A 112,332-nucleotide genomic window follows, 5' to 3' on the forward strand; every position below is an offset into this window, starting at 1 on the left:
CTGGCAGACGGCTCCGAGGTGGCACCACGGTTGTCCGCCGAACAATTCAGCGGACCCGGCATAGCGCGGCAAGGGTATAGCGAGTTCAATCAGCGAGAACTGTTGCGACGTTGGGCAGATGACCTTGCCCGACCGTCCGCCGACCCGGCGGTCGCTGCGGCGTCAAACGGTGCTGCGGCCAACGGCGAATCCCGGGCGGTGTCGCGGAAATGAGTGCTGCCGCGGACACAGATTCTAGTCGCTCCCGGCTGGGCACCAACGCATCGCGGGTCGAAAGAACGGGAACGTCGCTCGAGTTCGGCGACGAACGGCATCTCCTCGCCCACAAGTGGCTGGTGGATGAGACCTACCTGTTCGATGCGCAGGCCTACTCAGACTGGCTCGAGTTGCTCGCCGAGGACATTCACTACCTGATGCCCGTCAGGGTGACGACGGCACTGGCCGCCGGCTACGACACCGCCCCCGGCATGGCACATTTCGACGAGGACAAGTACTCGCTGTCTCGCCGAGTCGCCCGCTTTCTCACCGAGCACGCCTGGACCGAGGATCCGCCGTCGCGGCTGCGTCATCACCTGTCCAACGTGCGCACCTTCGCCACCGTCGATCCCGAGCATCTGGTGGTCGAGTCCGCGACCCTGTTGTTTCGTAGTAGGGGTGACGTGCGTGAGGGAGCGTTCCTCTCCGCGGGACGCGAAGACCTGTTGCGGTGCGAGGACGGCCAATGGCGTCTCGCCCGTCGCACGATTCATGTCGACGACTCCGTCATCCGCATGCAGAACCTCGCGGTGTTCTTGTGACCCCGTCACCCGACGAACAGGCGGCACGGTCGAGCGCGGAGCGCAGTGCGCTGCTCGAACACGCTGTGGGCGAATCGATCACGGTCGGCAATGAATTCGCCGAGGTACGGGTCACACGGGTGGACACCCGCAACGGCTCGCGGTTGCTGATTGAATCTCAACGATCGGGTCAGTGGGTGGCGTTGTGCCCACTGGAAGCCGAGGCGCTGACGTGGCAGGGCACAGCCACCTTCTCGGCGATGATCGGGCATCCGTTCGGATCCCTGGTCGGTGATCAGCCCGCTGAGTCGGCGCCGGAGTCATGGTGACCGGCTGGCTCACCGATCGGCGGGCGCTGATCGTCGGCGCCGGATCCGGAATCGGCCGCGCGGTCGTTACGGCCTTCCTGGGGGAGGGCGCCCGCGTGGCCGTCCTCGAGCGTGATGAACAGAAGTGTTCGGCAGTGCGCGCCGCCCACCCCGAGGTGCCGGTCACGTGCGGGGATGCCAGCACGCGGGCGGCCAACGACGATGCCGTCGCCGCTGCGGTGGAGTCGTTCGGTGGCCTGGACGTCCTCGTCAACTGCGTGGGCGTCTTCGACTTCTACCGCAGTATCACCGATCTGGACGCAGACGTCCTCGACGACGCCTTCGACGAGATCTTTCGCATCAACGTCAAAAGTCATCTGCACGCGGTGAAGGCCGCACTCCCCGCACTTCAGCAATCCGCGCATCCCGTCGTCCTGCTCACCGAGTCGACGTCCGGGTACTACCCGGGTCGCGGCGGGGTGATGTACGTCGCCTCCAAGTTCGCCGTCCGCGGACTGGTGACCGCGCTGTCCCACGACCTCGCTCCACACATCAGGGTCAATGGCGTCGCCCCGGGAGGCACCCTCGGCACCGACCTACGGGGGCTCGCCAGTTTAGGTGCGGCCGACCGCAGCATCGCGGCGGCTCCCGATCGAGCCGAGGAACTCGCCGCCCGCGTTCCGCTGCAGGTGGCATTGTCCGCAGAAGACCACGCCTGGAGCTATGTATTCCTGGCCTCGCATCGCGCCCGTGGCATCACCGGCGACGTCATTCACCCCGACGGGGGCATGGGAGTCGCCGGAGCGCCGCGCAAGCGCCGTTGACCCTTCACCCCAAGACCACCATCGAGAGAGGACACCGTGCCCAGACTCCACGCTGACTATCCGTCGTGCCAGGGATACGGCAATTGCGTTACCGGCGCAGCGGACACGTTCGACGTCGACGACGACGGCGTCGTCGTCCTGTTGCGCGATACCGTTCCCGAGCAAGACCGGCGACGGATCGAAGACGCCGTGAACAGCTGCCCGGTGAACGCCCTGAGCATCGAGGCGCAGTGATGGACACCCGGACAGTCGTCATCGTCGGGTCCTCTGTCGGTGGCGTCCGCACCGCCAAGGCGCTGCGTTCACAGGGATTCACGGGACGGGTCATCCTGATTGGCGACGAGGCGCACCTCCCGTACGACAAGCCACCGCTGTCCAAGCAGCTCCTCGCAGGTACGTGGGATCAGAGCAGGGTCACGATGCTGACGGCCGAGGACGCGAAGGAGGCTGACATCGAGCTGCAGCTCGGCAGCGCCGCCGAGCGTCTGGACCTGGCCGAGCGGGTGGTCATACTCAGCGGCGGCACGCGAGTGGCCTATGACGTGCTGGTGATCGCCACCGGTGCGGCCGCTCGGCCGTCTCCGTGGTCGGTCAATTCGGGTATCCACGTGGTGCGGACGCTCGATGACACGCGCGATTTGGCCAGGGCCCTCGCTGCTGTCGGACCCGTCGTCGTCGTTGGCGGCGGATTCATCGGTGCCGAGGTGGCCGCTACCGCACGCGCAGCCGGGCGGGACGTCACGATCGTCGACCCGCTCGCGGCGCCGATCGGCAGGCTCGTAGGGCATGAGCTCGGGACGATCCTCGCTAGCGTGCATGCCCGGCATGGAGTGCGGACGCGGTTCGGCGTCGGTGTGGAATCGATCGAGGGGTGCGAGGGCGAGCTGACGGTCACGCTGACGAACGGAGAGACGCTGCCGGCGGCCACTGTCGTGGTCGGTATCGGCGCGATTCCCAACGACGGATGGCTGGCCTCGTCGGGACTCCTCATCGATGACGGGGTGGTGTGCGACGAATTCTGTCGGACTGTCGAACACCCGAACGTCTACGCGGTGGGGGACGTGGCCCGCTGGCGCCATCCCGTACATCAGGAAGACGTTCGCGCCGAGCACTGGACGAATGCCGCCGAGCAGTCCGCGTGCGTGGCCCACAACATCTGCCACCCCGGGGAGCTCCGTGCCTACGCGCCGACGGAGTACGTATGGAGCGACCAATACGACTGGAAGATTCAGATTGCCGGGCGGCCCAATCGGGCGGTGCTGCAACGGATCATCGGCGACGTCGACCACGATCCCGCACAGGCAGCGGCAGTGTACGGCGACCGTGACGGGGTGCTGCGCGGGGCCGTGACCGTCAATTGGCCGAAGGCCCTGATGATATGTCGGCGGATGATCGGCGCTGGCGCCACCGTGACCGATTGCCTTGCCGAACTCGAGGGCCTGCCGCGGCTCGCCGCCGTGAACACGGCAGGAAGGTAGCCACTTCGTGACGACGGCAGCAGCACCAATCACCGCCAGGGCCTATGGGCCAACACCTCAGTATCGGTTGGAGTCAGTCGACAACGCCCTGCAGATTCTGATGCTTCTGGTGACCCGTACGGAAATCCGGCTCACCGACGTCAGTGTCCACCTCGGCGTGGCCAGCTCGACGGCACACCGTCTGCTGGCAATGTTGCAGTACCGCGGGCTGATTCGGCAGGATCCGAGAACCAAGGCCTACCAGGCGGGTCCAAGCCTGGACCTACTGGCGTTCACCGTGCTGAAGCAGCTCGACATCCGTGACCGTGCCCGCCCGGTGTTGGAGAAGCTGAATGCCGATTTGCAGGAGACCGTGCACCTGGGCCGGCTCGAAGGCGTCGAGGTCGACTTCGTGGCCTCCATCGAGAGCCCACAGGCGCTTCGGGTCTCGAACCGCCTCGGCGTCGCCATGCCCGCGCACTGCACGTCGACTGGGAAGGTGTTGCTCGCAGCCCTCAGTCCCGACGAGCTCAATCGACTCTATCCCGGCCCCGATCTCGTTCAGATGACCCGACATTCGATAGCGACGACCGCCGCGCTGAGAACCGAACTGGATGCGGTGCGCAGACGGGGACATGCCATCAGCAATGAAGAGGGCGAAGAGGGCGTGGTGTCGATCGCCGTGCCGGTGCGCAATGGAGCCTTGGCCCTGAACGCTTCGATGCCGGTAAGCCGCATGACCAAGGAACTGCGCAGAACAGCGCTCAGCCAGCTGTCCGACGCCGCCGCCGAGATTGAGGCGCTCCTTCCATGAGCGGACTCGATCGTCTCGAATTGACTTATGGTGGCGAGCTTTACGACAGAACGCGGCGGCTGTACACCGGCGAGGTGGCTCCGGAGGGAGTCCGACTGCGCTATCTGCACACGGCGATCGAAGACTTGTTCTGGCGGCAAGGCAGGTACGGCGAGTTCGATCTGGCCGAATACTCGATGGGCGCCTACCTGTCTACGCTCGACGATCCGGATCGGCCGTTCGTTGCGCTGCCGGTGTTCCCATCGCGACTATTCCGGCACTCGAGCGTCTACGTTAACGCGGACACCGATGTCTCCGACGTGGCCGACCTGAACGGGACCGTGATCGGAACCCCCGAGTGGAGCATGACCGCATCTTTATGGATGCGCGGCATTCTGGGCGAACACCACGGCGTCGACCTGGCCTCGATCCACTGGCGCACAGGTGGTCTCGAGGAGCCCGGCCGTCTGGAGAAGGCGCCTGTGACACCGCCGGCTCATTTCGACGTCGCTCACATCGGCGACACGGACACGCTGAGTGCGCAGCTCATCCGGGGCGATCTGACCGCTCTGATCACCGCTCGTGCCCCACGGGCCTTTCTGGAGGGCGACCGACGGATTCGCCGGTTGTGGCCCGATTTCCGCGCGGCCGAGCAGGCGTATTACGTCAAGACACAGATCATTCCGATCATGCACGTAGTGGTCATCCGGCGCGCTCTGCTCGCCGCCCACCCCTGGGTCGCCAACAACCTCGTCGACGCGTTCGAACGAGCACGCACACCCGTCCAGCGGGAGCTTCTGGACACCGCCGTCTGTACCAGCAGCCTGGTCTGGGAGTCCTCATATGCCGAGGCGGAACAGGCAGTGCTGGGTGACCCATTTCGCTGCGGTGTCGCCGCTAATGCCGCCAGCCTGGAGGCGTTGCTGGCATATGCCCACCAGCAAGGGTTCAGCAGACGACGGCTGGCGCCAGAGGACGTGTTCGTACCATCGACCGTCAGTGCCGCAAAGATTTAACGGAAGGGTCCGGACCGGCTCGGGTGAGACCGAGCAGCCGCTCGGCAGTGTGTGTGCTGACCGCCGCGGTGATGGCCTCCGGCAGGCCGGCGCCGCGCAGAGCCGCCCCGGCGGGGCGTTCGGCGATCGCGAAGGGGTAGTCGGTTCCGACGGCGACGCGATCGGCCCCAACCCGTCCGATCAGCGCCGCGACCGCGTCCGGGTCGAAGACGAGTGAGTCGTAGAAGAATCGGCGCGCATAGCTCGATGGTCGGTCGACGCAACCCGCTGCGCCAGAAAGGTTCGCCCAGAACCGTTCGATCCGGGGGAGCAGTGCCAGGAAGGCGCCACCACCGTGGGCCAGCAGCACATCGAGGTTGGGATGACGGTCGAGGACGCCGCCCATCACCAACGTCGCTGCGGCCGTGGCTGTTTCGGCACCCATTCCGATCGACTCGGCGAGTCCGTAATGGGTGAGGCGGCCAGCGCCCAGCACCTGCCACGGGTGGACGAACACGAGCGCACCTTGCTCGGCACAGGCCGCGAAGAAGGGGTCGAGAGCCCGATCGTCGAGGTTGACGTCGCGCACGTTGGACCCGATCTCGACGCCGGCCAGGCCGAGGTCGCGTCGAATTTCGACGACCATCTCCGCCGCGCGGTCCGGATCCTGCAGCGGGACCGTGCCCAGTCCGCTGAAGCGCGCAGGAGATGCCCGGACCGCTTCGGCGATCCAGTCGTTCTGAACGCGCGACAGTTCGGCGACGCCGTCGGAATCCAGACCGTAGGCGAAGGTGATGGGAATGGGTGAAATCACCTGACGGGCAACGCCATCAGCATCCATGTCCGCGACGCGGCGTTCGAGGTTCCAGCACTGGTCGGTGATGGATCGGAAATGGCGCGCGCCGAGCATGATGTCGGCGGTACAGGGTCCCGTCGCCACCAATTCGGGCCAGGATCCCGCAAAGCGCCTGCCGAACGCGGGTAGCCGTTGCGGCATTCCGTGAGTATGGAGGTCGATGACGCCGGCCTCCGGTCCGGTCACGTCGACACCGCGCCGCCGCGACGAGCCGGACGCCGCACGCGGTCGGGATGGAAGCCGTCCGCGGTGTCCTTGCCGTTCTGCTCGATGGATTCGAGGAACTTGCCGAGCAATGACTGCAACTGACGTCGCTGCGCGGGCGTCAGATCGCTCATCAGGTTCTGCAGATGTGCCCAGTGGCCCGGGAGGAACTTGCGCAGGAAGCTGCGGCCGCCCTTGCCGATGCGGATCAGGAACGACCGGCGATCGCTGGGATTGGGAATTCGCTCGACATAGCCTCGACCTGCCAAGCCATCGACGACGCCAGTGAGGTTCGCCGGTAGCACCGACACAGCCTGTCCGAGAGCGCCCATCGTCAAGGGCTCCGCGGCCCGGTCCAGGACCGTCAAGATGTTGAGCTGGCCGATGTTCAGGCCGTGGGGCAGCAATTCCGTGACGTGAGCGCGTTCAAATGCGGTCGCCGTGCGGAAGAGCGCAAGAGTGAGCCCGAGAACGGCCGTGTCGAAGTCAGGCCCCTCCCGGTCAGCAGCAAGAGCGATCTGGTCGGCGATCGAGGGTGGGTTGCGGGGCCGTCTCGGCATCAGGTGACCTCCCGTCATGGCGCGACGTCGAATGGTTTTGGAGCTGTACTTTATCGCAACCAAACTATCGGATCCGGTTCCCGCCTCCATTGCCGGTGACTCAGCGAAGCGGGATGTTGACCGTCTTGGTCTGTAGGAAGCTCTCCAATTCCTCGATTCCCTCCTCGGAACCGGTGCCGCTGTTCTTGTGGCCGCCGAACGGCGCGCCCAGAAAATGGCTACCGCTTCCGTTGATCCACACGTAACCCGTATCGAGTCGATCGGCCACGGAAACCGCGGTGGCGATGTCGTTGCTCCAGATTGCACCGGTCAGGCCGAACGGCAACGCGTTGGCCTGCGCTACGGCAGCGTCGAGATCGGTGAACCGCAATACCGACAGGACGGGGCCGAAGATCTCCTCCCGGGCAATGGTCATCGACATGTCGACGTCGGCGAAGACAGTCGGCTCGACATAGAATCCCGCCTCGAACTCCTCGCCGGGGGGGCGTCCGCCGCCGGTGACCAGCCGGGCACCTTCGCGTCTCGCCGAGTCGACGTAGTGATGCACCTTTTCGTACTGGGCGGAGGACACCAAGCAGCCCATCTCCGTCGCGGGATCCAACGGATGCCCGATCTTGATGGTCTTCAGACGCTCCACCAGCCCGGTGAGCACCTGGTCGTGGAGCGACTCGTGCAAGAAGAGGCGCGTCGTCGAGCCGCACGACTGTCCCTGGCTCCAATGACAATTCATGCCGAACGCCGCTCCCTTGACGACGGCCGAAGGGTTGGCGTCCGGACAGACGATCATCGCGTTCTTGCCGCCCAGTTCCAAGGTCACGTGCTTGATGCCGACCTCGGCCGCCGCGGCCATCACCTTCTGGCCGGTCGGAACACTGCCGATGAGCGCGATCCGCTTGACGTCCGGGTGCCGGACGAGGGCGTCGCCTGCAACCGCGCCGCTGCCAGAGAGGATGTTGACGACCCCCGGGGGGAATGATTCCGCCACTACCTCGGCCATCAGCAATGAGGACAGCGGGGCCTGATCGGGCACCTTGAGCACGAGCGTGTTGCCGGTGATCAGGGGAGCGCCAACCTTGGCGGCTGCGAACAGAATTGGGTGGTTGTAGGGAATGATCCGACCGACCACGCCGTACGGTTCCTTCCGCGTCATCAGCCAGCTGCGGGTCATCGACGGCAAGGTGTCACCAGTAATGCCGAAGGCAACCGAGGCGTGATAGTCGAGCCACCGCGCCGCCATCATCACGTCGCCGATCATGGCGGTGACTGGGTTTCCGGTGTCGACGGCGTCGAGAAGACCGAAATCGGTTGCACGATCGCGCATTCTCGATGCGAAACCCCGGATCATCTCGGCGCGCTCAAGCAGGTTGGTATCGCGCCACGCCGGGAACGCCGTCGCGGCGGCGGCTACGGCTGCGTCGACGTCGGCAGCCCCGGCGGCCGGCACCTTGGCGAGCAGGGAGCCGTCGTGCGGTGCAGTGATCTGCATGGTGGCGCCATCGCTCGCGCCAACGCGATCGCCGCCAATGAGCATGAGCCAATCCCGGTCCAGCAGGGTTGCGACAGCCGACTTGTTGCTTTCTAGAGAGCCTTGCACGTGCCGATGCTCACTTCCTCGAGTAATACACACCTGATGTCAGTCAACACTAGCGCCTCCGCCCTGCCAGAAGTCAGATTCGAAAATATTCACTGACACAACTAAGTGCACGAAAGGCGCTATCGCGCAACGCTGGGTGGACTTCCTCTGTGCGCGGGGGCGGCTAGCGCTGGAGCAAGGGCGACGAGGGCGATCGGAACGAGAAGCGGTGTTGGTACCGATTCATCGAGAATTGGCAAGCCGAAACCTTTGACCCCGGCAGTTCCGTCAGAATATAGTTCAGTACCATAAGTAAGTGGTTGGCGCCGTACCGTCCCATGCCGCAGATCCGGTCGGCGCATGCCGGATTCACCAGAGAGGTCGTAAATGATCGAACTACAGGACATCGCTTACGTCCGTTCCGGGGTGACCGATCTGGAACGCGCGACCCGGTTCGCGACGGACATCGTCGGATTGGATCCGGTGGTGCGGGAAGCTGGCGCCACGTACCTGCGCGCTGACCATCGCCACCATTGCTTGGCCCTAGTGGAGAGCGACGCGCCTGGAGTGCACGCCTCAGCCTTCTCGCTACTCGACGACGCTGCGCTCGAGGCTGCCGAGTCGGAACTGCTGAAGGTCGGTTGCACGGTCACCCGTGGATCCGAGACCGAAGCGCGACAACGGCACGTTCGCAACTTCATCGCCTTCGACGACCCGTTCGGCAACCACATCGAACTGGTCACCGGGCAGTCCACCCTGTCCCGGCCGATCAACTTCGGCAGGCCCGCTGCTGGCATTGCCGAATTCGGTCATCTGTGTCTGGATGCTCCTGATGTGCGCGCAGCACACGAGTTCTGGTCGACGGTATTCAGCGGGCGGGTGTCCGATTGGATCGGTGACGGTGCATGTCTCATGCGTATCGATCCCGTTCATCACAAGCTGGCGTTCTTCCAGAATGATGCCGGGCCCGGGCTCTGCCACGTCAACTTCCAGGTGAAGACGCTGGACGACGTGATGCGCAACTGGCGTTTCCTGCAGCAGAACGACGTGCACATCCTGCACGGCCCCGGTCGCCATCCGACGTCGACGGCCATCTTCGTCTACTTCCTCGGACCGGACGATCTGACCTACGAGTACTCGTTCGGCGTCCAACTGATCGAGGACGACGCAGCGTGGCAGCCCCGTATGTTCGAACTCCAAGAACCAGGCTCCATCGACATGTGGCTCGGTCCCACCCAGCGGACGGTGTCTCAGTCGCAACTGGAGGGCCTCTCGTCGGTGTCGATGGGTGCGCGCACGTCCGATCCCGGCGTCGGCGTCTGATGAAGACCCCCGAGTGTGTTCAGATGGCCGAGGGTCTCCTAAAGGCCTATCGGACGGGCCAACCAATAGCACCGCTGACGGATCGGTATCCGGAGTTGACCATCGCCGATGGCTACGCGATTCAGCAGGCTCAGGTCGCTACGTGGCGGGCCGAGGGCAGATTGATCAAGGGACGAAAGGTCGGCCTGACGTCCGCCGCCATGCAGCGCCAAATGGGTGTTGCGCGGCCGGATTTCGGGGTGTTGCACGACCGGATGTTCTATGCGGAATCGGAAGTCGTGCCCATCTCCGCATTCATTCAGCCAAGGGTCGAGCCGGAGGTTGCCCTGGTACTGGGGCGGGGGCTCACAGGTCCCGGCGTCACCATCGCCGACGCATTGGCTGCAGTGGACTTCGTGCTGCCGGCGTTGGAGATCATCGACAGCCGCATCGAGGACTGGCGCATCGGCATCGTCGACACGATTGCGGACAACGCGTCCTCGGGCGGGGTAGTGCTCGGCGCGCATCCGATCGGCCCGGCCGCCGTAGACCTGCGGTTACTCGGTTGCAACCTGTTCGGTAACGGGGAATTGGTGGCAACGGGTGCGAGCGGAGCCGCCCTGGGGTCTCCGGTGGTATCGCTGGCCTGGCTGGCCAACACGATCGGTGAGCACGGCGACTGCCTCGAGGCCGGAGACATCGTGCTCCCGGGTTCGGTCACCGCCGCGCAACCGGTGCAGAGTGGGGACGTTTGGACTGCGCACCTTGCCGAACTCGGCACTGTCACCGCGCGTTTTTCTACAGGAGCCGCATGAGCACCTGGTCCGTCGACCGAGCAGCGACCGAATTACTCGACGCGCAGGACACCCCTGCAGCTCGCGGTCCGCTCAGTGACGACTGGCAGAATCTCGATCTCCGCACGGCCTACGCCATACAGGACGAGACGCTATGTCGTCGAGTCGAACGCGGCGAGCACGTAGTGGGAATCAAGCTGGGTCTGACGTCGCGTGCCAAGCAGCAAAGGATGGGTATCTCGTCACCTCTGGTCGCGTGGCTGACCGACGCGATGACGTTGCCCGCCGGAGCGCCGGTGCCCGGCGACGAGCTGATCCATCCTCGCGCGGAACCGGAACTGGTCTTCGTCATGAAGGAACGACTGGCCGGTCCCGGTGTCACTGCGTCACGAGCGATGTCCGCGGTGGGGCGGGTGCACGCCGGCATCGAGATCATCGACTCGCGGTATCGCGACTTTCGTTTCACGTTGCCCGACGTCGTGGCAGACAACGCGTCGTCGGCGCGCTATTCGACCGGCTCGATCGGGCTGGCACCCGAGCAACTGGATTTGGCATTGGAGGCATGCCTGGTCGAGGTCGACGGCGTCATCGTCGACAGCGCGACCGGCTCCGCGGTACAGGGCCATCCTGCAGAGGCACTTGCGCTGGCCGCCAACACTCTTGCCGAGCGGGGGCTGGCGATTGAGCCCGGTTGGATCGTATTCACCGGTGGCATGACCGACGCGGTCCCGGTCGGCCCGGGTACCGCGGTCCGGGTGCACTTCTCGCATCTGGGCTCACTCGTCGTACACAGAGGAAAGTAGGACAATGCCGTTAATCGAAGTCACGCTGGTTCAGGGCCGGACACCGCAGCAGCTCCGGTCGTTGATCACCGGCCTCACTGACGCGGCCGAGACGGCGCTGGCCGTGTCGCGGACGACGATCCGGGTGGTGTTGCGGGAGGTACCCGACACCCACTGGGCCGCAGGCGATGTGACCATAGCGGAACGGAACCAGCGTTCATGAGCGAGCTGATACCGCACGTCATCGACGGCGAAGAGATCGAATCATCCAGTGGAGCCGTCTTCGAGACCGTCGATCCGTGGACCCGCGAGCCGTGGGCACGGGTGGCCATGGGCGGCGCCGACGAAGCCAGCCGCGCGGTCGCGGCGGCGCGGCGGGCCTTCGACGAAGGCCCCTGGCCGCGCATGGGTCTAGCCGAGCGCGGCAGCATTCTGCACAGGTTGGCCGACCTCATCATGGAGCACCGCGACGAACTCGCACTGGCCGACACCACCGACATGGGCAAGCCACTCGCCGATAGCCGCGGCAACGACGTGCCCCGGTCGGCACAGAACTTTCGATTCTTCGCCGACCACGCGCGACTGTCCGCAGGCGAGGCGCTGCCGATGGATACCGGTCACCACGCCTACACTCGTTTCGAACCAGCGGGTGTGGTCGCTGCCATCGCGCCGTGGAACTTTCCGTTGATGCTGGAGACCTGGAAGGTCGCACCAGCTTTGGCCTGGGGTAACACGGTTGTGCTGAAGCCGGCCGAGGGCACCCCGGCATCCGCAACCATTCTGGCGCGCCTCGGTCTGCAGGCCGGGATCCCCGACGGTGTGTTGAACGTCGTACATGGATACGGTCCCGGCTCGGTCGGGTCCGCGCTCACCGGCGATGGCAGGGTGGACCGGATCACCTTCACCGGCGCCTCCGGGACCGGCAGGACGATCGCGGCGGCGGCGGCGGCACACCTCACCCCGGTGAGTCTCGAACTGGGTGGCAAGGGCGCCAACCTGGTCTTTGCCGATGCGGACCTCGACTGCGCCGTAAGTTGGTCGATCCGGGCGATCTTCTCCAACGCCGGACAGGTCTGTCTGGCGGGCAGCCGGTTGTATGTCCAGCGGGAAGTTTACGACGAATTCCTCACCCGGTTCATTGCCGCGGCTGAGGATCTCACCGCAGGTGATCCGAAATCGCCTGCCACCCAACTCGGGCCGCTCGCGTCGGAGGAACATTGGAAGAGGGTCCGGTCGTACATCGACGGGATCTCCGCCGACGGCGGCATCATGCGGACCGGTGGGCTGGGGGAGGGGTGGCTGGTCAAGCCCACCATCGTGACCGACCTGCCAGCTGGAGCGCGCCTCTGTCGCGACGAGATCTTCGGTCCCGTGGTCGTCGTGGCGCCCTTCGACACCGAGTCGGACGCCGTCAACGCTGCCAATGACTCTCCGTACGGGCTGAACGCAATGCTGTTCACCGAGAATCTCTCTCGCGCACACCGTGTTTCAGCTGCCTTGAGGGCTGGCACGGTCTGGGCGAACTGCTTCTTCATCCGGGACTTGCGGGCACCGTTCGGTGGTACCGGTGATTCGGGGGTCGGACGTGAAGGCGGCACGTTCAGCCGGGAGTTCTTCACCGAACCAAAAGCAGTCGTGATGGCGATCAGCGAAGGCACCGGCGCCTGAGTCGGACGGCGACGGTGCTGGCACCTGAATCGGGGCAGAGCCTGCCCGGATTCAGGTGCCAGCACGTCAGTCGTCGACCCCGCGGTACTTCTGTTCCAATTGAGCCCACCGCCGGCCGGTCTCTTCGCCACCTGCGACCATGTCTGGTGGCGCGGCGGTGTACGGCGGTCGGCTGGGTCCGCAGTCGATGAGGCCTGCACCACGGAACCGGCCGCGACCGACGGGGATGCTGTAATCCATGAAGCGCGACATGTCACCACCGAACTGGGGGGCCAACGCCCAGTTGACTTGCTCAGAAATGTGATCCGCGCTCGCCCAATCCTGAGACAGCACCGCGCGCGACAAGGCGGCCAGCGGGGTTGGTGCGCACGCCACGTTTCCGGACCAGCAGGCGGTGACTCGCTCGGGGAAGCGCTTGGCAGCTCGGACCCAGTCACTATCTAGCGGGAGCACGGCCACTTTGTCGCCAAACGCCTCGATGTCCGTCTCCAGCGATGGTCCTCCGGCATGCTTCGTCGCGACGATCTCGGGAAGGTCGGCTAGCTGTTGGTAGGCCGCTACGCTGATCTTGCCCTTGAAGGCGGCGGGGTTGTCGTAGATCACCACCGGTATCCCAGGCAAGGCCTCGGCGACGTCGCGATAGAAGCGGACGATGCCGTCTTCATCGAGTGGGAGCCACATCGGACGACCCACGAACAATCCGTCGGCGCCCGCGGCGATTGCCTCTCGCCCCCGGGTGATGGTGTCGCGCGTGTTGAGTGTCGTCACGCCGGCGAAGAAGGGCACCCGACCGCGTACCGTCTCCGCGACGCATCGCGAAAACACAAGCCACTCCTCATGTGTCAGCGATGCACACTCGCCAAACGTACCCGTTGACATCACCAGTTCGATCCCGGCACCGACGACCGTGTCGATCATCTTCTCGGTCTCGCCGAGATCGACGCTGTTGACACAACGCCAATCGCCGGCGTCGCTGGTCGCGGGTGTCGGTACGATCCCGACGACACCTCTGACGTCGGTACGAGTGATCGTCATGTCATGGCCTCTCTGCTGAACGGCGGCGGGCCAGATCGGCCGGCACGGTGGGACCAGATGCAATGCCGAACGACGGGTGCGGCTCCTCGCGGTACATCCCGAGGGCTTCCAGCACCGGGGCATCGGTGGCGCTGAACAGCACGGCGGGGGTATCGCCGGACCGGTTGACGTGGGAATGCCACATCCAATTCGGCACCACGAAGGAATCGCCTGCCGACCACTCCAGTTCCTCGTCGCCGACGACGGTTGCCCCCTCGCCTTCCACGACGTAGTACACGGCGCTCGACGTATGGCGATGACGCTCGGTGTGCAGGCCCGGCCGAAGCAACTGGGCGAAGCAGTCGATGGTGGGCAAGGTTGGTCCGCCCGTCACCGGATGGGCGTAGCGCAGGATGACACCGTCGAATCTGCTTCCGGGACTGTGCTGGTGGGTCGCAAGCGCGGCGCGGACATCGCTCCACGCGTACCGGAACGGGATGCGATCACACTGCTGCGCTTCCCAGGCGGGTCGAATGTGGGAGGCGCGGCTGCTGATGTGATTGGCCGCGTCCTGGTGCAGTGGCTGGGTGCTGCCGCCGAACGGTTCGAAGAACAGCTGGCGCAGGTAGCCCATCAGTGGAACGTCGAGGATGTCGAGCCAGACACCGCGCTTGGCGCTCTCGTTGTGGTGATCGTGCCAGGTGTAGGCCGGGGTGATGATCAGGTCCCCGTCCTCCATCGGAAGTCGCTCACCGTCCACAGCCGTGTAGAGCGCGGGGCTTCCGTCCACGACGAAGCGAAGCGCGTTGATGGAATGCCGGTGCGCCCAGGCAATCTCACCGGGCAGGGTGATCTGCATGCCCATGGCGATGGTCTGCGTCGTGCCGTTCACATCGGGCGCAGGATTGATGAAGGTGAAGTTTCTCCGGGCCGTATCTCCGGACACGGCAGTACACATTTCGGCCAAGGCGCGTTGCGCGAGTTCCCGTGACCACAGAAAGGGTATGCCGGCAGGGATGGGACCGTCGGTCAGTTGGATTAGCTGCGCGTCGTACTGCCACTGGCCGCGAAGGTGGAGCAGGTCGAGCTTCTTGTCGAACTCCGCCAAGTTCGAAGCGGGCTCCTCTGTCGTCGTCATAATCCCTTGTCTTCGTACAGGATCCGTCGAATATGTCTCGATAGCGTGGTGCTCGCGCCGTCGCTTCTCGACGAAGGTGCGATCGAGCGTCAATCCGTGAATCAGAGGGACGGCTGCGTACGTGACGGCGTAGCCCGACGCTAGCATCGGAAGTTGCGGACAACAAGACACTTAATACGATTTATGTGCTTTCCATACCCTGAAACCAGCCGACGTCTCACGCGCCCGAGTGGGTTCCCGTCGAGGTGAAACAGTCGCGGTCGGGGTGAGGGGCCGATCCCCGCCCTGCGCCAAGGGCTGAGGCGCCCCATCTCGCGGCGTCATCCGTGAACAGATCGCAGATTTGTTGTCGTTTTCGTTCCGTTCCTCTGCACAGTGGGAATAGACTCTGCACAGCGGGAACAACGAGGAGGGCCAGTGGTGGCAAACAGCGATACGCTCGCACGGATCTTCGACGCGACGTATACGACGTTGGCGCGTCGCGAGGCTCGAGGCTTGTCGATGACTGACGTCAGCGCACAGGCGGGGATCTCCCGTGGCGCGCTGTACCACTACTTCAGCACAAAGCAGGATCTGCTCCACGCGATCGGCGTGAAGGTCGAGACACTCTTCGAAGAGGCTGTCATTGCGGCTGTCGAGGCGCGTCCAAGACTCGACATTCGGGTGCGGGTGGTCGTGGAGGCGATGACCGATGTAGGGCAGGCCCATCCCGAAGTGTTCCAGGTGCTCGCCCTGGAACCTGGCTTCGGTGTGGACTTCCTGCAGAAGATCTTTCCCGGCTTCGTGGCCGTCCTCGACGAACTTCTTGCTCCGGCGCTGGCGACGAGTATGGCGGTCCGTACCATGGGACTCACCAGCGGTCAGCTCTGTGAGCTGATTCTTCGGATCATGATGTCGGCCTATGTGTTGCCGACCCACGACCTGGCCGATGTACCTCGTGCAATCCTGGCTCTACCATGCCTGGCCGAGTCGGCCCCCGATCTGCATCTGGTCTGAGGCGCGGCGTGTTGATCGGTTAGCGGCGGCCCGTCACTCGGTGGGACCGATGCGCTGGATGGAGATGGCACCGTCCGGGCAAGCCTCCGCCCCGCGGCAGGCCTGCCCCTCGAGCTCAGCCGGCACGTTGTCCATAGCCACTGCGTATCCCGCGTCGTCGATCGAGTAGACGTCGGGCCCTTCGGTGGCGCAGAGCGTGTATCCGCAGCACTTCGTCCGGTCGACGGTGACGAGAAGTGTTGGCTGGGTGACTGCCATGATGATCGGCTCCTCTGGGTGGCCCTAGCAGGGATGGCTACGAGGTGGACTTGTTGGACACAATGGTCACATTGTGTTCTACAAGCCTATACCATTCCCATCGTGAACGACGACAGCGATGATCTTATCGAGCCGCGCCGTGCGTGACTCGAAAGACCTTACCGACCAGCTCAATCCGATAGCCGATCCATTGGTGCTGCGCTCGGCCTTCGGGTGCTTCCCCAGCGGGGTCATCGCTGTTTGTGCACTCGACGCGGATGGCAGGCCAGTTGGGATGGCCGCGAGTGCCTTCGTCTCGCTATCGCTGGATCCTCCATTGGTCGCCATCTCCATCCAGCGGACGTCCACGTCCTGGCCTCGGCTACGTCGGATCGACCGTCTCGGGGTCAGCGTCCTTGCGCAGGAGCACGAGGACATCTGCTTGAGGCTTTCTGGTCAGGGTGACCGCTTTGCCGCAGTCGATTGGTCATCGACCAGCACTGGCGCTGTGCTGATCGAAGGTGCCTCGGTGTGGTTGGAGTGCGCACTGTTCGACGAGGTGCCCGCCGGCGACCACACCCTCGCCATCTTGCAGATCGATCGATTGCGCACTGATGCGGCCATAGCTCCACTCGTGTTTCACGCAAGCCGGTTCCGGCGCCTCGAGACGAGGGATCAAGCGTGACCTCTCGGGTGACCACGACCGGCCGTTGGGCTGTTCAGGGTTCGTGGAAAGAGATTCGTCGAAACCCTTGACCCCGCTCTGCAGATGAACACATAATACGTCTTGTGTTCAATTCAACTCACAACCTACGACATTGCTCGGCTTCCGCTCTGGACGCGCCGTCAACGGGAGGAAATGCATGACAGCCATCGAGGCCGACACCGCCACCGGCACCGTGCTGTCCGCGGTCCGAGCGCTGACTCCTGAGATCGCCGACCGTGCGAACGAGATCGAATTGGCCAAGCTCGTTCCCGCCGATCTGATCGATCGCCTTTCTGCCGCAGGGGCTTTCCGGATGTTCGTCCCACGTCAGTACGGCGGCGAGGAGATGAGCCTGTCGGAGGCGATGGCAGTGATCGAGGAAGTCGCCCGGGCCGACGCGTCCACCGGCTGGACCGTGATGATCGGTGCGGACTTCGCTCCCGTATTTGGCCGGTTCCCGCAGCACGTTCTCGATGGTCAGATCTACCCCGATGGTCCGGACACGATGGCCCGAGGCGCATTCGCGCCCAAGGGGGTTGCGATCCGCACGGATGGTGGTTACCTCGTCAACGGGCAGTGGCCCCTCGCCAGCGGAAGCTACGAACATCAGTGGATGGTTGGCAGCTGCATCGTGTTGCAGAACGGCGCGCCCATCATGACCGAGGCGGGCGTCCCGGAGATGGTGCTGGCGATGGTGCCGGCGCACGAGGCGCAGTTCGTGCAGACGTGGGACTCAGTGGGGTTGCGCGGGACCAATAGCAACGACTTCGTCCTCAAAGACGTCTACGTGTCGAACGACCACACCGCCCAGTTCTTCGGCCCTGCCACCGTCGACACCACGCTGTTCCGTCTGCCTGTCCGGCTCGCGTTGGGGCCGACCCACGTCGCGGTGGTGATGGGAATCGCCGAGGGTGCACTTGCCGACCTACGGGAATTGGCGAAGACGAAGCGTCCCGCCTTCAACCCCACCCTTCGATTGGCCGCCGACCCGGTGTTCCAGTACCGGCTGGGTCAGCTCGATACCCGACTGGCCTCGGTTCGAGCACTGGCTGAAAAGGAGGTCAATCTCATGTGGGACAGCGCACTTGCGAATGAGCCGATCTCGGCAATGGCAGCAACACGCCAGCGTGCCATGGTGGCGCGGGCCCACACAGAGTGCGTCGAGATCGTCAACGAGGCTTTCGGACTGGCGGGAAGCAACGCCATGTACAACACCTCCACCTTGCAGCGACGTCTGCGCGACGTCCGCACGGCGGCACAGCATGCGGCCGCCAGCGCCGAGATCTACACGATCGTCGGAGCTCTTCTCGTCGACGAAGACGTCCCGCCGGCCGCGCTGGGCTGATGGCAGCCATGACGACCACGCAGGCGATGGTGGTCCACTGGGAACTGACCCGGCTCAACAACGCCTTCGCCTTCTACCTCGACAACGGCGACTTCGAGTCGTTGATCGAACTGTTCACCCCCGACGCCCTATTCGACCGCGCCGGCCTCGTCCACCGCGGCCATGACGAGTTGCGACAGGGCATGGCGGAACGGCCGAAGGTGACCACCAGGCACCTGCTGAGTAATTTTCACCTCACCCGCGCCAACGAGGACACGGCCGAGGCGGTGTCTTGCGCAATGGTCTACCACGGTCCGGCGGCGGAGAACGGGGAGCCGGTGGTTTATGCCACGGACAACGGTCGAGTCATCGAATTCGACGACAGATACGTGAAAACTGCTGACGAATGGCGCATTTCATCACGTATAGCACGCCCGATCTTCACTCCGAAGGTGTGGCCGTGATCGCGAAGGACAACGAGAGGCATTCGCATGGATGACAACCAGCACGATGTCGTGGTGACCGTCGACAAGTTCGTCGAGGCCTTGTCAACCGGCGACGGAGCCAGCCTCGACTCGCTCTTCACCGATGACGCCGAGATCTGGCACAACTACGACCAGATCGACCAGCCGGCAGCGGAAGCGTTGGCGGCGCTCGCCGGTCTTGCGCAGCTGAAACCGCGTTACGAGATCGTCGGTCGTGACGTGGTTGACGGCGTGTGCATCCAACGTCACCTCGTCCACATCACGCTCCCGGGCGGAGAGTCCGCCGCCATTCCTGTCATCCAGCGAATCTCTGTGACGGACAATCGGATTCGACGGATCGATGAGTACATGGACTCCGCTCAGATAGCAGCCGCGATGCACGCCATGCATGCCGGCTGACCTACCCATGACCTTCCACTGATCCCTTGACGAGATAAGGATCCACAATGCCCGCAATCACCGACAAGTTCACCGGCGAACCTGTCCTCAAGCTCCAGCGCCTCGGTCACGGCACGCTCGAGACCGTCGACATCGCGAGGGCCCGCCGGTTCTACGAGGAGGTGCTGGGCCTCGAGGTCATCCAGCCCAGTAGCAGATCGATGATGATCCGCCTCGGTACCAACCACGCGTACGCAGTGGTTGAAACCGGCAAGGAAAGCACGATGTCGATGCTGGCGCACAACGGACTCGATGTGGGCAGCGTCGAGGAAGTCCACGCCGCCTACGAGAAACTCGTCGCCATCAAGGACGAGTGGGGTATCAAACAGATCACCGAACCGCGGCACATGCATGGCGACACGTCCTTCTACTTCACCGATCCCGACGGCAACTGGTGGGAGATCGTGGCGGTCCGCGAGAACGGCTACGCGGAAGACTTCGCCGATCCCGAGCGCGATCTCACCGGCCTGCACGAGTTCGACGGTGAAGGTGGGAACGTGAACTTCAGTCACACCCACGACCCCGACTTCCGGGCCCGGGTACGCGAGGTCGTCAACGCGAAGAGCGCCGGCCAATGAGCCGTCTGGACGGAAAGGTCGCGGTCGTCACCGGGGCCGGTATGGGCATCGGCCGCGGGATCGCCCGTCGCTTCGCTCGTGAGGGCGCGAAGATCGTCGTTGCCGAATTCGACACCGACGCAGGCAAGCGGGTCGCCGACGACTTGAGCGAACTCGGTGGTGAAGGTTTGTTCGTGCAGACCGACGTGTCTCAGAAGGCCGACGTCGAGCGAGCCATCTCCACCGCGCAGGAGTCCTTCGGCGGCGTGCACATCTTGGTGAACAACGCCATATCGTTGACTCCCGACGTGCCACTGGAATACAAGACCGACGAGATGCTCGAACGGACCTTGAAAGTCGGTCTTTGGAGCGTCTGGTGGGGGATGCAGACCGCGTTCCCCATCATGAAGGCCCAGGGCGGCGGTCGGATCATCAACTTCTACTCGATCGACGCCGACAACGGGAACTGGGTGCACGGGGACTACAACACCGCGAAGGGTGGCGTGGCGGCCCTGACCCGGACCGCCGGCTTTCAATGGGCCCGGCACAACATCTGTGTCAACGCCATCGCTCCGATCGCCGCATCGGCTGCCTTCGAACAGATGGTCGCCGACAATCCCGCACTGGGCGAGGCGATTCCGATGATGATCCCGATGGGACGGATGGGCGACCCAGAAGGCGACATCGCCCCGGTCGCAGCGTTTCTCGCCAGCGAAGACGCGCGCTACATCACCGGAGCCACCATCCCGGTCGATGGCGGTCTGCACGTGCCGCGACTCAACACCCGGCCGCCGGATCCATCGGTGTTCGACTCGATGTCCGGCGGCCCCGGGCAATGACAACGCAGTATCGGTTCGAGACAAAGGAGATTTTGGCATGACCATAGATGAGGTGAAACACGCGCCGACGGGACCCGTTCTTTCGGATGGGACGCCGCTTTCGGAGTTGATCGACAAGGACTTTCGCGAAGTCTCACTTCGGGTTCTGACCGACCCCGAGCTCTACCAGCTGGAGCTAAAACATCTATTCGCCAAGGCGTGGACCGTCGTGGCACACGAGGATGAGGTGCCGAACGTCGACGACTACGTCCTGCGGTACGTCGGCGAGGACCAGGTGATCGTCAGCCGGGCAGCCGACAACACCTTCACGGTGGCTCTCAACGTATGCGCCCATCGAGCGGCCAAGGTGTGCCGGTTCGAGGCCGGCAATGCAAAGACGTTCCAATGCGCTTACCACGGTTGGGTTTACAAGTCCGACGGTAGCTTCGTCGGCGCACCCATCGCTCGGGAGGACATGCACGGACTGCTGCGGCCGAAGTCCGAGCTCGGCCTGACGCAGGGCCGGGTAGAGACGTACTGCGGCATGATCTTCGCGACCTTCGACGAGAACGCCCCGACTCTGCGCGAGTACCTCGGCCCGATGACCTGGTACTGGGACCTGATGTTCGACCGTACGCCCGGCGGCATGACGGTGCTCGGTCATCCTCAACGCTTCATCATCAAGGCCAATTGGAAGAGCGCTGCCGAGCAGTTCGCCGGGGACATCTTTCACACGCTATCCCTGCACCGTTCCATGCAGGAACTGCAGCTGCTCTCCACCGAGGGCGAGTCGCAGGAACCGGCGATGGCCGGCGTCAGTGCAAGTCACAACGGCCATTTCGTTCGATGCTTCGATCTGACCAACGAGCACTACGTCAACGCGCTCAAGGGCAAGAACCTCGCGGACATGTCGCCGATGGAGCGGCTGCACCTGGTTCCGCCGCCGGGCATGTCACCCGAGATGGTCGACGGGCTGGCGGATCGATTCGATGACGGGCAACTGAGAATCCTTGCCGGATTTACTCCGCAGGTTGGTCAGCTGTGGCCGAACACGGCTGCCCTGTGCATGCCGTTCCAATTCCCCGACGGCACACCGTCGGCCTTCCTGAGCTGGCGGGTCTGGGTGCCGAGAGGGCCGGAACACTTCGAGCTGTTCCATTGGAGTCTGGTCGAACGCGACGCGCCTGCCGAGCTCCGCGACACCGTGAACCTGATGACGTCGGCCACCTTCGGCATCAGCGGTTTCGTCGAGGCCGACGACACCGACACGTGGCCGATGCAGACCTACGCCTCGAAGGGTGCGCTTGGCGCGCAGCAGAAGCTGCGCTACCAGGCGATCACCGGTGAGAACAAGCCCAGCGACTGGCCAGGTCCAGCGCAGGTCTACGCCGGCTTCCCGAAGGATGACACGCAGTGGAATTTCTGGCTTCGCTACAGCGAGTTCATGGAAGGGAGAGCATGGTGACCACGGAAGCCACTCAAGAAGAGGTCGTACCCGTTGTCCGGGCAACCATGGGCACCGTCGACTATCCGACCCCGACGGGTACGCGGATCAAGGTGACCGACCCGCGGCACTTCGAAATCGTTTCCTGGCTGGAAGACGAGTCGACCCTTCTGGACGAGGACGACCTGACCGGTTGGCTGGCGCTGTTGGCGCCCGACGTCATTTACCGGGCACCGGTGCGGACCACCCGCGATCACCGGTCCAAGGGTGTGTTCGAGGCCGAGATGTATCACTTCAACGAGAACATCATGACCCTGATGCTCAAGCTGATGCGACTGACGCAGACGGACAGCGCCTGGTCGGAGAATCCGTTGTCCCGGACACAGCGGATCGTGCACAGGGTCCGCTCGTACGAGACCGAGAAGCCAGACGAATACGAGGTCTTCAGCTCGATCGTGCTCATTCGGTCCCGCTACGACGAGCCGGCGCTCGAGTTCCTGCCCGCTCGCCGTGTCGACACCATTCGAACGGGCGACGAATGGAAGCTCGCGGCGCGGACGATCTACTTCGATCAAGCCACACTGGGCGTGCAGAACCTGGCCGTCTATCTATAGAAGGGTGTGAATTGTCTTCAGCAACAGACGAGTTGGCGGATTACCTCCCCGGCGTCTGGTCGATCGATCCGGTGCGGTCCAGCCTGGCATTCTCGGTGGGTCACTTGGGACTGCACACCGTCCACGGAACGCTGCGTGTTTCGGGCCAAATCACCGTGGCCGAGGATCCGCTCGATTCGGCGGTGGACGCGTCGATTGATCTCGGCTCGGTCAACACCGGAAGCAAGGGGCGAGACGAGGCAATCCGGTCGCCGCATCTGCTCGACGTGGCCGCCCAGCCGACTGCGAGCTACCGGTCGCGCGGAATCATCCGGGGACACGGACCCGGCGAATTCCTCCTGCTCGGGGACCTCGAATTGTTGGGTGTTATCTGCGAGGTGCCCCTGCGGATCCGCTGGGAGCGCGAGGTCGGCGGGGGCCGCGGCGGGCCGGTCGTCACCGGCACGGGCGAGTTCGCCCGTCGCGACTTCGGTTTCGTCTACCAGGTGCGCCCACGTTTCCTCGATCGCGCGATCTCGTCGACCGTGGGCATCGAAGTACGACTCGAGGCACGGCCCGCCGCCACTACCGATGGGCCCGCCGCCGCAACCGAAGGGACAGGACGCTGAAGATCGCACGAATTCGTTACGAGGACGCCGAAGTCTGGAGTCTGGTGGACGTCGACGCCGGAACCCTGCAGCCGATTCGCGGTGGCATCGAGCAGTGGGGTCCGGCGGCCGCCAACGGCACCACGGACTTCGAGAAGGTCGGCTCGCCGTTGGCCATGGACGACGTTCGTTGGCTACCGCCGATCACGCCGACCTCCACGATCGTCGGGGTCGGGATGAACTACTGGTCGCATCTGGAAAAACTGGGCGTGACCGAGCGCCCGAAGACCACCCTGGGCTTCCTCAAGCCGCAAGTGGCGATCATCGGACACGGCGACGTCCTCGCCAGTCCGGCGATAACGGAGCAATTGGACTTCGAGGTCGAACTCGTGGTGGTGATGGCGGAGTCAGTGGGTCGTGTCGGCGGCCGGCCCACCGACGCGGTCCTCGGTTACACGGTTGGCAACGACGTCAGCGCCCGGGACGCCACCACACCGATGAGCGGTGGACTGGATCTGTTCTCCATCAAGGCGCTCGGCGGTACGACGCCCGTCGGGCCGTGGATCACCACTAGGGACGAGTTCGGCGGAGCGGGCCAGATCGATGTCGGCATCTCGTTGCGGGTCAACGGTGAAGAACGCCAGCGCGACCGCACCGGCAAGATGATCTTCAGCATCGATGAGTGTCTCGAGTACGTCGTCGCCAGGATGCCACTCACCGCAGGTGACATCGTATTCACGGGTACGACCGATGGGGTCGGGTTCGAGGACGGCCGATATCTTCGGGAAGGGGACGTCGTCGAAGCGGAAGTCGAAGGAGTCGGCGTGCTGCGCAACGTGGTCGGCGCCAGACCGGCGTGAGATGTCAGCCGACGGCTTTGCGCTCCGAACGGACGCGGGACTTCCTGGGTTCGAGCCCGGCTGACGCACCGAGCACGACGAGAACGTCGCGGAACTCCCGATAGTCGCGCGAAGGCATGAAGTAGTGCGAAAACGCCATTCGCACGATCAGGTCCGCGATCTCGTCCAGGGTGGCCAAACCGCCGAGCACTGCGGCGCTCTCGCTCAGCACCGGCTCCAACGCATCGCGTAGCACCGCAGACAGCCGAGGCGCCACCTGCTTGATGTAACCCACCACGAAGCCGGGTTCGAGCTGACCGATCTGCACGGTCGCAGGGTTCTCAACCCAGAACCGCAGCATGACGTCGATGACGATCTGCAAGCGGTGAGCGGGCTCGGGATTGTCCTCGATCGCCATTTCGAGGCCTGTTTGCAGCTTTGTGACGAAGTGGTCGCCCAACGACTGAAGGAGCTCGTCCTTGTTCTTGAAGTAGCGGTACAGCGTCCCGACCGACACCTCGGCCTCGTGCGCGATGTCGCTCATGGCAAGTTTCTTCGGACCCTGGCGCGCGATAGCACGCAGCGCACCGTCGAAGATACGGGACTCAGTACTTGCCCTGGTCGCCAACGGAGGAACCTTTCGTCGTGGAGCAGCCGGACTTTGCGCAAGTTCGACTCGCCGGATTTTATCGCAACACGATGGAGCGAACACAGTTGGACACTGCTGCCTGATTGCACTGAGCAGTCGCACATCGTGGACGAATAGTGGCCACCGCTGCCTCGTAGTCACGGCGTTTTCAGCGATCTCAACGTGCTGGTGTTCCGGCGTAGAACAAGCAATGCCGCTGCGATTTTCGTCTAGATCGACGCCGTCGTTGCAACGGTCTGAATCGTGCTGCGAGAGGTTAGCCGTCGATCGGGTGATAGCTCGGCGGGCAGCCCCAAACGGTTCCGCCGGGGCCCCTAGTGCTCGATCAGTCAGTTCTTCCTGATTGAACTCGATAGGGCACGACTTCGTACCACGATTCGTGCGCCTGGTGTTGTCACTACGATCGGCACCTGCGACAAATGCGCATCGTCGTTGCCTCACTGCACGACCCGTGCGGCTTCGTGATCTGACACCACCTTGAATTGATGCAAAGCGTTGACGGCGCCGTCACGGCGTCGCTCCGAGCTTCTAGCACTGCAGTGGTGATCGACCGAAGGAGATTGGTGTGCGCCATATTCGAGACAAAGGTGGTCTGACTACCGAACGATCCCTCGACCTCGGGCAAACCGTCAACGGCGCAGAATCTTCCCCTCTTGACCCGTTATTGTTATGAAACTAAAGTACTGAGATGATGGCAATCCGCGAAGACTCGATCAGCCCCGCCCCCCATGGTGGGCGTGAGAATGCTAGTCAGCGATCGTTTGCCAGCACCGGGCGGGGGTTGTTGCGTCGAAGGTCACGCGCGCTCTCGTCGGAGGTTGCCGCCAAACCGTTGCGAGCCTTGGGTGGCTTCTTCGCGATGACACTGGACACCGTCGTGCAGATTCCCCGTCGACCCTTCGCGACGCGCGAGTTGGTACTACAGTCCTGGTTCGTGGCAAGGGTGTCGCTACTCCCGACACTCATGCTGTCGATCCCTTTCACCGTCCTCACGGTGTTCACGTTGAACGTGCTGCTCTTGGAGTTTGGGGCTGGCGATTTCTCGGGCAGCGGCGCTGCCCTTGCCGCTGTCACACAGATCGGGCCGTTGGTGAGTGTGTTGGTGGTCGCCGGCGCCGGCGCGACTGCGATGTGTGCCGATCTGGGCTCTCGCACCATCCGCGAAGAACTCGACGCGCTGCGGGTACTCGGTATCAACCCCATTCAGGCGCTGGTGGTTCCGCGGGTCCTGGCAGCAACCATGGTTTCGATGCTGCTGTCCGGATTGGTGATTGTTACGGGCCTCGTTGGGGGCTTCGCCTTCTCGGTCTTCGTCCAGAACGTGACACCCGGCGCCTTCACCGCGGGAATCACGTTGCTCACGGGGGCGCCTGAGTTGGGCATCGCGGTCGTCAAGGCGGGCCTGTTCGGTCTCACTGCCAGTCTGATCGCTTGCTACAAGGGCATTTCGGTCGGCGGTGGCCCAGCGGCGGTTGGCAACGCGGTGAACGAAACCGTCGTCTTCTCGTTCCTGTCGCTGTTCGTCATCGACGTCATCGCGACTGCTGTGGGCATCAAGGCGACGGCATGATCTGCAGCCTTCCGAGTCCGCGCTTCCCCCGGCTGAGGCACGAACTCGACGTCGTGGTCGCGGGCTGGAGAGGCGTTGGCGCGCAGGCGCGCTTCTTCGCGCAGACCCTCGCCGCGGTCGGCGACGCGTTCACTGCCTACCGAGGTGAGACGCTGCGAATGATCGCGCAGATGGGTTTGGGCGCGGGAGCTCTCGCTCTCATTGGCGGCACCGTGGGCATCGTCGGCTTCCTTACCCTGACAGCTGGGTCGCTGGTCACGATCCAGGGTTACAGCTCGCTCAGCGACATCGGCGTGGAGGCGTTGACCGGTTTCGTCTCCGCCTACGTCAATGGCCGCATCGTCACGCCGCTCACCGCGGTGATCGCCTTGTCGGCGACCATCGGCGCGGGCACCACCGCGCAACTAGGGGCGATGCGGATCAACGAGGAGATCGACGCCCTCGAGGTCATGGGTATCCGCTCGGTGGCGTACCTCGCCTCCACTCGTGTGGTGGCCGGCGTGATCGTCGTGATCCCGCTGTACTGCATCGCGGTCTGGATGTCGTTCATGTCCGCTCGCTTCGCCACGACGGTCTATTACGGCCAGCCGACGGGTATCTACGACCACTATTTCTCAACCTTCCTTCAACCGACCGACATTCTTTGGTCGCTGTTCCAAGCGGTCCTGATTGGCCTCGTCGTCATGCTGGTCCACACCTATTACGGATTCACCGCTTCTGGTGGCCCGGCTGGAGTCGGCGAGGCGGTCGGACGAGCGGTACGTACGTCTCTGGTGGTTGCCGTGATCGTGATCTTGTTCGCTTCACTGGCCATCTACGGGCGCACCGGCAACTTCCACTTCTCCGGCGGCTGAGCATGGCACATTCACACATCACTCCGACTTCGTGGCGCTGCTCTCCGGTCGGACACTCGATCCGGGTCTGCCGGTAACGCAATGGGATTCATGGGCACTGGTGATAAGCACCTCGGTTGGTGGACGACGATCCTGTTGACCGTCGTGATCGGGCTCGTGACGCTGTCATGGGCCTTGTTCAATGGGTCATTCCGATCGTCCGCGCCGGTGACACTGACCTCGGACCGCTCCGGTCTGGTGATGGAACCGGGCAGCAAGGTCAGGTTCCGCGGCGTGCAAGTGGGTCAGGTCCGCTCCTTGAGTGCGGGAACTCAATCGGTGAAGCTGCAGCTCGAGATCGACTCCGAGGAGATGGACAAGCTTCCCGCCAACGTCAGCGCTCAGATCAGGGCCACCACGGTCTTCGGCGCCAAGTACGTCGACCTCATCTATCCCGAACATCCGCAGGCCCGGCGCCTGGCGGCCGGGGCAGTCCTGCAGTCGAGAAATGTCAGCACCGAGGTCAACACCGTCTTTCAGAACTTGCTCCAAGTACTCACGCAGCTCGATCCTGCCAAGCTCAACGCCACGCTCACCGCCCTGGCCGAGGGAGTCCGCGGGCAGGGTGAGGACATCGGCGCCGCCACCACCGACGCGAACGAAGTCTTGCTGGCGGTCAACCCTCGGATGGACACGGTGCGGGAAGACCTACGCTCGCTGAGTGGATTCAGCCGCGCGTATGGCGGGGCAGCGCAGGACATTCTGAAGACACTGTCGTCGGTCTCGACGACGAGCACCACCATCACGAACCGGGCGGCTGATCTCGACGCGTTGCTCCTCAACGTGGTCGGATTCGCCCAGGCGGGGACGAATCTGATCCAGCCAAGTCAGAGTGACCTCGTCAAAGCCGTCAACGTGCTCGAACCCACTACGAACCTGCTGATGAAGTACAGCCCGTCCTACACCTGCATGCTCCTCGGCGCGACGTGGTTCCTCGACAACGGGGGTCGGGATGCGCTGGGCGCAGGGGACGGCAGGTCGGGCATTCTGGATGCGACCTTCCTCCTCGGCGACGACGAGTACAAGTATCCGGTGAACCTGCCCGTGGTCGCGGCCAAGGGCGGGCCGGGAGGCAAACCAGGCTGCGGATCGCTTCCAGATCCCAGCAAGAATTACCCTGTCCGCCAGTTGGTCTCGGATACCGGGTGGGGGACAGGCCTCGACATCCGCCCGAATCCGGGAATCGGCCACCCCTTCTACGCCAATTACCTGCCTGCCACACGCGCAGTTCCGCAGGCCCCGAGCATTCGTGGCGAAGGTCCCCCGGCGATCGGGCCGATTCCCTACCCGGGCGCACCGCCGTACGGTGCGCCGCAATACGGGCCCGACGGGACGCCGCTCCATCCGCCGCCGCCCGGCACGTCGCCCACCCTCCCGTTGCCCGCTCTGCCGCCCGTGGCCATTCCGCCGGACGTGCCGGGAACGCAGCCGTGAGGGACAACCTGGCTGGCGCGCTCTGGCGGTTGGCCATCTTCGTCGCGGTTTGCCTGCTGACACTGTTCGGGCTGTATGCGGTGTTCGGGCAGCTGAGGTTTCAGGAGGAGAAGTCTTACAACGCGGAGTTCTCGAACGTGGGGGGACTGGAGGAGGGCAACTTCGTCCGCATCGCGGGTGTCGAGGTCGGTAAAGTCAAAAAGGTTGTCATCAAGGACAATTCGTTTGCTCTGGTGGAATTCACTGCGGACGATTCAGTGGTTCTGACTTCAGGTACGAAGGCGGTGGTCCGCTACGACAACTTGATCGGCGGGCGCTTCCTGGCCTTGGAGGAGGGCGCTGGCCCGACTCGCCGACTCCAGTCCGGCCAGACCATCCCGTTGAACCGAACCGCGCCGGCCCTCGACCTGGATGCGCTCATCGGCGGTTTTCGGCCGTTGTTCCGCGCCTTGGATCCCGAACAGGTCAACGCACTTACGGGTCAACTGATCGCCGCATTCGAAGGGCAGGGCGTAACCGTGGGATCGTTCCTCGCTCAGACGTCGGCGCTGACGAACACGCTGGCCGATCGCGACGACCTCATCGGCCAGGTGATCGTCAACCTGAACAACGTGCTTGCCTCGCTGGGCGATCAGAGCGACCAGTTCGGCACAGCGGTGGATTCGCTGTCGGAGTTGGTCGAGGGGCTGGCCGACCGCAGGACCGACGTCAGCCGCGGAGTGGCCAATCTCGACGCCGGCGCAGCCTCGGTCGCTGACCTGTTGACCCAGGCGCGTCCACCACTGCGGACCGCCGTTGCCGAATCCGACCGCGCCACATCGATCGTCGTGGCGGACCACGCGTACTTCGATGACCTGCTCAACACACTGCCGGACGCGTATCAGCAGCTCGGCCGGCAGGGACTCTATGGCGACTTCTTCAGTTTCTACCTGTGTGACCTGGTGCTCAAGGTCAACGGGAAGGGCGGCCAGCCGGTGTTCGTCAAGTTGGCCGGCCAAACGACCGGAAGGTGCGCGCCGCTATGAAGTCCTTCGCCGAACGCAATCGCGTGGTCGTCGGCGCGATCGGCTGTGCTATGACCGTCGGGATCGTGGTGGGTGCAACCCAATACGACAGATTGCCGTTCTTCTCGGGTGGACACGTCTACTCGGCGTACTTTGCGGAGGCGGGTGGGCTGCGCTCGGGCGCTGCCGTTCAGGTCTTCGGCGCCCGGGCCGGCCAGGTGTCGAGCATCACGCTGGACGGGCCGCGGGTCCTGATCACCTTCGACGTGTCGAAGGACGTCGAGCTCGGTGACCGAACCGAAGCGGCGGTGAAGACCAAGAGCCTGCTCGGCACCAAGATCTTGGAGGTCACGCCACGGGGAAATGGCGAACTGTCGGGCGCGATTCCGCTCGATAGGACGACCTCCGCCTACCAGCTGCCGGATGCGCTGGGCGACCTCACGACCACGATCAGCGGCTTGAACACCGACCAGGTGTCGGAGTCGTTGTCGACTCTGGCCGAGACCTTCGCCGAGACCCCGCCCGAACTCAGAGCAGCCGTTTCAGGTGTCGCCCGTTTCTCGGAGATGATCGACGCGCGGGACGCACAACTACGCACCCTGCTAGCCAACGTCAACAAGGTGACCGCCGTGCTGTCGGAACGGAGCGAGCAGATCGTGAATTTGATCTCGAACACGAACGCCTTGATGGCGGAACTACAGAACGAGAGTGCCGCGCTTCGCACGGTGTCGGCGAACATCTCCGCACTTTCCCAACAGCTCTCGGGTCTGGTCGCCGACAATCGTACGCAACTCCGGGCGGCGCTGGACAAGCTCAACGGCGTACTGACCATCGTGGACAACCGCAAGGAGCGGGTGCAGACCTCGATCAAGATGCTCAATTCCTATGTCACCTCGCTGGGCGAGGCAGTTGCTGCCGGCCCGTTCTTCAAGGCCTACGTCGCGAATCTGTTGCCCGGGCAGTTCATCCAGCCGTTCGTCGACGCTGCGTTCTCCGACCTCGGTCTGGACCCGAGTGTGCTGCTACCGTCCGAGCGCACCGACCCCGAGGTCGGCCAGCCCGGCACTCCCGCACTGCCGGTGCCGTTTCCGCGTACCGGGCAGGGCGGCGAACCCAAATTGACTCTCCCTGACGCCATCACCGGCAATCCCGGCGATCCGCGCTACCCCTATCAGCCACCCCTCCCGCAGCCCGCGCCCGGTGGGCCACCGCCGGGACCCCCTGCCGGCTACGTGCCTGGTCCGGTCATGCCGGAGGCAACGCCATGACCAAGCTGCGCAGGTTTCGGGCGGCGCTGACGGTCACCTTGGTCCTGCTGCTGGTGGCAGGCGGGCTGACCGTCATCCCTGATGCCGGTCACACCGACACGATCACCCTCACGGCCTATTTCGACAACAGCAACGGCATCTTCGCCGGCGACGAAGTGCAGATCCTTGGGGTGCCGGTGGGCAAGATAGAGATGATCGAGCCACAGCCGGGACGCGCGAAGATCACCTTCTGGTACGACGGCGAATTCCAGGTGCCTGCCGACGTTCAGGCGGCAATCCTGTCGCCTGCGCTCGTCACGTCTCGGGCAATTCAGCTGACGCCGGCGTACACCAGCGGACCCACCATGACCGATGGCGCCGTCATTCCCGAAGAGCGCACTGCCGTGCCGGTGGAATGGGACGACTTTCGCGCGCAGCTCGACAAGCTGAGCCAGACCTTGCAGCCCACCGAGCCGGGCGGGGTGGCCCCGCTGGGATCGCTGATCAACACCGCGGCCGACAATCTGCGTGGTGAAGGCGCCAACATTCGGGACACCATCATCAAGTTGTCCCAGGCGATCTCGGTACTGGGCGACCACGGCACCGACATCTTCAGCACGGTGAAGAACCTTTCGGTCCTCGTCTCGGCGCTGCAGGGCAGCACCGACCTGATGCGTCACGTGAACCGCAACGTCGCCTCCGTCACCGCTCTACTCTCCGCCGATCCGGACGCCGTAGGCAATGCCATCAAGGACCTGAACGTGGCGGTCGGGGATGTCCAGGGTTTCGTGGCGGAGAACCGCGATCCCTTCGGGACCACATCAGACAAGCTGGCCTCCGTTTCGCGGGCCGTGGTCGACAGCCTCGACGACATCAAGCAGACACTGCACGTCGCTCCGACGGCACTGAACAACTACAACAACATCTGGCAGCCGGCCCAGGGCGCACTGTCCGGAGCGTTGATGCTCAACAATTTCGCCAGCCCGATCACCTTTTTGTGTGGCGCGATACAGGCGGCGGCACGACTCAATGCGGAGGCATCCGCGAAGCTTTGCGTGCAGTACTTGGCACCGATCATCAAGAACCGGCAGTTGAACTTTCCGCCGCTCGGCGAGAACCTCTTCGTCGGCACTCAGGCCCGCCCCAACGAGGTCACCTACAGCGAGGACCGGCTGCGGCCGGACTACATCCCCCCCATGCCCACGGGGCCACCCGTGGCCGACGGCAACGCCGCACCCTTGCCTGCCGAGGCGGTTCCAACGGATCCGGACGAGGGCCTGCCCGGGCTGATGGTTCCGCATGCGGGTGGCTCGTGAGGCGCCCGATCCGGGTCGGCGTCGCCGGCTGGCTGGTGGTGCTGCTCGCTGCCCCGGTGCTGTCGGGTTGCGGGTGGCGCGGCCTCAACTCGATGCCGCTGCCTGGTACCGCAGGCGGTGGCCCCGGTTCATTCGAGGTCAAGGCACAGTTGCCGGACGTCACCAACATTCAGCAGAACTCACGCGTCCGCGTGGGTGACGTGACGGTCGGCAACGTCGTGAAGATCGAGCGCGAAGATTGGCACTCGTTGCTGACCATGCGGATCGATGGCGGCGTGGACCTGCCCGCCAACGCGGTCGCCACGATCGGCCAGACCAGTCTGTTGGGTTCGCTACACGTGGAGCTGGCACCACCGAAGGGTGTGCCGCCGGAAGGCAAGCTGCGCAATGGGTCGGTGATCCCGTTGACGGCGGCGGGTAGCTATCCAACCACCGAGCAGACGCTGGCGGCCCTGTCGCTGGTGCTCAATGGCGGAGGTATCGGCCAGGTTCAGGACATCACCAGGGCGTTCAGCACCGCGTTCGCCGGCCGGGAGGGCGATCTGCGCAGCTTGATCGAGCAGTTGGACCAGTTCATAGGGCGACTCAGTGCGCAGAGCGGCGACATCATCGAGGCAACCGAGAGCGTCAACGATCTGGTCGCTCAGTTCTCCGATCAGCGACCCGTGCTCGATCGTGCTCTTCAGACCTTTCCCGAAGCCCTGTCGGTGCTCAAGGAGCAGCGCCAGAACCTGGTCGAGGTGCTGGACAAGCTCGGGAAGTTCAGTGCCCTGACCGCGGACACCGTCGATCAAACCAACGACGCCCTCGTTCAGGAGCTGAAGGACCTGGGACCGGTCCTGAAGTCGTTGGCAGACGCGGGTCCGTCGCTCACCCGTTCACTGAGCTTTCTGACGACGTTTCCATGGAACAAGGAGACGATCCCGAATTGGTTCCGGGGTGACTTCGCCAACCTCACGCTCGTCCTCGATCTGACGCTGAGTCGGCTCGATTCGGCGTTTCTCACCGGGACCCGCTTCGAGGGAGAGTTGACCGAGCTGGAGATGCAGTGGGGGCGCACGATCGGACAGCAACCCAGCCCCTATACCTCGGTAAATCCGCTGACGTTTCCCTATCAGTCGAATCAGGGGCCCTAGCATGCATTTGGAGAGGCGCGTACTGATCAGGCTGGCTGCCTTCGCGGCGGTCTCCCTCATTGCCATGGGCGTGACCGTCTTCGGGTACGTCAAGGTGTCGAACCTCATTCCCGGGTTCGGGCTCTACACGGTAACCGTTGCGCTGCCTCACTCGGGAGGCTTGTACGCCGGCGGAAACGTCACATATCGCGGTACGGAAGTGGGCCGGGTAACGGACGTCCGAATAACCGAGGCGGGCGTAGAGGCGGTGCTCTCACTCAAAGCGGGCATCGACATCCCGTCGGACCTCGATGCGGAAGTCCATAGTCAGTCAGCAGTGGGCGAACAGTACGTCGCTCTGCTACCGCGCGACGGCGAGTCCCGGCCGCTTCGAAACGGGGACGTCGTACCGATTGCGCGCACCATGGTGCCGCCCGACATCAACTCGCTGCTCGACGCCACCAACATAGCTCTTGAGGCGATCCCGCAGGACAACCTCAAGACTGTCATCGACGAGAGCTATACGGCCGTGGGAGGTCTCGGGCCCGAACTGTCCCGAATCGTGAAGGGTTCGACGAAGTTGGCCAGCGATGCGAGGAAGAACCTCGACTCGTTGACCACGCTGATTGATCAGTCCCCGCCTGTGTTGAACTCCCAGGTCGATACGTCGGACTCGATCCAGAACTGGGCCGCAAACCTGGCGAACCTCACCGGCCAGCTCGAGGAACAAGACACCGCGGTCAACGGACTGTTGCAACAGGGGCCAAAGTCGGCGGACGAGGTCCGACAGCTCTTCGAACGCTTGCAGCCGACGCTGCCGATCCTGCTGGCCAATCTCGTCAGTGTCGGCGAAGTCGCCGTCACCTACCAGAACGGCATCGAGCAGTTGCTGGTGCTGCTGCCACACGGCACCGCGATCATGGGCGGCGGCGTCGTGCCCAATCTGGCCACCAAGCAGGACTACAAGGGTTTCTATCTGGACTTCAATCTGAACCTGAATCTGCCTGCGCCCTGTTCGACCGGGTTCCTACCGGCTCAGCAGCGGCGGTCAGCCAGTGAGGTGGACTATCCGCCCCGTCCCGAGGGCGACCTGTATTGCCGGGTGCCGCAGGACTCGGCGATCAACGTCCGTGGCGCACGGAACATACCGTGCGAGACGGTCCCCGGGAAGCGCGCACCTTCGGTCAAGATGTGTGAAAGCACGGAGAACTACGTTCCTCTCAACGACGGCTACAACTGGAAGGGCGACCCGAACGCAACCCTGTCGGGGCAGGGCGTGCCGCAACTGCCGCCGGGCACGCCGTCGGTAGCGGTTCCACCCGTGCCCGCGCCGGCGCTACCGCCGATCGCGGCCGCAACCTACGACCCGGTCACCGGCAGTTACGTCGGGCCCGACGGGCGTCTGTACGCACAAGCCAATCTCGCTCAAAACGCTGCAGGAAATCGCACATGGCAGTCGATGCTCTTGCCTTCAGAGGGCTAACGCGTCGCGCGTCGGTTTCAGCCGGCTTTGGAACTCGGTTTCCGACGGGCCTTCGGCTTGCCGGTTGGGGCGATGGCGAACAGCGAGGCCGCAAGCGCGGGGACCTCATCTGACTGGCTTCCCGGCAGGAACAACGTCGACATCACGCTGCGCAGAAAGAGATCGCCAAGCTGATGTTTGGTCAAGGTTCCAGATATCACCAGGGGCGACTCGTCGGCGGCGGGCCCGAGCGCCTCGACGACCACGTCGATCAGGTTGGGGAACGTGTCGCGGAGGAACGCCAGCGTGAATTCCGGTGCCACGTCGAGCATGCGGTTCAAATCCCCGCCGCCGCGCTGGGCGGTCAAGGTCTCCAAGACGACCTGGACCCGCGACCCAGGGTCGGGATTGGCCGCGATTGCCGCCGCGAACGCCTCGGCGACGCCCTCCTCGAAGTGGCGCCCGAGATGGGCTAGGACTTCTTCTTTGCTATCGAAATACCGGTAGAAGGTGCCGCGCGCCACCTGCGACGCTTCGCATATGTCGCTTACTGACAGCTTGTGCGTACCCTGCCTGCTCAGGGCCTTCATGGTGCCCACCAGAATCTTCTGTACGGCATTCTCGGATCGCTGGCCGTCAGCAACCATACTCATTCACCTCATCGCCGATCCGGCCAATTCAAAATGCGCGGCCTGCGAAACATGCACGAGATGTCCACTAAGCGTCGCACCTGTCATTATGGTCATATAGACGGCGTCTGTCGGGACCGACCTGAACATTGTGAGCGAATGCACGCTGGGAGTGGTGCTGCTTCAGCGCCAACAAGCCACGTAGGCCTTGATGGGTTCGTGGTGCTGCATCCGCACGATGACGGTGCGGCAGAGGGCAGCGTTGGCTTGTCGGTGGTCGCCGCGGTTGAGCCGGTGGCGGGTGGTTATCCCGGAGGACGCGGGGATGGGTGCCACGCCCGCAGAGCTGGGCCCGAGCCGGTTCAGAGGGGACCCTCTCGGGGTTGTCGCCGGCGACGATGAGCATCTTGGAGGCGACGTCGGCGCCAGGCCGAAGGCTGCTGACAGCTGCGGCGCCGATGCGGTGGTGAGTTCGGCGAGGACCTCCTCGTGGGCGGTGATTTTGTCGTTGAGTCGCACCCAGCCCCGTGCGATCGAACGCAGCGTGTGGTAGCGGCCCCGACGGTGGTGGTGGAGCCCGGATGTAGGCCGGACAGCGGTGAATCAGCGCCATCTTCGACAAGGTTGAGTTGCTCGCGCAGCGCGGTGGGAGCATTGACCAGGATTGACTTCAGCAAGATCATCGCCGTCGTACCGAGATCGAGAGTGGCTGACGGCGCTCGCTGAAATTCCCCAGTAACGCTCATCGAAATTCCCCACCTGTGTGGCACCGCCAAAGAGGGCGGGTCTCCCTTGATGCTGATGGTCTCTGACCACGCATCGGCTATCAAAGGAGACCCGCTTTCTCATGCTGACATGGGAGGACGATGTGGAAGTACATGCCCTACGCGAACGAGGCTGGACGATCTCGGCGATCGCCAGGCACACCGGCCGTGACCGCAAGACCATCCGCGGCTATTTGAACGGCACCAGCACCCCTGGGGTGCGCAAACGCCCTGTGGTGGATGCCTTCGAGGTGTTCGTCGCATACGTGACTGCACGCCTGCTCGATGATCCGCATCTGTGGATCCGGACGCTGTGCGACGAACTCGAGGACCTCGGGTACGCGATGTCGTATCAGACGCTGACCCGCCAGGTCCGCGACCGCAAGCTGCGCCCGGTGTGTCAGGCATGCCTGACCGCGACCGAGAGACCGAACGCCGTCATCGACCACCCGCCAGGGGAAGAGACGCAATGGGATTGGCTGGATCTGCCGAACCCGCCGGCGTCGTGGGGATGGGGTTCGATGGCGCACCTGTTCGTCGGCACCCTGGCGTGTTCGGCCAAGTGGCGCGGCGTCCTGGCCTCAGACATGACCCAGCCCCGGGTGATCGATGGGCTCGACCGGATCTGCCGAGGACTCGGTGGAGTGAGTCGGGTATGGCGGTTCGATCGGATGGCCACGGTGTGTCACCCGGAGTCCGGGAAGCTGACGGCCAGCTTCGCCGGGGTGGCCAAACACTACGGGGTGTCGGTGGCGATCTGCCCGCCGCGACGCGGCAATCGCAAAGGCGGGGTGGAGAAGTCCAATCACACTGCTGCGCAACGCTGGTGGCGAACGTTGTCGGACGACGTGACTGTCGAGCAGGCGCAGGACAGTCTCGACAGGTTCTGTCTGCGCCGCGGTGACACCCGGTTGCGCCCCACCGTCGACGGGAGGGTCTCGGTGGCTTCTCTTGCCAGCGGTGAGGGGTTGCATCCGATGCCGGCCACGGCCTATCCGGCGATCCTGACCACAGAGCGGGTGGTCTCGCGCCAGGCGCTGATCTCTTATCGCGGCAACCGGTATTCGGTGCCACCGGAACTCGCGTCGGCGAGTGTGAACGTCAACCAGGTACTCGGTACCGATGTCATCGACGTCCTCACCGCGTCGGGGATCACCATCGCGCGGCACCGACTCGCACCTGATGGGACTGGGGCGATGGTGCGCGATCATGGCCACGTCTACGCACTGGAGCAGGCCGCGATGGCGGGCGCGAACACTGGGCGGCCACACCGCCGCAAGGAACGCATCCCACCCGGCACCCAGGCCCTCGCTGCGGCCGCGGCACTACGCCACGATCTGCCCACCCTGACCACTACCGGAACTCATACCTCTGAGTCTGGTTTCACCACAACACAATCCGATGTCATTACTGCGGTCCTCTACGACCTGTCGGTCTACGAGCGCGCCGCCCGTGGAAGGAACACCCTGTCGTGACCCACCCCACCACCAGCCAATCTGCGGACCGTCTGCCAACGCCGAACACCGCCGAAGCGGCCAGCCTCTATCAACGCCTGCGAGGGCATCTGGCAGTGCTGAAACTGCACGACGCGGCCGAGGCGCTGCCCTCGGTCCTGGACCAGGCATCGGCGGAGGACCTATCGATGACCGCCGCCCTGGACCGATTGCTCTCGATTGAAGTCGAGGCCACCGAAGCACGCCGACTTGCTGGTCGGTTGCGATTCGCCTGCCTGCCCACACCCGCCTCGCTGGAGGACTTCGACTACGACGCCGCCGCTGGGGTCGACCGCAAGATGATCGACGAACTGGCCACCGGCCGCTACCTCGAGACCGCAACCAACGTCCTGCTGATCGGCCCGCCGGGGGTCGGCAAGACTCACTTGTCGGTCGGATTGGCAAGGGCTGCAGCGCATGCGGGGTACCGCACCTACTTCACCACTGCCGCCGACCTCGCGGCCCGCTGCCATCGTGCCGCCATCGAGGGCAGGTGGGCCACCACGATGCGGTTCTACGCCGGCCCGACACTGCTGGTGATCGATGAACTGGACTATTTGCCGCTGCCCGGCGAAGCAGCCGCGGCGTTGTTTCAGGTTGTCTCACAACGGTATAGGAAGACTTCGATCGTCATGACCACCAATCGCGGTGTCGGATCCTGGGGAGAAGTTCTGGGCGACAACACCGTTGCCGCGGCCATGCTCGATCGTCTCCTGCACCGCTCGGTCGTGCTCAACCTCGACGGCGACTCCTACCGCCTACGAGACCACAACGCCCGATCAGAGAAACTCCGCAGAACAACCACCGGGACCCGACACCCACTACAGTGAAGACCGCTCACAGGTGAGGAATTTCGCCGAGCACAACTGGGGAATTACGATGAGCCTCGTCATGGCGGCGGAGGGTTCAGCGGATTTCTGCGGTGCCGACCTCGCTGAGTCCGGCGAAGCAATGCGCACGGCGGCTGAGGCGGGGTAAGCCGCCGCTCCGACACCTGCTCGACCCTGAACAGTTCGGGCTCCCTCGATAGAACACGCCGCTTATTTCATGGATAATGACGAATATCCATGACAGCCCAAGAAAAAGCGGTCGTGAGAGAACACGGCTCACGGCTGTCATTCCGCGAAAGCCAAGACAGAGCAATGCCCACTGTTCTCTCAGTCCCGATGGCCAGCACGTTGGGGCAGCGGACCGACACTTCTGTCTCCGTATCGGGTGTGCCATCGTGCGAGCACCGCTGCATCACGTGACGAAATAACGAGCGCTCCGTGGCCCCGAGACAGGTGCGAGTCTGTGGTTCACCGCCTACCGGAGATGCGCTCACAGGATATGACACGAAAATGAGACAGGTTCCGTGTGACATGACGTGAGGCAAATCGAAGTCGTCGCAGGTCAACCGCTCGGCCATATGACAGTGGATCTGAGAATCTACATTGGGGGTGTGGCTTCTGAAGTTTGATGTCCAGTTCTCAAATGAAATGTTCATCTGATGTCCAATTGGATATTCGAGTGAGTTTCCGCCCATCGAGCCAGCGGTAGCACTGGTGGCCGGCCGCTGGCCAACGCCGGGGATGGACCACACCCGCGGATGCTGCGTGCCGGGCGTTTCGGACCCACGCCGATCTGAGTGGCCGACGGCACTGTCCGAGTGATCCACCCCAGCCGGGTGCGCCTATGCGTCACCCAAACTCGGCCGGTAGTCCGCCACTTCGGTCTCGGCAGCGAGCAACGCACCCAATTCGCCCTCCTGCTGGGCGACGAACACACCGATCACCTGCCGACACACCTCCGGCACGCTGACCCCGCGCATATCAGCAATACGTCTCAACCCGAACAGCATCGACGTCGACACGTGAAACTGCACGGCGAATTGACCGCAAGAACCATCCTCGGGCGGTGACCCCGGACCAACGACCACCGGATGATCTGACCCAAATACGTCGACATCAGCACCGCGAGCCCTCTCAACGGCCCCGCCACTAGCGCCGCCAGCAACGCCCTCGTCCGGGTCGCGGAACTCCTCATGGCTGAACAAACCCATTGCGCCCACGCTAGACCTTGCAGAATGCCGAAGCCGCCAAGTGAGCGGGTGCGGCCCGCAGGAGACCAAGGCGGACATGAAACTCGAGAAGCCACAGGGGCGGTTGTGGCTTCTCAAACTTGCGGGCCACTTCGGAAATCAAGTGTCCACACGATGTTCAATCGGACATGAGAGTGAGTTTCTCGCCCTGAAGGTCATCCCCAGCGCGCATCCACACCAACTCCGGGCAGCGAGTTCTGGGACACGCAGTGCGGACAGGAAACGAGACAGCGCCACTCGGCAGAACGGGGTGTGGGAGTGGTCCCCGTCCCACCCCGTCTCCTTTCGCTAGCAAGGAGACGACTAGGAGTGGTTAGAGCGGTTCAGGATCTGTAATCGTCTTGGCGAGTTGGTCGCTGACGAGGTCGAGTAGCCGAGCCCACGCGCCCGTCGGTAGGTCGTGGCCCATGCCGACGATCGTCTCGAGGCGGGCGCCGGGGATGGCTCGCGCGGTCGCCGCGCCACCGGTCGGGTGCACCATGCGATCGCGGTCGCCGTGGATGACGAGCGTGGGCACGTCGATGGCGGCGAGTTCCGCGGTCCGGTCGCCGGAGGCGAAGATGGCCGCGAGCTGGCGGCTGACGCCGTCGGTGGTGGGATCGCGGTCCCATGCCTCACCGGCCTTCTCGGCCACCCACTGCGCGTCGAACGGATAACCGTGTGAACCGATGTGACGGAACGTCGCCACTGCGCCGTCGACCGCCTGCTGACGTGTGCGTGCCGGCTTCGACGTGGCCAGTCTCCACCACGTAGACGCCGCGGGCCTGCCGATCCGCGGGGCGCCCGTGGTCGACATGATCGACGTCAACGTCCGCACCCGGCCGGGATGGTGCGCGGCGACGGTCTGGGCGATCATGCCGCCCATCGAGACGCCGACCAGGTGCGCGTCGCGGTGACCGAGCGCGTCCAGCAGACCAACCGTGTCGCGCGCCATGTCGCCCAGGTGGTACTGGCGCGGATGGTTCCCCCCGCGCAGCATCGCCACGGGTTTCGGGGCGGGAAAGTCCATGTGCGTCGACCGCCCGACGTCGCGGTTGTCGAACCTGATGACGCGGTGCCCGCGCTCCACCAGCGCCGCGGCGAAACCTGCGGGCCAGGTGTGCTTCTGCTGACCAAGGCCGGCGATCAGGACCACCGGCGGGTCACCGGGATCGCCGAATCCGTCGTGGCACAGCGTGATTCCGCGGCCGACGTCGACCAGTTCCTCGGTGACCGTCTCGTCGGTGCTCATGCCGACACCCGGGCTTGACCGGCATTCGTGACGTCCTGCGGCGTCCGGCGGCGGTAGACGACCGCACGTCCACCTCGCCCCGGGGCACTCGCGACGCCACGGGAGTGAACGGGTTCGGCGTCGGCGTAGGTGGTGCGGAACTCGAACTCGCGCAGCAGGGTCTGCAACGTCACCATCATCTCCATGTTCGCGAACGCGGCGCCGATGCAGCGCCGGACGCCGCCGCCGAACGGAATCCACGCGTGGTTGTCCGGCGGATTGCCGACGAAGCGGTCGGGGTCGAACGCATTGGCATCGGTGAAGCTGCGTTCGGCGGCGTGGGCCAGCGAGATGCTCACCAGCATCACCTGCCGCTCGGGAAGCACGTACTCACCCAGCCTGATCCGTTGCTTGGTGACACGCGCGAACCCGTCGATGACCGGGCGGACCCGTTGCACCTCGAAGATGGTGGCCTGCAACAGGTCCGACCCGCCACGCGCGGTCTCCTCAGTGAGGCGTGTGAGCAGGCGGGGATGGCGGGTGATCCGCTCGACGGCCCAGGCCAGTGTGGTGGCGGTGGTTTCGTGGCCGGCGGCGAGCAGGGTGAGCAGTTCGTCGGCCACGTGGTCGTCGGTGATCGGCGACCCGTCCTCGTAACGGGCTGAGAGCAGCATCGCGAGAACGTCACTGCGGTCGGCGGCGTTCGTGTCCCGGCGGGCGTCGGCGATCAGGCGGGCGATGGCAGCGTCGTACCGGCGACGCGATTCCGTCAGGCGAGCGCCAGGGCTCCACCTGCCGTAGTTGCGCCTGAACGACGGCGGCAGGACGGCCAGCCGTGACGCCTGGAGCACCATCGGCGGCAGCAGTTCGCGCAGCTCCTCAAGCGCCGCGCCGTCGGCGCCGAACACTGCGCGCAGGATCGCGTTGAGGGTGATCCGCATCATCGAGGGCAGCGTCTCGAACTCCTCGCCCTCGACCCATGTCGCACTCTCGCGCTGAACCTCCTCGGCAATGATGTGCTCGTAACCCTGCATCCGCTTGCCGTGAAACGGCGGGACGAGCAGCTTGCGGCGGGCGCGGTGCGCCTGACCGTCGAGGCTGAACGTCGAGCCGGGGCCGAGCACCTCGCCCAGGGTTCCCGCGCGACCGATCATGTCGGTATTCGTCGTGAACACCTCCTTGACCAGCGCTGGATCGCTGATCACCACAGCGGACCCGAAGATGGGCAGGTTCAGCACGAACTCCGAGCCGTACCTACGGCTCAACAGCGCCACCGCGCGGTCGCGGGCGGTCAGGAAGCCGATTCCCTGCAGGAGCCTCGGGATGCGCGGCGACGGAGGCAGCCGTACCGGATCAGTCGTTGCCCGAGCCACGTCGTTTGACCTCCACAAATCGGTACACGGCAGTACCGATTACGGTACGTATCGGTACCGAACGGCGCAAGGCCACGTCGGTCGCCCCCTGCGTGGCGGATGCCATCTTGCCTGGCGGATAGGAAAACCTGCCCTTGAGCCAGAGGATTGTGGCTTCCCGGCGATTACCCGGGCCCTTGCTGAACGCGACTATTGCAACAGGGGTGAACCAACTAGGGAACCCAATTACTGCAAGGGACAACGACTATGACTACTCATCAGGGCGGTGCGGGTCACCGCGGCCGAACCATCGCCGCGACCCTACTGGCCGTGGCGGCGACGGCCGCCGGAATGTTGGGTGCAGCGGCGCCAGCGCAGGCAGCCGACCAATACATCGCACTGGCGCTCGGATACGTCAGCGAGAATCCCCCCGTCACGATGGCCGGAGGCTCCGCGATCAGCGGTACCCGAGACCAGGCGGGCCAAGGGGCGCTCACGAACTGTGTGAACAACGGCGGCACCCACTGCGTGACCGTGGTGATCGCTACGAACGAATGCGGGGCGGCCGCTTCCAATGACTACGGCGAAGAGGTTGGGGCGTCCGACCCGTCGCTCGCCGTCGCCCAGAGCAAGGCCAAGAGCATGCTTCAGAATCAGCAGGGCGCCAAGATCATCGTGTCGGGTTGCGCGAATGGGTCCACTCCACCGCCCCCGAATGATCCGCCGCCACCGCCGCCTGCGCCCAAGCTAGGGCCGACGGTCTCGTTCGACACCGTCTTGGGTGGCATGGTCGCTCACATCACCGACCGAAGTGGAGTGTCTTCGCAGTGCACGTATGCGACTGATGGCTTCAACCGCAGCTTCGCCTTGCCGGCCAACTCCAAGTACGACCTGCGGATCGTCCCGGCTGTTCCGCGATTCCGGAACTGGACTGTCACGATCACTTGTGACAACGGCACGAGCACGACGGCGACGACGTACTTCTGAGTCGCGGGGACTCGCCAACCCGATCCGCCCGGGCCGTGCTGTCACGGCCCGGGCGGACTGCTGCGGTAGGTCTGTCGGCGCCCGGATGGCTCAAGCGCGGAACCTGGTTGGGGCGTCCTGGTACGTGCGATGGGCTGAGGGGCCCGAGGCTGCGCAGACGGATGGTTCGTGTCGATGTCCGCATGCCGCGTCGGTGTGACGCCGACTCTGCGATCGCCGACTGGGCCGAGGCGAGAGTGATTGTCCAGCAGCGAGTCTCGTCGACGCGATCGGATCGAGCTAGCCGCCTCACTCTGCTCAGCCCGACAGCCGGCGCCGTCCAGTCGTTTCACGAATGGCGCCGGCTCTAATGCGCGCGGACCTTACCTGGGGGATAGAAAATGCTCCCCCCGCGACAGGACGAAGTCTGGCTTCTGGGCGATTACCAGGGCACGTCGAAAACGGCAGCATTGCTCTCAACACAGAAACCACCTTCGAGAGGAAACACCGAAATGACCGAGATCCGCACCCTGACCCGCTTCCAGTACGCAGCGACTCTGCTCGGCGCCCTCGCCCTCGCCTTCGTCGCCCTGGCCCCGGCTGTTGCCAACGCCCAGCCCATCCAGAACAACGACAGCGGCGGTTGCCACTACACCGACAAAGACGGCTACGACATCCCGATCGACGAGGGCCAGAGCGTCCTCGTCGACGGCAAGACCGTGACCTGCCGCGGCGGATCGATCGTCGTCGCCAGCACGGGCGGCGTCAAGCCGAACGGCCCGTCGAGAATAGGTGTCCTCACCGACCTGCCTCGTATCGCGGCCATCCGCTGACCTGACCGCTCTCGGCCCGCCACCACGTAGCTGGTGGCGGGCCGAGTCGCGCGTCGAGTAGAGCTTCTTCGGGGAGCGCGAATCCGGACGCCATCGGGCTGAAAGTCGTCGATTTAGCAAATCGCGAATCAGCCGCACCACATCGGAGGAAAATACGGCGCTATGGCCGGAGAACGTGCAGAGGGCACCAAACCCTCCGGTGGGGGCGGCATCGCTGCTGAGTTGGAAGCCGCAGGCTTCCTGCACGCTCTCGAAGTGGGGCGAGGTGGCGCGGGCGTGGTCTACCGCTGCCACCAGACGTCACTCGCGCGCACCGTCGCGATAAAGGTCTTGATGTCCGATCTCGACCAAGACAATCGTGAACGATTCTTGCGCGAGGGTTTGGCGATGGGAAAGCTCTCCGGTCACCCGAACATCGAAGACATCCTGCAGGTCGGCGTCACCGAGACCAACCGGCCATACATCGTGATGCCCTATCACGAAGCAGGGTCGCTGGCGCAGCGGTTGCAGCGGGTCGGCCGGATCGCATGGCCAGACGCGTTGCGTATCGCGGTGAAGTTGTGCGGCGCGCTGGAAACTGCGCACCGGATCGGTACGTTGCACCGCGATATCAAGCCCGGCAACGTGCTCGTCAACGATTACGGCGAACCGCAGTTGAGTGATTTCGGGATTGCGCGGATCGTCGGTGGATACGAAACCGCGACCGGATTCTTCACCGGCACCATCGCATACACCGCTCCCGAAGTGCTCGGCGGGAGTTCGCCGACCGCGGTGTCCGACGTGTACTCGCTCGGTGCCACGATTTATGCGCTCATCGCGGGGGTGGCCGCACACGAACGCAGGGACGGCGAGGATCTCGTCGCACACTATCTGCGGATCAGTTCGACTCCGGTGCCGGACATGCGGCCGCAGGGGATTCCGGCCAATGTGTGCGCCGTGATCGAGAAGGCGATGTCACAGGATCCAACCGAACGCCATGCTTCGGCGGCGGAATTCGGTCGCGAGCTCCAGGCGGCGCAGCGTCACAACGGGTTGATCGCCGATTCGATGGTGCTCAGCGACACCGCCGGCCAGTCGAAACCGCCGCAGGGGACCGCCGCGATCCACCTCCCGGCGGCCGAACGAACCGACCTATCAGAAGCGGCGTCCCTCGCCATGACCGGACCTCCGCCGTCTCCGCCAATGTCGAACGTGAGTGGCCCGGCGGGGCCGATCTCCCCAAGCCCGCCAAGCCCGCCGGGTCCGCCCGGGCCCGAGGGGTCGACCAGCATCATTGAGAAGCCCCGGAATCGAAGATCGTGGCTGGTGGTCGCCGCGGCCGCCATCGCAGTGGTGCTGCTGGTGGCTGGGGGTATCTACTTGGTGTCGTCGCCTGACGAAGGCACCGGTGGCGGCAGCAACCCGACCGTCGCAAGCGACCCAACGGCCGAGGCCCAGGCTGGCTGGAAACCGATCACGAATGCCCGGGTGGCCCGGGAGGCTGCTGCGACGACCCAGTCTGACGGCACCATCTGGAGTTTCGGGGGGCTGGAAAGCGATGGCAGCGTCAGCGGTCGCCATGAAGGCTATGACCCCGCCATCGACAGCTGGAAGGGCGGCGACGAACTTCCCGTTCCGGTTCAGCACGCGATGGCGGTGACGTGGCAGGGAACCCCGTGCGTGTTGGGCGGTTGGCGCGCCGAGGGTGCCAACACGCAGGTTGCGACTGACAAGGTCTGGCGGGTCGTCAACAGTCGCTGGGTCGAATTGCCACCGCTGCTGCAACCGCGTGCGGCGGGCGCAGCCGCAATGGTCGGGGACCGCCTCGTGGTCACGGGTGGCGTCGGCGTCGGCGGCAAGCCACTCAACACCACGGAGATCTTCGACGGCACCGCGTGGAAGCTCGGAGCCCAAATGCCCACTCCCCGAATGTTGTTGGGTGCGGCCTCGGACGACAGGGTGATGTACGCGGTCGGCGGATCCGACGGCACCGTTGAGCTGCCGACGGTCGAGGCCTACGACCCGGCCGCTGATTCATGGACGGCGATGCCTGCGATGCCGCAGCCGCGCAGCGACCTGGGCGTCGCCATCGCTGACGCGCGCCTCATCGCCGTCGGCGGCTTGTCGGACGGCCAGGTGCTCAAGGCCGTTTCGGTGATGGACTTCGCCACGAAGACATGGGCGGGGCTGCCCGACATGAGCACACCACGCCACGGGATGGCGGCCGCTGCAGTGGAGAAATCCGTCTTCGTGATCGGTGGCGCGACCGGCACCGGCAACAGTGAGGTGACGTCGACCGCCGAATCGCTCGAACTCGCGCCTCGCAAGCTGCAACCCGCATCTGCCTGGCAATCCCTGCCGAACGCGCCGACGCCCAGGTTGATGATGGCGTGGACCGTGCTGGACGACAAGATCTTCGTGGCTGGCGGCATGAGTCAGGGCGACACGCTTCAGGTGGTGCAGAGCTTCGACCCGCGGATCGGGGCATGGCAGGCCCAACCGCCGTTGCCGGTGCCGTTGCACCACGCAACCGCGACGACGTACCGCGGCGAGATGGTGGTCATCGGCGGTGCCACCGACGAACTCGCCAGCGCGTCGAACAAGGTGTACGCCTTGCGCGGTGATACCTGGGTGGAGTTGCCGAATCTTACCCACGCCCGGGCGGCCGCCGCAGCCGCGGTCGTCGGGGACTTGCTCGTCGTTGCCGGTGGACAGAACGCAAAACAGCTCGTTGCACAGACCGAGACGTTCGACGGGCAGTCCTGGAAGGACGCCGCCGACTTACCCACTCCGCGCGAACACTTGGCAGCAGTCTCGGACGGGACCTTCGTGTACACGCTCGGCGGACGCTTCCTCTCCGCCGACAAGAACTCCGCGGCGTTCGAGCGCTTCGATCCGAAATCGGGGCAGTGGACGAGGCTGGTCGACATGCCGACTCCGCGCGGCAGCTACGGCGCCGCCTACATCGACGGCCGGATCGTCGCCCTCGGCGGCGAGGAACCGACGCAGGTACTGGCGGACGCAGAGATGTACGACATCGCCGACTCGAAATGGCTCTCACTGCCACCGATGCCGACGGCGCGCCATGGGGAAGCCGTCGCCGCGGTCGGCAATACCGTGTATGTATTTGGCGGTGCCAACCGGCCGACGCACGAGGGAGCCGTCGGAACGGTCGAGGCTCTCGACTTCACCTAAGAACCGTTGTCGCGCAGCATCTTCAACGTCACAGCGCCACGCCTGATGGCCTCGTTGGCCAGGCGCACCCGGCGCTCACCTTCGGCCGGTACGGCGAACTTGTCGTACAAGTTCTGCAGATGCTGTTTGATCGCCGCCTCGGTGACGAACAGCTCCTGAGCCATCTGCCGAACGGATACCGCCTCCGGGAACGGGTCGCCGGAAACCAGTGGCCGACACAAGACCACCAGCACCTCGAGTTCGCGACGGGTCAGGCGCGGAGGCGGCTGGGTGGGTGCGACGGATACCGTGGCGTCACCAAGGGTCGTGGCGTCCCGCACCTCCCAGAAGACCAATTTGGTCTTGCCGACCCGCACCTCGTCTCCGGACCGCAGCACTCGTTCGGCCGAGATCTTCTCCCCGTTGATGTAGGTGCCGTTGCGGCTGCCGACGTCGCGGACCGACCACGCGTGGCCGAGGTTCTCCAACACCGCATGGACGCGCGAGACGGTCGAATCGTGGTCGAGCGAAACGACGTTGGTGGATGACTTGCCGACGGTCACTCGCTCACTCCCGAGGGGGATGAGCTGCCGTCCGGTCGGCTTCCAGACTTCCAGGTGGGAAGGCATGTCGACAGCTTAGGCGGTCGGCGAATGCCCGGGTCGAAGTCGCCGACGGCCGTTCCCCAACGGACGCTCGAACATCCTTCTCGTCCTGACGCTGTGGGACTCAGCGGAGCAATCTGGCCATGCCGTTGACGGGGCCGTGGCCTCGGCCGATCGGATAGGCGGCGCGAATGCACTCGGTGATCCAAAGCTTGGCGAAACCGACCGCCTCGGGAACCGGGTAGCCGTGAGCCAGCGCGGCGGTGATCGCCGCGGCAAGGGTGTCGCCGGCGCCGTGATCGTGGGGGGTGTCCACCCGGTCCGCGGCGAATTGGTGGAACTCGGAGCCGTCGAAGAGGAGGTCGGAGCTGGTCTGCGAGGTGCGCAGGTGGCCACCTTTCACGAGCGCCCATTGCGGCCCCAGCGCGTGCAGAGCCCGGGCAGCCTCGCGTTGGGTCGTGTCGTCGACGACGTCGATGCCGACCAACAGTCGCACCTCGTCGAGGTTCGGCGTGACCAACGTGGCGAGTGGGATCAGATCGTCGCGCATGGCGTCCAGCGCATCGGGGTGGAGTAGTGGCTCGCCGACGTTGGACGCACACACCGGATCGACCACCAGCGGGACAGTGCCGTCGAGCCCTTCGGACCTCCACGTCGCCACGATGGTCCTGATGATCGCGGTGGACGCCAGCATGCCGGTCTTGGCGGCCTCGATGCCGATGTCGGACGCCACCGCGCTGATCTGGCCTGCGACGATGTCAACCGGAATTTCGTGAAACGCTCTGACGCCCAACGAGTTCTGCACCGTGACGGCCGTCAGTGTGGCGCACCCATGTACACCCAACATCGCGAATGTGCGCATGTCAGCCTGCAGGCCCGCGCTGCCGCCAGAATCGGAGCCGGCGATGGTCATGACTCGGCGCGGGGTCTGTCCCGGTGCAGCCAGTGGGAGGTCCTGAGCGTCGGCCATGACTAGCAGTCTTTCAAAGCGGCTGATGGGGTTGTGGCCGGCGTCCGACTGTCGCGACTAGACCCCGGGAATACCTGAAGGGCGAATGAGGTTTGCGGTGCCGTGAAGGCTTTCGGATTCTTGAGCTTCGGGCACTATGCGTCCGCCCGCGGGTCCGGCGGGCCCGACGCCGCCGACATGCTGCGCGATGCAGTCGACATCGCGACGGGCGCCGACGAGATGGGCGTCAACGGCGCATACTTCCGCGTTCACCACTTCGCTCGGCAGTCCGCCGCACCCATGCCGCTGCTCGCTGCGATCGCCGCCCGAACCCAGCGGATCGAGGTCGGTACCGGTGTCATCGACATGCGGTATGAGAATCCGCTGCACCTCGCTGAGGAGGCGGCTGCGCTCGACCTGCTCTCCGAGGGGCGGGTGGCACTAGGAGTCAGTCGCGGATCGCCTGAGCCGGCGCTACGCGGGTGGGAGGCCTTCGGTTACACCGGTTCCACGGATCCGCGTGGCGCCGACATCGCCCGGGACAAGTTCGACCTGTTCCTGCGTGCCGTCCGCGGCGAGGGTATCGCCGACGCCGATCCCCGACAGTTCGGACGAGTCGGAAAGCTGCGCATCGAGCCGCACTCGCCGGGACTGGCCGAGCGCATCTGGTGGGGCGCCGCCTCGCGGGAAACCGCGAGATGGGCGGGCACGGCAGGCGTCAATCTGATGAGTTCGACGCTGCTGACCGAGGCCACCGGTGATGCCTTCGCAGACCTGCAGGCTGATCAGATCGACCAGTTCCGCGCGGCATGGGCGGCCGCAGGTCACTCGCGAACTCCGCGAGTCTCGGTGAGCCGCAGTATCTTCCCGCTGGTCACGGATCTGGACCGGCGCTACTTCGGCCCGCGGGGAGACGTCTCGGCAGACCAGGTCGGCATCATCGACGGCTTCCGTTCGACCTTCGGCAAGACCTATGCCGCTGAACCCGACGTCCTCATCGAGCAATTGAAGGCCGATGCCGCTGTCCAGTCGGCTGACACGCTGATGCTCACGATCCCCAGCCAGCTCGGGGTGGACCTGAACCTCCACATCCTCGAGACGTTCGCCCTTCACGTGGCCCCGGCGCTGGGCTGGGAGCCGAATTTCAAGGGACTGCCCACGGGTTGAGCGCGTGGGAGGTCGTCCAGGATGAGCCCGTCCCGCCGGTCTCAAGGTGGCCCCTGACTTTTTGAGGGGACTGCGTCAGAGGATGGTGAACGTGTCGGCCGAGAGGAAGAAGCCCCGTGGTCCGGTCCCGCCGGCCTGGGTGCACGTCAGTCCGTCCCTGGCCGACGTGCACGTGACGGTGAGCCCGGACCGCAGCGATGCGGTCACGCTCTGGCCGTAGGCCAACGTGTGAGGCGACTGGAATCCGTCGCCCTGAATGATGGTCGCGCACGGCTGCTTGGGCGCACCGTCGAAGTAGCCGAATCGCACGGCATTACCCTGCTCGACGCCGGGGTAGAAGTCGCAGAGTGCGCTCTCGGCGACGGTGTGCGGATGCTCTCCAGTTTGGCAAGCCAGGCCGCCGTCCACGAAGCGGCACTGAATCCGACCGCTCGGCGTGGCGAACGAGTGGAACGAGTACTGCGGGGCTTCCGGGACACCTTCGACGAAATCCGAGAGCGGACGCGATGCGGCCGGAGTGACTGGGACGGTCGAGGATGCGGCGGACGATTCCAGGGACGCCGAAGAGCAGCCCGACACCGCAGCGGTAAGAACGACGGCAGAGACCGCAGTCGCTCGGAGACGTGTGGTGGTGGTCATCGATTGTCCGGTTCTGTTCGTGGGTGGGGCGTTCCTCGATGGCGGAGTCGCCGACATTCACTTCAACGGCTCAGGCGTGAAGGTGACGTCTACTCCGCCAATGGTCATCGTCACCAGACCTTCCATCACCATGACCTGCGCCGCGACCCGTCGATCGACAGTCTGAGCCAGCTGCTGCACCGGCTCGTGCGGTATCTGCACCACCGACAGGTTCGGCAGACCCGCCACCTTGGGGCCGACGGTGCGCCACCAGGTGGCCACGCTGGCTGCGAACGGGAACAGCAGCACCTGGTCGGCTTTGCAGGCCGCCTTGCCCAGAACGCGCTCATCGGGCTGGCCGACGTTGATCCACTCCAGGATCCGGCCCGTGTAGTCGGCGAGCCGCAAGTCCGGTACGCCCGGAGTGGACAGGCCAGCCCCGAAAGCCAACTCGCCGTCGACGTCGCTGAGCCGGTGTGCTCGCAGCCCAAAGGCCAACAGACGCACCACCATCCGCTCGTCGGTCTCACTGGGATGACGGGCCACCGTCAGCGTGTGATCGGCGTAGTAACCGTGATCGACGTCGGAGACGCCGAGTTCGACTTTGAACACCGTTGCGGAAAGGGCCACGTCATAGTGTCCACCCTGGTGGTGCTCGCCGTGCAATCCGGCCGTATCGAGTGGCACTCAGATCCCAGCGGGATCGAACAGCACGGGCCCGAAGGCCATCTCGGCCGCGCCGATGGCCAACGTGTCGGCGCCAAGCGTGGCAGGCACCACCCGGACCAGGTCACCGGGGGCACCCATGCTGCGCCGCGCCAGTTCCTCGCGCAGCACGGAGGGAGCGTAGGCGCAGAAGACCCGTAGGAACCCACCAAACACGATCAGACCCGGATTGAGCATGTTGACCGTTTTGCCGGATAGTCGCCGTGGCGGCGGTCGTCCTGGGCGTCACGTTCATCCTGAGCGTCAACCGCAGCGTCAACCCCCGGGTCGAGATCAGCGGGATCCCCTACGTGCTGCCATTGATCCTCCTGCTACTCATCGTGATGACCGTGGTGCTCAAGCGCACGTCATACGGCAGGCACATCTACGCGGTCGGCGGCAACGCGGAGGCTGCGCGCCGGGCGGGGATCTCCGTCGACCGCATCCGGGTGACCGTGTTCATCGCGTGCTCGTCGCTGGCGGCGCTGAGTGGGATCATCGCGGCCTCCTACGCCGGCAAGGTGTCGGCGTCCTCCGGGGCGGGCAACACGCTGCTGTACGCCGTGGGCGCGGCCGTCATCGGTGGCACCAGTCTGTTCGGTGGAAAGGGCCGCGAGCTGGACGCCGTCATCGGTGGCGTGGTGGTCGCGACGATCGCCAACGGCCTTGGGCTGCTGAACCAGTCGTCCTACATCAACTTCCTCGTCACCGGTGGCGTGCTGCTGCTCGCGGCGAGCGTCGACGCCATATCTCGTCGCAGACGGTCGTCGACGGGGCTGTCCTAGATCGGCGAGCTACCCTTTGCCATGCCACGAAGAATGAGTGACGAAGAGATTGAGGCGTATCTGGACAGCCGCCCATCGTGGGCAGTCCTGAGCACCATCGAGGCGGATGGCTTCCCGCACTCGGTGCCCCTGGGCTACTTTCGCCTTGGCCGCGACATCGTCATGGGTGTGCGAGACGGGACGCGAAAGGTGGCCAACGTGGAGAACAACCCGAACGTGAGTGTCTTGCTCGAAGACGGCTCGAGCATGGCGGACATCCGGGGAGTGATGTTCCAGGGTCACGCCCGGATCGTCCGCGAAGAGGGCGAGGCACTTCAGCTCGCGAGAGAGGGTGCCCGGGCACGGGGTGTGCCAGAGGCCGAGTGGCCCACCGCACCCAGGCCGGGCGCCGCCTACATCCGCACGACACCCGTGAAGACGCTGTCATGGGATTACTCGACTTCGACGGCAGACCAGGGTTAGTTACGCCCCGCGTCTTCCCGGCGATGGCGCACCCAACGAGGCAGCTGCCACCGAAGTCTGGTGGCGGGGCCTCAAGCGGTGGCGTCGATTGCGCTGACTGACAGTTCGAACGGGCCCTGCTGTTCGTCGAGGATGTAGACCGCAACCTGGTCGATGGTCGATGGGTCGAGAGTCTGAGGGGCGCTGGGCTCTGGATCGAGGCGCATGCCAACCGGCTTGAAGCCCCCGATGGGCAGATCGTAGATCCGCTGCACGGCCGCCTGGGTGGGGAAGCGCTGGACGTAGGACCACGGCCTCCCTTGAGTGCCCACCTTCAACAAGTAGGTCTTGCCGTCGCCCAGGGCGTGGACGCGGAGCGACTTCGCGCCGGTCGCTCGCCGTCCGATCTCGGGATCCAGCGGACTTCGGGCCGAGGCGAACCCGCCGTTGTTCTCCAGCGAGACGTTGCCCGAGAACACGAGGCCACCGTCGCCGAACGTGACCCTCGAGGTGGACATACCGCCCATCACGGGGTCGTTGACCGTCGTCCAAGCGGCCACGTCGCCGGCATCGTCGAGGTCGACGAGAGCGATGGTGGGCGCCGCCGGCGGGTCTGCGTCGGCGGTTCGCCCGGTGCTTCCGCACGACACCGTCAGCAAGGCCACGCAGGCGAGCAGGATGCTGCGTCCACGCCGCAACGGCGGACTCGTCGACACGACGTCAGCAGCGGCTTGAATCGGCACGGATCTCGGCGCTTCGCATGGGCATGCCGTCGATGACGTCGTAGATCGTCGAGAGGTCCGGCACCTCGTCGACGCGCAGCTTCTCACCGCCATCCTTTCCGATCAACAGCGCGGTGAAGGCGTTCTCGCCAATCGCGTACCGTTCCGACAACCGTTGTGCCTCAGATTCGTTGACCGGCAGGCCCGCAAGCGTGCTCTGTCCCTCCGTGAGGACTATGCCAATCACCATGTCACGCTCGAGCACGGCACATCGGCTGGCGTCGATTCGGCTCAGCGTCTCGACGAGTCGCGGATCGCGGTCCGTCGGCGCGAACAGCAACAGTGGACGATGTGTCCATCGGTAGTCATTGAGTTCGGCAGCCGCGGCGCTAGGTGATCCGAGCGCGGTGATCGTCGCCAGAACGATGAGCGTGAGAGCGCTCGAGATGATTCGCCGGTTCATGCGATTCCTCACCGTGGTGGTCGCCGTCAACTCTACCGACGCCTCAGGTCACGGAGCTGATGAGAGCGCTGCACCTCGGCATCCCGACATCGAGACGACGCTGCTGGACGGTGTTCGGGGCGATGACGACCACCTGACCCCACGTCCCGCACGGGGTCTCGGTCTCGCGGTTCACACCGCTGGCCTGCAGATCAGCGGTGGCGAAGTCGCCGGGTGCCAGGGTCAGCAGTGGTGCGGCGATCTGCTGTCGGCGGTCGACGTGCACGGCAGGCAGGTCCACGTCGACGATGTCCGCGCCCGGGTAGCCCTGCAGCGTGCACGCCTGCGACGTCACGTTCTCGAACAGCAGCACGAGGCGGTACTCCGAGCCCTGTGATTCCAGCGGCGCGTTCGACACCACCAGGTCGGTGTCGGCGCACGGACCGGTCATGGTGAGTAGCGGGGTCGTTACCGCCGTGGTGGTCCTGGTCGGTGCACTCGACGCGGCCGGCGTGACGGGCTCCGACGCGCAACCAGCGAGCAGCACGGCGGCGATGACGGGCAGCGAGACCTTCCACGTGTTCATGCCGAGGATGGAACGGCATCGTCGCGGCTACCGATCCCAAGTGCCCGACTCGGCCACCTTCGCGCACGTAAAGGACACCGGGCGACGAACCCGTCGGCGATAATGCCGCCGTGGAATCTGAACCAGGTCAGCCGCGTGGCGCCCAACGCGTCCTGACTCCGATCTGGCAAGAAGCCCGCCGTCGGCCCACCCACCTGAGGCCGCGCGCACTGCCGATGCCGCTGCGCGTGCTTGCCGTCATCACCTGGCTGGGCGCAGCGGTCATGCTCGCCTTCGGCTTCATCCCCGGCTTCTTTGCACCGGAGCAACATTCACTGTTCGGCGGCGAACTGGTCTTCAAGTACTCACCGATCTGGCCACTGCTGTGCGGTCTTGCGGTGGGTTCCGGTGTCGCCGCGGTCGGCTACGCCTACACCGCGACCAGCCCGGACGCGCCCCGGCATCACGCGCTGCTGGTCTGGTGCGCCGGTATCGCAACGCCACTCATCCCGATCCTCATCCTGACCATGGATCGTGCTTGGCAGGTGATCCCCGCTGCGGCCGCGTGGATGGGCGCCGCCGCGCTGGTGATCACCCAGCTTTACGTGCGCCGGCGACCGACCCGTCCGTGGTTGGGCGTCCTGCTGACCTGTCTCGTCGCGGCGCCCTGGGTCCCCAGCGTCTGGGCGAACATCCGGTTCGGCCGGGCGCTGCATGCCGACCCTCCCGCCGACCCGAACGATCTGCTTCTCCTGCTGCTCGACGACATCGGGACGCAGACGTACGTCCCGGGGATCGCCCTGGCATTCGTGGCCGCGATGGCCACCGGCGGTGTCGCGATGGCCGCACATTCCCGGTCAGCCATCGCACACAGCGTCTCGCGCCACCGACAGGGCTGGAAGTACACCGCTGTGCTGTGCGCCGTTGGCGCGATCGTCGTCGTCCTCGAGATCACCGAAATAGGCGGTATCGCGTCGGGTTTCAAGGAGAACTACTGGACTCCCGGCGGCCCGGGGACGTGGCCGCACGCGATTCTGGTCGCGCTTGCGATTGCCTATGGCACACGGCGATCGTTCCAGTCTGCGCTGCAGCCTCGCGGGGATGTGCGGACCACTCTGGCCGTCGGGATCAGCGCTCTGTCCGGTCAGATCGTCATTGCGATGGTGATGATCGCGAACCTGATCGCCAATGCGATCACCGGTCCCACCGACGCCAGCATCGCGCCGCCGGCCGGCCTGGAACTCGTCATCATGTGGATGGCGCTGTTCACGTTGGTGCCCGTCGCCGCACGCCGAGGCAGGAACGGAACCGTCGGCCAGCTGGTCGCCCGGATCGGTCTGCTGTATCTACTGCCCGTGTACGTCAACATCACACTGAGCCAGCTGGGCGTGACCGTGCCCGTGTCCTTCTGGGCCAAGCCCACCCAGGTCGTCACCTGCCTCGTCGTGATTGGTTGCGTTACAGCGATTCTCGGCCTCGCCGGTCGGCCCACGCTCCTGCCGTCCGAACTCGTCAACCGGCTGGTTCTGATCCCGCTGCTGATCGTTGTCGGCACAGCGTGGATTCCCAGCGTCATCGCCGTTCCGCTGACGCCCGTCATCGCGGTAACGGCAGCACTATTCGCACTCCTGTGGGCGATGCCGCCGGACTCCGGAGCCGCACACACCGGAGTCGTGCTGACGGTGTCGGCGCAGTTGCTCCTGGTGGCCGCAGCGGCCGGCATCGTCACCGTCTATCAGGACTTCACCGCCGACGACACGACGCTGGCCCTGTTGTTGTTCGCGGTGCCGTTGAGCACGCTGCTGTGCGCTCACGTGCAGCCCGCGACCGAGGACGTCGACGCTGCGCCAACGCTTAGCCGCCAACGCTCGCCACGGGAGGCTGGGCGCCGAGGTTAGGCCGTGTGGGTCGAGACTGCGGCGGCGATGCGGTCGAGGGCGTCGGCGTTGACACGGTAGTACGCCCATTTGCCGCGTTGCTCACGGCTGACGAGGCCGCTGTCGACGAGCAGCTTCATGTGATGCGACACCGTGGGCTGAGTGAGTCCGAGCGGTTCGGTGAGGTCGCAGATGCAGGCTTCCCCACCATCGGAAGCGGCGATGAGGGACACCAGCTTCACCCGTGCCGGATCGGCGAGCGCCTTGAACACCGAGGCGAGTCGTTCGGCGGCTGGCGTATCGAGCACGCCGCCGGTCAGCGGTGAGCAGCAGGCAGCCACGTCACTCGAAGTCAGCGGCGAGGTCGCGATGGCCATGTGCCCATGATGCCACACGCATTGACAAACTTCGATGGGTCACGGACGATCGATTCATCGAAGAACGTCGATGAGAGGAGTCGGAGATGTCGGAGCTGCCCGTCGTAGTGATCGGGGCCGGACCGCTGGGTCTGGCGGCGGCCGCGCACCTGCTGGAACGCGGACTCACCCCGCTGGTGCTCGAGTCCGGCAGTGGACCGGGGTCAGCGGTCGGGCAGTGGGAGCACGTGCGCACGTTCTCCCCGTGGCCGGAGTTGGTGGATCCCGCCGCCGCGCGCTTGCTGGAGCCGACGGGCTGGACCGCTCCCGACGTCGGTTTCCCGACCGGCCGAGAGTGGATCGACGGGTACTTGGCGCCGTTGGCCGAGGCATTGGGCGAGCGGGTGCAGTACGGCGCGCGCGTGCAGGCCGTGTCGCGGCTGGGTCGCGACCGGTTGGTCAGCCCGGGGCGGGCGCAGACGCCGTTCGTCGTGCACGTCGGCAACGTCGCAGGCACCGAGTTCCGGGTTCGGGCCCGTGCGGTCATCGACGCCTCGGGCACCTGGGGTCTGCCGAATCCCGCTGGCGCTGACGGTGTTCCCGCGATCGGCGAACGCGCCGCGGCGGCCTCGGGCGTGGTGTCCTACGTGCCGCCGACGCCCTCACGGGCCTCGGCGTGGGCGGGCAAGCGCGTGGTGGTGGTTGGCAGCGGGCATTCGGCGATGACCGCGGTGATCCAGCTCGGCGAGGTGGTACGCAGGGATCCCTCGACCATGGTGACCTGGATCCTGCGCCGCGGGGTCTCCGAGGACACCTTCGGCGGGGGAGCTGCTGACGAACTCCCCGAGCGCGGCGCGTTGGGCGTGCGGTCCAAGGAAGCAGTCGAGGCGGGCAGGGTGTCACTGTCGACCGGATTCCGCACTGAGCGCATCGATTTGGTGGACGGACGTGCGGTGGTGACCGCGGAGGACGGACGTGCGTTGCCGCCGGCCGACCACGTGGTGGTCCTGACCGGGTTCCGCCCGGACCTGTCGTTCTTGTCGGAGATGCGGATCGAGTTGGACCCGGTCCTGCAGGCCCCGGTCAATCTGGCGCCGTCGATCGATCCGAACATGCACTCCTGCGGCAGCGTGCTACCCCACGGCGCCGCTGAATTGGCCCATCCCGAGCCGGATTTGTACATCGTGGGCATGAAGTCCTACGGGCGCGCCCCGACGTTCCTGGCGATGACCGGCTACGAGCAGGTCCGCAGCATCGCCGCCGAACTGGCCGGCGACCACGAGGCCGCCCGCCGGGTCGAGCTGACGCTGCCCGATACCGGGGTGTGCAACGGGGCAGGGTTGTTCGACAGCCCCGAAGGCGAGAACGCCGCCGGCGGCGGGTGTTGCGGGCCCGCCCCGTCGACACCGCATCCGTTGTCGCTCAACACCGTTGGCGGATGACACAGGCGAATCCTCCTGCAGCGCCCAGCGCAGCCCAGTACGGGCTGCGCTGGGTGCTGGTGACGTTGTGCGTTACCGAGATCACCAGTTGGGGCGTGCTGTACTACGCCTTCACCGTCCTCTCGGAGCAGATCAGCACCGACACCGGCTGGTCGGCGCCCGCCGTGACCGCCGCGTTCTCCGCCGGGCTGGTGACCTCGGCTCTGGTGGGCATCCCGGTCGGGCGATGGCTGGACCGGGTGGGCCCGCGCTGGATCATGACCACCGGCTCCATCCTCGGTGTGCTCGCGGTGGTCGCGGTCGTCGCGGCGCCGAACTATGGCTGGTTCGTCGCAGCCTGGGTCCTGGCCGGCGTGGCGATGAGCGCGGTGTTCTATGCACCCGCCTTCGCGGCGCTGACCCGGTTCTTCGGCACCGACGCGGTGCGCGCACTGACGGTGCTCACCTTGGTAGCGGGTTTCGCCAGCACGGTGTTCGCGCCCATGACTGCGGCGTTGTCAGCTCAGATGAGCTGGCGCCAGACCTATCTGGTGCTCGCCGTGGTCATGGCGGTGATCACGATCCCCGCGCACTTCTTCGGCTTGCGGCGCCCGTGGCCGCCGGTGGCCACCGCGCACCACCACGTCGAGGCGCCGGGGCGCACCGCGCGCAGCGCGCCGTTCCTCGCCCTGACAGCGGCGTTCGCGCTGGCCGGACTCGCGTCCTACGCGGTGATCGCCAACCTGGTACCGCTGATGAGTCAACGCGGCATCGGCACCGGTGCCGCCGCCGTGGCGCTCGGCTTGGGCGGCGCAGGGCAAGTGCTCGGCAGACTGGGCTACCAAACGCTGGTGCGCCGCGTCGGCGTCGTTCCCCGCACGGTCGTCATCATGGCCGGCGTCGCTGCCACTACGGCGCTGCTCGGGGTGTTCACCACCTACGCCGCATTGGTGGCGGCGGCGATCGGGGCGGGGGTGATGCGGGGCATCATGACGCTGTTGCAAGCCACCGCCGTCACCGAACGCTGGGGCTCCACCCATTACGGTCACCTCAGCGGCCTACTGTCGGCGCCAGTCATGATCGCGACCGCCATCGGCCCATTCGTTGGCGCGGCGCTGGCGAGCCTGCTCGGCGGGTATGCCGCGATGTTCCTCGCGCTCGGCACGATTGCGGCGGCGGGGGCACTGCTGGCGGTGGCCAGCAAGCCGCGAATCTACGGTGTGGCGTCGGCGTCCAGGGCGTGCAGTAGTTGACGGACGCGTTGATCGATGTCGTTGCGAATCATCCGCATTCGCTCGATGCCGTCGATCCCGCGCTCGGAGGGTTCGTCGGTGTCCCAGTTCTCCACCCGCGTTCCGGGTAGCGCATCGAGCTGCGCTTCCCGGCCCAGGGTGACCACCAGATCGACGTCGCGAGCCAGTTCCAGATCGACCAGCTTGGGTTGCTCACCGGTGATGTCGACGCCCACCTCCAACAGCGCCTCGGCGGACAGAGAGTTGACCGAGCCACCGGGTTTGGTGCCGGCGGAATGCACGTTCACGGCGTCACCGGCGACTTGGCGCATGAGCCCGGCGGCCATCTGTGACTTGCCGCCGTTCTTGACGCATACGAACAGCACCGAGGGTTTCGAGGAGTCGTTCATGGTCAGGACTCCTTCGTCGTGGAAGGCCGGTCGGCGGCCGACGCTGGCGCAGAGGGGTGGTCGGCGAAGCGGCGGCGCAGCGCCAGTGAGACGTAGACGAGGGCCACCAGCACGGGCACCTCGATCAGTGGGCCGACCACCCCGGCCAGAGCTTGCCCGGACGTGGCGCCGTAGGTCGCGATCGCGACGGCGATGGCGAGTTCGAAGTTGTTGCCCGCAGCGGTGAACGCGAGCGTGGTGGTCCGCGGGTAGCCCAGGCCGATCGCGGCGCCCAAGAGGTAGCCGCCGCCCCACATGATTGCGAAGTAGACCAGGAGCGGCAGTGCGATTCTGGCGACGTCGAAGGGGTGGCCGGTGATCTGTTCGCCTTGCAGCGCGAAGAGGATCACGATGGTGAACAGCAGCCCGTAGAGCGCCCACGGACCGATCCGGGGCAGGAACTTCGATTCGTACCAGTCGCGGCCCTTGGCCTTCTCGCCGAGTCGGCGCGACAGATATCCCGCCAGCAGGGGGATGCCCAGGAAGATGAGCACCGATTTGGCGATCTGCCATGGCGAGGTGTCGATGGTGGTCTGCTCCAGGCCGAGCCAGCCGGGCAGGATCGACAGGTAGAACCAGCCCAGGACGGCGAACATGATGACCTGGAAGATCGAGTTCAGCGCGACCAGCACGGCGGCGGCCTCGCGGTCTCCGCAGGCCAGGTCGTTCCAGATGATGACCATGGCGATACAGCGGGCCAGGCCCACGATGATCAGCCCGGTCCGGTACTCGGGCAGGTCGGGCAGCATCAGCCACGCCAGGGCGAACATCAACGCCGGCCCGAACACCCAGTTCAGCAACAGGGAACTCAGCAGGAGCTTGCGGTCGCCGGTCACGGTGTCGAGGCGGTCGTAGCGAACCTTGGCCAACACCGGATACATCATGATCAGCAGACCGAGGGCGATCGGCACCGAGATGCCATCGATCTGCACGCCGTCCAGCGCCGCGTTCATGCCCGGCACCCATCGTCCGAGCAGCAGCCCGGCGGCCATCGCGACACCGATCCACACCGGCAGGAACCGGTCGAGGGTGGACAGCTTGCCAACCACCGGCGCTGAGGTGGTCGCCACGGTGCCGGTCATGCCGTCACCCCTGTCAGCACGGCGGTGTCGAGATACAGCAGCGCCGCGATTTCGCGCAACGCCTCTGGGACGACGGCGTAGTAGACCCACGACGCCCGGCGCTCAGAGGTCAACAGACCAGCGGCGCGCAGCACCTTGAGGTGATGCGACACCGTGGGCTGCGAGACGTCGATACCGCCGGAGATGTCGCAGACGCACGCCTCGCCGCCGGAATGGCTGGCGATCGCGCTGAAGAGCCGCAACCGCACCGGGTCGGCCAGTGCCTTCAGCTTCGTGGCCATCTCGGTGGCGGCCAGTTCGGTCAATGGCTCGCGCAGCAGTGGCGGCGTGGCACAGCAGGCGTCCGCCTCCGCACCCCCGGAATTCGACATGCGTCGATATTGACAGTGATCGAATCAGGGCGCAAACGAACGGCAGATGAACCAGTGCTGCTCGGTCTCGGCCTTCTGTTGACTGAACACTTGACCCTCACGCAACGTGAGGCAGCAGCCTGGTGGACGTGACGCAGGAGACGAAGGTGGACGAACTCACGGTGGGCGAGGTCGCGGACCGATTTGGCATCACGGTCCGGACGCTGCACCACTATGACCAGATTGGCTTGCTGACCCCGAGTCGGCGTGCAGCCTCGGGTTATCGGCTCTATACGTCGGCAGACCTGACGCGCCTGTCCCAGATCATCGTCTACCGCCGGCTGAAGATGTCGCTCGGCGAGATCGCCAGCCTGCTGGACGACGGCGACGAGGTCAGCCACCTGGTCCGCCAGCGCGAACGCGTCATGTCCCGGCTCGACGATATGAAGGGCCTCGTCGAGGCAATCGACAAGGCATTGGAGAAGGCAATGACGAACACACCCATTACCGACGACGACATGCGCGAACTCTTCGGCGACGGCTTCGACGACTACCAGGCCGAAGCTGAGCAGAAGTGGGGCGACACCGCTGAGTGGAAGGAATCGCAGCGCCGGAAGAAGGCCTACGGAAAGGAGGAATGGATCCAGATCAAGGCCGAGGGGGAGGCCGTCGAGAAGGCCCTGTCCGACGCCTTCCGCGCTGGGCTCCCGGCGGACTCCGAAGAAGCGATGAACGCAGCCGAGCGACACCGACTCCACGTGAATCGCTGGTTCTACGACTGCCCGTCGGCCTTCCATCGCAATCTAGGAGACATGTACGTGAGCGACCCCAGGTACGTCGCCACATACGACGAGACATTCGGACTCCCCGGCCTGGCCGCCTACTGCCGCGAGGCGATCCACGCGAACGCCGATCGGACTGGCGACTGACGGCATCGCCGCCTACGGGCTGCGCCCGGTCAAGGCCGCAGCCCCCTCAGCAGAACGTCGATCAAGCCTTCGAGGTGTTCGACCGTCTCCTCGAAAGTCCTGACCTGACTGACGATGCGATACAGCGTGGCGCCGATGAGTGCCTCCGCCGCGGCGTTGAGATCGGCGTCGTGCCGAACCTCGCGGGCGGCTGCCGCGTTGCGAAGCCGCGCCAGCAGGGCGTCGTGGTGTGGGCGCGAGAGTTGGTCGTACAGCGCCTCGCCATCGCTTGGGTCGTCGGCGGTGGCGACGACGAGGGCGCGGCTCAGTGCAACGTTGTGCTCCGAGGCGAGGTAGGCGGCTTGCCTGCGGAGCCACGTATGCAGGTCGGCCTCCAGGTCGCCGGTATCGGGCAAGTCGAACGACCAGCCCTGCCCATAGGCATCCATCACGGCCTCCGCGACCAACGGCGCCTTCGACGGCCAGCGGCGATACAGGCTTTGCTTGCCCACGCCGGCTCGTGCAGCGACGCGGTCCATCGAGACTTCGGCGTAGCCGCCAGTGACCAAGACTTCTCGGACGGCGTCGAGGATGGCGGCGTGCGTGGCCTGGCTGCGGGGACGCCCGCGCCGCGGCACTTCTTCCATACGGGCAGCTTAGGTTGTACATTCCGCATAACGAGACAAACCGTCTAGTAAAGGTGAGGCGAGGGCGGCATGGACAAGTTGCGTGTCATTCAGTGGACCACTGGGAAAGTCGGCAAGCTCAGTTTGCGCGGCATCATCGACGATCCGCGGCTCGAACTGGTCGGTGTCTACGCCTACTCGGAGGAGAAGGCAGGAACGGACGCAGGACCGCTGTGCGGCCGACCCGACACCGGCGTGCTCGCGACGACCGACATCGACGCGCTCATCGCCTTGGACGCCGATACCGTCTTGTACACCCCGTTCATGGCCGACCTCGACCACGTCGTTCGGCTCCTCGAGAGCGGACTGGACGTGATCAGCACCAATCTCTTCCTCAATGTCGGTGGCATTGCGGGTGAGTCGAAGGACAAGCTGGCGGCGGCGTGCGAACAGGGCGGCAGTTCGCTCTACATCACCGGCATCAACCCTGGATGGATCAACACCATGGTCACGGCGATGACCGCCGTCTGCCGCGACGTGCAGAAGGTGACGATCGTCGAGTCGGCAGACGTCTCCGTCTACGAGTCAGCCGAGACGTGGCAGGCGTTGGGTGTCGGTCTGCCCGAGGTGACACCGGAAGTGGCGGACCTGGCGAAGTTCGGCTTCACCACGTTCGCCGATTCCGTGCAACGCATGGCAGTGGCCCTGGGATTCGAGATCGATGACATGGAGTTCGTCGTCGACCATCAGACCGCCTCGGAGACTGTCGATCTGGGTTGGCTCACCATCGAGAAGGACACCATTGCCGCCATCCGCGGCGGCTGGAATGCCATGGTGAAGGGCAAGACCGTCATCGAATCACGGGTGGCGTGGTATCTCACGCCGAAGCTGAATGGTGACTGGGTCTTCGACGACGATCACTACAAGATCGCCATACAGGGTGAACCCGAGGTGCACACGCGCATTCGCTTCGTCCCGCCCAAGCACTGGGGCAATCACGAGTGGGACACCATGACCGCCATGCCGGCGGTCAACGCAGCCCTCAACGTCGCCGCAGCCCCCGCCGGCATCCTGGGCCTCGGCGACGTAGGACTGCCGTGCGCGCCCGTGGGGGTCTGGTTCGACAAAGGCTAGACGACAGCCGGAACGCTTCGCCTACAACGCGAATGCGCGGGGCGGCCCTGCCAGGCTCGCCTTCGCCTCGACGCCCATCGGGTCCAAGATTTCGATCTCGCCGGCTTCGAGACCATCGAGCGCCAGCCGGACGAGATCTGCCGGGTCCATCACCGCGCCGTCCGGGAACTCGATGCCATGACGGTCGGCGAAGTCGAACAGGGTCTGCGTGCCGATCAGGCCGGGTACGAGCGCAGCCACCTGAGTTCCCTGGTGCGCCAGTTCGACTCGTACTCCGTTGGTCAGGCCCCACTGCGCCGACTTCGCGGCCGCATAGGCCGTGTTCCCGTCGACGGTGTTCCACGCCGCCGCTGACAGCACGTTGAGGATGGCACCGCCGCCGTTGCGCGCAAGGATGGGCGCGAACGCCCGGATCATCGCGAGGGTGCCGTAGAAGTTCGAATCCATCGTCGACCGGATCCCGTTCATGTCTCCCGACACGAGGTTGCCACCCGCGGTGTCGGCGGCGTTGTTGATCAGCACGTCGACGTCGCCGGCCAGCTCGGCGATTGCGTCGACCGACGACTGGTCGGTGATGTCGAGACGAGCCGCCTCCGCGCCGGGAACGTTCACCTGTTGGGGTCGACGTGCAGTGGCGTAGACCTTGGCTCCGCGTTCGAGCAATTGCGTGGCGAAGTGGTGGCCGATTCCCCGGTTCGATCCAGTCACCAGGGCGGTGGCGCCGTGCAGCTTCATCTGTCCTCCAGGAGGTTTCGAAAATCTCACCAAAATGACCAGTCGGTCATGTTGCTGCCACTAGGTTGGCATAACGTGACCAAGCGGTCAACTTGGTACCCTCGACCCGTGACCGCGACCGACCGACCCATCCGCGCGGACGCGGCACGCAACCGCGCGTCGCTGTTGGCCGCAGCCGAGGCTGAGTTCGCCGACCGTGGCCCGTCCGCGTCGGTGGCAGACATCGCTCGCCGCGCCGGGGTGGCGAAGGGCACGGTGTTCCGACACTTCCCGACAAAGGAGGATCTGATCGCCTCCATCGTCACCGGACACATCGCCGTGCTCGCGGAGGCCGCCCGGCGGTTGGTCGACTCGGCGGACCCGGGTGCCGCGCTCCTGGAGTTCCTGACCATCGCCGCCGACCAACGCCAGCGGCACGATCTGACGTTCCTGCAGTCGGCCAGCGATGATGACCCCAGGGTGCTCGAGGTTCGCGATGCGCTGCACGCGAACCTCGAGACATTGGTCGATCGAGCGCGCACGTCGGGCGCCATCCGAGACGACATCACCGAGGCCGACGTGTTCTTGATGATGTGCGCACCGATTCACATCGTCGAAAACCTCTCCGCGCCAGCGCCATTGCTGTGGCAGCGGTACCTGGCCATCATCTTCGACGGGTTGCGCCCCGATGGCGCGCACCCTCTGCCGCAACCGGCGCCCGTCGCACCTTGACGTGACGCTACGGGCCGTCTGTAGCGGAGCCGTTCACCGACGAGACCGCCGCCCAGGTCGACATCCCATCCACCATCTTGGAATGGTTCGCCGCTGAGGACGTGTGGGATGACCGAGGTCGTCGGGCGATGTTCGAGGCGCCCTTATCGCGACGGCTCGCGGAAGCCCAGGTGGCACGCCACGCCGCTGCGGGCTCGACCAACGCCGAGATCGCCCCGTCGACTGTTCGTCACGACGTCGACCGTGCAGCACCACCTCGGCAAGGTCTTCCGGAAACTGGGGCGTGACGTCACGCCCCCGACTCGCGGCTGCCCTCGCACCGGGACCCGCGCGGCCCGGCGCTCACGCCTCCCGGAGTAGACATCGCCGGTGTCAGTTCGTAGCCTTGCCCGGGACGTCGACAGCAGGGCCGGCATCGGTCCTCGAGCGAAGGATCGTGACAAGCCGAATGACCCGGGTGCGCCATTCACTCCGGCGAGCGGCGTACGGTTCGGCAGCTCTGGCACTGGTCCTGACTGTCTCGATCGGCGGCGTCAGCGCCGATCCCGCGGCCGACGCCCTGGCCAAGCTCAACGAGTTGTCCCAGCAGGCCGTGAAGAGCCGCGAGGCCGTCACGGCCGCCCAGCGCGACGCCGACACCAAAGCGGCCGAGCAGGCAGCGGCCGAAGACCGCCGTCGCGGCGACCTGGCGGCGCTGGAAGCCGCGAACTCCCAGCTGGCGCCTTTTCAGGCCGCCGTCGACAGGATCGCGGCGATGAACTACACGAGTGGCCGCAATGGCCAGTCCGCCGCGGTACTCACGGCCAATTCGCCTCAACAGTTGATCGATCAGCTGTCGATGCAACGGACGGTTGGTGCCGGTATCGCCGACCAATTGGCAGCGTTCCGCTCGGCACGGGAGCGCGCCGCTACCGCCGCCCAGGCGTCTGAGCGATCGGCCGCCGAGGCCGGCGCTGCGGCCGAGTCGGCCGCCGCAGTGCGTTCGGAACTGCAGGCCAAGCTCAAGGAGTTGCTCCGCAAGATTGCCGCCGCGGAGGCTCAATATTCGGCTCTGACGCCGCAGCAGCAGGCCGTGATCGACGCGGCCCCGCCGATAGCGGCCCTGCCCGGCGTACCTCCCGGCGACCTCGCACCGCCTCCGGCCGCCGCTATCCCCGAGATCTCCGAGTCGTTGCCCGTCGGCGTCGCATCGGAGGCGGGCATGCAACCCAACACGATCCTCGCGGCCCGTGCGGTCAGCGCACAGTTCCCCCAGATCGCCGAGATCGACGGGGTCCGTCCGGACTCCAAGCCGTGGCACCCCAGTGGGCTGGCGATCGACATCATGATCCCGAACCCCGAAAGTCCCGAGGGCATCGCGCTGGGCGACCAGATCATGGCGTTCGCGATGAGCAATGCGGGCCGGTTCGGGCTGCAGGACGTCATCTGGCGCGGCACCTACTACACGCCGGCCGGCCCGCAAGCCTCCGGCTACGGCCACTACGACCACGTGCACATCACCACGACGCCACGTCGTTAGCGGTTGGCCCTTACGGGTGCAGGCTCCACTGGCCGACGTCGGGGGCCAGTACGTCGTTGACGTCGACGCGGATGCCGCCGACCACCGGTCCCGGGTTCGACGCGGTGTCGATGATGCGCTGGTAGAGCACGGCGCCGGGGTATATCTGACCGCCGGACCATGACCGGGTCTGCCAGGCCCACACGCGGCCGGGTGTACTCGACCTTCCGATGACACCGTCGGCAACGGCCCACTGGCAGGCCCTGATGCCTCCGTAGATTCCGGTGCGTAGCTCGCCGATCACCGAATTGATTCCGCGGAACCATGGCAGCACGACGTTGTTCCACGTTTCGCGGTCGACGTCGTCGTCGACGCTGAAGTAGATGGGGGCGCTCTGGCCGCCGCCGGCCGCGGTGTGCAACTGCCAGGCCGTGCGTGCATCGGCGACGCCGCCGGGGAAACCGCGGGTGAAGTCCGACGGCGCCGTCCCGCCCGGCTTGCCGTACTGGAAGTTGCTGACGATCGCCAAACCGGCCGCGGCCAGCGTTCGTGCATAGGGCAGGGTGATCGGTTTCGCGCCGAACGACGAACCGGGGCGCGAGGTCGAGACGTAGTTGATGACGCCGGCGTGCCCCGCCGCGCGAATGTCCTCAGCCGGGATCTGGCGCATGGCGAAGTCGATCAGCGTAGAGCCCGCGGCCGCGGCCGGGGGCGCGAAGACACTCGCCGCAGCGCCGAGCCCAGCCATCGCCGACGCTGCGGTGGCGTAGCGCAGGGCGTCACGCCGGGATATCGGCACGGGGCGATGTTAACAATGGGACCGATGTGACTAGTGTATTGAGCGGTGCGCATGTCGCAGTCGAGGCCGCACCGTGACCCGGCGAGGCAACGTCACCGACGTTTGAGATCCTTCGAGTTCGTCGCCAGTACTTCGTCGGACAGTTCGGGATCGGCCTCGGCGCAGTCCGTGACCACACCCGTCGTAGCTCCCACAGTGCTCTTCACCCCCAGGGGTTCGATCGTCAACGTGTGCTCGGCGGTGACACTGAGCCCGCGCCGATGCTGCACTATGCAGCGCGAAGGCCGCCTTGGCCACCTACGCCACGGGCCTGGCGGCGGAAGCCGGCCCGCGTGGTGTGCGAGTCAACACCGTCACTCCCGGCAACGTCGCTTCGCCGGGTGCCGATGCCATTCGACGAGCGATCGTCGACGCCGTGGGTGCGGATTCCGCGGAGGCCGGAGGCATCGCGATCCCGCTCGGCCGGTTGGGTGAAGCGTCGGACATCGCCGAAGCCATCGCACACCTCGCCTCCGACCGCGCGGCCTGGATCACCGCCAGCAATCTCGTCGTCGATGGCGGCCAGGTGCAGACCAGGTGACTGCTCTCCCCGCTAAGACCGCGCCACCGAGCCCGCGCCGCGTCCGAAGTTCGTCGCCAGTGGCAGGAAGACGTCGTCGACGATCTCTTCTATTCGCTTCCGTGGCACCGCGGCCATGGTCATGAACAGCTCGTGGCGCAGCAGATCGGCTGGCAGCGAGACGATTCGAGTCGGCGGCACGGCCGCTAGTTCACCCCGGTGGACCGCACGCTCGACGATCGTCTCCATGGCGCTCGGTCCGTCGCTCGTGAACAGCGCGCGTAGCTGCTGCGGCGATCCGCCTGCCTCGTCGAAGTAGGCGCCGAACAGCGCCGCGAATCCACCGATGATCCGCGACCGCCGATCGTTGAAGTCGGTCAGGACTGCCAGTACGTCGCCGCGCAGTGACCCGGTGTCGGGTGTGGCGATCGCGTCGACGGTGCCCCGGTGGCGTATCACCGCCTCCAGCAGCTCAGTGCGAGTTGGCCAGCGCCGATACAGCACCGATCGAGCAGTTGCCGACCTCGCGGCGACCGCGTCGATGGTGAAGCGTCCGTAGCCGGCCTCGATGAGTTGATCCCATCCCGCGTCCAGGATCGCCGTTTCCAGTGCGGCACCGCGACGCCGCTGCCCGGCCGGCGATTTAGAAGACACTTGCGTAGCTTATCGCACGCGGCTAGCCTGCCTGAATAAGCAACACCCATGTATCTAACGTGGTTGGGTAGACCAGCCGTCCGCCCTCACGCCCTGGATGTGCGCGTGCGAAAGCTGATCTCTGCGAATGTCTTTGGAGGGCCACCATGACGACCCGCACCGCACTCATCTCCGGAGCGAGCGTCGCCGGACCCGTGCTTGCCTACTGGCTGTCCGAGGCTGGCTGGGAGGTCACGGTCGTCGAACGTGCTGACCGACTCCGCACGAGTGGCTACCCCGTCGACGTTCGCGGCACCGCAGTCGACGTCATCCGCCGCATGGGTGTCTACGGCGAGATCACCGAGCAGCGGTACCGCCACGTCCCGGTCCAACTGCTGGCTCCGTCGGGGAGACGCCTGTGCACGCTGGACTACGGCAACCTGATCGGCTCATCGAGCAGCGACGACGTCGAACTCACCCGAGGCGTCCTCAGCGAAATCCTGTACGGCGCAACGAACGATCGGGTGGACTACGTCTTCGCCGACGCGATCGCCACGCTGTCCGACGCCGACGTCGGGATCGACGTCACCTTCGGTCACCGGCGGTCCGAGACGTTCGACGTGGTGGTGGGCGCCGACGGCATCCACTCCAACGTGCGCTCTCTCGCCATGGGCGACGGAAGTCGCTACCTCCACCATCTCGGCCCCTATGCCGCGGTCTGGGATCTGCCGACCGACCTCTTCGAGCCGGGAACCGGCTTCTTCTACTCACACCCAGGGCGGACCGTCCTGGTCGAGCGTCCATCCGACGGTGCCCCTGCTCGAGCCTTCCTGACCTTCGTCCACTCCGCACCCGGCACTGTCGACACGCACGACCGCGACGACGTGCTCGCCACGCTTCACGGCGCGTTCGTCGGCGACCGTTGGCGCACAGGCGAAGTCATCGACGCCCTCGTCGACGCCGATGACGTTTACTTCGACACGGTCAGCCAGGTCCGCATGGACAGCTGGTACTCCGGCCGCGTCGCGCTCGTCGGCGACGCCGCGTACGCCCCGGCGTTCCTGTCCGGTCAAGGCACGAGCATCGCGATCGCTGGCGCGTACGTCCTGGCCAGTGAACTCGTCGCCCACGATCGGCCCGAGCAGGCCTTCGCTGCCTATCAGCTGCGACTACGCAGCTACGTGAAGAAGAACCAAGACCTGGCTTTGCGCACGGACGGCACAGTACTCGCGCGCACCAGCGGCCAACTGCTACGCCGAAACCTCAAGCTCTGTGCGGTCCCGCTATTGCAGCGCCTCGGTCTCGTCGGCCTATTGCAGGCGAAACTCCGCACCGCAGCCGATGATTTGACGCTATCGGATCGCGACCTCCGCGGTGCGGCCCATCACCTCGGCAGCGGCACTGCTCGATGACCCGGGCGCTGAACGGTTCTCTCCGCGACGTCCGAACGCGTCGCTTGAGCAAGCGACTCGTCGTCTGGGCGGCTGTCCTCACGTCCGCCAACGTCGTCGCCGACGTGGTCATCGGCTCGCCGATGATGGTCATGCCTCAATTGCAGAACCACTTCGACACCGATCAGGCCGCCTGGTTCAACGCGAGCGCCATGTTGGCCGGCGCCATCTGGTCACCTCTGCTCGCCAAGAGCGCCGACGTCTACGGCAAGCGCCGCGTACTCGTCGGCACGCTGCTGCTGGCGTGCGCGGGGGCCTTGCTCTGCCTCGCTGCTCCCAACCTCTGGATCTTCCTGGGAGGCCGCTTCCTCCAGGGCGCCGCATTCGCCGCCGTCTTCCTGACCGTCGCCCTCGTCATGCAGATCTGCACGGCACGGCTCGCGATGGCCTTGGTCGGGCTCGTGACATCCAGCTCATCCATCGTCGGCGTCATCGAGCCCTTCCTGATGAAGCCGATCATCGACGCGTTCGGATTTCGAGGCGTATTCGCGGTCGCGGCGCTGCTCGCCGCCATCGCCGCCGTCGGGGTTCGCATCGTCATCCCCGAGTCGCCCGTCCGGAGTACGGGGAGGATCGACGTGGCGGGAGCGCTGCTGCTCGGTGTCGGCCTGGGTGCGGTCCTCGCCTACATCAGTCTCGGCGGTGATCGGGGATGGCTGTCCTCGGGCATGGCAGTGCTACTCGTCGTCGGCGTCCTCGTGTTGAGCGGCTGGACGATTCACGTGCTGCGCGTCGAGGATCCCGTCATCGACGTCCGGGCACTCGCACGTCCGATCCTGCTCGCGCTGATGACGCTGATCCTCGCCGCTGGTTCGTTTCGGAGCATGCTGCAACTCGTCGGCATCGTCGCCTACGTACCGTCAGAACTCGGCCTCGGCTACGGGCTGGGCGACGGCGAGGCGGTTGCCGCTCTGTTCGGCGCGGCGAACCTCGGCATCGCCGTCGGCGGTATCGGAGCCGGATGGCTCGCCGGCAGGATCGGCCCGGCGTGGCCACTGCTCGGCGGCATCGTCCTCGGGGCGGCCGCAACCTTCGCGATGATCGCTGGCATATCGGCGCCCCCGCTGGCCGTCGCGTGTAGCGGCGTGCTCGGTATGGCCGCCGGCGCGATCGCGGCCTCCGGCTACAACCTCGCGACCAGCCTCGCAGAACCTGACCGGCAAGGCACGACAGCAGGTTTGGTGTCGGTCGTCGTCGCGCTCGGCTCAGTCGTCTTCACGTTCCTAGGCGCCGAAGTGCTCAAGGCGTCTCGCGTTCCCGACGTCATCGCCGACGGGGCCCCGGTCAGCACGGCGACCGGCGTGCACGTCTACATCGCGTTGGCGGGGCTGCTCTTCGTCCTAGCCGCTATTCCCGCGTTCGCCCTGGCTCGCAGTGCTCGTCGCTGACGAATCGTGCGGCTCGAATGAAGCGGTCATCCGGTCTCGACCTGGCAGAGTGACGCCGTGTCTGAAGACGACGACGCCGTCCGCGCCCTCCTGGCCTATCTGGGCGCCGCAATGGTGGCAACGGGGCAGCCGGTCAGCGACGTGGAGGATGATCTGACCCGGGTGGGCGCCAGGCTGGGCTACCCCGGGATCCAGATCGCCGCATCGCCGACCGGGGTCATCTTGAACCTCGCCAGCGGCAGCGCGGCGACGTTCGAGTCGGTCCAGGGCGGCCTGCGTCTCGATCAGGCCGCCGAGGTTCGCAGGATCCGTCATCGCTTGTCGCAGTTGGACCTCTCGGTGCCTCAAGCCACCGAGGAACTGCTCGCTCTACGCCTCCGACCACCTCGATATCCGCAGTGGCTGGCCAACCTTGGCTGGATCGCGATCGCCACGGGAATCGCTCTCATCCTGCAGCCCGGCGGGGCCAATGTCGCGTTCGCAGCCGCGGGGGCCGTCGTGGTCGTCGCCCTCTTTCGACTGGGGCAGCGGTTCGCCCTCATCGCGACGCTGCTACCGACGCTTGCGGCCTTCCTTCTGGCGTGCGGGGTCTTCGCCGCCGCCAACGCCGACTGGTTGGATGGACCCCTGCGCACCCTGTTGCCGCCGCTGGCCGTGTTGTTGCCCGGCGCGTTGATCGTCACGGCGATGTCGGAGCTGGCAGCGGGTGACATGGTGGCCGGAGCGTCGCGGCTGACGTTCGGGCTGGTCCAGTTGCTCCTGTTCACCCTCGGCATCGTCGCGGCCAGCCACGTGATCGCGCTTCCGACATCGGAATTGGCCAATCTCCGCGTCGACACACTTGGGTGGTGGGCCGCGCCGCTGGGGTTGATTCTCATCAGCATCGGAATCGGCGTCTTGGAGAGCCCGCCGGTGCGACTGTTGCCCTGGATCACCGTCGTATTGAGCTGCGCATTTGCCGCCCAGAGTCTCGGACAACACGTCAGTGGTGCGGTGCTCGGCAGTTTCCTGGGCGCTGTCAGTGCCAGCCTGGGTTCGTCACTCGTCGAGGCAGTGCGTCCGAACCTCCCGCGGCTGGTGGTCTTTCTGCCGGCATTCTGGCTGCTCGTCCCAGGCAGCCTCGGTCTGCTCTCCACAACCGCCCTGGTCACCAATCCCGTAGGTGGCGGGGAGAATGCGTTGGAGGTGGCGACGGTGGTGTGTGCGATCGCGGCTGAACTCCTGGTCGGAGAAGCCGTCGCCCGGTCGTTCGGCGGTGCCCTGCGCAGCCTGCGGCGTGGCTACCCGTTGCGCAGCCGCGGTCGGCAGGGCCGAAGCCTCCTACGCTGAGACACCAGCTTCGCCGAACGCCGTATCAGTAGTCGATGGCCGCAGCGTGGAGCGCGCCGCTGGCCCTGCGAGCGGCCGACTCGCCGAGTTGGTCTGGTACGTGCATGGTCAGCGCGAGGCGGGTTCCCTTCACGGCGCAGGCGAACTGCCTCCCGATGGCCACCGAGCGCGATTCGTAGACGCGTCGCGGACGGGCTGGCCGCAGAGCGAGGGTGGCCCGCACGTCGTCGTCGCCGAGCCCGAGGTGGCCGGCTGCCGACCGGATCATCTGGGTTGCCTCTGCCAATGGCATCGACGCCAGAATGGCGGCAGCTCCGGCGCAGTCGGCTGCGCTCGCGCGCTGACCTGGTCGCGGCGTCAACGGCAGCGGCTGCCTGCCCGGGTGGACGTCGACGAAGATCGCCCGGTCACCGAAGAGGTGAATCAGCGAGACCGTGTGCCCATCGAGTTCTGTCGTAGCGCAAGCCCGAAACACGCGATGCACGACACCGGCGGGATCAGAGAGGCTGAGCCACCGACCTCCCGCTCGCAGAACACCGTTCGCACCCCGCACGACGAATCCGACGTCCTGCAAGGTGTCAAGCAGGTCGGCGATCGAACTCTTGGGCAGTCCGACCCGCGCGCTCAATTCGGCCGGGGTGTTGGCGGTGCCCGACGAGACGGCGTCGAGGATCTTCGCGCCGCGATGAACCGCTGGACTGCGAGGCGCGTCTATCCCCATGGCTGATAGTCCGTTGCGTTGTCCGCATCGATCAGTCGTGGCGCGAGGTAGACGGACGTCCGAGGTATCCGTGCACCTCGGTGGAGGGCCGTGCCGATTTCCATTGCCGCTTGCACCAGGGCTTTCGGATCCTGTGTTGCCGTGGCGACGATCGGCCCACCACTCCGGATCTCTTCGACTGCGCCTCTTGCGCCGTCGACACCGACGATGGGCAGGAAGAGTCCTCTGCTCCGCAGTACTCGCGAAATGCCGATGGCGATCTGGTCGTTGCTCGCAAAGAAGCCGTCGACCTCGGGATGGCTCTCGAGGACTTCCTCGGCGGCGCGCTGTCCCGAAGGCGCGTTCAGTTCGCCATAGCTGGTAGCGACGACCTCGACATCGGGGTGCCGGGACATGGCGGCGAGGCAGCCGGCGATGCGGTCCGAATTGGCGGTGATCGGTATCCCGCCCACTACGGCAACGCGTCCGCGTCCGCCGAGCGCACGTGCCAGTGCACCCCCCGCCAGCGAGCCGGCCTTCGTGTTGTCCGTCGCCACCACGGCATCGGCTCCGCTGACGGCAGAGCCGATGGCCACCACCGGAATCCGCGCCGCGCGCGCACGGTCGCATGCCTCTTCCAGGCCTTCGGTCGCAACGGGTTCGATGAGGATCAAATCCATTGCCCGATCCACGAACTCGCATACCCGACGAGACTGCTCGAGAGTGTCTTCGCCAGCGGTGTGGACGTGTAGCCGCGCCTCGAGGCGCGTTGCTTCGTCACGCAGCGCACCTATCTCGGCGAGGAAGAAGCTCTCGTCGAGTGGGTAACTGAAGCCGATGTCGTGAATCGGCCACGACTGCGCCCTTGCGGTCGAGCCGAACTCGTAGACGCGCGGCCCCAGCGTGTACGTGCCGTCCACACCTCGGGCGAGCAGGTTCTCACTGGTGAGCGCGTGGCAGATCCGCATCACGCTGCTCTTCGGAAAGCCGGTCGCCTCTGCGAGTTCGGCGAGGGCCATCGGGCGTTCGGCGTCGCAGATGCCCTGCAAGATGCTCGCCGCACGCGTCAACGCCGGGACGCGTCCGCGGGTGACGGGAGGAAGGGCGTGTTCCGCCCCGACCGCAGGGTCGGTCATCGAGTCACCTTAACCGACGTGCCGAGGCCGACGCCTGCGAACTCGTCGCCGAATCCGCCTTCGTCGCTGCGCATTCGAATACGGACGTGGTGTGGTGCGGGGGGCCCCAACGACCTCTGAGGGCAAGACCGGGACTTGTTGACAAGGTCACAGCGCGCTGCTTAATGTGTGTTTCATCACTCGGCGGTTGGTTCGACATATGAAACGGACCAGCCAGATGCCACTTGCCTGGGGCTCCCATGCAGGTGTGCGTGGTCGGCGTCGACATGGTGCTGATCCGCGGTTCGAAGCCCATGTCGTCGAAGGAGATACCGTGGTGACTTCCCAGCGTGTCGTCGGTGCGATCAGCGTGGTTCTCGCCCTCACCATGGTCACGGGCGGGTGTACCAAGAAGGACTCGGCCGCACCCGCTTCCTCCGGCGACAGCAGCGCAGCACAGGACTCGGGCGGTGCCGTGAAGGTCGCCTTCGTGCCGAAGCTGCAGGGATCGCCCTACTTCGAGGCCATGGACACCGGCGCCAAGCAAGCGGCGACCGAACTCGGCGACGTCGAGTGGCTCTACCAGGGGCCGACGTCGGCAGATGCTGCCGCTCAGGCGCAGGTCGTCCGTTCCTTCATCCAGCAGAAGGTGGACGTACTGGTCGTCGCGCCGAACGACCCCGACTCGATGGCGCCGTTGATGAAGCAGGCGCAGGACGCCGGCATCAAGGTGATGACCGCCGACACCGACGCGCCCAACTCGGTCCGTGAGGCGTTCATCAACCAGGCCACCGCCGAGGGGATCGGCAACACCACTGCGGAGACGCTCATGAAGGCGATGGGCGGAAAGGGCAAGTGGGCCATCGTGTCCTGCGGAGAGACGGCCGAGAACCTGAACTCCTGGATCGCGGCGGAGAAGGCCTACGTGTCGGCCAAGTACCCGGAGGCCGAACTCGTCGACGTCGTGTACTCGGGTGAAGATCAGGCCAAGGGCACGCAGATGGCCACCGACCTGATGAGCGCCCACCCGGATCTGACGGGTCTGCTCGGTCAGTGCACGACCTCGGCGGTCGGCGTCGCCCAAGCCGTGAAGGACGCGGGCAAGATCGGGCAGGTGTTCTCCGTCGGGATCGGCACGCCGAAGTCGATGAAGCCCTACCTCGAAGACGGCTCCTCATCGGGGTCGATCCTCTGGAACGTGCAGAATCTGGGATACCTCACGGCGTGGGCCGGACAGCAGATCGCGCAGGGCAAGCCGTTCGAGGCCACCAACGAGGTCAGCGATGCGATGCCCGACGTCAAGTGGGACGAGGCGAGCAAGACGCTGGTCCTCGGTGACCCGCTGTTGATCACCACCGAGAACGTCGACCAGTTCGATTACTGACCACCGGGGATCCCTCGTTCAGTGAGGTCGTCATGTCACAACCGAGGCTGACGCTGCGCGGACTGGTCAAGAGCTACGGTGCGGTCAAGGCCATCCGGCACGCCGACTTCGAAGTCCGGTCCGGCGAGGTGCACGCGCTGGTGGGAGAGAACGGCGCGGGCAAGTCGACGCTGATCAGGATCATCTCGGGCGCCACGACGCCGGACTCGGGCACGATCACTCATGACGATGTGCCAGTGACGATTTCGTCGACCGTCGATGCGATCGCGCTGGGCATCGCCACGGTGTACCAGGAACCGCAACTCTTCGCGGAACTGACCGTGGCCGAGAACGTCTTCATGGGCCGCGAGATCGTCAAGGGCGGCCGCGTCGACTGGGCTGCCCAGAACGAACGGGTCGCCGGCCTGTTGAAGGCTCTCGATCTGCCTGCGAAGCTGACGACTGCGACTGTCGGTGACCTCCCCGTCGCCACTCAGCAGCAGGTGTCGATCGCCAAGGCGCTGGCGGGCGAGGCCCGTGTGCTCATCCTCGACGAGCCGTCGGCCATTCTGACCGACGCCGAGATCGACGTCTTGTTCGGGATCATCCGGCGCCTCGCCGACGACGGTGTGTCGATCGTGTACATCTCCCATCGGCTGGACGAGGTCGTCAAGATCGCCGATCGGGTCACGGTCATGCGCGACGGGAGCACCATCGGCACCTACGCGATGACGGACATGACGGTGCGACGAATGGCCGAACTGATGGTGGGCGAGGCACTTTCGGAACACTCCGGGCCCCGCTCGACCGCACCGGGAGACGTGGTGCTCGAGCTGAAGTCACTGGCCCGCGCCGGATCGTTCCACGACGTGAGTCTCCAGCTGCGAGCCGGCGAAATCCTCGGGCTGTACGGTCTCGTGGGCTCCGGTGTGGCGGAGATCGCCGAGTGCATCCATGGACTGGCGAAGACCAGCGGTGGCGAGATCGTCGTCGAGGGCCGCGCGGTCGCTCCGCGATCACCGCGCGAGGCCGCCGACGCGGGTATCGCGCTACTGCCCGCCAACCGCAAGACCGAAGGGATGTTCTCCTTCCAGTCCATCGCCTTCAACGTGTCGATCGGCCACCTCCGCCGGTTGTCGCTCGGCAGGGCCTTCGTCGACCGACGCAAGGAACGCACGGTGGTCAAGGACCTCATGAAGCGATTGGCGGTGCGCGCGACCGACGAGAACCAGTCGGTCGGAAACCTATCCGGAGGAAATGCGCAAAAGGTGATGCTTGCAAGGCAACTCGTCGAACGGCCGACGCTCCTGCTGCTCGCCGAACCCACCCAAGGCGTAGACATCGGGGCCAAGGAGGAGATCCACCGGATCATCGCCGACCTCGCCGACAACGGCACGGCGGTGCTGGTCGCCACCTCCGACCTGCAGGAGGCGCAACGCATCACCGATCGGCTGCTCGTCGTCCGGGCGGGCACCATCGCCGCCGAGTTCGGACCCGACGCCCGACAGGCCGACATCCTGGCCGCGGCGGCCGGTGACCGCGAGGGATCGGCGACCGCATGAGCGTCACCACCGACGCCAAGCCGGCGCGCGCTCGCGAACGGGTACTGCCCCCTCCGGTCACACCGGCCGAGATCGTCCTCGTCGCCGTGCTGGTCGTGCTCTGGATCGGACTGGCGGCGGCGACGCCCGCGTTCCTCAGCGCGGGCTCGATCATCCCGCTACTCGTCGAGGTAGCGCCGGTCGCATTGATCGGCATCGGCATGACGTTCGTCATCATCACCGGGGGCATCGACGTCTCGGTGGGCGGCGCGATCATGGTGTGCTCGGTCGTCACCGCCAAGTTGATGCGAGATCAAGCGCTACCCGCGTGGGCTTGCCTCGCCGTGGCGCTCGCGACCGGTGCGGTGCTCGGACTCGTCAACGGTGCGTTGATCGCCTACGGACGCGTGCACGCCATCATCATCACCTTCGGCACGTGGAACGTCTTTCTCTTCGTGGGTCTGCAGATCTTCAATTCGCAACCGGTGAGCGGAATGCCGAACACCCTGGCCTGGTTCGGTCGCGGCGTCGAAGGTCGCACGCTGTCGGTGCCGCACAGCTTCGTCATCATGGTGGTCCTCGCCGCCGTCGCATGGTGGTACTTGCGCCACACGGCAGGCGGGCGCCACTTCTTCGCCGTGGGCGGAGATCCGGTCGCCGCCAGGCTCGCCGGAATCAGGGTGCAGCGCCGCATCCTGATCGCCTACGTGGTCACCGGACTGCTCGTGGGGCTGGCGTCGATCTTCACCCTCGCGAAGGGCACGTCCAGCCTGGATCAGTCCGTCGGGTCCGGTCAGGAACTCGCCGTGATCGCTGCCGTGGTCATCGGCGGAACCTCGATCATGGGTGGGCGCGGGTCGGTGCTGGGCACGGTACTCGGGGCGCTCCTCGTGCAGACCGTGAAGTCAGGGGTCACGCAGCTGGGGTGGCCATCGCAGCTGTCGGATCTGTTCGTCGGGATCTTCATCGTCGTAGCCGTGGGTACGGATCTCCTCCGGCGTCGTGCCAGGAGGAACCCGTGAGCGTCGAGAGTCCTGCGCCCGCGGCGCAGAGGTCGGCCGCACGCCGCCGAATCGACCGCATCGCCGAGGCAGTGCTGACCCAGCGGATCGTGCTGCTCGGAGTCCTGATCGTCATCGTCGTCGGTTGGCTGATGTTCCTGAGCGCCAACGGGTACCTGAACGGCGACTACGACTTCGACTACATGTCCGCCACCCTGATCGACGCGGTTCCGTTGGCACTGTTGGCATTCGCCCAACTCGTCGTCATCGTGTCGGGTCGCGGCGGCATCGACCTGTCAGTCGGTGCCATGGTCTCGTTGGTGGGGATGATCTTCGGATTCGCCTACGGCAAGTGGGGCTGGCCACTGCTCGCCGCCGTGGTGCTCGCCGTCGTCGTGGGTGCGGTGCTCGGTGCCATCAACGGATTCCTCGTCGCCCGCATCGGCTTTCCCGCCCTCATCGCCACCTTGGCGACCTACTACGCCTATCGGTCGATCGCGCTCGTCATCAACGACCAGAAGCCCATCAACAGCACCGAGATTCAGGATCTCTATCCGCTCACCGGCTCGATACGCGTACCCATCATCGGTGACTACATCCCCGACGTCCCACTGGGCGTGTTCACCTTCTTCCTGCCCGTGGTCGTCGTCCTGTGGCTCGCGCTCGAGCGTGGCACCTTCGGCCGCAGGCTGTACGCCGTCGGCACCAATGACGTCGCAGCGCGGTGGGCCGGTGTCGACGTCCCGGGCACGCGGATGCGGGCATACGTGCTCTCCGGCATCCTGTCGGGACTGGTAGCGGTGTACATCACGGCGGAGTTCGCCTCGGCCCGCCCCGACGCCGGCACCGCAGGCAACGGCCTTGCGCTGCCGGCGATCACGATCGCCGTACTGGGTGGAGTCGCGATCACCGGCGGTGTCGGACGACTGGCGGGGGTGCTGCTGGCCACGTTGCTGATCGTGTGGCTCAACGCCGGCATCATCCTGTACTTCGAGGGCAACACCGGTACGCAGTTCCAACTGCTGGCCCTGGGTGTGGTGCTCGTCCTGTCCGCACTCCTCAACGGCTTCACCACGCGAAGATTCAGCGGCAGCGACTGATTCGGCGCCTCCCGCCCACGAAACGAAGGAAACATCATGACAGTGCTCGACGCCTTCTCGCTGACCGGTAAGCGGGCTCTGGTGACCGGCGGCAATCGCGGTCTCGGGCTGGCATTCGTGCGTGGACTGGCCGAAGCAGGTGCAGAGGTCGTCTTCGTTTCACGTGACGCCGCGCGCAACGCGGCTGCCGTCGATGCCCTGGCCCAGGACGGACTCCGCGTGCAGGCGTTCGAGGTCGACGTCACCTCGCAGGACGGCCCGGATGCGGCGATCACGGGCGCCGTGGAGCGGCTGGGCGGTTTGGACCTCCTGCTCAACAATGCCGGGTTGGCCATTCACAAGCCCGCACTGGAGATCACCGACGAGGAATGGGATCTGGTGTTCGACGTCAACACCCGGTCACTGTGGCGGCTCAGCCAGCGCGCAGGCGCACACATGCGGGAGCACGGTGGCGGCAACATCCTCAACGTCGGTTCGATCAGTTCACTGATCGTCAACCGTCCGCAGTGGCAGCCGTCGTACAACGCGTCGAAGGCCGCCGTGCATCAGCTGACGAAGTCACTGGCTGCCGAGTGGGCGCCGTATGGCATCCGGGTCAATGCGATTGCCCCCGGCTACGTCAAGACGGAGATGGCGCCCGTCGACAGGCCAGAATTTCGGCAGCATTGGATCGAGGACGCACCGATGAAGCGCTACGCGCTACCGGAGGAGATCGCGCCCACCGTCGTCTACATGGCATCGGACGCATCGGCGTTCATGACCGGGGCGGTGGTCGTCATCGATGGCGGCTACACCGTCTACTGACGGCGGGCCCGCGGCGTCCTCTCAGTTCGCGACGACGTAAACCAGTGCAGCGAGACCGAACGACATGAACCCGATGGCGGTCGCGATGACCGTCCAGGTCTTCAACGTGGTCACCGTGTCGAAGCCGCAGAAGCGTCCGATCAGCCAGAAGCCAGAGTCGTTGACGTGTGAGAACGTGATCGAGCCGGCACAGATGGCGACGACGACTGCCGCCAGGGCGACGGCGCCGAGGTTCATCGACGTCACCGCCGGGGCCATGATCGAGCCGGCAGTCGTTGCCGCGACGGTGGCAGAGCCCTGCGCGACCCGGAAGACGATTGCGATCATGAAGCCGGCCAGTATGACGGGCAGGCCAAACGCGTCCAGGCCATCGGCCAGGGTCTTGCCGATGCCCGTCTCGGTGAGAATCCTGCCGAAGGCACCACCGGCACCGGTGATCAGGATGATCGAGCAGACTGGCGCCAACGCATCGTCGACCAGATCCTCCAGCAGACCGCCGATCGGTTCGGCACCGCGCCGACGCCGTGGCACGACGTAGAACAGCACCATCGCCAGCAGGACCGTGATCAGCAGGGCCATCGAGGTCGTGCCGATCAAGCGGGACAGCTGGTAGAAGACGTTGTCTTCGGTCACGGCGCCGTCTGCCTCGAGCGTCGAGAACACCGTATTGAAGAAGATCAGTCCGAGCGGCAGCAACAGGACGAACATGATCGTCCAAAAGCCCGGTCGCTCGTTCTCGGGATAGTCCTTCGGCTCGCCGAGCAGCGTCGGTACCGGCATGTCCGGATAGCGTTTGGCTATCAATAGTCCGAGCCGGTATCCGGCGAGGTACCACGTCGGCAGGCCGACGAGCAGCGCGACGATGACCACCATCCCGATGTCGGCGCCCATCACGGTCGCGGCGGCGGTGGGGCCGGGGTGTGGAGGTGTCAGCGCGTGCATCATCAGGAATGCGCCGATGGAGGGCAGCACGTAGAGCATGAAGGAGCCGCCCAGGCGCCGAGCCACGGCGTAGATGATGGGCAGCATGACGATGAAGCCGGCGTCGAGGAAGATCGGGAACGCGTAGAACAGCGAGGCCACCGCGAGCGCCAGCGGCGCTCTCTTCTCCCCGAACCGCTGCAGCATCCTGTCGGAGAGAGTCTGCGCTCCGCCGGTCATCTCGACGAGCCGGCCGAGTACCGCGCCGAAGCCGACGAGTAGTGCCACAGTGCCGACGGTGTTGCTGAACCCGGCGATGACGACGCTCACGACGTCGCCCATGCTGATGCCTGCGGCGAGGCCGGTCAGGACGCTCACCACGATTAGAGAGAAGAACGCGTGCAGCCTGACCTTGACGATCAGGACTAGCAGTACCGCGATGGCGACGAGGGCGATGATGATGAGCAGGGCGGTGGGCCGCTCCGCGAGGACCACTTCGTCCATGGGATTCCCTTCCAGGTTGACGGGCGCGGGAGGCAGGCGTCACCGACGCCGCTCGATGTGGGGGCTGGTCAGGATCCCTTCGGCGCCGGCCCGAGTTCGCGCAGCAGATCGCCCATGCGTGAATAGGCCTTGTTTCGGTAGGCGATGACGGCTGCCTTCGTCTCGTCGTCGAAGTCGCCCGTCCACCCCTTGCCGTTCTTGGTGCCGTGGCGGCCGGCGTCGACGTTGTCAGTGAGGAGCTTGGGGGTGGCCATGCGTTCACCGAACTCGTTCTCGAGGGTGCGGAATCCCTTGACGTACACGTCGAGTCCGGCTTGATCGGCGATGGCGAACGGGCCGAAGAACCCCAGTCGGAAGCCGAAGGTGGTGCGCACGATGGTGTCGACATCCTCCTTCGTGGCAACGCCCTGCTCGACGATGAGAGTCGCCTCCTTGAGCAGCGCGTACTGCAGGCGGTTCAGCGCCATGCCGGGGGTATCGGCGACTTGAGCGCCCTCGCATCCGGCGCGCACGAGGAGATCCTTGATGGAGTCGATGACCTCCTGGGTAGTCGCCTCGCCGGCGACCAGCTCGACCCCGGGGATGAACGGTGCGGGGTTCGAGAAGTGCACGGTCAGGAACCGCTCGGGGTTGGTGACCGCCTCGACGAGCACCTTGACCGGAATGGTGGAGGTATTGGTGCCGATGATGGTGTCGGCGCGAGCGCTCGCGCAGATGCGCGCCAGGACGTCCTTCTTGACGTCGGGGTCTTCGAAGACGGCCTCCATCACGAAGTCGACGTCGGAGACCGCGTCGTCGAGGCTCTCGACGGCCGTCAGGTTGCCCATGATGGTCTCGGCACTACCCGTATCGAACAGGCCCTGTTCTTCGAATTCCCTTGCCTCTCTGTCCAGCCGCTTGAGGGCCTCCTGGGTGGCATCGACGCTGACGTCGGCGATTCGAACCTGGAAGCCGTTCAGTGCGAGTACCTGGGCGATGCCACCACCCATGTATCCGGCGCCGACGACGGTGACGGTGTTGATCTTGCGCATGCGATGCCCTTCGGATTGGAGGTCAGGCGAGTGCGGACGAGAGAACCTGCTGGATGTACTCCCGGTTTTCGGCGCACACGCCCAAGGAGTCGGAGCCGTAGTGTTCGCAGCAGAATGGCCCGGTGTAGCCGAGTTCGAGTGCAAGACGGATGATCTGGCGATAGTTGATGTATCCGTACTTCAGCGGCAGCGGGGCTGAGCTGTATGCGCCGGTCGCCGGATCGTAGTCACGGGAGTAGTTCTTGATGTGCCAGAAGTTCGAGTAGGGAAGGACTTTGGCGAACATCTCACTGAAGTGGGGCACCGGCCGGTGCAGTCGGATGAGGTTGCCCAGGTCGGGATTGAGACCCACTGCGTCATGGTCGACGTCGCGGACGAAGCGGACGGCCTCGTCCGGTGTTCCGACGTAGGTGTCCTCGTACATCTCGAGGCTCAGTTCGATCCCGTTGGCGCGGGCGTGGTCACCCAGCTCGCGGATGCGTTCCACCGCCAGGTCGCGAAGAGCCGGGTCGTCGACGTGGCCGTCCACCAGCCAGAACCAGATCTGCTCGCTCTGTTCGGGTGTGATCGCCTGCATGAAGCCGGTGTTCACGATCGTGGCACCGAAGGACGGCGCCAGGTCGATGAGGCGGTGTGCGTCGGCGAGATTCTGCGCGCCATTCTCGACGTCGACGACCGAGTTGCGGGTCATGGAGATGGAGGAGATTGCCAGGCCTTCGTCGCGAAGAACGGTGCGGAACTCCTCGACGCGATCATCGGACAGAGCGGCGAGCGGGACCCAGGCATCGGTTGGATCGATGTAGTCGAAGCCCAGCTCGCGGACTTGCCGCAGCTGCGTGGCCCACACGTTGGATGGCGCGTCTTTGATGTGGCCGCCATCGGGTGCTCGATTGCCGAAGCCGAGCATGTTGGCCGCGATCGGCCAACTGTGAGCCGTGTGCACCCTGAGCCTCCATCGTGGTCTATGTCACATGCAGATCACATAGGATATAGGCATTCCGGGCCAATCTGTCAACGCCGGGTAGACTCTCTTTCCTGAGAAGCGCCGTGTCCAGCGACGGCGTGGCGATGTGTTCGTGGGGCGGTGACGCCGCTGGGGTTTCGGAAAGGTCTGCAGTGGGAGCCCATGAGAACGCGTTGCCGTCGCGCAACACGCTCGTCGACCAGGTCTACGAGCGGCTGATGGAACTGCTTCTCGACGGCACCCTCCGCTCCGGCGATCCGATCAGCATCGACGGGACGGCGCGTCACCTCGGCGTATCCCCCACGCCGGTCCGCGAGGCACTGGCTCGCCTGGAATCCACCGGCAACGTCATTCGGGTGGCCATGCGTGGGTACCGCGTGCCGGAGGTGCCGGGCGCCAAGGAGATGTCAGACATCATGGACGCCCGCCTGCTCATCGAGCCCCGGTTGGCAGAACTGGCCTGTGCCAGGGCCGATGCCGAGTTGCTGGGTGCGCTCGAGGAGGCGATCGAGGAGCAGGAGCGGGCACCGCACACTGCCGATGCCGCGGCGATCACGAAGTATCACCGTCCAGACGAACGCTTCCACCGCTTGATCGCAGAGCACGCGGACAACGGCGCGTTGCTGCGGGCGTACGACGCGCTGGGCGGCCACGGGCAACGCTTCCGGCTCTTCGTCGGCGTGGGCGTTCAGGACTCCGATCATGCGATCGCCGAGCACCGCGAGCTGCTTGCGGCGTTCAAGCGAGGCTACGGCCCAGAGGTCTACCGCATCATGCACGCACACATCACCGGCGTGAAGGAGCGCGCGCTGGCCGAGCGCGCCCGCGCCGAGGCCTCGAGTGGATTCTCCGACACTCGTGGCAGCGATGACGGCGACGCCAACCCTCCCGAATGAGTGCCCGAATCCTATACGATTTATTCGACAACCGGACCGCGAGACCGGGCCTCGTAGGCTGACTGGCGCATCCCCAAGGACGGAACAATGACGTACCTCCTCAACTCCCCCGACGACTTCGCGGCCGAGGCCGTTCACGGTCTCGTCGCCTCCCACCGCGACCTCCTGGTCGAGGTGCCCGGTGGTGTGGCGCGAGCGACGCAGACGCCACAGGGCCAGCCCGCACTCGTCATCGGCGGCGGTTCAGGCCACTATCCGGCCTTTGCCGGATGGGTTGGTCCCGGCATGGGGCACGGTGCCCCATGCGGCAAGGTCTTCTCGTCGCCGGCTGCGTCCGAGGTGTATTCGGTAGTGCGCAACGCCGAGAACGGTGGCGGCGTCATCCTGGGTTTCGGCAACTACGCGGGGGACGTACTGCACTTCGGCCTGGCTGCCGAGAAGTTGCGTCACGAGGGAATCGACGTGCGGATCGTCACCGTGAGTGACGACATCGCGTCCAACACTCCGGAGAACCACCGCGACCGTAGGGGCGTCGCAGGCGACTTGCCGGTGTTCAAGATTGCGGGCGCGGCCATAGAAGCCGGCGCAGACCTCGACGAGGCCGAGCGCGTGGCGTGGAAGGCCAACGACGCGACCCGCTCGTTCGGCTTGGCCTTCAACGGATGCACATTGCCCGGGGCCCACGAGCCGCTGTTCCACGTCGAGAAGGGGCAGATGGGAGTAGGGCTTGGCATTCACGGCGAACCCGGCGTCCGCGACGACCGCATCGGCAGCGCTGCCGAGACCGCCGATCTGCTGCTCGATCAACTGCTGACTGAGGAGCCGCCGCGCGGAGAGAACGGGTATGACGGCCGGGTGGCCGTCATCCTGAACGGACTCGGCACGGTGAAGTACGAAGAACTCTTCGTCGTCTACGGGCGTATCGCCGAACGCCTCGAGCAGAAGGGGCTTACCGCCGTGCGTCCGGAGGTAGGTGAGTACGTCACGAGCCTCGACATGGCGGGACTGTCGCTCACCCTGGTATTCCTCGATGACGAACTCGAGAAGCTTTGGCTTGCACCGGTGGAGACGCCTGCGTACCGCCGCGGGGCGATGCCGGACGTGAACCGAACTCCCCGCACCGGCATCTGGGACGCAGCCGAGGTGGAAATACCGCAGTCCAGCGAGGAGTCGAAAGCCTGCGCGCAGACCATCGCCGCAGTTCTGGAGACGTTCCAGCGCGTGTGCGCCGACAACGAGGCCGAACTCGGCCGCCTCGACGCGGTCGCCGGCGACGGCGATCATGGTCAGGGCATGTCGTTCGGTTCCCGTGGTGCGGCCCGAGCAGCCCGGGCCGCGGTGGATCAGGGTGCCGGCGCCCGCACCACGCTCCTTCTCGCCGGTCAAGCCTGGGCCGACGCGGCCGGGGGCACCTCGGGAGCGTTGTGGGGCGCGGCGCTGACAAGCGCAGGTGGTGCCTACTCCGACACCGAGAACGCCGATGACCGAAACGTCGTCGATGCAATCGGCGCCGGGATCGAAGCCGTCATCCGTCTCGGCGGCGCGAAACCTGGTGACAAGACGATGGTCGACGCCGCCCTGCCCTTCCGGAGCGCATTGGCGGAGGCCTTCGAGACGGAAGCAGGGCCAGCCATCACCGCCGCGGCACGCGTGGCCCGCGAAGCCGCCCTCGGAACGGCGGACATCACGGCGCGGTTGGGCCGCGCTCGGGTACTCGGTGAGAAGAGCGTCGGCACGCCGGACCCTGGCGCACTCTCGTTCTCGATGCTGATGGCGGCTCTCGGCGAGCACCTGACCCGATGAACGAAGACCATTGAAAAGGAGTGCAGCATGGCATTGCGGATCGTAATCGGCGGCGACAAAGCGGGATTCAACTACAAGCAGGCGCTGCGCAAGGACCTCGAGTCCGACGATCGGGTGGAGATCGTGGAGGACGTCGGTGTCGGGGACCCCCAGGACGACACGTCCTACCCGAACGTCGCAATCGCGGCCGCGGAGAGAATCGCCAAGGGCGAGGCAGACCGTGCGCTGCTGATCTGCGGCACCGGGCTGGGCGTCGCCATCGCGGCGAACAAGGTCAAGGGAATTCGAGCCGTCACGGCCCACGATTCGTACTCCGTGCAGCGCTCAGTGCTGTCGAACAACGCGCAGGTGCTGTGCATGGGGGAGCGAGTCGTGGGGCTGGAGTTGGCGCGAGTCCTGGTCAAGGAATGGCTCGGCGTGCAGTTCGACCCGCAGTCCTCCTCGGCGGCCAAGGTCGACGACATCTGCGCGTACGAGAGTGACTGATACCGGAACGAACGATTCGGGCCTGCTGTGGGTGGGCACGAGTTGGAAGATGAACAAGGGCATCGGCGAGGCCCGGTCCTACGCCCGCGCTTTGGCCGACTACGTCGGTCAGGCCGACCTCTCCGGAGTGCAGCCCTTCATCATCCCGTCGTTCACCGCGCTGGCCGCTACTCGCGATGAACTCGGCGACGATTCGCCTGTACTACTCGGGGCGCAGAACGCGCACTGGGAGGACGAGGGACCCTGGACCGGCGAGGTGTCCGTTGCGCAGGTGAAGGACGCCGGCGCGCAGCTGGTCGAGATTGGTCATTCCGAGCGTCGCGAGCACTTCGCAGAGACCGTGGCGACGACCCGGCTGAAGGTGGCGGCCGTCCTTGCCCACGGGCTCGTGCCACTGCTGTGCATCGGCGAGAGCGCCGACGTCAAGGATGCCGGTGAGTCCTCGCGGTTCATCATGGAACAGGCGGCCGGCGCGCTCGACGGCCTCACCGCTGAGCAGATGGGGCGCGTCCTCATCGCCTATGAGCCCATCTGGGCTATCGGCGAGAGTGGGCGTCCCGCCACAGTCGAGGAGCTACGGGAGCCGTTCGACGCCCTGGGGCGTGAGTACGGCGGCAGGACGAGGGGTTTGCTCTACGGTGGCTCGGTCGGTCTCGACAACGCCGAGGACCTGCTTGGCATCGACGAGGTAACCGGTTTGTTCATCGGCCGGGCGGCGTGGCGGCTGGCCGGATACTTACGACTCTTGGAGATAGCCGCAGCTCACCAAGAGGCGATCGGCTGAAGTACGCCGCCGAACCGTGCCGGGGGTGGCGATCCTCAACGCGTCGATCCTCGCCGTAACGAAATATCGCGAAAGCGCATGCGCAAGCGCTTGCGCTGCCCTTAGGGTCCCAGGGAGCACGCGGCGCGGCCGGCGTCGCATCCGGGACAAGGGAGTCCAGATGTTCGGAAAGCGCAACAGAAGCACGCTCGCCGTCGGGGCGGTTCTCACCGCGGGTTCGCTGATTCTCGGCCTGACCGGCTGCGGCGGCTCTGATTCGGACGGCGTCAAGGTCGGCCTGATCACCAAGACCGATTCCAACCCGTTCTTCGTAAAGTTGCGTGAGGCCGCCCAGGCGCAGGCCGACAAGGACGGCGCCGAATTGATTTCACTCGCGGGTGCGTTCGACGGCGACAACGAGGGGCAGGTCGCGGCCATCGAGAACATGGTCGGCCAGGGAGTCAAGGGCATCCTGATCACGCCGAACTCCTCCACCGGCGTGCTCGACGCCATCAAGAAGGCACGCGACGCGGGCGTCGTCGTCATCGCCCTCGACACCGCGACCGATCCCGAAGACGCCGTCGATGCCACGTACGCCACCGACAACAAGGCCGCGGGCGTCGCCCAAGGCAAGTGGGTCAAGGCTGCGCTGGGCAACAAGGCGCCCCAGGTCGTCATGCTGGACGGTACGCCCGGTGGCACCGTCGACACGTTCCGTCACGACGGATTCCTGGAGGGCTTCGGCATCACGAACGACTCGCCGGAGATCGTCGCCCAGGAGAACACCAACGGCGACCAGACCAAGGCGCAGACCGCGATGGAGAACATCCTCCAGCGTGCCCCGGGCATCAACGCGCTCTACACCATCAACGAGCCGGCGGCTGCCGGTGCGTACCAGGCGATTCAGTCCGCCAACCGCGTCGCCGAGATCACCATCGGGTCGATCGACGGCAGCTGCACGGGTATCGCCGACGTGAAGTCCGGCAAGATCGGCGCCACGGTGCTGCAGTTCCCGGCGAAGATGGCCGAGCAGGGAGTGCAGGCCGTGGTCGAGTTCGCCAAGAACGGCACCAAGCCCAGTGGCTTCAACGACACCGGCTCGCAGCTCGTCACCGACAAGCCAATGCCCGGAGTCGAGTCGCAGGACACCGCCTGGGGCGAACAGAACTGCTGGGGCTGAGCCGGCACATGACCACCGGCGCTCCTGCGACGGCACCATCGACGGCAAAGCCATCGGTATCGAGCCGGATGAACGTAGGGAACCTCCTGCGTGAACCGCTGCTCGGTCCGCTGGTGGCGCTGGTCATCGCCATCGTCATCTTCAGCTCGGTCTCGAATTCGTTCCTGAACCCGCAGAACGTGTCGCTGATCCTCCAGCAGTCGGTGGTCGTCGGCATTCTCGCCGTGGGTCAGACGTTGATCATCCTGACCTCCGGCATCGACCTCTCGATTGGCGCAGTCGCCGTCTTCGGCACGATCGTGATGGCGCAGAGTGCCGGGGCGAACGGTCCGTTCATGGCCCTCGGGTCGACGCTGCTGGTGTGCGTGGTCTTCGGTGCCATCAACGGCGGCCTCGTCACGGCGCTGCGACTGCCGCCGTTCATCGTCACGCTGGGCACGTTCACCGCGATTCAGGCGGCCACCCGCCTGCTCGCAGGGTCCGAGACCTACCGGGTGGAGCCCGGACTTCTCACGTTCCTCGGCACGTCGTTCCGCATCGGGTCGTTCTCGACCACGTACGGCGTGGTCGCGATGCTGCTGGTCTACCTGGTGATGTGGTACGCGCTGTCCCAAACTGCCTGGGGTAAACACGTTTACGCAGTAGGTGGCAACCCGCAGGCATCGGACCTGTCGGGCATCAAGTCTCAGCGCGTGTTGTTCTCCGTCTACATCACCACGGGTGTGATTGCGGCCATCGCCGCGTGGGCCGCTCTCGGTCGTATCCCCAACGCCGATCCGAACGCGTACCAGAACGCCAACCTCGAGTCGATCACCGCCGTGGTCATCGGCGGGACGAGTCTGTTCGGTGGCCGCGGCGGTGTTGGCGGAACACTGGTCGGCACCTTGATCGTCGGCGTCCTGAGGAACGGTCTCACCCAGGCCGGCGTCGACAACCTCTATCAGAACATCGCGACGGGGGTCCTCGTGATCGTCGCCGTGGCCGTGGATCAGTTCGCACGCAGGAGATCACAGTGACGACCCCGACGAGCGGCACACCCGTGCTCGAGGCGCGCGGGCTCGTCAAGAAGTACGGCAACGTGACGGCTATCAACGGCGCCGACTTCGAACTTCGCGAAGGCGAGGTCCTCGCGGTCATCGGAGACAACGGCGCAGGCAAGACCAGTCTCATCAAGGCCTTGGCGGGCGCGCTGGTTCCGGACTCGGGGGAGATCCTGATGAACGGAACGCCCATGTCGTTCAGGAACACCCGAGACGCCAGGGCCGCCGGTATCGAGACGGTCTATCAGGACCTTGCCGTCGTGGCGGCTCTCGACATCGCGTCGAATCTGTATCTCGGACGCGAGGTGCGGCGAAAGGGCGTCGCGGGCAGTCTGTTCCGCCGTCTCGACATGCCGCGAATGCGCGACGAGGCGTCACAGCACCTCGCGGACCTGAAGATCGGCATCAAGTCGGTGACTCAAGCCGTCGAGACCCTGTCCGGCGGCCAGCGTCAGGGTGTCGCGGTGGCGCGGGCCGCCGCGTTCGGCCGCGGTGTCATCATCATGGACGAGCCGACGGCCGCGCTCGGCGTGCGGGAATCGGGACAGGTCATCGACCTCATCAAGTCCATCCGTGACCGCGGCATTCCCGTGGTGCTCATCAGCCACGACATGCCGCACGTCTTCGAGGTAGCCGACCGGATCCACATTCACCGGCTCGGCCAACGCGCCGGCGTCGTCGATCCGAAGACGCGTTCGATGTCGGAAGTGGTTGCGCTCATGACCGGTGCAGAGGAGCCCACCGATGAGGAACGCGCCGGTCTCTGAGGAGGCCCCGGTGGGGGTCTTCGTCGGGTTGGCGACTCTCGACGTGATCCATCGCATCGCGAAACCGCCTGCGGCCAACGAGAAGATCACGGCGGCCGCTCAGTTCGTCGCGGCCGGCGGACCGGCGGCGAACGCAGCCGTCACCTTCGCGGCGCTGGGCGGCGACGCGACCCTCGTCACCGCGCTCGGCGACGAACCGGTGGCCGACCTCATCCGAGCCGATCTCGCCGCCTACGGCGTGACCGTCGTCGATGCGTCTGCGGGCAGCCGCCGAGCGGTACCCGTCTCCACGGTGTCGGTGCTCGAATCCACGGGTGAACGATCAGTGGTCTCGCTGGATGCCGTCAACTCCGATGCCCCGGCGCCGGAAGGCCTCGACGACCTCGTGGCGCGCGCCGACGTGGTGCTCGTCGACGGTCACCACCCGCTGATCGCCCGGGCCGCCGCGGCGAGTGCCTCGGCGCGGCGCACCACACTCGTCGTCGACGCCGGCCGGTGGAAGTCGGTGATGACCGACCTCGTGGTCCATGCCACGGATGTCGTGTGCTCCAGCGACTTCCGGGTACCAGGCACGAGTGACTCGGAATCCACCGCAGCGGCGCTGGTCGGCAGCGGTGTGCGCACCGTCGTCACCACCCATGGCGGTGATCCCGTGCACTGGTGGTCGGAGGGCGAGTCCGGATCGGTGCCCGTGGAGCCGGTGACGGTGGTCGACACCCTGGGCGCGGGAGATGCCTATCACGGCGCGTACGCGTACTTCTCGACCGGGATCGGTACCGGTGTCGCAGACCGCGTCGACCGCTCTTCGCGTGTGGCGGCACTGCGATGTTCGGTGGTCGGACCGCGGGCATGGCTGCGCGAACTGTCCACCGAATTACACACTGAACTGACCCGGAAGCGAGAACGGTGAGCACCGAGCGTGACGTGCAGGACGCCACACTGGACCAACTGGTCGAGTCGGCCAGGGCGCTCGTCGTCCGCGGGGAGCGTCGCATCCTCGGTCTCACCGGTGCTCCGGGTGCCGGAAAGTCCACCGTCGCGGAGCAACTCGTCGCCGCGCTCGGTTCGGACGTGGCCGTGCTCGTTCCCATGGACGGCTTCCACCTCGCCAACGAAGTGTTGATCGACCTCGGGCGCCGAGAACGCAAGGGTGCGCACGACACGTTCGACGACGGCGGATACGCACGGCTGATCGAGACCCTGCGGGCGCAGCGTCTCGGCGACCCGGTCGTGTATGCGCCCAGGTTCCGGCGCGAGATCGAGGAGTCGATCGGCTCGTCGATACCCGTCCCGGCCACGGTGCCGCTCGTCGTCACCGAAGGCAACTACCTGCTGCTGGATTCCGATGCGTGGCCCGCGGCGCGGTCCTACATCGACGAGGTGTGGTTCCTGGCTCCCGACACCGACGTTCGCCATTCACGGCTGCTCCGCCGACACGAGGCCTACGGAAAGTCCCCGGAGGACGCGGCTTCCTGGGCGCTCGGGCCCGACGAACGCAATGCCCAGATGATCGAGTCGACCGCCGGTCGAGCGGACCGCATCGTGCGACTCCGGTGACCACGATGGGCGACGTCGCCCGCATCGCCGGCGTCTCGGCGTCCACGGTGTCGCACGTGCTCAACGGCACGCGCAAGGTCGACTCCCACACGCGCCTGCGCGTCGAGGCGGCGATCGAGGAGACCGGATACCGCCGCAACGTGGTGGCACGATCACTGGCCGCCGGGCGCACGAACACCATCGGGCTCTCGATCGCCGCCCTGACCAATCCCTACTTCGGGAGCCTGGTGCACGCCGTGGAGCGGGCGTTGTCGGACGCGGGTTACGTGCTGATCGTCGGCGATTCGCACGACGACGTCGTGTCGGAGAAACGCGTCACCGATTCGCTCTTGGACCGGCAGGTCGACGGAATGATCGTGGCGCCCGCGGCAGGGTCGGAGCGAGTCACCCTGCCCGGCATCATCCGCAGCGGAACGCCTCTGGTTCTGATCGACCGTGGTGTCGACCTCGGCTGCGATCAGGTCGGTCCGGAAAACGTCTCGTCGGCTCGGTCGTTGACCGAGCACCTGCTCGACCTCGGACATCGCCGGATCGCCGTCGTACGGGGCCTGGCCGGCATCTCCTCGACCACCGAGCGATTCGAGGGCTACGCCACGGCGCTCGCCGATCGATGCATCGCCGTCGACGCCGGCCTGGTCCTCGAGGGCAACTCCAACACCGACGTCGCTGAGCGCGAAGTACACGCCTTGATGTCGAAGAGCGACCGGCCCACTGCGCTCGTGTCGCTGAACAATGCCATGACGATCGGAACGCTCAAGGCACTCCGCACGCTCGGCCTGTCGATTCCGGCCGACGTTGCGTTCGTCTGTTACGACGACTTCGAATGGTCGGACCTCTTCGAGCCCAAGCTCACGGCAGCAGCGCAGGACGTGGAGACGATCGGCGCCACGGCGGCCGACCTGCTCCTGCGCCGCATCCGCGGACACGAGGCAGAACCGCAACGCATCAGCGTGCCCACCACGTTCCACCATCGCAATTCGTGCGGATGCACGTGACCCTCACCGATAGGACTTCCGACGATGCCGATTGCCGATCCCGACCAGTACGTTGCGATGCTCGATCGCGCCAAGGAGGGCGGGTTCGCATATCCGGCCATCAACGTGACGAGTTCGCAGACGCTCAACGCGGCGCTGCAGGGATTCGCCGAGGCCGACAGTGATGGCATCGTCCAGGTGTCGCTTGGAACGGCTCTCTATCTGTCCGGCAACGCGATTCAGAACCGGTTCGTGGGTTCGAAGGCACTCGCGCTGTACGCCCACGAGGTCGCATCGCAGTACCCGGTCACCGTGGCCCTGCATACCGACCACTGTCCCGTCGAGAACCTCGACGACTGGGTCCGGCCGTTGATCGCCGATTCCATAGAACGTCGCAGCCGCGGACTGGGCCCGCTCTATCAGTCGCACATGTGGGATGGATCCGCGGTTCCGCTCGCCGACAACCTCCGCGTAGCAGCGGAATTGCTGGATGCGTCGGTGCGGGCCAACACGCTCCTGGAGATCGAGGTCGGCGTGATCGGCGGCGAGGAGGACGGCGTGTCGCACGAGATCAACGAACAGCTGTACTCCACGGTCGACGATGCACGCGCCACGATCCAGGCGCTGGGAACGGGGGAGCGGGGCCGGTACTTGACCGCACTGACCTTCGGCAACGTCCACGGCGTCTACCGTCCGGACTCGGTCCATCTACGCCCAGAGATCCTGGCGGACATCCAAACCGTCGTCGGGCGCGAGACTGGCAAGGACAAGCCGTTCGACCTCGTCTTCCACGGTGGATCGGGATCAAGCGCAGAGGACATCGCGTCTGCCGTGGCGAGCGGCGTCGTGAAGATGAACGTCGACACCGACACCCAGTACGCATTCACCCGGTCCATCGCAGGCCACATGCTCGCGAAGTACGAACAGGTGCTCAAGGTCGATGGCGGGTACGGCAACAAGAAGGCCTACGACCCGCGGTCGTGGGGCAAGCCGGCCGAGCACGCCATGGCGGCGCGAGTCGTCGAAGCCGCGCAGATGTTGGGATCGGCCGGACGGGCGATGAGCTAGGGCTTCACGACGAATTCGAGCACGCTCAGCGCCAGAACGGTGGGCGGCCCGTTCCGCTGATCATGAGGTCACCGGCGGCAGTTCGTTCGACGAGACGTGCGGCGTCGTCCCGATCCCCGACGCACAGCACGGCGGGTCGGCCTGCAGTGACCTGCGCGGGAGCGTCGCGAACGGTCCCCTGCCAGTGGTAGTGGCCGTCGAACGGATTCATGTACCCGGTGAGACGGATTCGGACGGGATGGCGCTCGTCGCCGACCACCAAACTGGCCGGCCCCGCGTAGACGCGATCGTCGTGGGCGGCGGTCACAGGAAGTGGTTCTTCGCCCACATGCGGCGCGCGACCGGCCCCATGAGGCCGACCTCGCGAAGGAACGCCTCCAGCGGCTCGAACCCCGCACGCAGCGTGGCGTGGAAGTGTGGGTTCGCGCGCGCCTGACGCTGCGCCTCGGCACCGTCGAGACCGATGCGGTCGTACAGGGCGCGGCGGGTGAAGTGGCCGAAGTACAGCGACGCCCCGAGGCCGTGCAGGTTGGACAAGGCCAGTCGAGTGCGCCGCGACAACGTGCCGACGTCGCGGCGAATGCCGTCGCGGGCGAACTGGATGTGGCGGGCCTCCTCGGTGACGTGGATGCGCATCACCCGTCGTACGAGCGGCTGGATGTCGTCGCCGTCGTCGAGGATCTGGCGCTGCACCGCGTCGAAGAGCTCTTCGCCGACCAGCGCGCCGATCCAGAGCATGGGCCCCCGGAAGATCATCGCCATCGCATTGACCCTGCGGGCGCCACGCTTGGTGGGCCAGAACGGCTCGACTCCCACCCGCTCGATGGCCTTGCCGAACATCAACATGTGGCGCGCCTCGTCGCCCAGCTCGGTGAGTTCGTAGAACGTGCTGTGGGACGTCGGCGACGAATGCATCATCGCGCGCAACAGGGACTGGTTGAGCATGTTCTCGAACCAGATCCCCATGGAGATGTAGTTGGCGAACTCCTGCCTGGAGAGATCCAGGCGTTGCTGGTCGGTCATCCGTTCCCACAGCGGCGTGCCGTAGAGGCTCAGCATGTGCGGAGGGAGAAAGTACAGGCCCTCGGGTAGCGGTGCGTCCCAGTCGATGTCGACGACGGGCTCGTAGGACTTCTTGGCCGAACCCTTGAGCAGGCGTAGGGCGAAGTCTTCCCGCTCGGGTGCGGTGGGCGTGGCGGAACTCATGATGACCATCATTGCGTCGTTTCCGGACAGTTTCTCGCCTCCTACGGCCAGAGCATCGGGCCTGTGTTGCCCTCATCGGACAGCCAGGCGTCAGGGCGCCGCCTACCATCCGAGGTATGGCCAACGTCCCGCCTGCGCCGACGAGGACACCCGAACTGCCTGCGGAGACCCTCGAGGCCATGCGGGCGGGACTGCCGGGTCTGGCCGACCGCATGGTGGAGGCGGTAATCGCCGAGGTGCCGACCTTCGCTGTCGCCGCGCAGGAGTCATGGCGGCCGGTCTTCTACGCGTCGGCCGACCAACTGCTGACCGCGCTGGTCGAACAACTGCGGGGTGCGGCCGACCCCGAGAGGTCGACGACGTCGATGCAGGAGGTGCTGGACACGGCCTATCGTTTCGGCCGGCGCGAAGCCCGGCAGGGCCGGCCGACGGAGGTGCAGCTCGCCGCCTACCGGATCGGCGCTCGCGAGATCTGGCGTGAGTGGTCTGCGCTGGCTGTCCTGCACGGAGTGGGTGGCGGCGAGGTGAGCGTCTTCGCCGAGATGTCCTTCGCCTACCTCGACCGGTTCTCGGCGGCGGGCGTGGCCGGCCATGCCGACGAGATGGCGCGATTGGGATTGGCACGGGAACGCCATCGCGAGCGTCTCGTACGCGCGCTCCTGCGCGAGGTATCGCCCGAGGAGTTGAATCTCGCTGCCGAGGCGGCGTCGTGGACTCCACCGCAGACGCTGACCGCAGTGGCGCTGCCACTTCGGCACCACGAGCGCGGCGGGATGATCAATACCGATCCGCGCACTCTCGAGGTGCCCGATGACGCAGTCGAGCTGCCCCCAACGGCCATCCGACTTTTCCTGATCCCGGACGTCGGCGGGAAGGCCAGAGCGCCCTTCCTCGCGTCGATCGGCAAGACGGGTGCGGTGGTGGGGCCGGCACGGCCGTGGTCGTCCGCGCGGTCCTCGGTGACTCGCGTCATGCGGGCGGTCGAGCTTCGCGCACCACAGTTCACCGCGCTGCTCGACACCGACGAGATGCTCGCGGAGCTGGTCGTGACGGCCGACGCCGAGGCACTCGTCGACCTTCGGGCCCGCGCCTTGGCGCCATTGGCGGCGATACCGACCACCACCCGCGAACGGCTCACCGACACGCTGCGGTCATGGCTGCTCCATCACGGCCGGCGCGATGACATCGCCGCGGACCTCTACGTCTCGCCGTCGACGGTGCGCTATCGGCTGCGCCAGTTGCGCGAACTCTTCGGGGATCGGTTGCACGACCCGAGTTCGATTGCGGAACTCACCGTTGCGCTGGCGTGCGGAATAGGGCCCGCGCGGCGGACGTTGCGGCCCGGTGACGACCCACCACACGGAGGCGATGCATGAAGATCGGAATCATCGGGGCGGGCCAGATCGGCGGCACGCTGACGCGTCGGCTCCGCGAACTGGGCCACGACGTCAACGTGTCGAACTCCCGCGCTCCGGAAACGCTGGCAGATCTCGCCCAGGAAACGGGTGCGACCGCAGTGTGGGCGAAGGACGCCGCGTCGGATGCCGATCTCGTGATCGTCAGCATCCCGCAGAAGAACGTCCCGGATCTCGCGGACGGAATCGTCGAGTCCCGCAAGCCGGGCGCGCCCGTCATCGAGACCAACAACTACTACCCGCAGCAGCGCGACGGTGAGATCTCGGCGATCGAAGACGGTCAGGTCGAGAGTGCGTGGGTGTCGGACCAGATCGGTGCACCGGTGTACAAGGTGTTCAACGGGATCTGGTGGAAGCACCTGCTCGAAAGCGGCAAGCCCAGCGGCACTGCGAAGCGCATCGCACTCCCGATCGCCGGCGAGGATGGACCTGGCCGAAACTTGGTGCACGACATCGTGGATCAGCTCGGTTTCGATCCCGTTGACGCCGGCCTCATCTCCGAGTCATGGCGTCAGCAGCCCGGTACACCGGTGTACGGCAAGGACTTCGACGCGGCCGACACTAAGCGTGCGCTTGCCGAGGCGACGCCCGAGCGCACCTCGGAGTGGAGCGCACGTACGGCGTGATCTCGTGGGCCTAGTGGTCACTTCCTCTTGACCTCAGGGGCTGTTCCCGGATCGGCTCCGCCGTTGGACGCCACGGACTCGACGTCGATGCCCTTGCACTCCTCGGCGTGCGCCTTGTTGAAGGCGGGGTTGAAGGCGCAGTTCACCTGCAGGCCCGGGTTGTGCCCGATGCCAGAGTCAGTGGAATCGGCCCAGCCGTGTGGCACGCCGAAGAACAGCACGCCGACTGCGGCTGCCGGTGCGATCACGATGGTGGCGAGGATGGCGCGGCTGCAATTCGTTTGGACTACAGGGTGATTGAGTTTTCGCGATTGATTGGTCATGTTCTCTTCGTACCGCCGTGAGCGGACGGCGCGACCTCACTCATAGGCAATGCATAGGTGTGAGTGGCGGGGGACGTCTGGGACTTCCCTACCAGTCATGAGTTCACCATGAAGACGAAGTGGACCCATTCCATGCCAAGCTTCGGGGATGACAATCTTCGTCATCGACGCACCGGCGGCCATCGACCTCGCCGCGAGCGACGCGTCCATCCCACCGGAGCACGGCCTCGCGGCGCCGACACTGCTGCGCTCACAAGCGCTCACCCTCGTCTACGGTTCCGTCCGCCGTGGCGAGATCGACGACCGAACCGGCCGCAAGCTTCTCGACGGCATCCGTGGGCTGCGGATCCGACTCCTTGGCGACCGGGTACTGCAGGACCGCGCATGGCGGATCGCCGCCGAACTCGACTGGCCGGACACCTACCGGGCCGAGTACATCGCGCTGACCCAGTTGCAGGCCGACGCGCTGGCCACCGCAGACGCCGAACTCGCCACGGCCGCCCGCGCGTTCGTCGAAACCGTCTCCCCGGCCGACATCCTGCGGGCGTAGTGCGGCGTAGCCCTACTGCGCCGAACTGGAGCGTCACGTCGTGATTTCGCGTCGTGAACGACGTGACTCTCCAGTTCGGCGGGGAACCTCACGATTGGGCGAACGTTCGACGAGCCGCTACAGATCGCCGGAGTAGTCCGCGCTGATCCAGCGGTCGGGTCGGATGGTGAACAGCACGTTGGTCACGTCGCGGGTGGCTTCGAGGAAGGCGTGACCGCCCTCCTCGCCGAGATACCGGACGGCGATGGCCTCGCGTGCGTCGTGAGGCGAGGGGGCTGTGGCGTCCACGACGGTGCCCTCCACGATGACGTACTGATACGGCGGTTCTTCGCGCTGAACCACCAGCGTCACGGCCCCGGCCTTCTCGATCAGTCGCGCCTTGCGCGACGCCGCGCCCGTGTTGATCCGGATGTGCCCGTCGGGGGTGTAGTCGTACCAAATCGGGACGCTCGCGGGCGGTCGTCCATCGTCGGTGGCCACCGACAGCACGCCGACGTGCTTGGCTTCGAGGAACTGCTGCCGCTCTTCGTCCGTGAACGCTCTCATGATCGGAGCCAACGCGGGGCGTTACGGAGGCTATTCCGAGACTCGAGGCGCGCTGATGGCACCGAGCGCGTATTCCCCGCGATGGGGGTATAGCTCAGGCCTGCCTGTGCGGTCGGGGCTGCACTGAGATGGGTGCATGACGAAAGACGACAGCCCCATCGCCCTCATCACCGGAGCCAATGCGGGTATCGGCCTGCACATGGCTCGACAACTCGCTCGCGCCGGCGTCCACGTACTGCTGGGTTCCCGAGACCAGGCGCGCGGATCCGCGGCCGTGGCGGAGCTGGCCGGAGAGGGACTCGACGCAGAGTTGCTCATCCTCGACGTCACCGATGATCGCACCATCGCTGCCGCTGCCGGTTACGTCGGCGAAACCCATGGGCGGGTGGACATCCTCGTCAACAACGCCGCGATCGTCGGCGACGGGATGCCGGCGTCACAGGTGAGTCGGGAAGCCATGCTGCGGACGTTCGACACCAACGCGGCCGGCGTCATCGCGGTCACCAATGCATTCCTGCCGCTGCTGCGTGCCTCGGAGCGCCCGCGGATCCTCAACGTGTCGAGCGAGCTGGGATCGACCCGCCTGGTCAATGACCCGGAGTGGCAGTACACGTCGGTGGCGTCGGCCGCATACCAGGCATCCAAGAGCGCGCTGGACATGCTGACGGTGCTCTACGCCAAGGAGCTGGCTTCCGAGCGGATTCCCGTGCTTTCCGTGAGCCCCGGCTACCGAGCCACCGGGCTCAGTGGCCAACCGACACCCGGCGCCGGTGACCCCGCCGAAGGCGCAGCCGCCATCGTCGCCGTCGCACTCGCCCCTGAATCGCCCACCGGCCAGTTCATCGACGATGCGGGCGAGGTGGTCGCCTGGTGATGGGCTCCTACCTCTCCACGGGCTGGGGTGTCGGCTCCCGGCCGTAGCCGAGCCTGCCGCGCGTGCCCAGGAGCACGACGGCAGAGGTGATCACGGTCAGCGTCGTCATCGCCAACATCGCCCGCTCGGCATCCAGTGACGGGAACACGTCGGCCCAGAGGATCGACGCGAAGTTGTTCACGCTGACGTGCATCAGCATGGCGATCGGCAAGCTCTCGCCCGTGCGGTTGAACACCCAGGACAGCACGACGCTGAAGGCGACGCAGAACGCGAGGAACACCAGCGGCCGCGACCAGTGGGCGTTCGGCCAGCCGCCCCAGTCCGTGAGGAACAAGGGCAGATGCCAGACACCCCAGAGCGGGCCGAGGACGAAAACAGCTCGCAGCGGACCCATCTGGCTCTGTAGCCGCGGAAGCGCGAAGTCGCGCCAACCGGGTTCCTCGCCGATCCCGGTCGTGAGCATCTGAAGGACCAGGCCCGGCAGGTAAGCGGCCAAGGCAAGCAACGACGGCGCCCGCACGTCGCCGCCGGAGAACGCGGCACCGGCGACCAACATGGCCGCGGGAACTCCGAGTAATGCCAACGCGTACCAACGTCGGGCGACACGCCACCGTCCGAGTCGGTCGAACCAGCGTCGTAACCCTGGACGTCCGTCTGCGAGCGCCGTGACCACGAATGCCGACGTGATCGGGCCGAGGTAGAGCCCAGGAAGCAATCCGGCTATCTGTGCGGTGCCCAGGATCTCCGGGAATCGGTAGTCCCACACGCCGAGTCCGTTCGACGACAGGATGTAAGGCGTCCAGGCTAGCCAGCTCAACGTGCTCGCCATGACGAAGAAGGTGACCAGTGGATGGCTCCGGACGAAGCCCAGGGACGTAGGTGTCGCCGGATCGGTGTCGAGCCCGGTCATGGTGTCCTCTCGCCGACGATGCGCCCGGCCGCGGGCGCCAGTACGACGCCTGTCAGCCTCTCCGGCATCGTACGGAAGAGCGAGGGCAGTCCTCGACGACGCAGTAGTGCCGCAACCGGCTAGGACGGCGGCAACTGCTTGGCGTACAACGACTTCCCGGACGCATCGCACAGGTCGACCGTCATCACTGCCGAATCCGCGTTGATGGAGACTTGCCCGAAGTGTTGGAATCCTTGGGCGGGGGAGGTGTCCTTCTCCTCCGGCGCGTGAACGAACTCGTAGCGTGCGCCGAAGGTGCCGTCGAGCGGACTCTGCGGGAACGCCCCCGCGTTCAAGGGGCCGGAGACGAATTCCCAAAACGGCGAGAAGTCGGTGAAGCCGGCCTGGTCGGGGTGGTATGAGATCGCCGCGGTGTAGTGCACGTCGGCCGTGAGGTACACGACGTTGCGCACCTCCTTGGTCTCGGACAGGATGCGCGAGAACGCGATCTCCCGGCCCAGTGGCCGCCCGTTCTCGCCTTGCGCGACGGCCTCCATGGACTTCGGACCGTTGGATGGATCGGTGGACGCGTCCGGTACGACGATGCTGATCGGTAGGTCGTTGGCCACCACCTTCCAGACCGCCGTCGACTTCTTCAAGCCGTCGATGAGCCACTGCGTTTGGGCTCGCCCCAGCACCCCGGCGTCGTCGGACTGAGCCCACGCTCGAGGGTTTGGGTTCTTGTAAGAGCGCATGTCGAGGACGAAGACGTCGAGCAGCGGACCGTAGGAGATCTTGCGATGCAGCCGGCCGTCGACGGCTTCGGACGGCTCGATGGGTTGCCATTCCCGCCACGCCTGATACGCGTAGCCGGCGAGTTCGTCGACGTCGGTCTTCGTGTACCCCTTGCGGTTCTGTCCTGCGAGCGACTCGCCGGGGAACCAGTTGTTCACGACTTCGTGGTCATCCCACTGAATCAGTTGTGGGACCGTGGCGTTGAAGCGACGATAGTGCTCGTCGGTGAGGTTGTAGGCGTAGTTGCCGCGGAAGTCGTCGAGGGTTTCGGCTACGTGGGCCTTGGCCGGCGCCGTGACGTTGGCGTAGGTGGCGCCGTCGTTCTGCTTCTGGGTCTCGGGCACCGGGCCATCGGCGTAGATGGCGTCCCCTGAGTGGATGAAGAAGTCCGGTCGACGGTCCGCCATGGCGCCGAAGATCGACATCCCTCCCTGGCGATTGATGCCCCAGCCCTGACCGACCACGTCGCCGGACCAGACGAACGTGACGTCCCGAGGTTGCGTCGGGACGGTGTTGAAGACGCCGACCGCGGGCTCGGACGTGGCACCGTCCTCAGCCTCCAGGGTGACCCGGTAGTGCACCGTCTGCCCCGGCTCCAGGCCGGTGATCCGCATCCGCCCGGTTCCGTCGGTCGCCGGGGTCAGAGCAGGCCCGCTGATCCTGTTCGGATTCGAGAACGATTCGGTGGCAGACGTTTCGACGATCATGCGGGCGGGGGAGTCGGAGCGTGCCCACACCAGCGCGCCGTCGGCCCGGGGATCACCGGTGGCGACACCGTGCGTCAGGCGAGGGCGGCTGGCGATCAAGCCGGTGCTGGTCGGCGACGCGCCGGTGCCCGAGGTGCCGCAGGCTTGCAGGGCCGCGGCCGCGGGGACGAGCAATGCGCCGGCCAGGGACGCTCGCAGAATGGTGCGGCGCGGCATCGTCGGTCGGTGATCGGGAGGAGCCATCGCGCCAGCATGCGGCGTCCGGACGACGCGACGGTGAACGCCGAGGAGGGAACGTGCCACCGGCGGGTGTCGCGCGCGCCAACGGTTCGCGCCGCCGACGGTGGTCGCTACATCAGCGCTCTGAGGAGCAGGACGCCAGCGGCGGCGACCACGCCGGTCAGGATGCTGGCGACAGCCCACGTCGCACCGTCGCGCTGCCACGGGCGGCCGTGATCCAATGCGAGTACTCCCGCTCCGGTGCAAGCGATTACGGCTGCTGCCGTCGCGTAGAGCAACGCCGTCTGATATCCGGTTGGACCGAACAGCCCGCCCGGCCAGGTCACGTACATGGCGTTGATCATGACCCCGACGACGATGGAACACGCCAGGGGCGTGAACAACCCCAGTAGCAGCAGGAGCCCGCCCACCGTTTCGAGCGTGCCGGCCACTGCCGCGAAGAAAACGCCTGGGCTGTAGCCGATCTGCTCGAACATCGAACCGGTCTCCGCCAGGCCTTGTCCGCCGAACCAGCCGAACAGCTTCTGTAGACCGACTGCCGCCAGTAGTCCGCCGAAGACGACGCGCAGGAGTAGGAGTCCGACGTCGGCCGCCGAGAGGCGACCGGGAGTTCCCGTGGTGATTCTCGAATCGGTGATGTTCATGAATCGACACGGTAGAACCTGAAGAGGACTTCAGGTCAAGAGGTCACTTCGCGCTACGGCTTCGGCGTCGAGCGGCCCCACCCAGCGTCGCGCGTGGCTTCCTCCAGTAGCGGGATGACCCGGTAGGGCAACGGGGTGGTCAGCGCCAGCGTGGTGCTCGAGTGCACCACACCGGGGATCGCGAGGATGTGCACCACCAATTCCTGGAGTTCGGCCTGTGTGGCAGTGGCGACTCGCACCAGGAGGTCCTCGCGGCCCGTGGTCGCGTGCACCTCGAGCACCTGCGGAATACGGGCCAATCCGCTCACCACCGAGGCCATCCCGACCTGGTTGATCTCCAGCGCGACGAATGCCTGCACGGCAAGCCCCGCCTCGGCCAGATCGACGCGCGGCTGGTAGCCGGTCAGCACTCCGGACTCCTCCAACCGGCGCACGCGTGACTGCACGGTGTTCCGCGATATCCCCAGTGCCGAGGACAGTTCCACGACTCCGGTACGTGCGTCGTCGGACAACTTGCGGAGGATCTCCAGGTCGAGACGGTCCAAGCTGGTCATTCTTCTCACCTTAGGGCGTGACGGGCGTCACTAGCTGATCATTCCGTTCTGTTGTTTAGACATCAGTTGACCGCCGCGTAGCCAAGACGCACGCTTGAGGCAACCAAACGATCACCCTCGGAGGTGTGTCATGACCGATCTGGCCGACAAACCCCGCTCCGTCGACTTCGACCTCTCGTCCCGCTACTCGGCGTCCTCCGGACCCGTACTGCTCACCGGCGTGCAAGCCATCGCTCGCCAGATGGTCGAGCAGCACGAGCGCGATCATCGGGCAGGTAAACGCGTCGGCACCTTCGTCTCCGGCTATCAGGGCAGCCCGTTGGCCGGACTCGACAGGCTCCTCGCCAGCCTCGGCGCGGTGACGTCCGCACACGACATCCGCCTGGTGCCCGGCATGAACGAGGAGCTGGCCGCCACGTCGGTATGGGGCAGCCAGCAGGAACTGCCCAAGGGCCGCCGGACCCACGACGGTGTCGTCGGAATCTGGTACGGCAAGGGCCCGGGACTGGACAGGGCGAGCGATGCGCTGCGGCACGCCGCCATGTACGGCGCGCATCCGACGGGCGGCACGTTGGCCTACGTCGGTGACGATCCCGCCGCGAAGTCGTCGACCGTCCCCGCCGCGAGCGAGCGCTCGTTGGCTGCCCTGTCGATGCCAATTCTGTTCCCCCGCAACGCCGAAGAGATCGTCGCCTTTGGCATGTACGGCGTTGCGCTGTCCCGGGCATCCGGGTGCTGGCCCGCGATGAAGATCGTCGCGGACGTCGCCGACGGGCTCTGGACACTCGACCGGGACTTCGCCGACTTCGACATCGTCGTTCCCACCATCGAGTGGGACGGCCGGCCGTGGACGTACCGGCAGCGCGTCATGGCCGCCCCGGCCGACAGCCTGCTCGCCGAAGCCGACCTCTACGGTCCCCGCTGGGCGATGGTGGAGGCCTTCAACGCCGCCAACCCCATCGACGCCATCGAGGTCGATCCGACGGACGCCTGGCTCGGCATCGTCGCCATCGGCACTGCCTACGACTCCGTGCGACAGGCCCTGACCGACCTCGGCCTCACCGAAACCGATCTGCTGAGTGCCGGCATCCGCATCCTGCGCGTCGGCATGCCGTACCCCCTCGGTGCGGCCAAGGTGCGCCGGCTCGCGGAAGGGGTCGACCGGGTGCTCGTCGTCGAGGACAAAACCGCGTTCGTCGAACTCCAGGTCAAGGACGTTCTCTATGGACGCGACCGCGCTCCGGCCGTACTCGGCAAGCGGGACCTCGACGGGCGCCCCCTCATCCCGGCTGACGGCGAACTGACCGCGGCCCGCCTGACGTCACCGCTGCGCAGGATCTTGTCCGAACGCATGACGGTGACCGCACCGCCACCACCGCCGTTGTCGCTCACGGTCCTGCCCACCAAGCGCACCGCCTACTTCTGTTCGGGCTGCCCGCACAACCGATCCACCGCGGTCCCCGCCGGCTCCCTGGCCGCAGGCGGGATCGGCTGCCACACCATGGTCACGATGTCGTCGCGGACCGACTCCCACGTCACGGGCTTGACCCAAATGGGCGGCGAGGGGGCGCAGTGGATCGGCCAGGCCGCGTACACGGACGTCGAGCACGTCTTCCAGAACATCGGTGACGGAACCTATTTCCACTCCGGCCAACTCGCAGTGCAGGCCAACATCGCCGCCAAGACCAACATCACCTACAAGATCCTCTACAACTCGGCCGTGGCGATGACCGGCGCGCAGGACGCCGAGGCTGGGTTGTCAGTGCCGGAGCTGACCCACAAGCTCGCCGCTGAGGGCGTCGCCAAGATCATCGTGTGCGCGGAGGAGCCCGAGCGGCATCGTCGAGCGGCACTGGCCCCCGGCGTCACGCTGTGGCACCGCGACCGCCTCGACGAAGCCCAGCGCCTCCTGCGCGAGGTCGAGGGCGTCACGGTCCTGATCTACGACCAGCAGTGCGCGGCCGAGGCGCGTCGCAAGCGCAAGCGCGGCGCGCTGCCCGTGCGGCGGACCCGCGTCGTCATCAACGAGGCCGTGTGCGAGGGCTGCGGCGACTGCGGCGTCAAGAGCAATTGCCTGTCCGTCCAACCCGTCGACACCGAGTTCGGCCGCAAGACGCGAATCGATCAGACGTCCTGCAACACCGACTATTCCTGTCTCGATGGGCAGTGCCCGTCCTTCGTCACCGTCGACCTACCCGAGAAGCCGCAGGCGGCGGCGAAGGTGACCCCGGTGCCGCCGCGGGTGGTCGACGTCGAACTGCGTCCGATCGCCGGTGTGCACGACGTCTTCCTCGCCGGCATCGGTGGGACGGGCATCGTGACCGTGAACCAGGTGCTGGGCATGGCGGCGCTGCGCGCCGGGCTGCACGTGCACGGGCTCGATCAGACGGGCCTGAGCCAGAAGGCGGGACCGGTCACCTCGCATCTCCGGCTGAGTGTGGTTCCCGCGCAATCGAACCGCATCAGCCAGGGCGATGCCGACTGCATCCTCGCCTTCGACCTGCTCACCGCAGCCGATGCGAAGAACCTGGGATACGGCGACGCTGCGCAAACGGTCACCGTCGCATCCACCAGCAAGACCCCCACCGGCGAGATGGTCTATGACGGCTCGGTCAGCTACCCGAAGGACGACGATCTGCTCGAGCGGCTGCGCGGGCAGGCCCGCACCGTCATCACCCTCGACGCGCTGGAAGCGGCACGAGCGCTCTTCGCCGACACCGCGGCGGCCAACTTCCTGTTGATCGGCGCCGCCTATCAGGCCGGGGCACTGCCCATCCCGGCGGCAGCCATCGAGGAAGCCATCGCTATCAACGGAGTTGCCGTCGACGCCAATCGCGCGGCGTTCCGGTGGGGCCGGGTGGCCGTCGCCGACCCGGCCGCGTTCCGTCGGGCATCGGTCGGGGCCACCGTGCCGCGCCGCAGTGACGCCGTGGTGCCGACGCACCTCCTCGCGGCGTCACCGGTGGCCGGTGAGACGCGGACGATCGTCGAACGATGCGCCGCGAATCTGGTTGCCTACCAGAACGAGCGGGTGGCGTCGCGCTACGTCGCGGCCGTCGACTCCGTGTGGAATCGCGAACGGGCAATCACCGACCGCACCGACTTCTCCTCGGCAGTGGCCGCAAATTTGCACAAGCTGATGGCGTACAAGGACGAGTACGAGGTCGCGCGGATGCTGACCGATCCGGCCTTCGTCGAGTCATTGCAGGCGGAGGTGCCCGGTGCGACGAAGGCGACCTACATGCTCCACCCGCCGACCATGAAGGCGTTGGGACGCAAGAAGAAGATCGGCTTCGGTCCACGCTCGCACGGCATGCTCCGCGTGCTCGCCAAGGGCCGGGTGCTACGCGGCACTCCGTTCGACCCATTCGGGTACGCGCACGTGCGCAAGGTCGAGCGCCGACTGCTCGCCCACTACGAGGCACTGGTCGCTGACTTGGCCGGCTCGCTGAGCGCCGAATCCCTCGACTCCGCGGTCGCGGTCGCATCGGCGCCGGAACTGGTACGCGGCTACGAGGACGTCAAGCTCGGCAACGTGGCGACCTACATCGCCCGGCTCAGCGCGCTCGGAGTCGACACGGCCATGCTCCGGGACTGACTGACGGTCTGTAAGCAATACAACTGCGCCACGGATCAATTGGACTGCAACGGACGGCGCATCGCCGACGTGACGAGGTGGCGACGCAAACGGCCGTTGGAGATCCGGAAGAGGCAGTTCATCGCGGCGACGGTGCCGCGGATGTCGTCGCGCGCAGTGAGGTAGGTCCACCGGTGGGGTTCGGGTAGGGCAAAGAACTGTTCGAAGAAGCCCGGGACGTCATCGGGAGGCATCCGCAGCAACGACTCCAGGCCGATCCGCCGCACGCGGTGCACCACCCGCGCCTCCCGGGGCCAGACGACTCGCTCGGCGGCCGCCAGTGCCTTGTCCGGGGCATCGGCCAGGCATGCGGCGAGCGCGGTGGCCACCTCGGGGGCGAGGCGGAGGGAGGCCGCCAGGCTGAAACCGGTCGCCGGGTGGATCAGCGGCGCGGCCGCCCCGAATCCCAGCACGCCGGGTCCGCGGTGTCGTTGATGGTCCACCCGGAACAGCACCTTCTCCGAACGCGCGTCATTCCGGGGGTAAACGCCGTGATGGGCCAGCCGGGCGAGGAGGCGTCGTCGCAGCGTCGACAGTGGCAGCCCCGAACGGCGCGCGAGCGAAGTCTCCTCCACCAGCACTCGCCCGCCGCCGAGGGGAATGACGTACAGGAACGTGGGCCAACCGGTTTCGCCGTGGTCGGTGCGCCAGTCCATGAAGAGCGCGTCGCCGGCGGAGACCAGCGGAGCGGCTGCGTCCTCGTCGAGGATGAGACCGTACGCAGTCTGTTCGGCGGGCGCCCGCTGCGACGGCGTCGGATCCAAGGGCCGCGCCCGACCACCGGCATCGATGACCACCGAGGCTCGCAGCTCGGATCCGTCGGCGAGGGCGACGACACCTGGCTCGGGCGAGCCCACCGCGCGTCCGGCGTGGATCCGAACGCCGGTCAGTCGGTCGGTGAGGTGTGCCTGCAGGGCGGGCACGTCGAGGACGGCGTACTCCCACCCCAGATCGTGCTCGGTGAGAGCGATCGCCCGGCCTGCGGCGCGGGCGGCGACCACGGAGCCGGGCAGGTCGGTGGGCAGCTCTCGGCTCCACATGCCGTAGGTCGCGGTCCACGGCCGCGTCGGGGACGGGTCCAGCAACCCGGTGGTCAGCCCCAGATGCGCGCACGCCCCGGCCATGGCCAACCCGGCGGGCCCGGCGCCCACCACCAAGACGTCCATTCGTCCCATCGTGCCCCGTGCCCGTCGGACCTCGTGCATGGACCCGCCGTCTCGACTGTCTGAGCTACCCTCCGGGGCGCGCCAACAGCGGGTTGCGAGTGCTCGCCACCACGTGGCCCGGCTCGGCACCGGGGATGAACTTGCGCCAGTCGCCGCTCACCATGGTTGGGCTGGGCACCACCCGGGTGCCATCGGCGAAGTACGTCGTGGCCAGCACGACGCGGGCCGCGGTGGTCAGGTTCGCGCCCGCGGTGTGAAAGCAGCTGGCGGCGTGGAAGCTCACCTCGCCCGCTGCGAACGGACCGTCCTCCACCGCAACGGCATGTGCACGAAGGGTTTCCGACACGCCACGGTCGTACGACGTGCCGTGTTTGTCGAACTCGAGGTCTTCGACCAGCTCACCGACGTGGACACCGCGAGCAAAGGCCAGCGGACCCATGTCGCGAGGGGTGGGCTGGAGCGGAATCCAAGCCGTCAGCACGTCGGGGGAGTCGAGCGGGAAGTGGTGGGCGTCGTAGTGCCACGGCGTGCGGCCTGCGCCGGGTTCCTTGGACAGGGCGTTGTCGTGATAGAGCCGCACCTGATGCGTGCCGAGCAGCGCCGCGCTGATTCCGCCGATGCGCGGCGACAGCACCGCGGCGCGCACGAGGTCGTCCTCCAGCCACATCATCTCGCGGCTCTGGAAACCGACTGCAGGGTCGACGGATTCGTCGAGCATCTCCCTCAGCCGGGCCCGCAGCCGCTCCACGGCGCCGGGGGTCAGGACGCCCGGAAGTTTGATGAACGCGTCGGCTTGGAACTGTTGGACTTGCGCCGCGGTGATCGGATAGGGCTCTGCGAGTTCCGCGGCCACCTCGTCGTCGGACGGCAAGGGCCCGGGGTCGTGCGGCGGCGGATCGACGAACGGGCCGTCGGGCACGGGACCGTCGGCCAGCGACATGTACCAATCCCACCACTGGTCGTTGCCGCGATCCCACTCGACGGCGACGTCGGAGGCGGTGCCCGCCGCGGTGGTCTCGGACAGGTGCGGGTTGCGAATCACGGTTGCCGCCAAGTGATCAGGTGAGCCTTGTGCTGGAACTCGTACGCGCCTTGGGAATCCCGGCATCCTGCGAGGTAGCTGCCGAGTACCTCGCTGGCCTCCATCTCGTCCAGTGAAAGCGCGTCGTCAAATGCGCACCGTTGCAGGAATCCCTCGGCGACCGCTCGGTCGGACGTTCCGGTGCGGTAGTGCAGCACCTGAACCTCGACCGGTGCACCCGCTGCGCGGAGAGCCTCGGCGACGCCTTCGGCGTCGGTGTACGGCGTGGCATCGGGCGCGAACGAGGCGCGGTAGGCGTCGTAGAACGTCAGGTAGTGCGAGCGCGACGACGCCTGCGCGACGGCTCCAAATCCACCTGGCCGGAGCGCCGCGACCATCTTCGCGACGCCGGCGGCCAGCTCGGCGGGTGGCAATGCATACAGCGCATGTGTCGCCCAGGCCACGTCGTAGTCAGTGCCCGAGAAGTCCTGCAGGAACACTTCGTGCTCGCCCGCCGCGATGAATGGGGGAGCCAGGGCCGCGCGGGCCTCCGCGATGCTGAACGCAGAAGGGTCCAGCAGGTCTACCTCGACCACGGGTCGCACCGGCAGACCACCGGCGAGCAGCGCGGTGGGAAACTTCCCGCTCCCGCACGCCACGTCGAGCAGGCGCACGCGGCCATCGACGGCATGGCCGCTCAGGTCGGCGTCCCATGGCCGGGCGGCGACGAGTTGCCGGTAATCCTCGGTCGCCAGCGCGTAGAACGCTTGCATACCCGATCGGCCGGCTTCGCTCCAGTGGTCCAAACTGCGCTGCGCGGTATCGGGGCGAGACATCACTCAAGCCAACCACGGATGTCAGGGGGCGATTCTTACGCAACGGTGTCGGTCTTGATCATCGGACCGTTTGACCGGCTTTTCGAGGAACACTGGCGACGGTGACAGTGATGGGGCCGCCCCTGCCCCTCGATGGACTACGGGCGCGAATCCTCGATCAACCGGCATTGCCTGCGCTGTCGCCCGAGCGGTACGCCCAAACCCACGCCATCTACGAGGCGGCCAGCGATCAGCGGCCACGGTTGCAGACATGGCTGGCCACGACGTTGCCGCCCATGCTTGGCGACTGCGATCCGGTGCGGGTGGTCGGCGTCGGCGTCGGCGACGGAAGCGTCGATGCGCCGCTCGCCGCCGCGCTCGCCCGCAACGGTCGTCGCGTGCGCTACACCGGCGTCGAACCCCATCCACCGTCGGCTGCTCGATTCGCCTCTCGGTTGAACGCACTCGACGCCGAATCGCTGACACCCACCGTCGTCATCGGTGAGCTGGCCGACCACGACGCGGGCCATCCCGCCGATCTGGTGCACTTCCTGCATTCGCTCTACTACGTCGCTGACCTGGCGACGGCACTCGACCACGCCCTGAGCATGGTCAGGCCCGGCGGTCTCCTCGTCACCGCGATCGCGCCCCTTCAGCCGCTGTGCGTGCTGACGGAGATGCTGTGCCCGTGGGCGGGTCTCAAGCCATGGTTCGCCGAGGACGTCAAGGACGAACTCGAGTCGCGTGCGCTGAACACCCGTACCGAGACGATCGTGGGACACCTTGACGCCCGCGATGCGCTCGAGGATCCGCTCGGCCGCGGAGAGGCCGTGCTGGACTTCCTCATCGGAGCCCGTTCGCGCGCACTGGATTTCGACGCGCGCGAGCAGTTGCTCGATTACCTGCGTGAGATCTCGCTGACGGGCAGGCCCGGAGTTCTGCCCCACCCCGTCGACGTCCTGATCACACGGGTGCCCTGAGTCCGATGCGCCGTCTGACTACGGCCTTGGCAGATCCAAGGTCGCCAAACGCGCGGGGTCGACGATCGAGCTGATGGCCGTCAGCCGCCCGTCGGCCACGGTGCACACCATGATGCTCACCGGCTTGCCCCTGGCTCCCCATGCCGCGATGCCCGGCTTCCCGTTGACCGAGACTCGCCGAGCGGTCACGTGTGCGCTCCCGCCCCGTCGTACTGCATCGGTGACGGCGGCGGATCCGACCGTGACGGTCAGTCCGCGTGGGGTGTGGTGTTCCCACGTGACGTCTGGCGCCAGCACGTCGAGCAGGGCGTCGAAGTCGCCGTCTCGGGCGGCCCGCAGGAATGCATCCACGACGGCCCGTTGCTCCTGAAGCGCCTCACGGGAAGCGGTGTTCGTCGGCGCCTCCTGCACCTTGCGTCGCGCCCGGCTGGCGGCCATCTTCGTCGCTCCCACCGACCTGCCGACGATCGTGGCGATGTCGGCGAAGGGAACGGCGAACATGTCGTGCAGCACGAACACCAGACGTTCCTCCGGCTTGAGCGAAGCCAGCACCGTCAACAGGGCGACACCGACCAGGTCGGCGAGAACCGCGGACTGTTCCGGCGCGTCGACGTCCTCGGTCACGACGAGTTCGGGGAAGCCGTCGTCGAAGGCGACCTCGTGTCTGGCTGCGCGGGAGCGCAACATGTCGATGCAGATGCGCCCGACCACCGTCGTGAGCCAGCCACCGAGGTTGTCGATGGCTTCGGTGTCCTGCCGGGAGAACCGCAGCCACGCTTCTTGAACCGCGTCCTCGGCGTCGGCGTGCGAGCCGAGTACCCGGCGGGCAATCGCCAGTAGGCGTTCCCGGTGCGACTCGAACAGCTGCTCGTTGCCGACCTCATTGCTCACTTCGTTACCTCGCTTCGGCGGTATCCGTCATTACTCCTGACGAGTCCGCACGGACTGAGGTAACCACAGGAAGCGGGAG

General features: G+C 65.9%; 116 protein-coding genes and 2 pseudogenes (1 of these 118 only partly in view). 73 read left to right on the plus strand and 45 right to left on the minus strand.

Annotated features, from left to right (window positions below; genetic code table 11):
• The 8 genes in view from LOK44_RS14925 to LOK44_RS14960 are tightly spaced (at most 36 nt apart) and all read left to right on the plus strand, a layout consistent with a single transcriptional unit that may run on beyond the window.
• Positions 1-213 carry the 3' end of an aromatic ring-hydroxylating dioxygenase subunit alpha gene (locus LOK44_RS14925; protein ID WP_237570833.1) on the plus strand. The gene continues 1,191 nt to the left of window position 1, outside the view, so the window shows 213 of its 1,404 coding nt (coding positions 1,192-1,404); its start codon lies off the left edge, out of view; the stop codon is at positions 211-213.
• Positions 210-797: a 3-phenylpropionate/cinnamic acid dioxygenase subunit beta gene (locus tag LOK44_RS14930; RefSeq protein ID WP_237570834.1), complete on the plus strand. Its 588-nt coding sequence runs from the start codon at positions 210-212 to the stop codon at positions 795-797. Before LOK44_RS14925 ends, LOK44_RS14930 begins: the two co-directional genes overlap by 4 nt.
• Positions 794-1,105 (plus strand): hypothetical protein, encoded by a 312-nt coding sequence (locus LOK44_RS14935; RefSeq protein WP_237570835.1) that lies wholly within the window; start codon positions 794-796, stop codon positions 1,103-1,105. Before LOK44_RS14930 ends, LOK44_RS14935 begins: the two co-directional genes overlap by 4 nt.
• Positions 1,102-1,908 (plus strand): 3-(cis-5,6-dihydroxycyclohexa-1,3-dien-1-yl)propanoate dehydrogenase, encoded by an 807-nt coding sequence (gene hcaB, locus LOK44_RS14940; RefSeq protein ID WP_237570836.1) that lies wholly within the window; start codon positions 1,102-1,104, stop codon positions 1,906-1,908. Before LOK44_RS14935 ends, hcaB begins: the two co-directional genes overlap by 4 nt.
• Before the next feature lie 36 nt (positions 1,909-1,944).
• Complete coding sequence (locus LOK44_RS14945) at positions 1,945-2,142, plus strand: ferredoxin (protein ID WP_237570837.1); 198 nt, start codon at positions 1,945-1,947, stop codon at positions 2,140-2,142.
• Positions 2,142-3,386 carry an NAD(P)/FAD-dependent oxidoreductase gene (locus LOK44_RS14950; RefSeq protein ID WP_237570838.1) on the plus strand — a complete coding sequence of 415 codons (1,245 nt, stop codon included), beginning with the start codon at positions 2,142-2,144 and terminating at the stop codon, positions 3,384-3,386. Before LOK44_RS14945 ends, LOK44_RS14950 begins: the two co-directional genes overlap by 1 nt.
• 7 nt (positions 3,387-3,393) lie before the next feature.
• Positions 3,394-4,179 (plus strand): IclR family transcriptional regulator, encoded by a 786-nt coding sequence (locus LOK44_RS14955; protein ID WP_237570839.1) that lies wholly within the window; start codon positions 3,394-3,396, stop codon positions 4,177-4,179.
• Entirely contained in the window at positions 4,176-5,174 is a 999-nt protein-coding gene (locus LOK44_RS14960; protein WP_237570840.1) for a substrate-binding domain-containing protein, read from the plus strand. Before LOK44_RS14955 ends, LOK44_RS14960 begins: the two co-directional genes overlap by 4 nt.
• On the opposite strand, the gene LOK44_RS14965 is transcribed toward LOK44_RS14960, so the two are convergent.
• The 3 genes from LOK44_RS14965 to LOK44_RS14975 are packed head-to-tail and all read right to left on the minus strand — an operon-like array spanning position 5,155 to position 8,367.
• The gene (locus LOK44_RS14965; protein WP_237570841.1) at positions 5,155-6,195 is read right to left on the minus strand and encodes an amidohydrolase family protein; all 1,041 of its coding nucleotides are present in this window, start codon (positions 6,193-6,195) and stop codon (positions 5,155-5,157) included. The genes LOK44_RS14960 and LOK44_RS14965 overlap by 20 nt on opposite strands.
• Positions 6,192-6,863 carry a MarR family winged helix-turn-helix transcriptional regulator gene (locus LOK44_RS14970; protein ID WP_237570842.1) on the minus strand — a complete coding sequence of 224 codons (672 nt, stop codon included), beginning with the start codon at positions 6,861-6,863 and terminating at the stop codon, positions 6,192-6,194. Before LOK44_RS14970 ends, LOK44_RS14965 begins: the two co-directional genes overlap by 4 nt.
• Positions 6,864-6,873: 10 nt before the next feature.
• The gene (locus tag LOK44_RS14975; RefSeq protein ID WP_237570843.1) at positions 6,874-8,367 is read right to left on the minus strand and encodes an aldehyde dehydrogenase family protein; all 1,494 of its coding nucleotides are present in this window, start codon (positions 8,365-8,367) and stop codon (positions 6,874-6,876) included.
• A gap of 366 nt (positions 8,368-8,733) precedes the next feature.
• Here LOK44_RS14975 and LOK44_RS14980 point away from each other — a divergent pair, with 366 nt between their 5' ends.
• The 5 genes from LOK44_RS14980 to LOK44_RS15000 are packed head-to-tail and all read left to right on the plus strand — an operon-like array spanning position 8,734 to position 12,892.
• The gene (locus tag LOK44_RS14980) at positions 8,734-9,669 is read left to right on the plus strand and encodes a VOC family protein (protein WP_237570844.1); all 936 of its coding nucleotides are present in this window, start codon (positions 8,734-8,736) and stop codon (positions 9,667-9,669) included.
• Positions 9,669-10,463 carry a 2-keto-4-pentenoate hydratase gene (locus tag LOK44_RS14985; protein WP_237570845.1) on the plus strand — a complete coding sequence of 265 codons (795 nt, stop codon included), beginning with the start codon at positions 9,669-9,671 and terminating at the stop codon, positions 10,461-10,463. The genes LOK44_RS14980 and LOK44_RS14985 overlap by 1 nt, the downstream gene beginning before the upstream one ends.
• The gene (locus LOK44_RS14990) at positions 10,460-11,245 is read left to right on the plus strand and encodes a 2-keto-4-pentenoate hydratase (protein ID WP_237570846.1); all 786 of its coding nucleotides are present in this window, start codon (positions 10,460-10,462) and stop codon (positions 11,243-11,245) included. Before LOK44_RS14985 ends, LOK44_RS14990 begins: the two co-directional genes overlap by 4 nt.
• A gap of 4 nt (positions 11,246-11,249) precedes the next feature.
• Positions 11,250-11,447: a tautomerase family protein gene (locus LOK44_RS14995; RefSeq protein WP_237570847.1), complete on the plus strand. Its 198-nt coding sequence runs from the start codon at positions 11,250-11,252 to the stop codon at positions 11,445-11,447.
• Entirely contained in the window at positions 11,444-12,892 is a 1,449-nt protein-coding gene (locus tag LOK44_RS15000; RefSeq protein WP_237570848.1) for an aldehyde dehydrogenase, read from the plus strand. Before LOK44_RS14995 ends, LOK44_RS15000 begins: the two co-directional genes overlap by 4 nt.
• A 66-nt stretch (positions 12,893-12,958) precedes the next feature.
• Here the strand turns inward: LOK44_RS15000 and LOK44_RS15005 are convergent, their stop codons facing one another.
• The gene (locus LOK44_RS15005) at positions 12,959-13,927 is read right to left on the minus strand and encodes a dihydrodipicolinate synthase family protein (RefSeq protein ID WP_237570849.1); all 969 of its coding nucleotides are present in this window, start codon (positions 13,925-13,927) and stop codon (positions 12,959-12,961) included.
• Between the two features lies 1 nt (position 13,928).
• The gene (locus LOK44_RS15010; RefSeq protein ID WP_237570850.1) at positions 13,929-15,014 is read right to left on the minus strand and encodes a cupin domain-containing protein; all 1,086 of its coding nucleotides are present in this window, start codon (positions 15,012-15,014) and stop codon (positions 13,929-13,931) included.
• Between the two features lie 450 nt (positions 15,015-15,464).
• Here LOK44_RS15010 and LOK44_RS15015 point away from each other — a divergent pair, with 450 nt between their 5' ends.
• Positions 15,465-16,040 carry a TetR/AcrR family transcriptional regulator gene (locus tag LOK44_RS15015; RefSeq protein WP_237570851.1) on the plus strand — a complete coding sequence of 192 codons (576 nt, stop codon included), beginning with the start codon at positions 15,465-15,467 and terminating at the stop codon, positions 16,038-16,040.
• A 33-nt stretch (positions 16,041-16,073) separates the two neighbouring features.
• Here LOK44_RS15015 and LOK44_RS15020 read toward each other — a convergent pair whose 3' ends face one another.
• Entirely contained in the window at positions 16,074-16,298 is a 225-nt protein-coding gene (locus LOK44_RS15020) for a ferredoxin (RefSeq protein WP_237570852.1), read from the minus strand.
• A 118-nt stretch (positions 16,299-16,416) separates the two neighbouring features.
• Between LOK44_RS15020 and LOK44_RS15025 the strand changes: the two genes are divergently transcribed.
• The 10 genes from LOK44_RS15025 (at position 16,417) to LOK44_RS15070 (ending at position 24,110) form a co-directional block, all read left to right on the plus strand.
• Positions 16,417-16,962 carry a flavin reductase family protein gene (locus LOK44_RS15025; protein WP_237570853.1) on the plus strand — a complete coding sequence of 182 codons (546 nt, stop codon included), beginning with the start codon at positions 16,417-16,419 and terminating at the stop codon, positions 16,960-16,962.
• Between the two features lie 178 nt (positions 16,963-17,140).
• Entirely contained in the window at positions 17,141-18,328 is a 1,188-nt protein-coding gene (locus LOK44_RS15030; protein ID WP_237570854.1) for an acyl-CoA dehydrogenase family protein, read from the plus strand.
• Positions 18,329-18,336: 8 nt separating this feature from the next.
• The gene (locus LOK44_RS15035; protein ID WP_237570855.1) at positions 18,337-18,771 is read left to right on the plus strand and encodes a nuclear transport factor 2 family protein; all 435 of its coding nucleotides are present in this window, start codon (positions 18,337-18,339) and stop codon (positions 18,769-18,771) included.
• Positions 18,772-18,798: 27 nt separating this feature from the next.
• Positions 18,799-19,191 (plus strand): nuclear transport factor 2 family protein, encoded by a 393-nt coding sequence (locus LOK44_RS15040; RefSeq protein ID WP_237570856.1) that lies wholly within the window; start codon positions 18,799-18,801, stop codon positions 19,189-19,191.
• Positions 19,192-19,238: 47 nt separating this feature from the next.
• The gene (locus LOK44_RS15045) at positions 19,239-19,808 is read left to right on the plus strand and encodes a VOC family protein (protein WP_237570857.1); all 570 of its coding nucleotides are present in this window, start codon (positions 19,239-19,241) and stop codon (positions 19,806-19,808) included.
• The gene (locus LOK44_RS15050) at positions 19,805-20,626 is read left to right on the plus strand and encodes an SDR family NAD(P)-dependent oxidoreductase (RefSeq protein WP_237570858.1); all 822 of its coding nucleotides are present in this window, start codon (positions 19,805-19,807) and stop codon (positions 20,624-20,626) included. Before LOK44_RS15045 ends, LOK44_RS15050 begins: the two co-directional genes overlap by 4 nt.
• Complete coding sequence (locus LOK44_RS15055) at positions 20,541-22,070, plus strand: aromatic ring-hydroxylating oxygenase subunit alpha (RefSeq protein WP_237570859.1); 1,530 nt, start codon at positions 20,541-20,543, stop codon at positions 22,068-22,070. Before LOK44_RS15050 ends, LOK44_RS15055 begins: the two co-directional genes overlap by 86 nt.
• Positions 22,064-22,663, plus strand: a complete 600-nt coding sequence (locus LOK44_RS15060; protein WP_237570860.1) for an aromatic-ring-hydroxylating dioxygenase subunit beta — start codon at positions 22,064-22,066, stop codon at positions 22,661-22,663. Before LOK44_RS15055 ends, LOK44_RS15060 begins: the two co-directional genes overlap by 7 nt.
• 11 nt (positions 22,664-22,674) lie before the next feature.
• Positions 22,675-23,271: a YceI family protein gene (locus LOK44_RS15065; RefSeq protein ID WP_237570861.1), complete on the plus strand. Its 597-nt coding sequence runs from the start codon at positions 22,675-22,677 to the stop codon at positions 23,269-23,271.
• A gap of 44 nt (positions 23,272-23,315) precedes the next feature.
• Positions 23,316-24,110, plus strand: a complete 795-nt coding sequence (locus LOK44_RS15070) for a fumarylacetoacetate hydrolase family protein (protein ID WP_237570862.1) — start codon at positions 23,316-23,318, stop codon at positions 24,108-24,110.
• Between the two features lie 4 nt (positions 24,111-24,114).
• Here the strand turns inward: LOK44_RS15070 and LOK44_RS15075 are convergent, their stop codons facing one another.
• Complete coding sequence (locus tag LOK44_RS15075) at positions 24,115-24,717, minus strand: TetR/AcrR family transcriptional regulator (RefSeq protein WP_237570863.1); 603 nt, start codon at positions 24,715-24,717, stop codon at positions 24,115-24,117.
• 880 nt (positions 24,718-25,597) lie between these two features.
• On the opposite strand from LOK44_RS15075, the gene LOK44_RS15080 reads away from it, so the two are divergent.
• From LOK44_RS15080 to LOK44_RS15115, 8 genes are all read left to right on the plus strand, one after another.
• Complete coding sequence (locus LOK44_RS15080) at positions 25,598-26,308, plus strand: MlaE family ABC transporter permease (protein WP_237571184.1); 711 nt, start codon at positions 25,598-25,600, stop codon at positions 26,306-26,308.
• Positions 26,305-27,162 carry an ABC transporter permease gene (locus LOK44_RS15085; protein WP_237570864.1) on the plus strand — a complete coding sequence of 286 codons (858 nt, stop codon included), beginning with the start codon at positions 26,305-26,307 and terminating at the stop codon, positions 27,160-27,162. Before LOK44_RS15080 ends, LOK44_RS15085 begins: the two co-directional genes overlap by 4 nt.
• Before the next feature lie 90 nt (positions 27,163-27,252).
• Complete coding sequence (locus tag LOK44_RS15090; protein ID WP_237570865.1) at positions 27,253-28,635, plus strand: MCE family protein; 1,383 nt, start codon at positions 27,253-27,255, stop codon at positions 28,633-28,635.
• Positions 28,632-29,660: an MCE family protein gene (locus tag LOK44_RS15095; RefSeq protein WP_237570866.1), complete on the plus strand. Its 1,029-nt coding sequence runs from the start codon at positions 28,632-28,634 to the stop codon at positions 29,658-29,660. The genes LOK44_RS15090 and LOK44_RS15095 overlap by 4 nt, the downstream gene beginning before the upstream one ends.
• Entirely contained in the window at positions 29,657-30,907 is a 1,251-nt protein-coding gene (locus tag LOK44_RS15100) for an MCE family protein (RefSeq protein WP_237570867.1), read from the plus strand. Before LOK44_RS15095 ends, LOK44_RS15100 begins: the two co-directional genes overlap by 4 nt.
• Positions 30,904-32,202 (plus strand): MCE family protein, encoded by a 1,299-nt coding sequence (locus LOK44_RS15105; protein ID WP_237570868.1) that lies wholly within the window; start codon positions 30,904-30,906, stop codon positions 32,200-32,202. The genes LOK44_RS15100 and LOK44_RS15105 overlap by 4 nt, the downstream gene beginning before the upstream one ends.
• Complete coding sequence (locus LOK44_RS15110) at positions 32,199-33,338, plus strand: virulence factor Mce family protein (protein ID WP_372481245.1); 1,140 nt, start codon at positions 32,199-32,201, stop codon at positions 33,336-33,338. Before LOK44_RS15105 ends, LOK44_RS15110 begins: the two co-directional genes overlap by 4 nt.
• Before the next feature lies 1 nt (position 33,339).
• Complete coding sequence (locus LOK44_RS15115; protein ID WP_237570869.1) at positions 33,340-34,800, plus strand: MCE family protein; 1,461 nt, start codon at positions 33,340-33,342, stop codon at positions 34,798-34,800.
• A gap of 17 nt (positions 34,801-34,817) precedes the next feature.
• Here LOK44_RS15115 and LOK44_RS15120 read toward each other — a convergent pair whose 3' ends face one another.
• Positions 34,818-35,426, minus strand: a complete 609-nt coding sequence (locus tag LOK44_RS15120; RefSeq protein WP_237570870.1) for a TetR/AcrR family transcriptional regulator — start codon at positions 35,424-35,426, stop codon at positions 34,818-34,820.
• A 165-nt stretch (positions 35,427-35,591) separates the two neighbouring features.
• Positions 35,592-35,927 carry a transposase gene (locus LOK44_RS30115; RefSeq protein WP_372481246.1) on the minus strand — a complete coding sequence of 112 codons (336 nt, stop codon included), beginning with the start codon at positions 35,925-35,927 and terminating at the stop codon, positions 35,592-35,594.
• Between the two features lie 328 nt (positions 35,928-36,255).
• On the opposite strand from LOK44_RS30115, the gene LOK44_RS15130 reads away from it, so the two are divergent.
• Both LOK44_RS15130 and istB read left to right on the plus strand, forming a co-directional pair.
• Complete coding sequence (locus LOK44_RS15130) at positions 36,256-37,647, plus strand: Mu transposase domain-containing protein (RefSeq protein WP_237570871.1); 1,392 nt, start codon at positions 36,256-36,258, stop codon at positions 37,645-37,647.
• Positions 37,644-38,495 carry an IS21-like element helper ATPase IstB gene (gene istB, locus LOK44_RS15135; RefSeq protein ID WP_237570872.1) on the plus strand — a complete coding sequence of 284 codons (852 nt, stop codon included), beginning with the start codon at positions 37,644-37,646 and terminating at the stop codon, positions 38,493-38,495. The genes LOK44_RS15130 and istB overlap by 4 nt, the downstream gene beginning before the upstream one ends.
• 842 nt (positions 38,496-39,337) lie before the next feature.
• Here istB and LOK44_RS15140 read toward each other — a convergent pair.
• The 3 genes from LOK44_RS15140 to LOK44_RS15150 all read right to left on the minus strand — a co-directional run bounded on the left by LOK44_RS15140 (position 39,338) and on the right by LOK44_RS15150 (position 42,328).
• On the minus strand, positions 39,338-39,706 hold the full coding sequence (locus LOK44_RS15140) for a hypothetical protein (RefSeq protein ID WP_237570873.1): 369 nt from the start codon (positions 39,704-39,706) through the stop codon (positions 39,338-39,340).
• 352 nt (positions 39,707-40,058) lie between these two features.
• On the minus strand, positions 40,059-40,976 hold the full coding sequence (locus LOK44_RS15145) for an alpha/beta fold hydrolase (RefSeq protein WP_237570874.1): 918 nt from the start codon (positions 40,974-40,976) through the stop codon (positions 40,059-40,061).
• On the minus strand, positions 40,973-42,328 hold the full coding sequence (locus LOK44_RS15150; RefSeq protein WP_237570875.1) for a cytochrome P450: 1,356 nt from the start codon (positions 42,326-42,328) through the stop codon (positions 40,973-40,975). The genes LOK44_RS15145 and LOK44_RS15150 overlap by 4 nt, the downstream gene beginning before the upstream one ends.
• A gap of 246 nt (positions 42,329-42,574) precedes the next feature.
• Here LOK44_RS15150 and LOK44_RS15155 point away from each other — a divergent pair, with 246 nt between their 5' ends.
• The 3 genes from LOK44_RS15155 (at position 42,575) to LOK44_RS15165 (ending at position 47,280) form a co-directional block, all read left to right on the plus strand.
• Positions 42,575-43,294 (plus strand): DUF4189 domain-containing protein, encoded by a 720-nt coding sequence (locus LOK44_RS15155; RefSeq protein WP_237570876.1) that lies wholly within the window; start codon positions 42,575-42,577, stop codon positions 43,292-43,294.
• A 491-nt stretch (positions 43,295-43,785) separates the two neighbouring features.
• Positions 43,786-44,106 (plus strand): hypothetical protein, encoded by a 321-nt coding sequence (locus LOK44_RS15160; protein ID WP_237570877.1) that lies wholly within the window; start codon positions 43,786-43,788, stop codon positions 44,104-44,106.
• Between the two features lie 162 nt (positions 44,107-44,268).
• Positions 44,269-47,280, plus strand: coding sequence for a serine/threonine-protein kinase (locus LOK44_RS15165; RefSeq protein WP_237570878.1), 3,012 nt, complete (start codon positions 44,269-44,271; stop codon positions 47,278-47,280).
• Here LOK44_RS15165 and LOK44_RS15170 read toward each other — a convergent pair.
• Positions 47,277-47,888, minus strand: a complete 612-nt coding sequence (locus LOK44_RS15170; RefSeq protein ID WP_237570879.1) for an FHA domain-containing protein — start codon at positions 47,886-47,888, stop codon at positions 47,277-47,279. The genes LOK44_RS15165 and LOK44_RS15170 overlap by 4 nt on opposite strands.
• Before the next feature lie 100 nt (positions 47,889-47,988).
• Complete coding sequence (gene thiD / locus LOK44_RS15175; protein WP_237570880.1) at positions 47,989-48,834, minus strand: bifunctional hydroxymethylpyrimidine kinase/phosphomethylpyrimidine kinase; 846 nt, start codon at positions 48,832-48,834, stop codon at positions 47,989-47,991.
• Positions 48,835-48,936: 102 nt separating this feature from the next.
• Between thiD and LOK44_RS15180 the strand changes: the two genes are divergently transcribed.
• Positions 48,937-49,980 carry an LLM class flavin-dependent oxidoreductase gene (locus LOK44_RS15180; RefSeq protein WP_237570881.1) on the plus strand — a complete coding sequence of 348 codons (1,044 nt, stop codon included), beginning with the start codon at positions 48,937-48,939 and terminating at the stop codon, positions 49,978-49,980.
• A 75-nt stretch (positions 49,981-50,055) separates the two neighbouring features.
• Here the strand turns inward: LOK44_RS15180 and LOK44_RS15185 are convergent, their stop codons facing one another.
• The 3 genes from LOK44_RS15185 to LOK44_RS15195 all read right to left on the minus strand — a co-directional run bounded on the left by LOK44_RS15185 (position 50,056) and on the right by LOK44_RS15195 (position 51,435).
• Positions 50,056-50,388, minus strand: a complete 333-nt coding sequence (locus tag LOK44_RS15185) for a hypothetical protein (protein ID WP_237570882.1) — start codon at positions 50,386-50,388, stop codon at positions 50,056-50,058.
• 288 nt (positions 50,389-50,676) lie between these two features.
• On the minus strand, positions 50,677-51,228 hold the full coding sequence (locus tag LOK44_RS15190; RefSeq protein WP_237571186.1) for a YaeQ family protein: 552 nt from the start codon (positions 51,226-51,228) through the stop codon (positions 50,677-50,679).
• A gap of 57 nt (positions 51,229-51,285) precedes the next feature.
• Entirely contained in the window at positions 51,286-51,435 is a 150-nt protein-coding gene (locus LOK44_RS15195) for a hypothetical protein (RefSeq protein ID WP_308192749.1), read from the minus strand.
• An 80-nt stretch (positions 51,436-51,515) separates the two neighbouring features.
• Here LOK44_RS15195 and LOK44_RS15200 point away from each other — a divergent pair.
• Together LOK44_RS15200 and LOK44_RS15205 are read left to right on the plus strand one after the other, a co-directional pair.
• Positions 51,516-52,088, plus strand: a pseudogene (locus LOK44_RS15200) (ABC transporter permease subunit); the annotation flags it as partial.
• 33 nt (positions 52,089-52,121) lie between these two features.
• The gene (locus LOK44_RS15205; RefSeq protein ID WP_237570883.1) at positions 52,122-52,550 is read left to right on the plus strand and encodes a pyridoxamine 5'-phosphate oxidase family protein; all 429 of its coding nucleotides are present in this window, start codon (positions 52,122-52,124) and stop codon (positions 52,548-52,550) included.
• Positions 52,551-52,621: 71 nt separating this feature from the next.
• On the opposite strand, the gene LOK44_RS15210 is transcribed toward LOK44_RS15205, so the two are convergent.
• Genes LOK44_RS15210 through LOK44_RS15220 form a run of 3 tightly spaced genes read right to left on the minus strand, consistent with a single transcriptional unit; the run spans position 52,622 to position 54,279 of the window.
• Positions 52,622-53,272 (minus strand): CIA30 family protein, encoded by a 651-nt coding sequence (locus LOK44_RS15210; RefSeq protein ID WP_237570884.1) that lies wholly within the window; start codon positions 53,270-53,272, stop codon positions 52,622-52,624.
• A complete protein-coding gene (locus LOK44_RS15215; RefSeq protein ID WP_237570885.1) occupies positions 53,250-53,714 on the minus strand; it encodes a DUF4174 domain-containing protein in 465 nt (154 codons plus the stop codon). Before LOK44_RS15215 ends, LOK44_RS15210 begins: the two co-directional genes overlap by 23 nt.
• Before the next feature lie 43 nt (positions 53,715-53,757).
• Positions 53,758-54,279, minus strand: coding sequence for a DUF4232 domain-containing protein (locus tag LOK44_RS15220; protein ID WP_237570886.1), 522 nt, complete (start codon positions 54,277-54,279; stop codon positions 53,758-53,760).
• Positions 54,280-54,389: 110 nt separating this feature from the next.
• On the opposite strand from LOK44_RS15220, the gene LOK44_RS15225 reads away from it, so the two are divergent.
• Positions 54,390-56,156: a hypothetical protein gene (locus LOK44_RS15225; protein WP_237570887.1), complete on the plus strand. Its 1,767-nt coding sequence runs from the start codon at positions 54,390-54,392 to the stop codon at positions 56,154-56,156.
• Here the strand turns inward: LOK44_RS15225 and LOK44_RS15230 are convergent.
• Positions 56,153-56,512, minus strand: a complete 360-nt coding sequence (locus LOK44_RS15230; RefSeq protein WP_237570888.1) for an ArsR/SmtB family transcription factor — start codon at positions 56,510-56,512, stop codon at positions 56,153-56,155. The two genes, LOK44_RS15225 and LOK44_RS15230, sit on opposite strands and share 4 nt — an antisense overlap.
• Positions 56,513-56,598: 86 nt before the next feature.
• Between LOK44_RS15230 and LOK44_RS15235 the strand changes: the two genes are divergently transcribed.
• Positions 56,599-57,933 carry an NAD(P)-binding domain-containing protein gene (locus LOK44_RS15235; protein WP_237570889.1) on the plus strand — a complete coding sequence of 445 codons (1,335 nt, stop codon included), beginning with the start codon at positions 56,599-56,601 and terminating at the stop codon, positions 57,931-57,933.
• Positions 57,930-59,165 carry an MFS transporter gene (locus LOK44_RS15240; protein ID WP_237570890.1) on the plus strand — a complete coding sequence of 412 codons (1,236 nt, stop codon included), beginning with the start codon at positions 57,930-57,932 and terminating at the stop codon, positions 59,163-59,165. The genes LOK44_RS15235 and LOK44_RS15240 overlap by 4 nt, the downstream gene beginning before the upstream one ends.
• Here LOK44_RS15240 and LOK44_RS30120 read toward each other — a convergent pair.
• From LOK44_RS30120 to LOK44_RS15250, 3 genes and pseudogenes are all read right to left on the minus strand, one after another.
• Positions 59,126-59,554, minus strand: a complete 429-nt coding sequence (locus LOK44_RS30120) for an arsenate-mycothiol transferase ArsC (protein ID WP_372481254.1) — start codon at positions 59,552-59,554, stop codon at positions 59,126-59,128. The genes LOK44_RS15240 and LOK44_RS30120 overlap by 40 nt on opposite strands.
• 56 nt (positions 59,555-59,610) lie before the next feature.
• Positions 59,611-60,675 (minus strand): annotated as a pseudogene (gene arsB / locus LOK44_RS15245) (ACR3 family arsenite efflux transporter); the annotation flags it as partial.
• A complete protein-coding gene (locus tag LOK44_RS15250) occupies positions 60,672-61,046 on the minus strand; it encodes an ArsR/SmtB family transcription factor (RefSeq protein WP_237570891.1) in 375 nt (124 codons plus the stop codon). The pseudogene arsB and the gene LOK44_RS15250, both read right to left, overlap by 4 nt.
• Before the next feature lie 146 nt (positions 61,047-61,192).
• Between LOK44_RS15250 and LOK44_RS15255 the strand changes: the two genes are divergently transcribed.
• Entirely contained in the window at positions 61,193-61,954 is a 762-nt protein-coding gene (locus LOK44_RS15255) for a MerR family transcriptional regulator (protein ID WP_237571187.1), read from the plus strand.
• A 29-nt stretch (positions 61,955-61,983) separates the two neighbouring features.
• Here LOK44_RS15255 and LOK44_RS15260 read toward each other — a convergent pair whose 3' ends face one another.
• Positions 61,984-62,580 (minus strand): TetR/AcrR family transcriptional regulator, encoded by a 597-nt coding sequence (locus LOK44_RS15260; RefSeq protein WP_237570892.1) that lies wholly within the window; start codon positions 62,578-62,580, stop codon positions 61,984-61,986.
• Between the two features lie 69 nt (positions 62,581-62,649).
• On the opposite strand from LOK44_RS15260, the gene LOK44_RS15265 reads away from it, so the two are divergent.
• A complete protein-coding gene (locus tag LOK44_RS15265; RefSeq protein WP_237570893.1) occupies positions 62,650-63,693 on the plus strand; it encodes an NAD(P)H-dependent amine dehydrogenase family protein in 1,044 nt (347 codons plus the stop codon).
• Positions 63,694-63,714: 21 nt separating this feature from the next.
• Here the strand turns inward: LOK44_RS15265 and LOK44_RS15270 are convergent, their stop codons facing one another.
• Entirely contained in the window at positions 63,715-64,428 is a 714-nt protein-coding gene (locus tag LOK44_RS15270) for an SDR family NAD(P)-dependent oxidoreductase (RefSeq protein ID WP_237570894.1), read from the minus strand.
• A 108-nt stretch (positions 64,429-64,536) separates the two neighbouring features.
• Here LOK44_RS15270 and LOK44_RS15275 point away from each other — a divergent pair, with 108 nt between their 5' ends.
• Both LOK44_RS15275 and LOK44_RS15280 read left to right on the plus strand, forming a co-directional pair.
• The gene (locus tag LOK44_RS15275; RefSeq protein WP_237570895.1) at positions 64,537-65,139 is read left to right on the plus strand and encodes a TetR/AcrR family transcriptional regulator; all 603 of its coding nucleotides are present in this window, start codon (positions 64,537-64,539) and stop codon (positions 65,137-65,139) included.
• 448 nt (positions 65,140-65,587) lie between these two features.
• Positions 65,588-66,658: a coiled-coil domain-containing protein gene (locus tag LOK44_RS15280; RefSeq protein WP_237570896.1), complete on the plus strand. Its 1,071-nt coding sequence runs from the start codon at positions 65,588-65,590 to the stop codon at positions 66,656-66,658.
• Between the two features lie 10 nt (positions 66,659-66,668).
• Here LOK44_RS15280 and LOK44_RS15285 read toward each other — a convergent pair whose 3' ends face one another.
• Positions 66,669-67,385, minus strand: coding sequence for a DUF1906 domain-containing protein (locus LOK44_RS15285; RefSeq protein WP_237571188.1), 717 nt, complete (start codon positions 67,383-67,385; stop codon positions 66,669-66,671).
• Between the two features lie 340 nt (positions 67,386-67,725).
• On the opposite strand from LOK44_RS15285, the gene LOK44_RS15290 reads away from it, so the two are divergent.
• Positions 67,726-68,016 (plus strand): SDR family oxidoreductase, encoded by a 291-nt coding sequence (locus LOK44_RS15290; protein WP_237570897.1) that lies wholly within the window; start codon positions 67,726-67,728, stop codon positions 68,014-68,016.
• A 12-nt stretch (positions 68,017-68,028) separates the two neighbouring features.
• Here the strand turns inward: LOK44_RS15290 and LOK44_RS15295 are convergent, their stop codons facing one another.
• On the minus strand, positions 68,029-68,649 hold the full coding sequence (locus LOK44_RS15295; RefSeq protein ID WP_237570898.1) for a TetR/AcrR family transcriptional regulator: 621 nt from the start codon (positions 68,647-68,649) through the stop codon (positions 68,029-68,031).
• Positions 68,650-68,795: 146 nt separating this feature from the next.
• On the opposite strand from LOK44_RS15295, the gene LOK44_RS15300 reads away from it, so the two are divergent.
• From LOK44_RS15300 to LOK44_RS15310, 3 genes are read left to right on the plus strand one after another with little or no spacing between them, the layout of a single operon-like run.
• A complete protein-coding gene (locus tag LOK44_RS15300) occupies positions 68,796-70,040 on the plus strand; it encodes an FAD-dependent monooxygenase (protein ID WP_237570899.1) in 1,245 nt (414 codons plus the stop codon).
• A gap of 44 nt (positions 70,041-70,084) precedes the next feature.
• A complete protein-coding gene (locus tag LOK44_RS15305) occupies positions 70,085-71,467 on the plus strand; it encodes an MFS transporter (RefSeq protein ID WP_237570900.1) in 1,383 nt (460 codons plus the stop codon).
• Between the two features lie 57 nt (positions 71,468-71,524).
• A complete protein-coding gene (locus LOK44_RS15310) occupies positions 71,525-72,796 on the plus strand; it encodes a threonine/serine exporter family protein (RefSeq protein WP_237570901.1) in 1,272 nt (423 codons plus the stop codon).
• 25 nt (positions 72,797-72,821) lie between these two features.
• Here LOK44_RS15310 and LOK44_RS15315 read toward each other — a convergent pair whose 3' ends face one another.
• The gene (locus tag LOK44_RS15315; RefSeq protein WP_237570902.1) at positions 72,822-73,517 is read right to left on the minus strand and encodes a helix-turn-helix domain-containing protein; all 696 of its coding nucleotides are present in this window, start codon (positions 73,515-73,517) and stop codon (positions 72,822-72,824) included.
• Positions 73,508-74,632 (minus strand): substrate-binding domain-containing protein, encoded by a 1,125-nt coding sequence (locus LOK44_RS15320; RefSeq protein ID WP_237570903.1) that lies wholly within the window; start codon positions 74,630-74,632, stop codon positions 73,508-73,510. Before LOK44_RS15320 ends, LOK44_RS15315 begins: the two co-directional genes overlap by 10 nt.
• Positions 74,633-74,948: 316 nt before the next feature.
• On the opposite strand from LOK44_RS15320, the gene LOK44_RS15325 reads away from it, so the two are divergent.
• The 5 genes from LOK44_RS15325 to LOK44_RS15345 are packed head-to-tail and all read left to right on the plus strand — an operon-like array spanning position 74,949 to position 80,420.
• On the plus strand, positions 74,949-75,995 hold the full coding sequence (locus LOK44_RS15325) for an autoinducer 2 ABC transporter substrate-binding protein (RefSeq protein ID WP_237570904.1): 1,047 nt from the start codon (positions 74,949-74,951) through the stop codon (positions 75,993-75,995).
• 32 nt (positions 75,996-76,027) lie between these two features.
• Positions 76,028-77,536, plus strand: coding sequence for a sugar ABC transporter ATP-binding protein (locus LOK44_RS15330; protein WP_237570905.1), 1,509 nt, complete (start codon positions 76,028-76,030; stop codon positions 77,534-77,536).
• Complete coding sequence (locus tag LOK44_RS15335; RefSeq protein ID WP_237570906.1) at positions 77,533-78,537, plus strand: ABC transporter permease; 1,005 nt, start codon at positions 77,533-77,535, stop codon at positions 78,535-78,537. The genes LOK44_RS15330 and LOK44_RS15335 overlap by 4 nt, the downstream gene beginning before the upstream one ends.
• Positions 78,534-79,616, plus strand: a complete 1,083-nt coding sequence (locus LOK44_RS15340; RefSeq protein WP_237570907.1) for an ABC transporter permease — start codon at positions 78,534-78,536, stop codon at positions 79,614-79,616. The genes LOK44_RS15335 and LOK44_RS15340 overlap by 4 nt, the downstream gene beginning before the upstream one ends.
• A 36-nt stretch (positions 79,617-79,652) precedes the next feature.
• On the plus strand, positions 79,653-80,420 hold the full coding sequence (locus LOK44_RS15345) for an SDR family oxidoreductase (protein ID WP_237570908.1): 768 nt from the start codon (positions 79,653-79,655) through the stop codon (positions 80,418-80,420).
• Between the two features lie 21 nt (positions 80,421-80,441).
• Here LOK44_RS15345 and LOK44_RS15350 read toward each other — a convergent pair whose 3' ends face one another.
• The 3 genes from LOK44_RS15350 to LOK44_RS15360 all read right to left on the minus strand — a co-directional run bounded on the left by LOK44_RS15350 (position 80,442) and on the right by LOK44_RS15360 (position 83,819).
• The gene (locus LOK44_RS15350) at positions 80,442-81,845 is read right to left on the minus strand and encodes a GntP family permease (protein ID WP_237570909.1); all 1,404 of its coding nucleotides are present in this window, start codon (positions 81,843-81,845) and stop codon (positions 80,442-80,444) included.
• Between the two features lie 68 nt (positions 81,846-81,913).
• Positions 81,914-82,876: a 3-hydroxyacyl-CoA dehydrogenase family protein gene (locus tag LOK44_RS15355; RefSeq protein ID WP_237570910.1), complete on the minus strand. Its 963-nt coding sequence runs from the start codon at positions 82,874-82,876 to the stop codon at positions 81,914-81,916.
• Positions 82,877-82,898: 22 nt separating this feature from the next.
• Positions 82,899-83,819, minus strand: coding sequence for a sugar phosphate isomerase/epimerase family protein (locus LOK44_RS15360; RefSeq protein WP_237570911.1), 921 nt, complete (start codon positions 83,817-83,819; stop codon positions 82,899-82,901).
• A 173-nt stretch (positions 83,820-83,992) separates the two neighbouring features.
• Between LOK44_RS15360 and LOK44_RS15365 the strand changes: the two genes are divergently transcribed.
• The 11 genes from LOK44_RS15365 to fbaA all read left to right on the plus strand — a co-directional run bounded on the left by LOK44_RS15365 (position 83,993) and on the right by fbaA (position 94,374).
• Positions 83,993-84,736, plus strand: coding sequence for a GntR family transcriptional regulator (locus LOK44_RS15365; RefSeq protein ID WP_237570912.1), 744 nt, complete (start codon positions 83,993-83,995; stop codon positions 84,734-84,736).
• 87 nt (positions 84,737-84,823) lie between these two features.
• On the plus strand, positions 84,824-86,539 hold the full coding sequence (gene lerK / locus LOK44_RS15370) for an L-erythrulose 1-kinase (protein ID WP_237570913.1): 1,716 nt from the start codon (positions 84,824-84,826) through the stop codon (positions 86,537-86,539).
• 27 nt (positions 86,540-86,566) lie between these two features.
• Positions 86,567-87,025, plus strand: a complete 459-nt coding sequence (locus tag LOK44_RS15375) for a ribose-5-phosphate isomerase (protein WP_237570914.1) — start codon at positions 86,567-86,569, stop codon at positions 87,023-87,025.
• Positions 87,018-87,809, plus strand: a complete 792-nt coding sequence (locus LOK44_RS15380; protein ID WP_308192750.1) for a triose-phosphate isomerase — start codon at positions 87,018-87,020, stop codon at positions 87,807-87,809. Before LOK44_RS15375 ends, LOK44_RS15380 begins: the two co-directional genes overlap by 8 nt.
• A 160-nt stretch (positions 87,810-87,969) precedes the next feature.
• Positions 87,970-88,968 (plus strand): substrate-binding domain-containing protein, encoded by a 999-nt coding sequence (locus LOK44_RS15385; RefSeq protein WP_237570915.1) that lies wholly within the window; start codon positions 87,970-87,972, stop codon positions 88,966-88,968.
• A 68-nt stretch (positions 88,969-89,036) separates the two neighbouring features.
• A complete protein-coding gene (locus tag LOK44_RS15390) occupies positions 89,037-89,984 on the plus strand; it encodes an ABC transporter permease (protein WP_237570916.1) in 948 nt (315 codons plus the stop codon).
• Positions 89,981-90,775: an ATP-binding cassette domain-containing protein gene (locus LOK44_RS15395; RefSeq protein ID WP_237570917.1), complete on the plus strand. Its 795-nt coding sequence runs from the start codon at positions 89,981-89,983 to the stop codon at positions 90,773-90,775. The genes LOK44_RS15390 and LOK44_RS15395 overlap by 4 nt, the downstream gene beginning before the upstream one ends.
• A gap of 10 nt (positions 90,776-90,785) precedes the next feature.
• Positions 90,786-91,685 carry a PfkB family carbohydrate kinase gene (locus LOK44_RS15400; RefSeq protein ID WP_237570918.1) on the plus strand — a complete coding sequence of 300 codons (900 nt, stop codon included), beginning with the start codon at positions 90,786-90,788 and terminating at the stop codon, positions 91,683-91,685.
• Positions 91,682-92,332 (plus strand): nucleoside/nucleotide kinase family protein, encoded by a 651-nt coding sequence (locus LOK44_RS15405; RefSeq protein WP_237570919.1) that lies wholly within the window; start codon positions 91,682-91,684, stop codon positions 92,330-92,332. The genes LOK44_RS15400 and LOK44_RS15405 overlap by 4 nt, the downstream gene beginning before the upstream one ends.
• A gap of 5 nt (positions 92,333-92,337) precedes the next feature.
• On the plus strand, positions 92,338-93,327 hold the full coding sequence (locus LOK44_RS15410; protein WP_237571190.1) for a LacI family DNA-binding transcriptional regulator: 990 nt from the start codon (positions 92,338-92,340) through the stop codon (positions 93,325-93,327).
• A 24-nt stretch (positions 93,328-93,351) separates the two neighbouring features.
• Complete coding sequence (fbaA, locus tag LOK44_RS15415; RefSeq protein ID WP_237570920.1) at positions 93,352-94,374, plus strand: class II fructose-bisphosphate aldolase; 1,023 nt, start codon at positions 93,352-93,354, stop codon at positions 94,372-94,374.
• A gap of 25 nt (positions 94,375-94,399) precedes the next feature.
• Here the strand turns inward: fbaA and LOK44_RS15420 are convergent, their stop codons facing one another.
• Positions 94,400-94,681: a DUF4873 domain-containing protein gene (locus LOK44_RS15420; RefSeq protein ID WP_237570921.1), complete on the minus strand. Its 282-nt coding sequence runs from the start codon at positions 94,679-94,681 to the stop codon at positions 94,400-94,402.
• A complete protein-coding gene (locus LOK44_RS15425; protein WP_237570922.1) occupies positions 94,678-95,580 on the minus strand; it encodes an AurF N-oxygenase family protein in 903 nt (300 codons plus the stop codon). The genes LOK44_RS15420 and LOK44_RS15425 overlap by 4 nt, the downstream gene beginning before the upstream one ends.
• A 116-nt stretch (positions 95,581-95,696) precedes the next feature.
• On the opposite strand from LOK44_RS15425, the gene LOK44_RS15430 reads away from it, so the two are divergent.
• Both LOK44_RS15430 and LOK44_RS15435 read left to right on the plus strand, forming a co-directional pair.
• Complete coding sequence (locus tag LOK44_RS15430; protein WP_237570923.1) at positions 95,697-96,956, plus strand: helix-turn-helix domain-containing protein; 1,260 nt, start codon at positions 95,697-95,699, stop codon at positions 96,954-96,956.
• Positions 96,953-97,621 (plus strand): NADPH-dependent F420 reductase, encoded by a 669-nt coding sequence (locus LOK44_RS15435; protein WP_237570924.1) that lies wholly within the window; start codon positions 96,953-96,955, stop codon positions 97,619-97,621. Before LOK44_RS15430 ends, LOK44_RS15435 begins: the two co-directional genes overlap by 4 nt.
• A 17-nt stretch (positions 97,622-97,638) precedes the next feature.
• Here LOK44_RS15435 and LOK44_RS15440 read toward each other — a convergent pair whose 3' ends face one another.
• Complete coding sequence (locus LOK44_RS15440) at positions 97,639-97,869, minus strand: hypothetical protein (protein WP_237570925.1); 231 nt, start codon at positions 97,867-97,869, stop codon at positions 97,639-97,641.
• Between the two features lie 223 nt (positions 97,870-98,092).
• On the opposite strand from LOK44_RS15440, the gene LOK44_RS15445 reads away from it, so the two are divergent.
• Entirely contained in the window at positions 98,093-98,494 is a 402-nt protein-coding gene (locus LOK44_RS15445; protein ID WP_237570926.1) for a type II toxin-antitoxin system VapC family toxin, read from the plus strand.
• 117 nt (positions 98,495-98,611) lie between these two features.
• Here LOK44_RS15445 and LOK44_RS15450 read toward each other — a convergent pair whose 3' ends face one another.
• Positions 98,612-99,043: a pyridoxamine 5'-phosphate oxidase family protein gene (locus tag LOK44_RS15450; RefSeq protein WP_372481255.1), complete on the minus strand. Its 432-nt coding sequence runs from the start codon at positions 99,041-99,043 to the stop codon at positions 98,612-98,614.
• A gap of 133 nt (positions 99,044-99,176) precedes the next feature.
• Between LOK44_RS15450 and LOK44_RS15455 the strand changes: the two genes are divergently transcribed.
• Positions 99,177-99,914: an SDR family NAD(P)-dependent oxidoreductase gene (locus tag LOK44_RS15455; RefSeq protein ID WP_237570928.1), complete on the plus strand. Its 738-nt coding sequence runs from the start codon at positions 99,177-99,179 to the stop codon at positions 99,912-99,914.
• Between the two features lie 7 nt (positions 99,915-99,921).
• Here the strand turns inward: LOK44_RS15455 and LOK44_RS15460 are convergent, their stop codons facing one another.
• The 4 genes from LOK44_RS15460 to LOK44_RS15475 form a co-directional block, all read right to left on the minus strand.
• The gene (locus tag LOK44_RS15460) at positions 99,922-100,824 is read right to left on the minus strand and encodes a CPBP family intramembrane glutamic endopeptidase (RefSeq protein ID WP_237570929.1); all 903 of its coding nucleotides are present in this window, start codon (positions 100,822-100,824) and stop codon (positions 99,922-99,924) included.
• A gap of 119 nt (positions 100,825-100,943) precedes the next feature.
• The gene (locus tag LOK44_RS15465; protein ID WP_237570930.1) at positions 100,944-102,548 is read right to left on the minus strand and encodes an alkaline phosphatase D family protein; all 1,605 of its coding nucleotides are present in this window, start codon (positions 102,546-102,548) and stop codon (positions 100,944-100,946) included.
• A gap of 107 nt (positions 102,549-102,655) precedes the next feature.
• Positions 102,656-103,189: a DoxX family protein gene (locus tag LOK44_RS15470; protein ID WP_237570931.1), complete on the minus strand. Its 534-nt coding sequence runs from the start codon at positions 103,187-103,189 to the stop codon at positions 102,656-102,658.
• A 53-nt stretch (positions 103,190-103,242) separates the two neighbouring features.
• A complete protein-coding gene (locus LOK44_RS15475; protein ID WP_163920085.1) occupies positions 103,243-103,743 on the minus strand; it encodes an Lrp/AsnC family transcriptional regulator in 501 nt (166 codons plus the stop codon).
• A gap of 130 nt (positions 103,744-103,873) precedes the next feature.
• On the opposite strand from LOK44_RS15475, the gene LOK44_RS15480 reads away from it, so the two are divergent.
• Entirely contained in the window at positions 103,874-107,341 is a 3,468-nt protein-coding gene (locus LOK44_RS15480) for an indolepyruvate ferredoxin oxidoreductase family protein (RefSeq protein WP_237570932.1), read from the plus strand.
• A 35-nt stretch (positions 107,342-107,376) separates the two neighbouring features.
• Here LOK44_RS15480 and LOK44_RS15485 read toward each other — a convergent pair whose 3' ends face one another.
• The 3 genes from LOK44_RS15485 to LOK44_RS15495 all read right to left on the minus strand — a co-directional run bounded on the left by LOK44_RS15485 (position 107,377) and on the right by LOK44_RS15495 (position 110,403).
• The gene (locus LOK44_RS15485) at positions 107,377-108,546 is read right to left on the minus strand and encodes a lycopene cyclase family protein (RefSeq protein ID WP_237570933.1); all 1,170 of its coding nucleotides are present in this window, start codon (positions 108,544-108,546) and stop codon (positions 107,377-107,379) included.
• A gap of 64 nt (positions 108,547-108,610) precedes the next feature.
• The gene (locus LOK44_RS15490; RefSeq protein ID WP_237570934.1) at positions 108,611-109,588 is read right to left on the minus strand and encodes a phytanoyl-CoA dioxygenase family protein; all 978 of its coding nucleotides are present in this window, start codon (positions 109,586-109,588) and stop codon (positions 108,611-108,613) included.
• Positions 109,585-110,403, minus strand: coding sequence for a class I SAM-dependent methyltransferase (locus LOK44_RS15495; protein ID WP_237570935.1), 819 nt, complete (start codon positions 110,401-110,403; stop codon positions 109,585-109,587). The genes LOK44_RS15490 and LOK44_RS15495 overlap by 4 nt, the downstream gene beginning before the upstream one ends.
• A gap of 110 nt (positions 110,404-110,513) precedes the next feature.
• On the opposite strand from LOK44_RS15495, the gene LOK44_RS15500 reads away from it, so the two are divergent.
• Positions 110,514-111,362 (plus strand): class I SAM-dependent methyltransferase, encoded by an 849-nt coding sequence (locus LOK44_RS15500; protein ID WP_237571191.1) that lies wholly within the window; start codon positions 110,514-110,516, stop codon positions 111,360-111,362.
• Between the two features lie 18 nt (positions 111,363-111,380).
• Here LOK44_RS15500 and LOK44_RS15505 read toward each other — a convergent pair whose 3' ends face one another.
• Positions 111,381-112,253, minus strand: a complete 873-nt coding sequence (locus LOK44_RS15505) for a sigma-70 family RNA polymerase sigma factor (protein ID WP_237570936.1) — start codon at positions 112,251-112,253, stop codon at positions 111,381-111,383.
• Positions 112,254-112,332: the final 79 nt, after the last annotated feature.

Origin of the sequence: Mycolicibacterium lacusdiani, from assembly GCF_021916785.1 — a bacterium.
GTDB lineage: Bacteria > Actinomycetota > Actinomycetes > Mycobacteriales > Mycobacteriaceae > Mycobacterium > Mycobacterium lacusdiani.

What these genes read in the sequence shown, in the direction of transcription:
- LOK44_RS15445 (WP_237570926.1), top strand. Translation starts at nt 98,093, where the DNA reads ATGACAATCTTCGTCATCGACGCACCGGCGGCCATCGACCTCGCCGCG.
- LOK44_RS15240 (WP_237570890.1), top strand. Translation starts at nt 57,930, where the DNA reads ATGACACAGGCGAATCCTCCTGCAGCGCCCAGCGCAGCCCAGTACGGG.
- LOK44_RS15100 (WP_237570867.1), top strand. Translation starts at nt 29,657, where the DNA reads ATGAAGTCCTTCGCCGAACGCAATCGCGTGGTCGTCGGCGCGATCGGC.
- LOK44_RS15120 (WP_237570870.1), bottom strand. Translation starts at nt 35,426, where the DNA reads ATGGTTGCTGACGGCCAGCGATCCGAGAATGCCGTACAGAAGATTCTG.
- LOK44_RS15030 (WP_237570854.1), top strand. Translation starts at nt 17,141, where the DNA reads ATGACAGCCATCGAGGCCGACACCGCCACCGGCACCGTGCTGTCCGCG.
- LOK44_RS14960 (WP_237570840.1), top strand. Translation starts at nt 4,176, where the DNA reads ATGAGCGGACTCGATCGTCTCGAATTGACTTATGGTGGCGAGCTTTAC.
- LOK44_RS15155 (WP_237570876.1), top strand. Translation starts at nt 42,575, where the DNA reads ATGACTACTCATCAGGGCGGTGCGGGTCACCGCGGCCGAACCATCGCC.
- LOK44_RS15480 (WP_237570932.1), top strand. Translation starts at nt 103,874, where the DNA reads ATGACCGATCTGGCCGACAAACCCCGCTCCGTCGACTTCGACCTCTCG.
- LOK44_RS15235 (WP_237570889.1), top strand. Translation starts at nt 56,599, where the DNA reads ATGTCGGAGCTGCCCGTCGTAGTGATCGGGGCCGGACCGCTGGGTCTG.
- LOK44_RS15495 (WP_237570935.1), bottom strand. Translation starts at nt 110,403, where the DNA reads ATGTCTCGCCCCGATACCGCGCAGCGCAGTTTGGACCACTGGAGCGAA.
- LOK44_RS15460 (WP_237570929.1), bottom strand. Translation starts at nt 100,824, where the DNA reads ATGACCGGGCTCGACACCGATCCGGCGACACCTACGTCCCTGGGCTTC.
- LOK44_RS15330 (WP_237570905.1), top strand. Translation starts at nt 76,028, where the DNA reads ATGTCACAACCGAGGCTGACGCTGCGCGGACTGGTCAAGAGCTACGGT.
- LOK44_RS15230 (WP_237570888.1), bottom strand. Translation starts at nt 56,512, where the DNA reads ATGGCCATCGCGACCTCGCCGCTGACTTCGAGTGACGTGGCTGCCTGC.
- LOK44_RS15145 (WP_237570874.1), bottom strand. Translation starts at nt 40,976, where the DNA reads ATGAGCACCGACGAGACGGTCACCGAGGAACTGGTCGACGTCGGCCGC.
- LOK44_RS15430 (WP_237570923.1), top strand. Translation starts at nt 95,697, where the DNA reads ATGGCCAACGTCCCGCCTGCGCCGACGAGGACACCCGAACTGCCTGCG.
- LOK44_RS15215 (WP_237570885.1), bottom strand. Translation starts at nt 53,714, where the DNA reads ATGAACCGGCGAATCATCTCGAGCGCTCTCACGCTCATCGTTCTGGCG.
- LOK44_RS15220 (WP_237570886.1), bottom strand. Translation starts at nt 54,279, where the DNA reads ATGAACACGTGGAAGGTCTCGCTGCCCGTCATCGCCGCCGTGCTGCTC.
- LOK44_RS15140 (WP_237570873.1), bottom strand. Translation starts at nt 39,706, where the DNA reads ATGGGTTTGTTCAGCCATGAGGAGTTCCGCGACCCGGACGAGGGCGTT.
- LOK44_RS15355 (WP_237570910.1), bottom strand. Translation starts at nt 82,876, where the DNA reads ATGCGCAAGATCAACACCGTCACCGTCGTCGGCGCCGGATACATGGGT.
- LOK44_RS30120 (WP_372481254.1), bottom strand. Translation starts at nt 59,554, where the DNA reads ATGAACGACTCCTCGAAACCCTCGGTGCTGTTCGTATGCGTCAAGAAC.
- LOK44_RS15045 (WP_237570857.1), top strand. Translation starts at nt 19,239, where the DNA reads ATGCCCGCAATCACCGACAAGTTCACCGGCGAACCTGTCCTCAAGCTC.
- LOK44_RS15115 (WP_237570869.1), top strand. Translation starts at nt 33,340, where the DNA reads ATGCATTTGGAGAGGCGCGTACTGATCAGGCTGGCTGCCTTCGCGGCG.
- LOK44_RS14930 (WP_237570834.1), top strand. Translation starts at nt 210, where the DNA reads ATGAGTGCTGCCGCGGACACAGATTCTAGTCGCTCCCGGCTGGGCACC.
- LOK44_RS15390 (WP_237570916.1), top strand. Translation starts at nt 89,037, where the DNA reads ATGAACGTAGGGAACCTCCTGCGTGAACCGCTGCTCGGTCCGCTGGTG.
- LOK44_RS15465 (WP_237570930.1), bottom strand. Translation starts at nt 102,548, where the DNA reads ATGGCTCCTCCCGATCACCGACCGACGATGCCGCGCCGCACCATTCTG.
- LOK44_RS15335 (WP_237570906.1), top strand. Translation starts at nt 77,533, where the DNA reads ATGAGCGTCACCACCGACGCCAAGCCGGCGCGCGCTCGCGAACGGGTA.
- LOK44_RS15315 (WP_237570902.1), bottom strand. Translation starts at nt 73,517, where the DNA reads ATGGGGATAGACGCGCCTCGCAGTCCAGCGGTTCATCGCGGCGCGAAG.
- LOK44_RS14970 (WP_237570842.1), bottom strand. Translation starts at nt 6,863, where the DNA reads ATGGAGGCGGGAACCGGATCCGATAGTTTGGTTGCGATAAAGTACAGC.
- LOK44_RS15425 (WP_237570922.1), bottom strand. Translation starts at nt 95,580, where the DNA reads ATGAGTTCCGCCACGCCCACCGCACCCGAGCGGGAAGACTTCGCCCTA.
- LOK44_RS15280 (WP_237570896.1), top strand. Translation starts at nt 65,588, where the DNA reads ATGACCCGGGTGCGCCATTCACTCCGGCGAGCGGCGTACGGTTCGGCA.
- LOK44_RS15475 (WP_163920085.1), bottom strand. Translation starts at nt 103,743, where the DNA reads ATGACCAGCTTGGACCGTCTCGACCTGGAGATCCTCCGCAAGTTGTCC.
- LOK44_RS14995 (WP_237570847.1), top strand. Translation starts at nt 11,250, where the DNA reads ATGCCGTTAATCGAAGTCACGCTGGTTCAGGGCCGGACACCGCAGCAG.
- LOK44_RS15485 (WP_237570933.1), bottom strand. Translation starts at nt 108,546, where the DNA reads ATGGACGTCTTGGTGGTGGGCGCCGGGCCCGCCGGGTTGGCCATGGCC.
- LOK44_RS14950 (WP_237570838.1), top strand. Translation starts at nt 2,142, where the DNA reads ATGGACACCCGGACAGTCGTCATCGTCGGGTCCTCTGTCGGTGGCGTC.
- LOK44_RS15375 (WP_237570914.1), top strand. Translation starts at nt 86,567, where the DNA reads ATGGCATTGCGGATCGTAATCGGCGGCGACAAAGCGGGATTCAACTAC.
- LOK44_RS15170 (WP_237570879.1), bottom strand. Translation starts at nt 47,888, where the DNA reads ATGCCTTCCCACCTGGAAGTCTGGAAGCCGACCGGACGGCAGCTCATC.
- fbaA (WP_237570920.1), top strand. Translation starts at nt 93,352, where the DNA reads ATGCCGATTGCCGATCCCGACCAGTACGTTGCGATGCTCGATCGCGCC.
- LOK44_RS15470 (WP_237570931.1), bottom strand. Translation starts at nt 103,189, where the DNA reads ATGAACATCACCGATTCGAGAATCACCACGGGAACTCCCGGTCGCCTC.
- LOK44_RS14990 (WP_237570846.1), top strand. Translation starts at nt 10,460, where the DNA reads ATGAGCACCTGGTCCGTCGACCGAGCAGCGACCGAATTACTCGACGCG.
- LOK44_RS15085 (WP_237570864.1), top strand. Translation starts at nt 26,305, where the DNA reads ATGATCTGCAGCCTTCCGAGTCCGCGCTTCCCCCGGCTGAGGCACGAA.
- LOK44_RS15385 (WP_237570915.1), top strand. Translation starts at nt 87,970, where the DNA reads ATGTTCGGAAAGCGCAACAGAAGCACGCTCGCCGTCGGGGCGGTTCTC.
- LOK44_RS15260 (WP_237570892.1), bottom strand. Translation starts at nt 62,580, where the DNA reads ATGGAAGAAGTGCCGCGGCGCGGGCGTCCCCGCAGCCAGGCCACGCAC.
- LOK44_RS15270 (WP_237570894.1), bottom strand. Translation starts at nt 64,428, where the DNA reads ATGAAGCTGCACGGCGCCACCGCCCTGGTGACTGGATCGAACCGGGGA.
- thiD (WP_237570880.1), bottom strand. Translation starts at nt 48,834, where the DNA reads ATGGCCGACGCTCAGGACCTCCCACTGGCTGCACCGGGACAGACCCCG.
- LOK44_RS15300 (WP_237570899.1), top strand. Translation starts at nt 68,796, where the DNA reads ATGACGACCCGCACCGCACTCATCTCCGGAGCGAGCGTCGCCGGACCC.
- LOK44_RS15130 (WP_237570871.1), top strand. Translation starts at nt 36,256, where the DNA reads ATGCTGACATGGGAGGACGATGTGGAAGTACATGCCCTACGCGAACGA.
- LOK44_RS15265 (WP_237570893.1), top strand. Translation starts at nt 62,650, where the DNA reads ATGGACAAGTTGCGTGTCATTCAGTGGACCACTGGGAAAGTCGGCAAG.
- LOK44_RS15410 (WP_237571190.1), top strand. Translation starts at nt 92,338, where the DNA reads ATGGGCGACGTCGCCCGCATCGCCGGCGTCTCGGCGTCCACGGTGTCG.
- LOK44_RS15005 (WP_237570849.1), bottom strand. Translation starts at nt 13,927, where the DNA reads ATGACGATCACTCGTACCGACGTCAGAGGTGTCGTCGGGATCGTACCG.
- LOK44_RS15500 (WP_237571191.1), top strand. Translation starts at nt 110,514, where the DNA reads ATGGGGCCGCCCCTGCCCCTCGATGGACTACGGGCGCGAATCCTCGAT.
- LOK44_RS15345 (WP_237570908.1), top strand. Translation starts at nt 79,653, where the DNA reads ATGACAGTGCTCGACGCCTTCTCGCTGACCGGTAAGCGGGCTCTGGTG.
- LOK44_RS15435 (WP_237570924.1), top strand. Translation starts at nt 96,953, where the DNA reads ATGAAGATCGGAATCATCGGGGCGGGCCAGATCGGCGGCACGCTGACG.
- LOK44_RS15160 (WP_237570877.1), top strand. Translation starts at nt 43,786, where the DNA reads ATGACCGAGATCCGCACCCTGACCCGCTTCCAGTACGCAGCGACTCTG.
- LOK44_RS15055 (WP_237570859.1), top strand. Translation starts at nt 20,541, where the DNA reads ATGGCGGTCTGCACGTGCCGCGACTCAACACCCGGCCGCCGGATCCAT.
- LOK44_RS15000 (WP_237570848.1), top strand. Translation starts at nt 11,444, where the DNA reads ATGAGCGAGCTGATACCGCACGTCATCGACGGCGAAGAGATCGAATCA.
- LOK44_RS15035 (WP_237570855.1), top strand. Translation starts at nt 18,337, where the DNA reads ATGACGACCACGCAGGCGATGGTGGTCCACTGGGAACTGACCCGGCTC.
- LOK44_RS15020 (WP_237570852.1), bottom strand. Translation starts at nt 16,298, where the DNA reads ATGGCAGTCACCCAGCCAACACTTCTCGTCACCGTCGACCGGACGAAG.
- LOK44_RS15025 (WP_237570853.1), top strand. Translation starts at nt 16,417, where the DNA reads ATGATCTTATCGAGCCGCGCCGTGCGTGACTCGAAAGACCTTACCGAC.
- LOK44_RS15165 (WP_237570878.1), top strand. Translation starts at nt 44,269, where the DNA reads ATGGCCGGAGAACGTGCAGAGGGCACCAAACCCTCCGGTGGGGGCGGC.
- LOK44_RS14985 (WP_237570845.1), top strand. Translation starts at nt 9,669, where the DNA reads ATGAAGACCCCCGAGTGTGTTCAGATGGCCGAGGGTCTCCTAAAGGCC.
- LOK44_RS15090 (WP_237570865.1), top strand. Translation starts at nt 27,253, where the DNA reads ATGGGCACTGGTGATAAGCACCTCGGTTGGTGGACGACGATCCTGTTG.
- LOK44_RS15250 (WP_237570891.1), bottom strand. Translation starts at nt 61,046, where the DNA reads ATGTCGAATTCCGGGGGTGCGGAGGCGGACGCCTGCTGTGCCACGCCG.
- LOK44_RS15320 (WP_237570903.1), bottom strand. Translation starts at nt 74,632, where the DNA reads ATGACCGACCCTGCGGTCGGGGCGGAACACGCCCTTCCTCCCGTCACC.
- lerK (WP_237570913.1), top strand. Translation starts at nt 84,824, where the DNA reads ATGACGTACCTCCTCAACTCCCCCGACGACTTCGCGGCCGAGGCCGTT.
- LOK44_RS15040 (WP_237570856.1), top strand. Translation starts at nt 18,799, where the DNA reads ATGGATGACAACCAGCACGATGTCGTGGTGACCGTCGACAAGTTCGTC.
- LOK44_RS14980 (WP_237570844.1), top strand. Translation starts at nt 8,734, where the DNA reads ATGATCGAACTACAGGACATCGCTTACGTCCGTTCCGGGGTGACCGAT.
- LOK44_RS15285 (WP_237571188.1), bottom strand. Translation starts at nt 67,385, where the DNA reads ATGGCTGGGCTCGGCGCTGCGGCGAGTGTCTTCGCGCCCCCGGCCGCG.
- LOK44_RS15060 (WP_237570860.1), top strand. Translation starts at nt 22,064, where the DNA reads ATGGTGACCACGGAAGCCACTCAAGAAGAGGTCGTACCCGTTGTCCGG.
- LOK44_RS15205 (WP_237570883.1), top strand. Translation starts at nt 52,122, where the DNA reads ATGAGTGACGAAGAGATTGAGGCGTATCTGGACAGCCGCCCATCGTGG.
- LOK44_RS15050 (WP_237570858.1), top strand. Translation starts at nt 19,805, where the DNA reads ATGAGCCGTCTGGACGGAAAGGTCGCGGTCGTCACCGGGGCCGGTATG.
- LOK44_RS15080 (WP_237571184.1), top strand. Translation starts at nt 25,598, where the DNA reads ATGACACTGGACACCGTCGTGCAGATTCCCCGTCGACCCTTCGCGACG.
- LOK44_RS15455 (WP_237570928.1), top strand. Translation starts at nt 99,177, where the DNA reads ATGACGAAAGACGACAGCCCCATCGCCCTCATCACCGGAGCCAATGCG.
- LOK44_RS15105 (WP_237570868.1), top strand. Translation starts at nt 30,904, where the DNA reads ATGACCAAGCTGCGCAGGTTTCGGGCGGCGCTGACGGTCACCTTGGTC.
- LOK44_RS15350 (WP_237570909.1), bottom strand. Translation starts at nt 81,845, where the DNA reads ATGGACGAAGTGGTCCTCGCGGAGCGGCCCACCGCCCTGCTCATCATC.